91 protein-coding genes and 6 pseudogenes (2 of these 97 running past the window's edge) are annotated in these 115,343 nt (G+C 70.5%); 59 read left to right on the forward strand and 38 right to left on the reverse strand.

Annotation, left to right across the window (positions count from 1 at the left end; all coding sequences use genetic code 11):
* From IEY89_RS12190 to IEY89_RS12215, 6 genes are all read left to right on the forward strand, one after another.
* Nucleotides 1–91 carry the 3' end of a cytochrome P450 gene (locus IEY89_RS12190; RefSeq protein ID WP_189147371.1) on the forward strand. It extends 1,172 nt beyond the left edge of the window, so 91 of the gene's 1,263 nt are visible here — the last part of the coding sequence; the start codon falls outside the window, past its left edge; the stop codon is at nucleotides 89–91.
* Nucleotides 92–196: 105 nt separating this feature from the next.
* On the forward strand, nucleotides 197–1,612 hold the full coding sequence (locus IEY89_RS12195; protein ID WP_189147372.1) for an ABC transporter substrate-binding protein: 1,416 nt from the start codon (nucleotides 197–199) through the stop codon (nucleotides 1,610–1,612).
* Entirely contained in the window at nucleotides 1,609–2,553 is a 945-nt protein-coding gene (locus IEY89_RS12200; protein WP_189147373.1) for a carbohydrate ABC transporter permease, read from the forward strand. Before IEY89_RS12195 ends, IEY89_RS12200 begins: the two co-directional genes overlap by 4 nt.
* Entirely contained in the window at nucleotides 2,550–3,422 is an 873-nt protein-coding gene (locus IEY89_RS12205; protein WP_189147374.1) for a carbohydrate ABC transporter permease, read from the forward strand. The genes IEY89_RS12200 and IEY89_RS12205 overlap by 4 nt, the downstream gene beginning before the upstream one ends.
* 4 nt (nucleotides 3,423–3,426) lie before the next feature.
* Nucleotides 3,427–4,020: a hypothetical protein gene (locus IEY89_RS12210; RefSeq protein WP_189147375.1), complete on the forward strand. Its 594-nt coding sequence runs from the start codon at nucleotides 3,427–3,429 to the stop codon at nucleotides 4,018–4,020.
* 224 nt (nucleotides 4,021–4,244) lie between these two features.
* A complete protein-coding gene (locus tag IEY89_RS12215; protein ID WP_373287228.1) occupies nucleotides 4,245–5,063 on the forward strand; it encodes a L,D-transpeptidase family protein in 819 nt (272 codons plus the stop codon).
* Here the strand turns inward: IEY89_RS12215 and IEY89_RS12220 are convergent.
* Nucleotides 4,978–6,171 carry a Dyp-type peroxidase gene (locus IEY89_RS12220; RefSeq protein WP_189147376.1) on the reverse strand — a complete coding sequence of 398 codons (1,194 nt, stop codon included), beginning with the start codon at nucleotides 6,169–6,171 and terminating at the stop codon, nucleotides 4,978–4,980. The genes IEY89_RS12215 and IEY89_RS12220 overlap by 86 nt on opposite strands.
* Nucleotides 6,172–6,237: 66 nt before the next feature.
* Between IEY89_RS12220 and IEY89_RS12225 the strand changes: the two genes are divergently transcribed.
* The gene (locus IEY89_RS12225; protein ID WP_229695173.1) at nucleotides 6,238–7,581 is read left to right on the forward strand and encodes a right-handed parallel beta-helix repeat-containing protein; all 1,344 of its coding nucleotides are present in this window, start codon (nucleotides 6,238–6,240) and stop codon (nucleotides 7,579–7,581) included.
* 55 nt (nucleotides 7,582–7,636) lie between these two features.
* Here the strand turns inward: IEY89_RS12225 and IEY89_RS12230 are convergent, their stop codons facing one another.
* Both IEY89_RS12230 and IEY89_RS12235 read right to left on the reverse strand, forming a co-directional pair.
* Nucleotides 7,637–8,440, reverse strand: a complete 804-nt coding sequence (locus IEY89_RS12230; protein ID WP_189147377.1) for a hypothetical protein — start codon at nucleotides 8,438–8,440, stop codon at nucleotides 7,637–7,639.
* 106 nt (nucleotides 8,441–8,546) lie between these two features.
* Nucleotides 8,547–11,933, reverse strand: coding sequence for an SdrD B-like domain-containing protein (locus IEY89_RS12235; RefSeq protein ID WP_189147378.1), 3,387 nt, complete (start codon nucleotides 11,931–11,933; stop codon nucleotides 8,547–8,549).
* 369 nt (nucleotides 11,934–12,302) lie between these two features.
* Between IEY89_RS12235 and kdpF the strand changes: the two genes are divergently transcribed.
* From kdpF to IEY89_RS12265, 6 genes and pseudogenes are all read left to right on the forward strand, one after another.
* Nucleotides 12,303–12,392: a K(+)-transporting ATPase subunit F gene (kdpF, locus tag IEY89_RS12240; RefSeq protein WP_037775329.1), complete on the forward strand. Its 90-nt coding sequence runs from the start codon at nucleotides 12,303–12,305 to the stop codon at nucleotides 12,390–12,392.
* Between the two features lie 8 nt (nucleotides 12,393–12,400).
* Entirely contained in the window at nucleotides 12,401–14,065 is a 1,665-nt protein-coding gene (gene kdpA / locus IEY89_RS12245; protein WP_189147379.1) for a potassium-transporting ATPase subunit KdpA, read from the forward strand.
* Between the two features lie 65 nt (nucleotides 14,066–14,130).
* Nucleotides 14,131–16,230, forward strand: a complete 2,100-nt coding sequence (kdpB, locus tag IEY89_RS12250; RefSeq protein ID WP_189147380.1) for a potassium-transporting ATPase subunit KdpB — start codon at nucleotides 14,131–14,133, stop codon at nucleotides 16,228–16,230.
* 4 nt (nucleotides 16,231–16,234) lie between these two features.
* On the forward strand, nucleotides 16,235–16,867 hold the full coding sequence (locus IEY89_RS12255) for a potassium-transporting ATPase subunit C (protein WP_189147381.1): 633 nt from the start codon (nucleotides 16,235–16,237) through the stop codon (nucleotides 16,865–16,867).
* A gap of 4 nt (nucleotides 16,868–16,871) precedes the next feature.
* A pseudogene (locus IEY89_RS12260) lies at nucleotides 16,872–16,994 on the forward strand (DNA-binding response regulator); the annotation flags it as partial.
* A gap of 64 nt (nucleotides 16,995–17,058) precedes the next feature.
* Nucleotides 17,059–18,384 carry a cytochrome P450 gene (locus tag IEY89_RS12265; RefSeq protein ID WP_189147382.1) on the forward strand — a complete coding sequence of 442 codons (1,326 nt, stop codon included), beginning with the start codon at nucleotides 17,059–17,061 and terminating at the stop codon, nucleotides 18,382–18,384.
* A 314-nt stretch (nucleotides 18,385–18,698) separates the two neighbouring features.
* Here the strand turns inward: IEY89_RS12265 and IEY89_RS12270 are convergent, their stop codons facing one another.
* The gene (locus IEY89_RS12270; RefSeq protein WP_229695174.1) at nucleotides 18,699–19,427 is read right to left on the reverse strand and encodes a GAF and ANTAR domain-containing protein; all 729 of its coding nucleotides are present in this window, start codon (nucleotides 19,425–19,427) and stop codon (nucleotides 18,699–18,701) included.
* Between the two features lie 64 nt (nucleotides 19,428–19,491).
* Between IEY89_RS12270 and IEY89_RS12275 the strand changes: the two genes are divergently transcribed.
* From IEY89_RS12275 to IEY89_RS12295, 5 genes are all read left to right on the forward strand, one after another.
* Nucleotides 19,492–19,707: a fumarylacetoacetate hydrolase family protein gene (locus IEY89_RS12275; protein ID WP_189147383.1), complete on the forward strand. Its 216-nt coding sequence runs from the start codon at nucleotides 19,492–19,494 to the stop codon at nucleotides 19,705–19,707.
* Between the two features lie 154 nt (nucleotides 19,708–19,861).
* A complete protein-coding gene (locus IEY89_RS12280; protein ID WP_189147384.1) occupies nucleotides 19,862–21,151 on the forward strand; it encodes a bifunctional glycosyltransferase family 2/GtrA family protein in 1,290 nt (429 codons plus the stop codon).
* 3 nt (nucleotides 21,152–21,154) lie between these two features.
* On the forward strand, nucleotides 21,155–23,386 hold the full coding sequence (locus IEY89_RS12285; protein WP_229695175.1) for an ArnT family glycosyltransferase: 2,232 nt from the start codon (nucleotides 21,155–21,157) through the stop codon (nucleotides 23,384–23,386).
* A gap of 51 nt (nucleotides 23,387–23,437) precedes the next feature.
* Nucleotides 23,438–24,181, forward strand: coding sequence for a response regulator transcription factor (locus tag IEY89_RS12290; protein WP_189147385.1), 744 nt, complete (start codon nucleotides 23,438–23,440; stop codon nucleotides 24,179–24,181).
* Nucleotides 24,178–25,716 carry a sensor histidine kinase gene (locus IEY89_RS12295; RefSeq protein WP_189147386.1) on the forward strand — a complete coding sequence of 513 codons (1,539 nt, stop codon included), beginning with the start codon at nucleotides 24,178–24,180 and terminating at the stop codon, nucleotides 25,714–25,716. The genes IEY89_RS12290 and IEY89_RS12295 overlap by 4 nt, the downstream gene beginning before the upstream one ends.
* Before the next feature lie 269 nt (nucleotides 25,717–25,985).
* On the opposite strand, the gene IEY89_RS12300 is transcribed toward IEY89_RS12295, so the two are convergent.
* The 3 genes from IEY89_RS12300 to IEY89_RS12310 all read right to left on the reverse strand — a co-directional run bounded on the left by IEY89_RS12300 (nucleotide 25,986) and on the right by IEY89_RS12310 (nucleotide 30,058).
* Complete coding sequence (locus IEY89_RS12300) at nucleotides 25,986–26,696, reverse strand: TetR/AcrR family transcriptional regulator (RefSeq protein ID WP_189147387.1); 711 nt, start codon at nucleotides 26,694–26,696, stop codon at nucleotides 25,986–25,988.
* Nucleotides 26,697–26,910: 214 nt separating this feature from the next.
* Entirely contained in the window at nucleotides 26,911–28,470 is a 1,560-nt protein-coding gene (locus IEY89_RS12305; RefSeq protein WP_229695176.1) for a carotenoid oxygenase family protein, read from the reverse strand.
* A 124-nt stretch (nucleotides 28,471–28,594) separates the two neighbouring features.
* Entirely contained in the window at nucleotides 28,595–30,058 is a 1,464-nt protein-coding gene (locus IEY89_RS12310) for an aldehyde dehydrogenase family protein (protein ID WP_189147388.1), read from the reverse strand.
* A gap of 133 nt (nucleotides 30,059–30,191) precedes the next feature.
* Here IEY89_RS12310 and IEY89_RS12315 point away from each other — a divergent pair, with 133 nt between their 5' ends.
* From IEY89_RS12315 to IEY89_RS12340, 6 genes are all read left to right on the forward strand, one after another.
* Nucleotides 30,192–30,686 (forward strand): VOC family protein, encoded by a 495-nt coding sequence (locus IEY89_RS12315; protein WP_189147389.1) that lies wholly within the window; start codon nucleotides 30,192–30,194, stop codon nucleotides 30,684–30,686.
* Nucleotides 30,687–30,739: 53 nt separating this feature from the next.
* A complete protein-coding gene (locus IEY89_RS12320; RefSeq protein WP_189147390.1) occupies nucleotides 30,740–32,491 on the forward strand; it encodes a bifunctional 3-(3-hydroxy-phenyl)propionate/3-hydroxycinnamic acid hydroxylase in 1,752 nt (583 codons plus the stop codon).
* Nucleotides 32,488–33,330 (forward strand): fumarylacetoacetate hydrolase family protein, encoded by an 843-nt coding sequence (locus IEY89_RS12325; RefSeq protein ID WP_189147391.1) that lies wholly within the window; start codon nucleotides 32,488–32,490, stop codon nucleotides 33,328–33,330. The genes IEY89_RS12320 and IEY89_RS12325 overlap by 4 nt, the downstream gene beginning before the upstream one ends.
* Before the next feature lie 158 nt (nucleotides 33,331–33,488).
* Nucleotides 33,489–34,826 (forward strand): acyl-CoA dehydrogenase family protein, encoded by a 1,338-nt coding sequence (locus IEY89_RS12330; protein ID WP_229695177.1) that lies wholly within the window; start codon nucleotides 33,489–33,491, stop codon nucleotides 34,824–34,826.
* The gene (locus tag IEY89_RS12335; RefSeq protein WP_189147392.1) at nucleotides 34,823–35,338 is read left to right on the forward strand and encodes a nuclear transport factor 2 family protein; all 516 of its coding nucleotides are present in this window, start codon (nucleotides 34,823–34,825) and stop codon (nucleotides 35,336–35,338) included. Before IEY89_RS12330 ends, IEY89_RS12335 begins: the two co-directional genes overlap by 4 nt.
* A 17-nt stretch (nucleotides 35,339–35,355) precedes the next feature.
* Nucleotides 35,356–36,021, forward strand: a complete 666-nt coding sequence (locus IEY89_RS12340) for an NADPH-dependent FMN reductase (protein ID WP_229695178.1) — start codon at nucleotides 35,356–35,358, stop codon at nucleotides 36,019–36,021.
* A 298-nt stretch (nucleotides 36,022–36,319) separates the two neighbouring features.
* Here IEY89_RS12340 and IEY89_RS12345 read toward each other — a convergent pair whose 3' ends face one another.
* Entirely contained in the window at nucleotides 36,320–37,672 is a 1,353-nt protein-coding gene (locus IEY89_RS12345; RefSeq protein WP_189147393.1) for an MFS transporter, read from the reverse strand.
* A 312-nt stretch (nucleotides 37,673–37,984) separates the two neighbouring features.
* Here IEY89_RS12345 and IEY89_RS12350 point away from each other — a divergent pair, with 312 nt between their 5' ends.
* Nucleotides 37,985–39,211, forward strand: a complete 1,227-nt coding sequence (locus tag IEY89_RS12350; protein WP_189147394.1) for a winged helix DNA-binding domain-containing protein — start codon at nucleotides 37,985–37,987, stop codon at nucleotides 39,209–39,211.
* A gap of 126 nt (nucleotides 39,212–39,337) precedes the next feature.
* On the opposite strand, the gene IEY89_RS12355 is transcribed toward IEY89_RS12350, so the two are convergent.
* Nucleotides 39,338–40,129: a S1 family peptidase gene (locus IEY89_RS12355; RefSeq protein ID WP_189147395.1), complete on the reverse strand. Its 792-nt coding sequence runs from the start codon at nucleotides 40,127–40,129 to the stop codon at nucleotides 39,338–39,340.
* A gap of 268 nt (nucleotides 40,130–40,397) precedes the next feature.
* On the reverse strand, nucleotides 40,398–43,220 hold the full coding sequence (locus IEY89_RS12360) for a helix-turn-helix transcriptional regulator (protein ID WP_189147396.1): 2,823 nt from the start codon (nucleotides 43,218–43,220) through the stop codon (nucleotides 40,398–40,400).
* Between the two features lie 472 nt (nucleotides 43,221–43,692).
* Here IEY89_RS12360 and IEY89_RS12365 point away from each other — a divergent pair, with 472 nt between their 5' ends.
* Together IEY89_RS12365 and IEY89_RS40575 are read left to right on the forward strand one after the other, a co-directional pair.
* Complete coding sequence (locus IEY89_RS12365) at nucleotides 43,693–45,363, forward strand: AMP-binding protein (RefSeq protein ID WP_189147397.1); 1,671 nt, start codon at nucleotides 43,693–43,695, stop codon at nucleotides 45,361–45,363.
* Nucleotides 45,360–45,744: pseudogene (locus IEY89_RS40575) on the forward strand (AMP-binding protein); the annotation flags it as partial. The gene IEY89_RS12365 and the pseudogene IEY89_RS40575, both read left to right, overlap by 4 nt.
* Nucleotides 45,745–45,845: 101 nt before the next feature.
* On the opposite strand, the gene IEY89_RS12380 reads toward IEY89_RS40575, so the two are convergent.
* Together IEY89_RS12380 and IEY89_RS12385 are read right to left on the reverse strand one after the other, a co-directional pair.
* Nucleotides 45,846–46,355, reverse strand: coding sequence for a GNAT family N-acetyltransferase (locus tag IEY89_RS12380; RefSeq protein WP_189147400.1), 510 nt, complete (start codon nucleotides 46,353–46,355; stop codon nucleotides 45,846–45,848).
* Nucleotides 46,356–46,426: 71 nt separating this feature from the next.
* A complete protein-coding gene (locus IEY89_RS12385; protein WP_189147401.1) occupies nucleotides 46,427–47,176 on the reverse strand; it encodes a hypothetical protein in 750 nt (249 codons plus the stop codon).
* Between the two features lie 212 nt (nucleotides 47,177–47,388).
* Between IEY89_RS12385 and gcl the strand changes: the two genes are divergently transcribed.
* Nucleotides 47,389–49,173: a glyoxylate carboligase gene (gene gcl, locus IEY89_RS12390; protein ID WP_189147402.1), complete on the forward strand. Its 1,785-nt coding sequence runs from the start codon at nucleotides 47,389–47,391 to the stop codon at nucleotides 49,171–49,173.
* A 270-nt stretch (nucleotides 49,174–49,443) separates the two neighbouring features.
* On the opposite strand, the gene IEY89_RS12395 is transcribed toward gcl, so the two are convergent.
* Both IEY89_RS12395 and IEY89_RS12400 read right to left on the reverse strand, forming a co-directional pair.
* Nucleotides 49,444–50,334 (reverse strand): 2-hydroxy-3-oxopropionate reductase, encoded by an 891-nt coding sequence (locus tag IEY89_RS12395; RefSeq protein ID WP_189147403.1) that lies wholly within the window; start codon nucleotides 50,332–50,334, stop codon nucleotides 49,444–49,446.
* A 30-nt stretch (nucleotides 50,335–50,364) separates the two neighbouring features.
* Complete coding sequence (locus IEY89_RS12400; protein ID WP_189147404.1) at nucleotides 50,365–51,204, reverse strand: TIM barrel protein; 840 nt, start codon at nucleotides 51,202–51,204, stop codon at nucleotides 50,365–50,367.
* 259 nt (nucleotides 51,205–51,463) lie between these two features.
* Here IEY89_RS12400 and IEY89_RS12405 point away from each other — a divergent pair, with 259 nt between their 5' ends.
* From IEY89_RS12405 to IEY89_RS12435, 7 genes are all read left to right on the forward strand, one after another.
* Entirely contained in the window at nucleotides 51,464–52,375 is a 912-nt protein-coding gene (locus tag IEY89_RS12405; RefSeq protein WP_189147405.1) for a hypothetical protein, read from the forward strand.
* A 124-nt stretch (nucleotides 52,376–52,499) separates the two neighbouring features.
* Nucleotides 52,500–52,754 (forward strand): YkoF family thiamine-binding protein, encoded by a 255-nt coding sequence (locus IEY89_RS12410; RefSeq protein ID WP_189147406.1) that lies wholly within the window; start codon nucleotides 52,500–52,502, stop codon nucleotides 52,752–52,754.
* The gene (locus tag IEY89_RS12415; RefSeq protein WP_189147407.1) at nucleotides 52,751–53,131 is read left to right on the forward strand and encodes a helix-turn-helix domain-containing protein; all 381 of its coding nucleotides are present in this window, start codon (nucleotides 52,751–52,753) and stop codon (nucleotides 53,129–53,131) included. The genes IEY89_RS12410 and IEY89_RS12415 overlap by 4 nt, the downstream gene beginning before the upstream one ends.
* Nucleotides 53,132–53,303: 172 nt before the next feature.
* Nucleotides 53,304–53,816 (forward strand): 2-oxo-4-hydroxy-4-carboxy-5-ureidoimidazoline decarboxylase, encoded by a 513-nt coding sequence (gene uraD, locus IEY89_RS12420; protein ID WP_189147408.1) that lies wholly within the window; start codon nucleotides 53,304–53,306, stop codon nucleotides 53,814–53,816.
* A gap of 5 nt (nucleotides 53,817–53,821) precedes the next feature.
* A complete protein-coding gene (uraH, locus tag IEY89_RS12425; RefSeq protein WP_189147488.1) occupies nucleotides 53,822–54,262 on the forward strand; it encodes a hydroxyisourate hydrolase in 441 nt (146 codons plus the stop codon).
* A 7-nt stretch (nucleotides 54,263–54,269) separates the two neighbouring features.
* Nucleotides 54,270–55,190 carry a factor-independent urate hydroxylase gene (gene pucL, locus IEY89_RS12430; protein ID WP_189147409.1) on the forward strand — a complete coding sequence of 307 codons (921 nt, stop codon included), beginning with the start codon at nucleotides 54,270–54,272 and terminating at the stop codon, nucleotides 55,188–55,190.
* Nucleotides 55,191–55,221: 31 nt separating this feature from the next.
* On the forward strand, nucleotides 55,222–56,595 hold the full coding sequence (locus tag IEY89_RS12435; RefSeq protein WP_189147410.1) for an 8-oxoguanine deaminase: 1,374 nt from the start codon (nucleotides 55,222–55,224) through the stop codon (nucleotides 56,593–56,595).
* Between the two features lie 86 nt (nucleotides 56,596–56,681).
* Here the strand turns inward: IEY89_RS12435 and IEY89_RS41895 are convergent, their stop codons facing one another.
* From IEY89_RS41895 to IEY89_RS12460, 5 genes are all read right to left on the reverse strand, one after another.
* The gene (locus tag IEY89_RS41895; RefSeq protein WP_373287233.1) at nucleotides 56,682–56,768 is read right to left on the reverse strand and encodes a hypothetical protein; all 87 of its coding nucleotides are present in this window, start codon (nucleotides 56,766–56,768) and stop codon (nucleotides 56,682–56,684) included.
* Between the two features lie 219 nt (nucleotides 56,769–56,987).
* On the reverse strand, nucleotides 56,988–57,410 hold the full coding sequence (locus IEY89_RS12445; protein ID WP_189147411.1) for an acyl-CoA thioesterase: 423 nt from the start codon (nucleotides 57,408–57,410) through the stop codon (nucleotides 56,988–56,990).
* A 131-nt stretch (nucleotides 57,411–57,541) separates the two neighbouring features.
* Nucleotides 57,542–58,189, reverse strand: coding sequence for a hypothetical protein (locus IEY89_RS12450; protein ID WP_189147412.1), 648 nt, complete (start codon nucleotides 58,187–58,189; stop codon nucleotides 57,542–57,544).
* A gap of 86 nt (nucleotides 58,190–58,275) precedes the next feature.
* Entirely contained in the window at nucleotides 58,276–58,827 is a 552-nt protein-coding gene (locus IEY89_RS12455; protein ID WP_189147413.1) for an HAD domain-containing protein, read from the reverse strand.
* 48 nt (nucleotides 58,828–58,875) lie between these two features.
* Nucleotides 58,876–60,084 (reverse strand): pyridoxal phosphate-dependent aminotransferase, encoded by a 1,209-nt coding sequence (locus IEY89_RS12460; RefSeq protein ID WP_189147414.1) that lies wholly within the window; start codon nucleotides 60,082–60,084, stop codon nucleotides 58,876–58,878.
* Nucleotides 60,085–60,171: 87 nt separating this feature from the next.
* Here IEY89_RS12460 and IEY89_RS12465 point away from each other — a divergent pair, with 87 nt between their 5' ends.
* Complete coding sequence (locus IEY89_RS12465; protein ID WP_189147415.1) at nucleotides 60,172–60,816, forward strand: winged helix-turn-helix transcriptional regulator; 645 nt, start codon at nucleotides 60,172–60,174, stop codon at nucleotides 60,814–60,816.
* Between the two features lie 69 nt (nucleotides 60,817–60,885).
* On the opposite strand, the gene IEY89_RS12470 is transcribed toward IEY89_RS12465, so the two are convergent.
* Genes IEY89_RS12470 through IEY89_RS12480 form a run of 3 tightly spaced genes read right to left on the reverse strand, consistent with a single transcriptional unit; the run spans nucleotide 60,886 to nucleotide 64,552 of the window.
* Nucleotides 60,886–61,731, reverse strand: coding sequence for a hypothetical protein (locus IEY89_RS12470; protein WP_373287229.1), 846 nt, complete (start codon nucleotides 61,729–61,731; stop codon nucleotides 60,886–60,888).
* Nucleotides 61,731–62,999, reverse strand: coding sequence for a VWA domain-containing protein (locus IEY89_RS12475; protein WP_189147417.1), 1,269 nt, complete (start codon nucleotides 62,997–62,999; stop codon nucleotides 61,731–61,733). The genes IEY89_RS12470 and IEY89_RS12475 overlap by 1 nt, the downstream gene beginning before the upstream one ends.
* Before the next feature lie 47 nt (nucleotides 63,000–63,046).
* A complete protein-coding gene (locus IEY89_RS12480) occupies nucleotides 63,047–64,552 on the reverse strand; it encodes an IucA/IucC family protein (RefSeq protein ID WP_189147418.1) in 1,506 nt (501 codons plus the stop codon).
* Between the two features lie 136 nt (nucleotides 64,553–64,688).
* On the opposite strand from IEY89_RS12480, the gene IEY89_RS12485 reads away from it, so the two are divergent.
* Nucleotides 64,689–66,233 carry an IucA/IucC family protein gene (locus IEY89_RS12485; protein WP_189147419.1) on the forward strand — a complete coding sequence of 515 codons (1,545 nt, stop codon included), beginning with the start codon at nucleotides 64,689–64,691 and terminating at the stop codon, nucleotides 66,231–66,233.
* A gap of 127 nt (nucleotides 66,234–66,360) precedes the next feature.
* Here IEY89_RS12485 and IEY89_RS12490 read toward each other — a convergent pair whose 3' ends face one another.
* From IEY89_RS12490 to IEY89_RS12500, 3 genes are all read right to left on the reverse strand, one after another.
* Nucleotides 66,361–67,785, reverse strand: coding sequence for a glycoside hydrolase family 43 protein (locus tag IEY89_RS12490; RefSeq protein WP_189147420.1), 1,425 nt, complete (start codon nucleotides 67,783–67,785; stop codon nucleotides 66,361–66,363).
* Nucleotides 67,786–67,973: 188 nt separating this feature from the next.
* Nucleotides 67,974–69,902, reverse strand: a complete 1,929-nt coding sequence (locus IEY89_RS12495) for an RICIN domain-containing protein (protein WP_373287234.1) — start codon at nucleotides 69,900–69,902, stop codon at nucleotides 67,974–67,976.
* A 369-nt stretch (nucleotides 69,903–70,271) separates the two neighbouring features.
* Complete coding sequence (locus IEY89_RS12500) at nucleotides 70,272–71,711, reverse strand: RICIN domain-containing protein (RefSeq protein WP_189147422.1); 1,440 nt, start codon at nucleotides 71,709–71,711, stop codon at nucleotides 70,272–70,274.
* A 397-nt stretch (nucleotides 71,712–72,108) separates the two neighbouring features.
* On the opposite strand from IEY89_RS12500, the gene IEY89_RS12505 reads away from it, so the two are divergent.
* From IEY89_RS12505 to IEY89_RS42295, 3 genes and pseudogenes are all read left to right on the forward strand, one after another.
* Nucleotides 72,109–74,412 (forward strand): alpha-L-fucosidase, encoded by a 2,304-nt coding sequence (locus IEY89_RS12505; RefSeq protein ID WP_229695179.1) that lies wholly within the window; start codon nucleotides 72,109–72,111, stop codon nucleotides 74,410–74,412.
* Nucleotides 74,413–74,613: 201 nt separating this feature from the next.
* Nucleotides 74,614–76,416, forward strand: a pseudogene (locus tag IEY89_RS12510) (family 43 glycosylhydrolase); the annotation flags it as partial.
* 39 nt (nucleotides 76,417–76,455) lie between these two features.
* Nucleotides 76,456–76,863: pseudogene (locus tag IEY89_RS42295) on the forward strand (AbfB domain-containing protein); the annotation flags it as partial.
* Nucleotides 76,864–76,965: 102 nt separating this feature from the next.
* Here IEY89_RS42295 and IEY89_RS12515 read toward each other — a convergent pair.
* Nucleotides 76,966–77,439 (reverse strand): hemerythrin domain-containing protein, encoded by a 474-nt coding sequence (locus IEY89_RS12515; protein WP_189147425.1) that lies wholly within the window; start codon nucleotides 77,437–77,439, stop codon nucleotides 76,966–76,968.
* 666 nt (nucleotides 77,440–78,105) lie between these two features.
* On the opposite strand from IEY89_RS12515, the gene IEY89_RS12520 reads away from it, so the two are divergent.
* Nucleotides 78,106–78,315: a hypothetical protein gene (locus tag IEY89_RS12520; RefSeq protein WP_189147426.1), complete on the forward strand. Its 210-nt coding sequence runs from the start codon at nucleotides 78,106–78,108 to the stop codon at nucleotides 78,313–78,315.
* A gap of 5 nt (nucleotides 78,316–78,320) precedes the next feature.
* Here the strand turns inward: IEY89_RS12520 and IEY89_RS12525 are convergent, their stop codons facing one another.
* Nucleotides 78,321–78,689, reverse strand: a complete 369-nt coding sequence (locus IEY89_RS12525; protein WP_189147427.1) for an STAS domain-containing protein — start codon at nucleotides 78,687–78,689, stop codon at nucleotides 78,321–78,323.
* A 155-nt stretch (nucleotides 78,690–78,844) separates the two neighbouring features.
* Here IEY89_RS12525 and IEY89_RS12530 point away from each other — a divergent pair, with 155 nt between their 5' ends.
* The 3 genes from IEY89_RS12530 to IEY89_RS12540 all read left to right on the forward strand — a co-directional run bounded on the left by IEY89_RS12530 (nucleotide 78,845) and on the right by IEY89_RS12540 (nucleotide 80,863).
* On the forward strand, nucleotides 78,845–79,324 hold the full coding sequence (locus IEY89_RS12530) for an ATP-binding protein (RefSeq protein WP_373287231.1): 480 nt from the start codon (nucleotides 78,845–78,847) through the stop codon (nucleotides 79,322–79,324).
* A 322-nt stretch (nucleotides 79,325–79,646) separates the two neighbouring features.
* A complete protein-coding gene (locus tag IEY89_RS12535) occupies nucleotides 79,647–80,561 on the forward strand; it encodes a HipA family kinase (RefSeq protein WP_189147428.1) in 915 nt (304 codons plus the stop codon).
* Complete coding sequence (locus IEY89_RS12540) at nucleotides 80,558–80,863, forward strand: Rdx family protein (protein WP_189147429.1); 306 nt, start codon at nucleotides 80,558–80,560, stop codon at nucleotides 80,861–80,863. Before IEY89_RS12535 ends, IEY89_RS12540 begins: the two co-directional genes overlap by 4 nt.
* 192 nt (nucleotides 80,864–81,055) lie before the next feature.
* Here the strand turns inward: IEY89_RS12540 and aceB are convergent, their stop codons facing one another.
* Both aceB and IEY89_RS12550 read right to left on the reverse strand, forming a co-directional pair.
* Nucleotides 81,056–82,678, reverse strand: a complete 1,623-nt coding sequence (gene aceB / locus IEY89_RS12545) for a malate synthase A (RefSeq protein ID WP_189147430.1) — start codon at nucleotides 82,676–82,678, stop codon at nucleotides 81,056–81,058.
* A gap of 141 nt (nucleotides 82,679–82,819) precedes the next feature.
* Entirely contained in the window at nucleotides 82,820–83,419 is a 600-nt protein-coding gene (locus tag IEY89_RS12550; protein ID WP_189147431.1) for a nucleotidyltransferase family protein, read from the reverse strand.
* A 167-nt stretch (nucleotides 83,420–83,586) separates the two neighbouring features.
* Between IEY89_RS12550 and IEY89_RS12555 the strand changes: the two genes are divergently transcribed.
* Nucleotides 83,587–83,901 (forward strand): DUF5955 family protein, encoded by a 315-nt coding sequence (locus tag IEY89_RS12555; protein ID WP_189147432.1) that lies wholly within the window; start codon nucleotides 83,587–83,589, stop codon nucleotides 83,899–83,901.
* 153 nt (nucleotides 83,902–84,054) lie between these two features.
* Here the strand turns inward: IEY89_RS12555 and IEY89_RS12560 are convergent, their stop codons facing one another.
* On the reverse strand, nucleotides 84,055–84,861 hold the full coding sequence (locus IEY89_RS12560) for an IclR family transcriptional regulator (protein ID WP_189147433.1): 807 nt from the start codon (nucleotides 84,859–84,861) through the stop codon (nucleotides 84,055–84,057).
* Between the two features lie 280 nt (nucleotides 84,862–85,141).
* Between IEY89_RS12560 and allB the strand changes: the two genes are divergently transcribed.
* Both allB and alc read left to right on the forward strand, forming a co-directional pair.
* Nucleotides 85,142–86,482, forward strand: coding sequence for an allantoinase AllB (gene allB, locus IEY89_RS12565; RefSeq protein ID WP_189147434.1), 1,341 nt, complete (start codon nucleotides 85,142–85,144; stop codon nucleotides 86,480–86,482).
* Between the two features lie 78 nt (nucleotides 86,483–86,560).
* Nucleotides 86,561–87,676 (forward strand): allantoicase, encoded by a 1,116-nt coding sequence (gene alc / locus IEY89_RS12570; RefSeq protein WP_189147435.1) that lies wholly within the window; start codon nucleotides 86,561–86,563, stop codon nucleotides 87,674–87,676.
* Between the two features lie 98 nt (nucleotides 87,677–87,774).
* On the opposite strand, the gene IEY89_RS12575 is transcribed toward alc, so the two are convergent.
* Nucleotides 87,775–87,975 (reverse strand): hypothetical protein, encoded by a 201-nt coding sequence (locus IEY89_RS12575; protein ID WP_189147436.1) that lies wholly within the window; start codon nucleotides 87,973–87,975, stop codon nucleotides 87,775–87,777.
* A 178-nt stretch (nucleotides 87,976–88,153) separates the two neighbouring features.
* On the opposite strand from IEY89_RS12575, the gene IEY89_RS12580 reads away from it, so the two are divergent.
* A complete protein-coding gene (locus IEY89_RS12580) occupies nucleotides 88,154–89,503 on the forward strand; it encodes a sensor histidine kinase (RefSeq protein WP_308437432.1) in 1,350 nt (449 codons plus the stop codon).
* 34 nt (nucleotides 89,504–89,537) lie between these two features.
* Here IEY89_RS12580 and IEY89_RS12585 read toward each other — a convergent pair whose 3' ends face one another.
* Nucleotides 89,538–90,572, reverse strand: a complete 1,035-nt coding sequence (locus IEY89_RS12585; protein WP_189147438.1) for an aldo/keto reductase — start codon at nucleotides 90,570–90,572, stop codon at nucleotides 89,538–89,540.
* Nucleotides 90,573–90,669: 97 nt separating this feature from the next.
* Here IEY89_RS12585 and IEY89_RS12590 point away from each other — a divergent pair, with 97 nt between their 5' ends.
* Nucleotides 90,670–91,350 carry a response regulator gene (locus IEY89_RS12590; protein ID WP_189147439.1) on the forward strand — a complete coding sequence of 227 codons (681 nt, stop codon included), beginning with the start codon at nucleotides 90,670–90,672 and terminating at the stop codon, nucleotides 91,348–91,350.
* 326 nt (nucleotides 91,351–91,676) lie between these two features.
* Here IEY89_RS12590 and IEY89_RS12595 read toward each other — a convergent pair whose 3' ends face one another.
* On the reverse strand, nucleotides 91,677–92,690 hold the full coding sequence (locus tag IEY89_RS12595; protein WP_189147440.1) for a Gfo/Idh/MocA family protein: 1,014 nt from the start codon (nucleotides 92,688–92,690) through the stop codon (nucleotides 91,677–91,679).
* A 130-nt stretch (nucleotides 92,691–92,820) separates the two neighbouring features.
* On the opposite strand from IEY89_RS12595, the gene IEY89_RS12600 reads away from it, so the two are divergent.
* From IEY89_RS12600 to IEY89_RS12620, 5 genes are all read left to right on the forward strand, one after another.
* Nucleotides 92,821–93,558 (forward strand): GntR family transcriptional regulator, encoded by a 738-nt coding sequence (locus tag IEY89_RS12600; protein ID WP_189147490.1) that lies wholly within the window; start codon nucleotides 92,821–92,823, stop codon nucleotides 93,556–93,558.
* 141 nt (nucleotides 93,559–93,699) lie between these two features.
* Entirely contained in the window at nucleotides 93,700–94,887 is a 1,188-nt protein-coding gene (locus IEY89_RS12605; protein ID WP_189147441.1) for an ROK family glucokinase, read from the forward strand.
* Nucleotides 94,884–95,486, forward strand: a complete 603-nt coding sequence (locus IEY89_RS12610; protein ID WP_189147442.1) for a sugar kinase — start codon at nucleotides 94,884–94,886, stop codon at nucleotides 95,484–95,486. Before IEY89_RS12605 ends, IEY89_RS12610 begins: the two co-directional genes overlap by 4 nt.
* Nucleotides 95,487–95,600: 114 nt before the next feature.
* Nucleotides 95,601–98,432, forward strand: a complete 2,832-nt coding sequence (locus tag IEY89_RS12615) for an SCO1167/SCO6262 family helicase (RefSeq protein WP_189147443.1) — start codon at nucleotides 95,601–95,603, stop codon at nucleotides 98,430–98,432.
* Nucleotides 98,432–100,573 (forward strand): SWIM zinc finger family protein, encoded by a 2,142-nt coding sequence (locus IEY89_RS12620; protein ID WP_189147491.1) that lies wholly within the window; start codon nucleotides 98,432–98,434, stop codon nucleotides 100,571–100,573. Before IEY89_RS12615 ends, IEY89_RS12620 begins: the two co-directional genes overlap by 1 nt.
* Nucleotides 100,574–100,920: 347 nt before the next feature.
* Here IEY89_RS12620 and IEY89_RS12625 read toward each other — a convergent pair whose 3' ends face one another.
* Both IEY89_RS12625 and IEY89_RS12630 read right to left on the reverse strand, forming a co-directional pair.
* Nucleotides 100,921–101,649, reverse strand: a complete 729-nt coding sequence (locus tag IEY89_RS12625) for a polyamine aminopropyltransferase (RefSeq protein ID WP_189147444.1) — start codon at nucleotides 101,647–101,649, stop codon at nucleotides 100,921–100,923.
* A 154-nt stretch (nucleotides 101,650–101,803) separates the two neighbouring features.
* Nucleotides 101,804–103,489 carry a ribonuclease J gene (locus IEY89_RS12630; RefSeq protein WP_189147445.1) on the reverse strand — a complete coding sequence of 562 codons (1,686 nt, stop codon included), beginning with the start codon at nucleotides 103,487–103,489 and terminating at the stop codon, nucleotides 101,804–101,806.
* Between IEY89_RS12630 and IEY89_RS12635 the strand changes: the two genes are divergently transcribed.
* A complete protein-coding gene (locus IEY89_RS12635; protein ID WP_189147496.1) occupies nucleotides 103,477–103,902 on the forward strand; it encodes a hypothetical protein in 426 nt (141 codons plus the stop codon). The genes IEY89_RS12630 and IEY89_RS12635 overlap by 13 nt on opposite strands.
* Before the next feature lie 243 nt (nucleotides 103,903–104,145).
* Here IEY89_RS12635 and IEY89_RS12640 read toward each other — a convergent pair whose 3' ends face one another.
* Together IEY89_RS12640 and IEY89_RS40585 are read right to left on the reverse strand one after the other, a co-directional pair.
* Entirely contained in the window at nucleotides 104,146–104,679 is a 534-nt protein-coding gene (locus IEY89_RS12640; RefSeq protein WP_189147446.1) for a TerD family protein, read from the reverse strand.
* 315 nt (nucleotides 104,680–104,994) lie between these two features.
* A pseudogene (locus IEY89_RS40585) lies at nucleotides 104,995–105,278 on the reverse strand (helix-turn-helix domain-containing protein); the annotation flags it as partial.
* 472 nt (nucleotides 105,279–105,750) lie between these two features.
* Here IEY89_RS40585 and IEY89_RS12645 point away from each other — a divergent pair.
* Nucleotides 105,751–106,362, forward strand: coding sequence for a DM13 domain-containing protein (locus IEY89_RS12645; protein WP_189147447.1), 612 nt, complete (start codon nucleotides 105,751–105,753; stop codon nucleotides 106,360–106,362).
* A 572-nt stretch (nucleotides 106,363–106,934) separates the two neighbouring features.
* A pseudogene (locus IEY89_RS42300) lies at nucleotides 106,935–107,396 on the forward strand (site-specific integrase); the annotation flags it as partial.
* Between the two features lie 321 nt (nucleotides 107,397–107,717).
* Here the strand turns inward: IEY89_RS42300 and IEY89_RS12650 are convergent.
* On the reverse strand, nucleotides 107,718–109,157 hold the full coding sequence (locus tag IEY89_RS12650) for a hypothetical protein (RefSeq protein WP_229695180.1): 1,440 nt from the start codon (nucleotides 109,155–109,157) through the stop codon (nucleotides 107,718–107,720).
* Nucleotides 109,158–109,633: 476 nt separating this feature from the next.
* On the opposite strand from IEY89_RS12650, the gene IEY89_RS12655 reads away from it, so the two are divergent.
* Nucleotides 109,634–114,901 carry a sacsin N-terminal ATP-binding-like domain-containing protein gene (locus tag IEY89_RS12655; protein WP_189147449.1) on the forward strand — a complete coding sequence of 1,756 codons (5,268 nt, stop codon included), beginning with the start codon at nucleotides 109,634–109,636 and terminating at the stop codon, nucleotides 114,899–114,901.
* Nucleotides 114,902–115,141: 240 nt separating this feature from the next.
* Nucleotides 115,142–115,343 carry the 5' end (the start) of a tetratricopeptide repeat protein gene (locus IEY89_RS12660; protein WP_189147450.1) on the forward strand. It continues 2,477 nt past the right edge of the window, so only the first 202 of its 2,679 coding nucleotides appear in the window; it begins with the start codon at nucleotides 115,142–115,144; its stop codon lies off the right edge, out of view.

Consider the following 115,343-nt stretch of genomic DNA (forward strand, 5'->3'; position numbering starts at 1 on the left):
GCCGGGTCTGCGGCCGGCCGAGGACCACCCGGTGACGATGCGCCCGACGATGATCCACCGCTCTCCGCTGAGCCTGCACCTGACCTGGTGATCGGCGCATGATCGGTGCACGGGTCTTGTTCTGACATCCGGACCTTCCCTAGGGTCGACGTACGAGGGGGTGGAAGCGCTTTCTAGTGAAAGAGGTGACCCGCTCATGCCCGGAAACAGGAGACGGGACAGGACCCGCGACAGGACGTGTGGCAGCGCACGCGACAGGACTCGCGACCAGGCACGGGACAGGACTCGCGACGAGACTCGCGGCAAGGCGAGGAAGCCCCGGCGGTCCCGCAGGGCGGCCGTCGCCGCCGGTCTCGCCGTCGCCCTGTGTGCCGCACTCACGGCCTGTTCGGGCCCGGACGGTTCGACCAGCGCGGGCGGCAAGGTCGTCCTGCGCTACACCTGGTGGGGCAACCCGGACAGGGCGGCCAGGACCCAGGCTGCGGTCGACCTCTTCGAGAAGAAGTATCCGGACGTCGAGGTACAGACCTCGTTCGCCGGCTACGACGCCTACAAGCAGAAGCTGGCGACCCAGGCCGCCGGCGGCGACGCCCCCGACGTCATGCAGCTCGACTACCGGATGATCGACCAGTACGCCTCGGGAGGCGTCCTCCTCGACCTCGGTACGCAGCAAACCGTCCTGAAAACAGGGGAGTTCGAGCCCGGGCTGCTCGCCACCGGCAAACTGAACGGCAAGCAGTACGCCGTCCCGCAAGGACGCGGCACCGAGACCGTCGTCTACGACCCGACGCAGTGGAAGGAAGCGGGCCTCAAGCCGCCCGCCGACGCCTCGGCCGGCGGCTGGACCTGGGACCAGTGGGCCGACGCCATGCGGGTGTTGAAGGAGAAGACCGGAAAACCCGGCGCCACCGACCCCGGGCAGAGCGAGGACTCCTTCGAGGTCTGGCTGCGCGGCCAGGGCAGGTCCCTCTACACCAAGGACCATGAACTCGGTTTCACGGTCGACGACTTGACCCGCTGGTGGACGTTCACCGATGGCCTGCGCCGCGAAGGCGTCGTCTCGCCCGCCGAGCAGACCACCCAGCTCGACGGCTCGGTCGAGAACACCCCGCTCGGCCGCGGCAAGGCCCTGTCCGACATGAACTGGGACGCCCCGGCCAGCGGTTACCTCGCCCTGATCCCGGACGGCATCGCCCTCGCCCCCATGCCCTCGGGCGCCGACGGAACCCCCGGCCAGTACTTCAAGCCCTCCATGTTCATGGGCGTCGCCGCCGACACCGGCAGCCCCGAACAGGCTGCCCGGCTCATCGACTTCATGCTCAACGACCGCGAGGCCGCGGCGATCCTCGGCGCTACCCGGGGCATCCCCGTCAACGAGTCGATCCGTGAGGAAATCGCCCCCGAGCTCAAGGACTTCGACAAGACGATCTACGCCTACCAGGCAACCCTCGAAGGAAGGCTCGACACCCCGCCCCAGGCGCCCCCGTCCGGCGACAGCGCCCTGCAGACCACCTTCCAGCGGGACTACGACCAGGTGTCGTACGAGCGCATGTCGCCGCGCGAGGCGGCCCAGGACTACGTCACCGAGGCGAAGGCGGAGCTGAGGTCATGACCACCACCCAGGTACCGACACCCGCCCGCACCGCACAGACCCCTCCCGTGAAGCGGCCCAAACGCCAACGCGAGGGCGCCGCCTGGGTGTTCCTGTCCCCGTGGGTGCTGGGCGCCTGCCTGCTCACCCTGCTCCCCATGGCGGTCTCGCTCTACCTCTCCTTCACCGACTACGACCTGTTCAACTCGCCCAACTGGGTGGGCCTGCGCAACTACACGCAGATGTTCACCGAGGACCCGCGCTACTGGCGGTCGGTCGGCGCGACCCTCACCTATGTCGTCATCGCGGTCCCGCTCCAGCTCGGACTCGCCCTCGTCGTCGCCCTCGCCCTGAAGAACATGAAGCGCGGCCGGGCCTTCTACCGCTCCGCGTTCTACGCCCCCTCCCTCCTCGGCGCCTCCATGTCCGTCGCCCTCGTCTGGCGGGCGCTGTTCAACGAGGGCGGCACCGTCGACAACCTCTTCGGCACCGGCGGCTGGATCTTCAAGCCCGGCTGGGCGCTCGTCACCGTGGCCCTGCTGACGGTGTGGCAGTTCGGCGCCCCCATGGTCATCTTCCTCGCCGGACTCCAGCAGATCCCGGGGGAGTTGTACGAGGCCGCCGAGGTGGACGGCGCGAGCGGATGGCGCCAGTTCCTCTCCATCACCGTGCCGATGCTGTCCCCGGTGATCTTCTTCAACCTGGTCCTCCAGACGATCCAGGCCTTCCAGGTCTTCACCCCCGCCTTCGCGGTGAGCGGCGGCAAGGGCGGCCCCGCCGACTCGACCCTCTTCTACACGCTCTACCTCTACGACCGGGGCTTCGTCGCCTCCCACATGGGCTACGCGTCCGCCATGGCCTGGGTGCTGCTGATCGTCATCGGCGCCGTCACCGCCGTACTGTTCCGGACCTCGCGCTCCTGGGTCTTCTATGCCTCCGACACCGAAGGGGGCGTCCGATGACGGCCACCGCGACTCCAACCCCCGGCGTGCGCAAGCCTGTTGCCTGGCGCCGGATCGCCCTGCACCTCGGCTGTCTGGCCGCACTCCTCGTCATGCTCTACCCGCTGGCCTGGCTGCTCGCGACCTCCCTGAAGCCCGCGAACGAGGTCATCGCCAGCCTCGACCTGCTGCCGAGCCACCTGGAGTGGTCCAACTACCGGACCGCCCTCGACGGCGTGAACGACGTCTCGGTCTGGCGACTGCTCACCAACTCCCTGCTGATCGCGGGCGGCGCGGTCCTCGGCAACGTCCTCAGCTGCTCCCTGGCGGCCTACGCCTTCGCGCGCCTGCGCTTCCGCTTCCGGGGGCCGCTCTTCGCGTTCATGATCGCGACGATCATGCTGCCGCACCACGCGGTGCTGATCCCGCAGTACATCATCTTCAACCAGCTCGGCATGGTGAACACCTACTGGCCGCTGATCCTGCCCAAGTTCCTTGCCACGGAGGCGTTCTTCGTCTTCCTCATCGTGCAGTTCATGCGCGGACTGCCGCGAGAACTGGAGGAGGCGGCGCGCATCGACGGCTGTGGCCCGTTCCGCTCCTTCTTCCTGGTGATCCTCCCGCTCACCCGCCCGGCGCTGATCACCACGGCGATCTTCACCTTCATCTGGACCTGGAACGACTTCTTCACCCAGCTGATCTACCTCTTCTCGCCGGACAAGTTCACCCTCACCCTGGCGCTCAGGTCGTTCGTGGACGCGTCCAGCACCTCCGCCTTCGGCCCGATGTTCGCCATGTCGGTGATCGCGCTGCTGCCGATCGTCCTGTTCTTCCTCGCCTTCCAGCGGTTCCTGGTGGAGGGCATGGCCAACTCCGGGATCAAGGGGTGAAGCGATGAGCGGTATGCGTACGACCCGTGAGCCGGGCGAGATCTTCGGCCCGCGCATGACCCTCTTCGCGGACGTCCTGAGCGTCGGCCTCGCCACGGCGGTGGCGAGCCTGCCGCTGTTGACCGCCCCCGCCGCGCTCTCCACGGCCTGCGAGATCCTGCGCGGCACCCGCGAGGACCGCCCGGCCACCGCCGGACGCTACGTCCGCCTCCTGCGGCAGCGCCTGCGCGCCGGAGACCTGCTCGCCGGGCTCGCCGCCGTGACAGGCGTCCTGCTGACGCTCGCCGACCTGGCGCTCGCCCGCACCGGCCTGCCCGGCGGACCGGCCTTCGCGGCCGTCGCCGCCGCGATCGCCGCGTACGCGGCGGTGACCGGCCTGCGTGCCTGCGGACGCCCCGAGTCGCTCACCGACTGGCCGGCCGCCGTACGTGCCGCCGCCCGGGACACCGCCCGCGACCCGGGCGGCAGCGCCCTCGTCCTGCTCGCTCTGGCGACGGCCGCCCTGTGCGCCTGGACGATGCTCCCGCTGGCGTTCCTGGCGCCGGGCCCCCTGGCGATGGCGCTCACGGCGATCGGCCTGAGGGGGCGACAGAAGTGAGCGGCACCGGACGGCCCGCGCACCCGCTCGGGCTAAGCGCTCCGGGGGAAGTGCGGTGTTCGAGTGTCGTTCCCGTCGTGGCTGGTGGCGCACTTCCTCGCGCCTCGTCGGGGCGCGCGCGGCGCACCGGAGTTCGCCGGACGCGCCTGGTCCGGGCGGACAGGCTCCAGCGAAGTGACGTATCTCTGGGAGGAGGACGCAGGCCGGCCCGCTGAGGAGGCGCAGTGGCGAGTTCCCGAGTGACGACGTCGGCGGTTGCCGTGGGGTTCCTCCTGGGGGCGCTGGTGCCGACGGGAATCGCCACGGCCGCCGCACCCACACCTCCACCCGAGGCGTGCACCGCCGGCACCGGCCCCTACCAGCAGGAGCTGGAGGAGCATCTGAAGCGGCCCGTGGACGGCCGCCAGACGCCCGCCGACTGCGAGGCGATCCGCACCTTCCAGAGCCGCAACGGGGTGCGGCCCGCCGACGGTTACGCGGGCCTCACGACCTACCGCACGATGCTTGTCGTCGAGGCCCGCGCCCACCCGAACGCCGCCGGGAAGTGCCCGGTCCGCACATACCGCATCGCCTGTGTCGATCTGACCCGGCAGCTGATGTGGGTGCAGACCGGGAACCGGGTCGTGTACGCGCCGGTGCCCATCCGCTCGGGGCGCGACGGCTACGAGACCCGCACCGGCTGGTTCACCGTCTACTGGCGGAACCTCGACCACTACTCCGACCTGTACGACAACGCGCCCATGCCGTACGCCCAGTTCTTCAGCGACGGCCAGGCCTTCCACGGCACCCCCGGCGACCTGTTCAGCGGCGGCTCCCACGGCTGCGTCAACCTGCGCGTCGCCGACGCCCAGCGGCTGTGGAACACCCTCGCCGAGGACGACGCCGTGTACGTGTGGGGCGTGAAACCGGGTACGGAACGCAAGCTGAGACCCCGGCAGACCAAGCCCGCGGACCTGGTCACGCCAGCAGACGTGCCCCCAGCTCCTCGCCCGGAAGGGCACCCGGAAGGACGTACGCCACCGCCGAACCCCGGTGCTCGGTGAAGCGGCTCAGCTCGTCCGTCGCCGTCATCCGGTGCTGGACGCGCGCGAACAGCGCGGGATCCCGCATGAAGGCGAGGAACAGCAGGCCCCGGTCGTCCGTCCCGGCGTCGTAGCTGTAGCCCCGGCGCAGCATCCGCGCGCCGGCGTCCAGCCGAGGACTGGCCGCACGCACGTGCGCCCCCAGCGGGATCACGTACCGGCCTTGCGGTGTCTTCGCGAAGATGTCCACGTCGTCGTGCTCGTGCCGCCGCTCCAGCGGCGCCCCGCTCTCCCGGTGCCGCCCGATGATCTGCTCCTGGTGCTTCGTGCCGAGCCGGGCGAACCCGGCGACATCGATGTGGACGCGCCGTACGACGAGGAACGTGGCGTCGTCGGACCACACCCAGCGCTCGCACTCCTCGGGCGTCGGGTTCTCCGTGCCGTCCTTGAAGCCGATCAGGTTGCGCGGTGTCCGCCCGGCCGGGGTCGGCGGCACAAACCCGGTCTGCCGCCAGCGCGGACGCAGGGTGTCGCCCGCCAGCCGGGTCAGCGCGCTCGCGGCGGCCGTTGTGACGCGCTGATCGTCGGCGCAGAGCTGGAGCAGCAGATCGCCGCCGCCGTACGCGGGGTCGAGCCGGTCGTCGGGGAACGGCGGCAGCTCGCGCAGCGCGGGCGGGGCGGCGACACACAGCAGCCGGGGGAGCCGGGGACCGATCGCCACGGTGGCGGTGAGCCGGGACTTCCCGGCGCCCCCGATCCGCTTGATCTCCGTCGCCTGTACGGGAGTCGGCGGCGCGAGTTCGCCGTCCAGGACTTCCGCCAGGGCCCGCGTCCACCGAGCGAAGACCTCCCGCAGGGCACGCACACCGCCCGCTCCCCGTGCCGCCGGGGCGAGGTCGTACGCCGTGACAAGTGCGGCGGTCTGCTGAGGCGTTGTCACACCGGCCTGGCGCGGGCCCCGGAAGCGGAACGCCGGCGGGCCCGCGGCGGCGGGGCGGGAGCGTGCGTCGTCGGCGCACGCGGAGGCGGACGCGGCGAGGGTGCCGAGGAGTGCGGCGCGGGTCAGGACGTCCCGGCGTGCGGGGGCCGACGCGCCGTCGGGCGTGGGAAAAGCGGCATGTGCTGTCATAAGAGTGAAAGGGACGATACATCTGCGATCGTGCCAAACATTCTCTTTTCGCGAACCGGACGAACCGTGTCCCGGCGAACCATCGCCCAGGGCCTGATCGTCGCCGTCTGCCTCCTCACCGGCGCCACCGCCTGTGCGGGTGCCTCGCCCCGGGGTTCCGGCGGGGCCGCGCCGGCCTCGGTCGTCCGGGTGCCGCAGGACACCGACTCCCTTCAGGACGCGGTCGACCGGGTCGGCGAGGGCGGTCTCGTCCTGGTGTCACCCGGCGTCTACCGGGAGAGCGTCACCGTCTCGAAGGCGCGGGTCGTGCTGCGCGGCCTCGACCGCTCCCGGGTCGTCGTCGACGGGGAGTTCGAACGCGCCAACGGCATCACCGTGACCGGCGCGGGCTCCGTCGTGGAGAACCTGACCGTCCGCAACCACCTCGCCAACGGCGTCCTGTTCACCGGCGTGACCGACGAGTCGGCCCTGCGGGCGGGCCGCGCCGGCGGCTCGGCGTACGACCCGCTGGACACCGTCAAGTTCCCCCCGCTGAAGGGCTTCCGGGCCTCCTACGTCACCGCGTACAACAACGCGCTGTACGGCATCTACGCCTTCGACGCCCGCAGCGGGATCATCGAGCGCTCCTACGCCTCCGGACACGCCGACTCGGGGATCTACGTCGGCCAGTGCCGCCCCTGCGACACGGTCGTCCGGCACAACACCGTCGAGCACAACGCGGTGGGCCTGGAGGTCACCAACGCTTCCGAACGGCTCTATCTGCTGGGCAACAGGGCGAGCCGCAACCGGGTCGGCCTGACCCTCAACTCCAACGACCTGGAGGCGCTCGGCCCCCAGCGCGGCGCGATCGTCGCGGGCAACACGCTCACGGACAACAACGACGACGCCAGTCCCGAGCAGGCCGACGGCGGCTTCGGCATCGGCGTCGGGGCGGGCGGCGGGCGCGCCAACGTCATCGAGCGCAACCTGATCAGCGGCAACAAGGCGGCCGGGGTGCTGCTGAGCGACGTACAGGGCTATCCGGCGCGTGCCAACACCGTGCGCGCCAACCGGGTCACCGCCAACGGCACCGACCTGGTCCTGGCCACCGGCACTCCGGCCGGCAACTGCTTCACCGGCAACGGGGAGTCCCTCACGAGCCCGGCGCGCCTCCCTCGCGAGACACGCTGCGCGAAGGGCACGCGGGGTGCTGTGCGGGCCGAGCCGGACACTGGGCTGGTCCGCGATCCCCTGGGCCACCCGGCCCCCGTCCAGGCACCCCCGGGCCTCTCTTTCCAGGACGTACCGCCCCCGCCGAGCCAGCAGCAGATGCCCGCCGCCACTACGACTCGGCCGCACCCGGCGGTTGGCCTACCCGGCAAGGTGGCCCCGGGTGAGTTCAGACTGCCGGGCACGAAGGGCGCCCTTTAGGGACGCGGGGAACTGCGCGACAAGCCACAGCGAACCCACAGCCGCCGTACGTCGCTCACCCCTCCCCCCATGGCGCGCCCGGGAAAGCACCCTCCCGCACCCGAACCCCACCCAGATCCATCGTGATCCCCCGGCCCCCGCCGAGATCCACCCGAACGCGTCGCATACCCCCCTCCTCGTCGATCCAGTACGACAGCGGAGACCGGTCGCCCCGAGGCCCGGCCGGGGACGCGGACGCGTTCGGCCGGGGCCGCGGCCCCGAGAAGACGTCATAGCGCCGACCGTCCACGCGCTCGTCGCGCAACCGCAACGGCCCCGACTGCGCGAGCAGTTGCGCGTTGTCGGGCCGGTCGGCGCCCAGCGACAGGGCCAGCCGCAGGGCGGTGTCGAGCGGCGCGGCACCGAACGCGCGGCGCGTCCAGGCGGTCGGCTTCAGCCGCCCCGCCGCGCGCAGCGCGTCCACGGCGGGAGCCGTGGGGGACGACCCGCCGGCCACCGCCACGCCGCTCCGGTCCCAGGCGAGCAGCCCGCCGTCCGGACGTCCGGCGCCCGTCACCTCGTACCAGCCGACGCCCCGGTGCCTGCGATGGTCGACGACGGCGCGCACCACGGCCGTGCCGTCGCCCGACGCCGCGCGGACGGTGATCTCCGAGGGGCTGATCCGGTAGGTGCGGAAGCGGGCCAGGGCCAGGCGCTGGGCCTCGTCGGCGGAGAGGGGCCGGGGGCCGGGATCGCCGCCGCCGGTGAGGAGGAGGCCGGCGCAGACCGCCGCGGTGAGGACGCCCACCGCCCACCAGGTCCGCCGTACTCTTCGCGCCCTCGGCGTCTTCTCGGTCGTGCCACTCCTGATGCGTCGCATGGGACGTCTCTACATGCGGGCGGGCCGCGTACCGGTCGACACCGGTACGCGGCCCGCCCCGCGTCACCCTCCCGGGTGCGCGGCCGTCACCCCACTGGGCAGGGCGTCAGCACTTCTTTCCCTTGCAGGGCTCACCCCGCTTGTTGGCGATCTTCACGATCAGCCCTTCGTTGCCCGTGCCGTTGGCCAGGGTCAGCCGGTAGGGGCCGAAGACCGGGTTGTCCGGCAGGACGTAGCCCTCGGGGACGTCCTTCTCCACGAGGTAGTACGTGCCGATCCGGTTCTCGTCGAAGGAGCACTTGCCCGTCCGGCCGGTGACGCAGTCGCCGACCATCCGGTCCCGTTTGGCGCCGTTTCGCTGGAGGCCGGACTTGCCGTTGCTGTCGGCCCACAGCTGGAAGACCGCGCCGCGCAACGGCTTGCCGGTCTTCTTGTCGGTCTTGACGACCGTCAGCGCCAACTCCTTGACCAGGCCCGCGTCGAGGGTGAGATCCTCGCGGTTGCCCGGGCCGAGGGTGACCACGGGGGAGCAGCCGCCGGTCGGGTCGACGACCGAGTCGTCACCCGTGCCGCCCGCGTTCTGCCGGGTCCAGAGGTAGCCGCGCGGGCTGCGGAAGCAGACCTTGTAGCGCCCGTCGGGTAGGTCCGCGAACAGGTACTTCCCGGCCGCGTCCGTCCTGGTGGTCCTGATCACGTCACCCGTGGCGGGGTCGATGAGCTCGACCGGAACGTCCTTCGCACCGGGCTCACCCGGGTCCTGGATGCCGTTGCCGTTGGTGTCGTACCAGACGTAGTCACCCAGCCTGTTGAGCTCGACGAGACCCGCGTCGAGGGTGAGGTCCTGGCGGTTGCCCGGGCCGAGGGTGACCACGGGGGAGCACCCGGTGGTCGGGTCGACGACCGAGTCGTCACCGACCCCGCCCGCGTTCTGCCTGGTCCAGGCATAGCCGCCCGGCTTCACGAAGCAGACCTTGTACCTGCCGTCGGCCAGCTCGTCGAAGAGGTACTTGCCGGCGGCGTCGGTCCTGACGGTCCTCAGCAGGTCGCCGTTGCCGTTGTACAGGTTGACGGTGACGTCCGGAGCCGGCGGCTCGCCCCGGTCCTGGATGTCGTTGCCGTTGGTGTCGTACCAGACGTAGTCGCCCAGCTTGTTGACCGGACCGACCAGACCCGCGTCGATCGTGTGGTTGACGTTGCCGGGGTCGCCGACGGTCACCGTGGTCCGGCCCGCCGAGTCGACGTTCGAGTCGAGCGCACGGTCGGAACCGGCACCCTGCTGGGTCCACTTCAGCTCCGCCATCGTCGGGGAGCCGGGCAGCGTCGACGGGTCGATGCCGCTGTGGTCGAAGGTGGCCGCGTACGCCGTGTTGGGTCGCAGGCCCTCCTCGGTGCCCAGGTAGTACTCGCCGTTGGCGTCGGTCGTGGTGGTCAGCGGCGGCCCGGTCGGCGGGGTCAGCGTGACGCGGACGCCCGCCACGGGCGGCTCGGACGGGTCCTGGACGCCGTTGCCGTTCGAGTCGTACCAGACCCGGTTGCCGATCTGGACGGGCGCCTGGTCACAGACGAGTTCCAGGTCGGCGAGACCGTTGGCCTTGCCGAACAGGTTCTGGCGGAGAGCGGTGTCGCCGTCCCAGGTGGACTGCACGAGGAGGTTGCCCTCGATCGCTCCGCTGTCCGCGGTCCAGCGGCGGACCCCCTGCTCGTAGGGGTTGTACGGGTCGTAGACCGTGCTCCACAGCTTGTTGCGGTACGGCTGGAGCGCCAGGCCGCCCTCACCGATCTGGTCGTGGACCGCGTCGAAGAGGGTCGTGAAGTCGTCGTAGAACTCGCCGTTGCCCGGCCCCTCGAGGTTGCCCGGCAGATTGCCGGTCAGCGAACCGCAGGAGCCGTTGGTCTCCAGCGTGTACGTCGTCCCGGACTTGCAGGCGCGCAGTACGTCACCGGCGGCGATGCCGCTGACCAGCACATCCGTGCCGCCGTTGTAGGGGTAGGTGCTGGCACCCGTCATGTCGCCGAACCGGTCGCGGTAGCCGAGCACCAGGTCACCGTTGTCGGCGATCTCGATGTTGGACAGCATCGGCTGCGGCGCGGAGATGAAGGCGTGCTCCTCCCGGTCCGGGACGCGCTCGTTCCAGGCCTCCCACATGGCGCTCATGCGCTGGCCGACCGTGGACGGCTTCTCGCAGCGGTAGGCGTCGGCCGGCAGACCGGTGAACCGGTAGGCACAGCCGCGCGGGTAGTTCAGCGCGTGCGTGAAGATCTCGCTGAACGTGCCGTTCGTGAACTCGTAGACGTGCGAGCTCAGTTGCGACGGGTCGCCCCACTGGAGGTCCGAGGTGACGGTCGTCTCCGCGCCGCACACCCCGCCGACCAGTACGCGCTTGCCGCGCACGCCGATGCCGTACGGGTGCCACTGGCCGACACAGGCCCGCGGCCTCGGGATGTCGTACGACGTCTGTGTGCCGGGCGTGACGGAGTCGCCGGAGCCCGTGATGGCCACGCTGTACAGCTTGGAGTCGTTGAGGTTGACCGCGTACAGCGTCCTTCCGTCGCCGGAGACGTCGACATCGCCGATGCCCTCGCGGCCGACCTTGCTGTAGACGGCGTTGTCGTGCAGCCAGTTGTCGGTGGTCTCGTGGGCGGTGAGCGTGCCGGGCAGCGTGACGAAGGTGTCGACGGCGTTGTCGGTGCCGAACTGGCGGTAGATCGTGTTGGTGGCACCCGCCGGGCCGTAGGCCGTGTGCCGCTTGACCAGCGTGCCCATGTACTTGTTGCCGGTGCGGTCCGCGCCGATGCCGAACACGGCCTGCTGCTTCGTGTTGTCGGTCAGCTGGGTGACGGTCCCGCCGGGGGTGGTGTTCGTGAAGTCCCCGCCGAAGGACACCAGGCCCTTGTAGGTGTCGGGGGCGTCACCCTTGGCGAGGTTGCAGGTGACCAGGGTCGGGTTCTCCTGGCAGTAGAGGCCGGGATCCCAGAAACCGGTGGTGTACGTGACGTTCGTACCGCCGGAGACGTCGACGAAGCCGACGCTGCTGCGGATGACGTCGGCGCCCGTGCCCAGGCCCGCGACGGCGGGGGAGAGGTTGTCGGGGTCCGGGTTGGTGACCTGGATGCGGTACTTGCCGCCGGTGAGCTCGGAAGTGGCCGCGAAGGTGGCGGTGCCGTCGGCCCCGGTCGTCGCGTTCCGGACCTGGCCGGCGTCGTCCGTCAGGGTGACCCTGACGCCGGCGAGGCCCGGCTCCAGCACGCTGTCGTACGCGCCGTCGGCGTCCACCTCGGTGACGACCCGCACGGTCACGGTGCCGTCGCCGGGAGCGGCGGCGCGCGTGGACGCGGTGAGCGGGCCGAGCCCGGTGACCGCGACGGCCGGTGAACCGGTCGCGATCAGCGCGAGACTCAGACCGGTCAGACCGGCCAGCCGTCTCCGCCGTCCGGGCGGAGCGTCGTGCACGCGCCGGCGCGAGGCGCCGGTGCCTGGTTCTGCTCTCAACACTGTGTCCTCGTCTCGTGGAGCGAACACCCCCATCGAGCTATGTATGGGATCGGTGAAGAAGATCGAATCGACCCGTTAGGAGGAAAAACCCGATTATCGGACATGTCGGGTGGGGTCATCAGGGGTGTGGCGGACGTCCCGTGGTGGTCTCGCGGGTGCGTATGGGTTCCGTCAAGAGCGGGCGGGCGGCCGTATGGGAGCCGTCAACGGGGTCCGGATCCGGCCACGGAGGAGCTTTGCTCTGACTGTCCGAACCGATCCACACCTCACGTCTCGCTAGGAGCTCGCGATGGCCGATCTGGCCTTCGTCGTCACCACGATCGCGGTGTTCGCGCTGGTGGCTCTCGTCGCCAAGGGGGTGACGAAGCTGTGACCGCCGAAAACACTGTCGGCCTGGTCGTGGCCGTCGCCCTGCTGGGCTATCTCGTTCTCGCCCTGATCTTTCCGGAGAGGTTCTGAGCCACGTCATGGGTCCCGTACTCGCCGGCGTGCTCCAGTTGCTCGCCCTCATCGGGGCACTGGCGCTCGCCCACATCCCGCTCGGCAACCACATGGCCAAGGTCTACTCATCCGACCGGCACTGGCGTGTCGAGAAGTGGATCTACCAGGGCATCGGTGCCGACCCGGACACGCAGATGCGCTGGCCCGCGTACCTGCGCGGTGTCCTCGCCTTCTCCGCCGCGGGTGTCCTGTTCCTCTACCTGCTCCAGCGGCTCCAGGGCGTCCTGCCGGGGTCGCTCGGGTTCTCCTCGATCGACCCGGACCAGGCGTTCAACACCGCCGTGTCCTTCGTGACGAACACCAACTGGCAGTCCTACTACGGCGAGCAGACCATGGGCCACCTCGTCCAGACCGCCGGTCTCGCCGTGCAGAACTTCGTCTCCGCGGCCGTCGGCATCGCCGTCGCGGTGGCCCTCGTCCGCGGGTTCGCCCGCTCGCGCACCGGTGAGCTGGGCAACTTCTGGTCCGACCTGGTGCGTGGTGTCGTACGCGTTCTGCTGCCGTTCTCGCTCGTCGTCGCGGTCGTGCTGGTCGCGTGCGGTGTCATCCAGAACTTCTCCGGCATCCACGAGGTCGGCCAGTTCACGGGCGGGTCGCAGCAGTGGAACGGGGGCGCTGTCGCCTCGCAGGAGGCCATCAAGGAGATCGGCACCAACGGGGGCGGCTACTTCAACGCCAACTCCGCGCACCCCTTCGAGAACCCGACGCCGTTCACCAACCTGCTGCAGATCTTCCTGATGCTGGTGATCCCGTTCGCGCTCACCCGCACGTTCGGGGTCATGGTCGGCTCGGTCAGGCAGGGCTACGCGATCCTCGCGACCATGGCCACCATCTGGGTCGGCTTCGTCGCCCTGACGATGTGGAGCGAGTTCGCCCACCACGGGCCGGCGCTGCAGATCGCCGGGGGTGCGATGGAGGGCAAGGAGACCCGGTTCGGGGTCGGAGCCTCGTCCATCTTCGCGGTGTCGACCACGCTGACCTCCACGGGGGCGGTGGACTCCTTCCACTCCTCGTTCACCGGGCTCGGCGGCGGCATCACCATGCTCGGCATGATGCTGGGCGAGATCGCGCCCGGTGGCACCGGTTCCGGCCTCTACGGCATGCTGATCATGGCGGTCGTCGCGGTGTTCATCGCGGGGCTCATGGTCGGCCGTACGCCCGAGTACCTCGGCAAGAAGATCGGTACCCGTGAGATCAAGTTCGCGGCCTGCTACATCCTGATCACCCCGGCCCTGGTGCTCGTCTTCACCGCTGCGGCGATGGCCCTGCCGACTCCGGGCCACTCGATGACCAACAGCGGGGCGCACGGCTTCTCCGAGATCCTGTACGCCTACACCTCCGCGTCGAACAACAACGGCTCGGCCTTCGCCGGGCTGAACGCGGACACCCAGTGGTTCAACACCACGCTGGGGCTGGCCATGGTCCTGGGCCGGTTCCTGCCGATGGTGTTCGTCCTGGCGCTGGCCGGTTCGCTGGCCGAACAGCAGCCGGTCCCGGTCACCGCGGGCACCCTGCGGACCGAGAAACCCCTGTTCACCGGTCTGCTGGTGGGCGCGATCCTCATCATCACCGGCCTGACCTACTTCCCGGCTCTGGCACTGGGGCCGCTGGCCGAGGGGCTGGCGTCATGACCACCGAATCAACCGCAGTTACTGAATCAACCGAATCAACCGACACGACCGAGCAAGAGGACGCGATGTCCGCAGCCACTCCGACCCGGGCGCCGCACAGCGACCTGCCCACCGGGCACCGGCCCGCCGAAAGCCGTGTCGGCGCGGGCCTCTTCGACCCCGGGCAGTTGCTGAGGTCGCTGCCGGACGCCTGCCGCAAGCTCGACCCGCGGGTGATGGTCAAGTCCCCTGTGATGTTCGTGGTGCTGGTCGGGTCCGTGCTGACCACGGTCTTCTCCTTCAAGGACCCGGGCGACTGGTTCGGCTGGACCATCAGCGCCTGGCTCTGGCTGACCGTGATCTTCGCCAACCTGGCGGAGGCGGTCGCCGAGGGGCGCGGCAAGGCCCAGGCGGACACCCTGCGCAAGGCCAAGACGGACACGGTCGCGCGGCGTCTGACCGGAGCCGGAGAGGAGCGGGTGGCCGGGACCGAGCTGCGCATCGGCGACCGCGTCGTCTGCGAGGCGGGCGACATCATCCCCGGGGACGGTGACGTCGTCGAGGGTGTGGCGTCCGTCGACGAGTCGGCCATCACCGGAGAGTCGGCGCCGGTCATCCGGGAGTCGGGCGGCGACCGGTCGGCCGTCACCGGCGGTACGAAGGTGCTGTCCGACCGGATCGTCGTCAAGATCACGACGAAGCCCGGCGAGACCTTCATCGACCGCATGATCAGCCTGGTCGAGGGCGCGGCCCGGCAGAAGACGCCGAACGAGATCGCGCTGAACATCCTGCTGGCCTCGCTGACCATCGTCTTCCTGCTCGCGGTGGCCACCCTGCCGCCGCTCGCGGACTACGCGGGCACCCATCTGACGATGGTCGTCCTGGTGGCGCTGCTGGTCTGCCTCATCCCGACCACGATCGGCGCGCTGCTCTCCGCGATCGGCATCGCGGGCATGGACCGGCTGGTGCAGAGGAACGTGCTGGCGATGTCCGGCCGGGCTGTCGAGGCCGCCGGTGACGTCTCCACGCTGCTGCTGGACAAGACGGGCACCATCACGCTCGGCAACCGGCAGGCCGCCGAGTTCGTGCCGGTGGCCGGGACGACGGAGGCCGAGGTGGCGGACGCCGCCCAGCTGTCCTCGCTGGCGGACGAGACGCCCGAGGGCCGGTCCGTCGTCGTGCTGGCCAAGGAGAAGTACGGGCTGCGCGAGCGCCACCAGGGTGAGTTGGCGGGCGCCGAGTGGATCGCCTTCACCGCCCAGACCCGGATGTCCGGCGTGGACGTGGACGGCAGGAGGATCCGCAAGGGTGCCGCCGGTTCGGTCGTCGCCTGGGTGGTGGAGCAGGGCGGTGTGGTGTCCGGGGACGCCGGTGCGCTCACCGACCGGATCTCCGGGGCGGGCGGCACACCGTTGCTCGTGGCCGTCGAAGACGCCGACGGGGCACGGGTGTTGGGCGTCATCCACCTCAAGGACGTCGTCAAGGAGGGCATGCGGGAGCGGTTCGACGAGCTGCGCCGGATGGGCATCAGGACCGTCATGATCACGGGCGACAACCCGCTGACCGCCAAGGCCATCGCCGAGGAGGCGGGCGTCGACGACTTCCTCGCGGAGGCCACCCCCGAGGACAAGATGGCCCTCATCAAGCGGGAGCAGGCGGGCGGCAAACTGGTCGCGATGACCGGCGACGGCACGAACGACGCGCCCGCGCTCGCCCAGGCCGACGTCGGCGTTGCCATGAACACGGGTACGTCGGCGGCGAAGGAGGCCGGCAACATGGTCGACCTCGACTCGGACCCGACGAAGCTGATCGAGATCGTCGAGATCGGCAAGCAACTCCTCATCACCCGGGGTGCGTTGACGACGTTCTCCATCGCCAACGACGTCGCGAAGTACTTCGCGATCATCCCGGCCCTGTTCGCGGCCGTCTATCCGGGCCTCGACAGGCTCAACATCATGAACCTGTCCTCGCCCGACTCCGCGATCCTCTCCGCGGTCATCTTCAACGCGCTGATCATCATCGCGCTGGTGCCGCTCGCGCTGCGGGGTGTGCGGTACAGGCCGATGAGCGCTGACCGGATGCTCCGCCGCAACCTCGGGATCTACGGCATCGGCGGCCTGATCGCCCCCTTCATCGGCATCAAGATCATCGACCTGCTCATCTCCCTCATCCCCGGAATCGGCTGATCCCATGAACAACTCGGTTACGAACACTGCCCGGTTGCTGGGAGCGGGGCTGCGTGCCCTGCTGGTGTTGACCGTGCTCACAGGTGTGATCTACCCGCTGGCCGTCACAGGTGTTGCCCAGGCAGTCTTCCCCGGCACGGCGAACGGCTCGGAGATCAAGTCCGAGGGGAAGGTGGTGGGTTCCTCGCTGATCGGTCAACAGAAGTACAGCCTGGACTACTTCCAGCCCCGTCCGGCCAACGGCCTGGGTGTGAACTCGGTCAACACGCAGTACAGGCTGATCCTGTCCGGCGCGACCAACCGCTCCGCCGACAACCCCGACCTGATCAAGTGGGTCAAGGAGGCGAAGGCCAAGGTCGTCAGGGACAACTCGACCGCCGATCACAAGGTCAGCCCGTCCGACGTACCCGCCGACGCGGTCACGTCCTCCGGCTCCGGCCTGGACCCGGACATCTCCCCGGCCTACGCCGACCTCCAGGTCCACCGGATCGCCGAGCGCGACGGCCTGCCCGTCGCCCGGGTGCGGAAACTGGTCGACGACCACACGGAGGGCCGCACCCTCGGGTTCATCGGTGAACCCCGGGTCAACGTCCTCGAACTCAACATCGCGCTCAGGGAACTGATCAGGGGCCAGTGATCCGGTGACGACCCGGGTGCTGGTCGTGGAAGACGAACCCGAGCTCGTACGAGCACTCGTGATCAACGTGCGGGCACGCCAGTACGGAGTGGACACGGCGTCCGACTGGGCACATGTGGTTCACATCGGGTAGACGTCCATGGTTCGGAACCCCGTGATCTTCCGGCCAACAGGACTGAAAAGATGGGCCGATGAGCACCCCTTCCTCACTTCTGTCGGCCTTTCGGCCCACAGTCCAAGAGCGTCTCCACGACTTCTACGAAGAACTACGGAGATCCGACGACCTCTTCTGGGACCGTCGCACGGGCGCCTGGATCGCCACCGGGCACGCGGTGGTCAGCAGCGCGGCGGGGCACCCGGGACTGTCCTCGGTGCGCTACCCCGACATCGAGGCCGTCCCGGAGGAACTGAGGCCGCTGGCCCGGGTCCTGAGCCGGCAGATGCTCTACAACGACGCTCCCGACCATCCCCGGCTGCGCGCCCTGATCAGCAAGGCGTTCGCTCCGCGCGCGGTGGCGGCACTCCGCGCCCGGATCGTCGAAGCCGTCGACCTGATCATCGCCCGGGCGGCGCCGACCGGCCGGATGGACATCGTCGCGGACCTTGCCCGTCCCCTCCCGCTCACCATCATCTGCGACCTCCTCGACGTACCGGAGGCGGACCGCGCCGCCGTCGCCGCCTGGTCCGAGCCGGTCGCCGAGGCCATCGGCAACTCCCGGCTCGACGCGGACCGCAACCGCGAGGCCTCGCAGAGCATGGCGGACATGCTCGCGTACCTCCGTGACCTCCTCACCCGCCAGGACACCCCGCCGGCCCCCGACACCCTGCGCGCGATGGTCACCGCCCAGGCCGGGAACACCGACCAGGACCTCGACGAACTCCTCGCCAACTGCGCCCTGTTGCTGATCGCGGGCCACGAGACCACCACCCACTTCATCGGCAACGCCACCCTGGCCCTGCTCCGCCACCCGGACGCGGCCGACCAACTGCGCCGCCGCCCCGAGCTGATGCCCGCCGCGGTCGAGGAACTCCTGCGCTACGACGCCCCGGTACAGCTGATGCTGCGCCGGGCGCGGCACGATCTGGACCTGTCGGGCCGCAGGATCGCCGAGGGGCAGACGGTGCTCCTGGTGTGCGGCGCCGCCAACAGGGACCCGGCGGTCTTTCCCGATCCCCATACACTGGACTTCGAGCGGGCCGGTTCCGGCGGACGGCACATGGCGTTCGGACACGGTCCGCACTTCTGTCTCGGCGCGGCGCTGGCCCGGCTGGAGGGCGCGATCGTCCTGGAGGCGCTCCTCACCCGCCTCCCCGATCTGCGGCTCGACGGCACCGAGGCACCGCGATGGCAGCGCAGCCTCAACTTCCGCGGCCTCACCCGCCTGGATGTCGCGTTCACCCCGACGACGGGCGCCCGCACCGCCGCCACGGGGGCCGCGCCCGATGACGCTGCCGCCTCCGGACTCGCCCCGGCGTCACCCGCCGGCGGCTGTCCCGGTCAGGCCTGGGGCCGGTGAAGCCCACGGCGGGTGAAGCCCACGGCGGGTGACCGCACCGGGGTGCTGTGCTGTCCCGGCTCCGCGTACGGCGAAACCGGCGAGCCCGGTTCCTCCGGCGCCTTGATCGCGCTTGTGCCGGTGACCGGCGGAAACGACCGTCGCGTACCAGGGGCCGGGGCACCGCCCCACGGTCGGATCGGGAATCCGGGTGTGTGGGAAGGGCGGGACGGGGGACTTGGAAGACAGGCCAGGTTCGGCGTCCCATGGGGCTGAGCCAGGCTCAGGTTCCTCTGGTTCGGACATGGTGCCGGGGGAGCCGTCCGCCCTTTGGGTCACGGCAGGCCGCCCTGTTCGCAGACCCGTCGGGCGACCTCGTGGAGCTTGGTGTTGTTCTGCTGTGAGTAGCGGCGCAACACGTCGAAGGCCTGCTCTTCGGTGACGTGGTGGCGGCCCATGATGATGCCCATCGCCTCGCCGATGACATGGCGGGTGGCGACAGCCCGTTCCATCTGGGCATGGGTGCGGGCGCTGGAGAAGGCGACGGCCGCGTGGGAGGCCAGCAGCCACCCGGCCAGCTCGCTGGCCTCGGTGAAGGCACCGGGTCTACGGGAGTAGAGGTTCAGTGCGCCGAGGTCCTCGTCGTCGGTGAACAGCAGGAAGCCCATCACACTGCCCACGCCGAGCGCGTGGGCCTGCGGGGCGTAGGCGGGCCAGCGCGACTGCTCGTCGGTGACGTCGGCGATGCGGAAGACCCGCTCTCCCTGTGAGGTGCGGGCCACATCGAAGCAGGGCCCTTCGCGCAACCGCTCCTGCAGTTGGTCGCTGTCGGTGACCAGCTGGTCGGTCGGGGCGAGTGTCTCCACCTGGTTGCCCTGGAGCACCATGATGCCGGCCGCGTCGCAGCCCTCCACCAGCTCGGTGGCCGACTTGGTGATCCGCTGGAGTGTGGCACTGACCGACTCCTGGGCCAGGAGATCCCGCGCCATCGACGCCATCTGCTGTGCGAACCGTCCCCAGTCCACTTGGTCCTCCGCCTGTCGTCCGGTCCGGACAAGCCTCATACCCAGTTTTCCACGTGCGCCTCGGTACGGCTCGGGTGGCGGCGCAATCGGACCCTCACTCTCCGTGCGAGGGCCGGCCTCGGTCACCCGGAGCGGACGGGACGCCGTCAGCAGCGCGGTCACCCCGCCGCCCGGCGATCTGATCACGACCGGAACGCCGGCCGGAACGGGCAACGGTCGCGAACGCGCGGTGCCCCCTCCGTCGGGAACGCGGGTGATCAGCGTGATCAGAGGCGTCGGCGAACTCCGCAACGCCCTGGTGCGGCCGGGCCCACAGTGAACCGTGGGAGCGCTTTCGGCCATAGATCTGACTCCCCGTCAGTTCTCGGTGTTCTCCCCCCACCCCCACAGGCGGCACGGCAACAGTGAGGCCCGCGGCCCTGGACCAGGGCCTGTGAGCCGCAGTCTGCCGTCCCCTCATGCCTGAGGAAGCCATGACTCCCACCCCCCACCTTGCCGAAATCGCAGCCCGCACCGAGCGGCCTGCCCCGTTCCAGCCCGTCGACCGAGCCCTTCTCCCAGAGGCCGGCACCGCCACGGTGGACATCGTCGTACCGGTCTACAACGAGGAACGCGCCCTCCCGGGGTGCCTGCACACCCTCCACGCGCGGCTGTCCGAGGGATTCCCCTTCCCCTGGCGGATCACGGTCGCCGACAACGCCAGCACCGACGACACCCTCGCCACCGCCCGCCGCCTCGCCGACGAACTGCCCGGCGTGGGCGTCGTCCACCTGGACCGGAAGGGGCGCGGGCTGGCCCTGCGCACCGTCTGGGGCGCCAGCGACGCGGACATCGTCGCGTACATGGACGTGGACCTGTCCACCGGCCTCGACGGGCTGCTCCCGCTGGTCGCCCCGCTGGCCAGCGGCCACTCCGACCTCGCCATCGGCTCCCGGCTGGCACCCGGCGCGCGCACGGTGCGCGGGCCACGCCGCGAGTTCGTCTCCCGCTGCTACAACGGCATCATCCGGCTCACCCACGGAGTCCGTTTCACGGACGCCCAGTGCGGATTCAAGGCGGCCCGTACGGAGGTGCTCCGGCCGCTGCTGAAGGTGACCCGCGACGACGCGTGGTTCTTCGACACCGAGCTGCTCCTGCTCGCCGAGCACAACGGACTGCGCGTCCACGAGGTGCCGGTCGACTGGGTCGAGGACATCGACACCCGGGTGGACGTGGTGAGCACCGCCACCGACGACCTGCGGGGCCTGTGGCGCATGGCGCGCCTCAAGGCCTCCGGCGGCGCCCGCGTCGACATCCGACCGCGCCCCGCCCCGTCCGCCGAGCACCCCGACGCCGTCCTCGCACCCGCCACGGGGCGTGGCGTGCTGTCGTGGGAGGTCGGCTGCTTCATCGCGATCGGCGTCGTCTCCACGGCGGGGCAGGCCCTGCTGTACTGGCTGTTGCGCGGCTGGTGGACTCCCGCCGTCGCCAACCTGGTCTCGCTGTTCGTTCTCACCGTCCTCAACACCGAGGCGAACCGGCGCCTCACCTTCCGGCACTCCTCCACCGCGCCCGCCCGCGCCCACCTCGGTGCCGGAGGACTGTTCGTCCTCGGCTACCTGGTCACCTCCGGGGCGGTGCTGTGGTTCAAGTGGCTCGATCCCGGTGCCTCACCGGCCGCCGAGACCGCGGTCCTCGCCGCGGCGTCCGTCGCCGTCACCGGCGTGCGCTTCGCCGCCCTGCGACTGGCCGTCTTCGCCGGCCCCCGCAGCCGTACCCGCTGATTGATGAGAGCGAATCAAGACATGAGCAACTACGCGCACATCAAGCCCGCACCGGCGGCTTCTCCACAGGCGGAGACGTCCACGTCCGTCCGCTCGCTGCCCGCCTGGGCGGCACCCGCGGCACTCGGAGCCGTCATGGTGCTCGCGGCGGTTCTGTACGGATGGGCGCTGGGTTCCCTGGGATGGGGCAACAGCTACTACTCGGCGGCAGTGAAGTCGATGGGAAAGAGCTGGACCAACTTCCTTTTCGGCGCCTTCGACCCGCTCGGCGTGGTCACGGTCGACAAGCCGCCGGCCGCACTGTGGCCGCAGGTGATCAGCACCAAGATCTTCGGGATGCACGGGTGGGCCCTGATCCTGCCGCAGGTGCTCGAAGGAGTGGCCGCGGTGCTGGTGCTGCACCGCACCGTGCGCCGCTGGGCGGGGGAGGGCGCGGCGCTGGTGGCCGCCCTGGTCCTCACCCTCACGCCCATCACCGTGGCCATCAACCGGGACAACAACCCCGACACGCTGCTGGTCCTGCTGCTGGTGTCCGCCGCGTACGCGCTCACCCGCGCGCTGCAGGCGGAGGGCAGGTCCGCGACCTGGTGGCTGTGCGCGAGCGGCTTCCTGATCGGGTGCGGATTCCTCACCAAGATGCTCGCCGCCTGGATGGTCATCCCCGCGTTCGCTCTCGCCTGGCTCGTGGGAGCAAGCGGCCCCTGGATTCCGCGAGTGCGGCGTCTGCTGGGCGCGGGAGCCGTCCTGGCGGCGTCTTCTCTGTGGTGGGTCGCCATGGTCGCGCTGTGGCCGGGCGACCGCCCCTACATCGGAGGCAGCACGGACGGCTCGGCCTGGGACCTCGTGATCGGCTACAACGGCCTCGGGCGGGTCTTCGGCTCCAGTGACGGAGCACCCCAGGGAATGGGCGGCGGCGGAGGCGGAGGCGGCGGGTTCGCCGGCGGGTTCGGCGGTGACTCCGGCCTGACCCGGATGTTCGACACGCAGGTGGGCGGTCAGATCAGCTGGCTGCTGCCCCTTTGCGCGCTGGCTCTGGCCGTCGCGGTCGTCGTGGCGGTACTGCACCGACGCGGGAAGCTGCCCGCCTCCGTCCTGCTGCCTGCCTCCGGCTGGCTGCTGTGGGGAACCTGGCTGGTGGTCTGCGCGGCCGTGTACTCGACCCAGAAGGGCATCTTCCACCCCTACTACACCACCCAGCTCGCCCCGGCCATCGCCGCCTTGTGCGGCGGGCTGACGGCCGGCCTGGTCCGTGTGCACCGTGCGGGCTTCCGCTGGGCGCCACTGGCCGGCGCGGCCGGGGTCGTGGTGAGCGTGGCCTGGGCCGTGGTACTGGTCCGCCGTACACCCGACTGGAACGGCTGGCTGGTGTGGCCGGTGCTGCTCGTCGGCTGCGCGGCCGTACTCCTCCTGGTGCTGGCACGACGGAACGCCCGGTTGCTGGCGGCCGCCGTGGGCGCGGCGGTGGCGTCGGTCCTGGTGGCTCCCGGGGCCTGGGCGGTGAGCGTGCCCGGCTCCACCAGCATGGGCGGCTCCAACCCGACGGCCGGTCCGACGACGATGGGCTTCGGCGGAGGCGGCGGCATGCCCCAGCAGGGTGGGAACGGCGGAGGCCTTCCGTCGGGCATGCCGTCCGGGATGCCGTCGAACATGCCGGGCCTCCCCGGCGCCGGCGGCTCCTCGAACGGATCCGGTGCTCCCTCGTCCGGCGGGATGCCGTCCGGGATGCCGTCCGGCATGCCGGCGGGGGGAGCGGGCGGCATGCCCGGTGCCGGCTCGGGAGGCGCCCCCGGCGGGCGAGGCGGTCCCGGTGGCGCTGGGGAGCTCACCGCTGACCAGCGCAAGATCCTCCAGTACGCCGTCAAGCAGGCACCCGACGCACGCATCAAGCTCGCCGTCGAGGGCGGCGCCCTGTCCGCCAGCTCCTTCATCCTGGGCACTGACGAGAACGTCATCGGCATGGGCGGCTTCACGAACAGCGACAACGCGCCGTCGGTGGCCCAGCTGAAGGAGTGGACCAAGAACGGCGAACTGCGGTACATCCTGGGTTCCGATACCAACGGCGGCGGGCCGGGCGGCATGTCCGGCGGATACGCCAAGCAGCGCGCCGACTGGATCGCCGACAACTGCACGGAGGTGCCGGCGTCGTCCTACGGCGGCACGTCCTCCGAGTCGGACAGCGGCGGTGTGATGGGATTCGGGGGAGCCAGCGTGCTCTACGACTGCGCCGCCAAGTAACCCCGGGCCGGAGCAGGCACCACCGGACGGCAGAACGGACCAGCAGACGTCATGACCGACAGGCCCCCAGCAGCGAGGCCGGGACATCGGCTCCTCGTGGTCGAGGACGAGCCCAGCATCCGTACGCTGCTGGAGGCGACGCTCCGCCTGACCGGATACGAGGTGAGCAGCACCGACACCGGACAGTCGGCCCTCCTGGAGGTCGAACGCCTGGAACCGCACCTGGTGCTGCTCGACGTGATGCTGCCCGACCTGGACGGCTTCGAGGTGACCCGCAGGCTGCGGGCGGCGGGGAACGACTGTCCGATCCTGTTCCTCACCGCCCGCACCGGCACCCACGACCGCGTCAACGGCCTGCGCGCGGGCGGAGACGACTACGTCTCCAAACCGTTCAACATCGAGGAGGTCCTGCTGCGCATCGAGGCCATCCTGCGCCGAACGGCTCCGGCCATCACGGCGCGGGTGATGCCGAGCGTCCTGAGCTACGCCGACCTGGAACTCGACGAGGGCGCCCACGAGGTGCACCGCGCGGGCGAGTACATCGCGCTGTCGCCCACCGAGTTCAAACTCCTGGCCTACCTCCTGGCGAACGCCGGACAGGTGGTGAGCAAGATCCAGATCCTCGACCACGTCTGGAGCTACGACTTCGCGGGCGACGTCCGGATCATCGAGACGTACGTCCGCTACCTGCGCAAGAAGATCGACCGCTTCGATCCACCGCTCATCCAGACCGTGCGCGGGGTCGGCTACAGCCTCCGGCTCTCCCGCGACCACGGAGGGACACCGGAGCAGTGACCCGCTTCCTGCCACGGCCGTCCGGATCACTGAGACGACGCCTCGTCCTCGGCGTCACCGTCCTCGCCACCGCGGCCGTCCTGGCCTCCCAGGCCCTCGGCTACGTGGTGATCCGCTCCTGGCTGCTCGACCGTGTCGACGAGCAGCTCGTCGAGTTCCACCCGCCGGAGCCGGCGTTCTACGACGCTCTCGCCGGGACACTGCCGGCGCCTGGGGAACAACCGGACATACTGCCCTCCGACTTCCACGTCTACTTCTACGACGCCACCGGGCGCCTCCTGAACGGCTCGCTGGGCTCCGAAACGAAGCCAGGGCCCCGGTTGACCGATGACGTGCGGGACCTCGGTCTGCGGGACGGGCATCCGGAGACCGTGCCCGCCGCCAGTGGTGACGGGCGCTGGCGAGTGATGCTCAACCCCGGCCCCGAGGGCATGAACGCGGTGGTCACCCTGCCGCTCGACACCGTCGACGGCGCCGCCTCGAAGATCCTGTGGCTGAACGCGGTCCTGCTCGCCGTCACGATCGTCGCCCTGGTCGCCCTGGGCCGGTGGGTGGTCGGGCTGGGCCTGTTGCCCCTGACCAGAATGGAACGCACCGCCCAGGACATCACCGAGGGCCGGCTCAACCTGCGGTTGCCCGACACGGATCCGCGTACCGAGATCGGCCGCCTCGGCCGGGTTCTGAACTCCATGCTCGACCGCCTCCAGAAGGCGCTGCTGGCCCGTGAGGCGTCCGAGGCCCGGCTGCGTCGGTTCGTCGCCGACGCGGGGCACGAACTGCGCACCCCGCTCACCGTCATCCAGGGCTACGCCCAGCTCGCGCTGCGCCCCGAGCGACGCCCGGCGCGGGAACTGCGGGAGGCCAACCGGTTCATCGCGCAGAACGCGGAACGCATGAGTCTGCTCGTCGACGACCTCCAGCTGCTCGCCACCCTGGACAAGGAACCCTCGTACCGGAGGGAACGGGTCGACCTGCTGTCCCTGGCGGCGGACGCCGTCACCGCGACCGTCGCCCACGGTGCGTCCCACCCCGTCGACCTCGGCCCGCTGCACACCCCGGCCGATCCCACCGGAGCCGAGGAGCTCGACATCGCGGAGACCGTCGGCGACCCGCACCGGTTGCGCCAGATCCTCGAGAACCTGCTCTCCAACGCCCGTATCCACACCCCGCCCGGCACCCGCGTCCACGTCCGCGTCGGCGCGACCGAGGCGGGTTGCGGAACCGGCGGCACGGACCGGCCCGGACGCACCACCGCCTCACCACCCCTGCCGGAAGGCCTGCCGATCGGCGTGATCGAGGTCGCGGACGATGGGCCGGGCCTCGAACCCGTCGACGCCGAACTCGTCTTCGAGCGCTTCTACCGCGCCGACCCCGCCCGCTCCCGCCTCCACGGCGGCAGCGGCCTCGGCCTCGCCATCGCCGCGACCATCGCCGAGGGCCACGGCGGACGCCTCGAACTCGACACGGCCCCCGGCCGCGGCTGCACCTTCCGTCTGGTCCTGCCCGCCGCCGACGCCGGTCAGGAACCTCGCTGATCCCGCGCGTACCGCCGACCCGTCAGCAGGAGGGCGTCGACGTCGAACGGATCCTCCTCCGGAGCCGAAGCCCGTCGCTCGCGGCGCTGTCCCGGCGGACTGCCCGCCCACCCCAGCAGGAAGGCCGCGGGTCCGGCCGGCGACGGGGCACGCCCGGAGTGTCCCGAAACGCCGCAGCCCCCACGTCGGACGTGAAGCGCGGTCGGCGTGGGGGCGAGGAGCGTTCGGCGCCTGATCGGGTGGGTCAGTAGCCTGCGTGGTGGGCCGTGTCAGTCCGTGCGGGGCGGCTCGAACACGGCAAAGGCGTCGCCGGCATTGCGCAGTGGTGCCTCGGGCAGGGCGACGGGGTCCGGGGAGCGCAGGGCGCGCAGGAAGAGCGTCGTCGTCCAGCGGGCGTGTGCGGCGAGCCGGGCGGAGTCGTGGCGGGGCTCCGGGCTCAGCAGGGCGTCCATCTGCAGTCCGGCCGCCGCCATGCGGACGAAAAGCGCGGCGTACGTGTGGGGGTCCGGCAAGACGTAGCCGTGCCGCTGACCGTCCTCCACCAGGGTGGCTGCCACGACGTCGACGACGTGCGGCACGCCCATCGTGCGCATCGCCTCGGTCAGCTCGGGGCGGCGGGCGGCCTCCGTGGTCAGCACCCGGACGAGAGCGAGGTACTGCGGGGCGGTCGTCGCCTCCAGGAGCTTGGTGACGATGTGCGTCAGCCTCTCCTGCGGGTCGTCGACCGATGAGAGCATCGCCTGGTCCAGGTCGAAGTCCAGGGATGAGCTGCCGCGCTCGATCACGGCGCGGAACAGTTCCACCTTGTCGCCGAAGTGGGCGTACACGGTGGTCTTTGAGACGCCGGCCTCGGCCGCGACGACGTCCATCGACGTCTGGTCGAAGCCCCGGTCGAGGAACAGGGCGACCGCCGCGTCGAGCACGGCCGCTCTCTTGCCCCGGCCCCCGGCCCCCGTACGGGGGCGCCCCTTGACCACCATCTCGCTCCTCCCCGGGCCGCCGACCCGGCAGTTGCCCATGTCTCTTGGCTTGTTGACCTCCTGGCGACCCTACCGCCGCGGCCGGGTGATCCGGGACGCGGCGGCAGGCCTCGCGCCACCGCTGCGGCAGCAGGGTGACGCGGGTGCGAAGGCGGTGGGGCCGACAGCGGATGCCACCGTCAGCCCCACCGCCTTCGCGAGGTGTGCCGCCGTGTCAGTCGGACTTCTCGCCCCGTGCCGCGACCGCCTGGTCGAGGGTCACGTGGTCGGCCCAGTTGCCGTGGAAGCCGAACGGGACGCGGCTGGGGAGCTTGACCCGGGCGAGCGGGGTGCGGACCAGGTCGGCCGCGTCGTGCACGAGGAGTTCGGACAGGCCCGTGAGGCGGTTCCACCACAGGGACAGCAGATACCCGTCGTCTTCAGAGGAGGCGTTCTCCCGGGCGACGAAGACCGGTTCACCGGGGTTGGTCAGCCCGGCGGGACCCTCCACGACCGTGGTGGTGCCTTGCCGGAAGTCGTGCTTGGCCAGCCCGTCGCTCATCGTGTCCGCGGCGAGCGAGCGGGTGGTGACGAAGTAGCCGTAGCGGTGTTCCAGCCCGGTGTAGGCGTCGTTGATCCGCGGGAACTCGCCGGCGAGGCCGCTGAGCATCTCCTCGGAGGCCTTTCCGGTGGCCAGATCCACGCGCCAGCGGTGGGGCAGCGAGGGCGGGAACCAGGAGTGGGAGGTGACCGGAGTGTCGAGCTGGTCGGCGGGAGTGCCCAGCCGGGTGATGCGGTGCCCGTCGACGACGACCTGCCCGTCGCGTTCGTAGGCGTTGTAGAAGTGCGTGTTGGCCCAGTGACCGCCGACCTCGTGCCAGGTGACCGTGTGGGTACTGCGGTTCATGAGGACGATCTGCACACCGTGGGGGAGCGACGCCTCGTCCCAGACGACACCCGGCTTGCCCCGCATGATGTGGTCCAGCCGGAACTGGGCCGGGGTGACGAAGAAGATCGCGTGGTTCTCGGTGACCGCGAAGTCGTGCATGAGGACGGGCACTTTGATGCCGAAGCTGTGGCTGTCGACGACCTGCCCGGACTTCACGTCCGCCCGGTACCAGGTGATGACCGGTCCGGTCGCGGCGAAGAACAGCATGTCGCCGCTGGCCGGGTCCGTCTTGTAGTGGGCGGTGCAGAGTACGTCGATGCCGCCGTGGAAGTCGTAACTGCCGTACGTCTCCAGGGTTTCCGGGTGCATGGCGTACGGCAGGCCGCCCTCGTAGTAGACCAGCAGATGGTCGTCGAAGATGCCGACGTTGGTATTGGCGACGTTCTTCGCGGGCGGAGCGCCCTTCGGGAGCGGCGCCGTACTGCCGCCGTTGGCGAAACCGCTGTAGACGGCCCGGCCCTGCTCCACCTCGAACTTCATGGAGTCGGTCATCACCCAGCGGGTGCGGTAGGCGGCCCGGCCGTCGCGCAGATAGATGCCGCACACCATGCCGTCCCCCTCCCACCAGTGATAGCGCTCCGGATCGCGCGGCTGGAAGCGGGGGTTGGAGGAGATCCGGAACAGGGCTCCGGCGAGGTCTTCGGGGATCCGGCCCTCGACGTCCAGGTCGTAGGCCGCGTCCTCCTCCGTCCAGGGCGTGAAGGGTCCGTCGAGGAACTTGTTGCCGGAAGCCCAGCCGGCCGCGTCCTCGGACCGGCGCGGGGTCGGCGGTGTGGCCGCGGCGCGTGGGGCGATCGTCATCGGGTCGGGTGGAACAAGGCCGGGCCGGCGGGCGGCTGCGCTCATCGATATGTCCAATGCGGGTGGGCGATGGTGGAAGGTGCGTTCGGGATACCGGTCGGCGAACCCGGTTCACCAGGGGGAGGCCGGGACCCCGCTGGGACGACGGGATCCCGGCCGGTCGAGGGGATCAGAACGGGTAGCCGGGGATCTCGCCCCGGACGGTGACCCACTGCTGCTCGGTGAAGGCCTCCAGGTTGGCCGCGGCACCACCGTGCCGGGAGCCGTTGCCCGACTCGCCCATGCCTCCGAACGGCACGGTGGCCTCGTCGTTGACCGTCTGGTCGTTGATGTGCACCAGCCCGGTGGGGATGCGGTCGGCCAGTGCCAGACCCCTCGCCGGGTCGCCGGTCAGGATGCCGAGGGAGAGACCGTACTCGGTGTCGGTGGCGAGCCGGACGGCCTCGTCCAGATCCTGGAAGGCGACCACGGGCGCGACGGGACCGAAGATCTCCTCGGTGTAGGCACGGGCGGTCAACGGGACGTCGGCCAGGACGGTGGGCCGGTAGATCAGGCCTTCGTACGTACCGCCGGCGGCCAGTCGTGCTCCGGCGGCCAGGCTGTCGGTGACCACGGAGTGCGCGGCCTGCAGCTGCCGCTCGTCGATCATGGGACCGACGGCGACCGCGTCCGTCGAGGGATCTCCCGCGGGCGCCGCTTCGGCGCGCTCGGCGAGCCGCGCGGTGTACTCCTCCGCGATGGAGGCGTGCACCAGGTGGCGGCTGGAGGCCATGCAGACCTGACCGGCGTGGTGGAACGAACCGAACGCACCCGCCGACACCGCCTTCTCCAGATCGGCGTCCTCGAGAACGATCAGGGCCGAGTTGCCGCCCAGCTCCAGGTGCACCCGCTTCAGTCGCTGGGCCGCGGCCGTGGCGATCGCCTTGCCGGCCCGTGTCGACCCGGTGAACGCGATGACCGGGACCCGGGGGTCGTCCACCAGCGCCGCTCCGACATCGGCGCCGCCGGGCAGTACGTGCAACAGCCCCTCGGGAAGCCCCGCCTCCTCGAAGACCCGCGCGATCGTGACACCCCCGCAGACCGCTGTGCGGGGATCGGGCTTGAGGACGACCGCGTTGCCCAGCGCCAGCGCCGGCGCCACCGCCCGCATGGCCAGCACCATCGGCGCGTTGAACGGGGAGATCACGCCCACGACGCCGACGGGCCGTCGCCGCGAGAACGACAGCCGGTCCTCCACAGAGCGAAGTACCTCGCCGAAGGGGGCCGCCGCGAGGGCCGCGGACTCGTAGCACTCCTCCGCGGCGCCGTTCGAGGTCTGGAAATCCGCGAACGGGCGCAAAGCTCCCGACTCCCGCACGATCCAGTCCGCGATCTCGGCCTGGTGTTTCTCGAACAGGGCTCCGGCACGCCGCAGCACCTGCGCCCGCTCGATGTACGGCACGGCCGCCCACGCGCGCTGGGCCTGTGCGGCCTGTGCCACGGCTCGGTCCAGGTCGGCGGGTGTGGCGGCTCCGACGCGGCCCAGGGCCTTGCCGGTGGCCGGCTCGACGGAGTCGTAGGGCTCACCGGAGCCGTCGACCCATCCGCCGGAATAGATCCGTCCCTGCCAGTCACGCTCGTCGAGAAAAGCCATGATGCTCCATCCATTGATCTGCACTGTACCGTACAGTTTACTTAAGCCATCGCGGCTTCGCTAGAGGTGAGTGACCGCGAATGCGACTTGGCGTCTCGACAAACAGTTCAGTTGTCCTGAAAAGGGAGACAAGATGGGTATCACCGGTCTGGGACATACCGGCTTCTGGGTCCAGGACCTGACGACGATGCGCGACTTCTACGAGCGCGTCATGGGTCTGACCGTCACCGACGAGGACGAGGAACTGGGGATCGTCTTCTACTCCGCCCGCCCCGAGGACGAGCACCACGAGTTCGTGCTGCAACGCGGCCGGACGGCACCGCCCGGGGCCAAGCTCACCCACCAGGTGTCGTGGCGGGTCGACTCCCTGGAGACGATCATCGACTTCCACCGGCGCTTCCGGGCCGAAGGCATCGAGGTCCAGCAGGAAGTGACCCACGGCAACGCGATCGGGATCTACTTCTTCGACCCCGAGGGCAACCGCAACGAGGTCTACCTGCGGATCGAACGCGATGTGCGTCAGCCGTTCCGCAAGACGATCGACCTCGACCAGGACCCCCAGCAGATCCTCGCCCAGGCGGAACGACTGCTGGCCGACGACGGCCCGGCCTACCAGCCGGTGCAGTAGTCCCGCGACACTCCCGCGACCTCACGTTCAGCCCCCTGCCGAAAGGCCCTTCCATGGCTGCACCACCCCCGGCGTCCTCCGGTGCGGAGCCGCTCGTGCTCGTCGTCGGCGCGGGACCGGTCGGACTCACCGCCGCCAACCTCCTGGGCGCTCTCGGTGTGCGCGTCCTGGTCGTCGAGCGTCACACGACCACGAGCGACGAAGCCAAGGCGATCAGCCTGGACGACGAGTCGCTGCGCACCCTGCAACTGGCCGGCCTGGACGAAGCCGTCTACCCGATCATCGTGCCGGGGACGGGGACCAGGTACTACGGAGTCGGCGGGCGACCGCTCGTCCACGCCCGTGGCACCGGAGATCGGCGCTACGGCCACCCGTTCAAGAATCCGTTCGCCCAGCCCGATCTCGAACGCGTCCTGCGCTCCGCTCTCGACCGCTTCCCGCACGTCGACGTGCGCTTCGGGACCCGTCTCGTGGAACTGAGCCAGTATCCCGACCGGGTGTGGGCCACCGTGGCATCCGGCGACGGCGACACCGGTGAGGTGACGCGGCAGATCGAGGCCGCCTACGTCCTGGGGTGCGACGGAGGCCGCAGTACCGTGCGTGGGCAACTGGCCGTCCCCATGCGCGGAAGCAGCTGTCCGGACGACGTCTGGCTCGTCGTCGACACACTCGGGGATCCGCACGACGAGCGCTACGGCATGCACGTCGGCGACCCCGACCGGCCCCTCGTCATCGTGCCCGGGCGGGAGGGACGGTGCCGATACGAGTTCCGGTTGCGCCCGGGCGAGTGCGCCCCCGGCGGCGCCGTGCCCTTCGGCCTGGTGCGGGACCTGCTGCGCCCGCACCGGGACATCACCCCGGAACAGGTGGAGCGCTCGGTCGCGTACACCTTCCACGCCCTGCTGGCCGAGCGGCTGCGCGAGGGCCGCTGCTTCCTGCTCGGCGACGCCGCGCACATGATGCCGCCCTTCGCCGGACAGGGCCTCAACTCGGGTGTCCGGGACGCGGCCAACCTGTGCTGGAAGGTGGCCGAAGTGCTCGCCGGACGGGCCGCCGACCCGCTTCTCGACACCTATGACACGGAACGCCGTCCACACGCCCAGGCGGTGATCGAACTGTCGGTGCGGCTCGGCCGAATCGTCATGACGACCGATCACAGACGGGCCCGGGTGCGGGACTTCTGTGTGCGTGCGGCCCTGCGGAGCCGGCGCGGGCGGCGGTACCTGACCGAGATGCGGTACCGGCCCGACACCCGGGTACGGGACGGAGCGGTGGTACCGGCCACCGGCCCTGGAGAGGCGCTGGTCGGCACCCTGCTCCGCCAGCCCTCGGTGCTGCACGGCCCCGGATGCACGGTCACCCGTCTCGACGATCTCCTCGGCCCTGGCTGGAGCCTGCTGGGCATCGGCCTGTCCGACGAGGACTGGAAGACCGTGGCGGCAGCCCCGCTGCCCGACGCGCGACGGGTGGACGTGGTGCTCGGCGACCGCGCACCCCGTGCGCGCGAGGGACGAGCCGCGGTGGCCGACGCGGACGGCGAACTCGACGCCTACCTGGCGTCATTGCCGGGCCGTCTGCTGCTGGTCCGCCCCGACCGGCTGATAGCGGCCGTCTTCACCCCCGGCCGGGCCGACCACGTCTCTCGTGCCTTCGGCCGGTTCCTTTCCCCGGCCCGACCCCTTACGGGGACACCGGGCGCGGCCCGCGAGGAACGTCCCCGGTCCGGCACATCACCCACTCCCGCGGGTGCGGCCCCGACAGGCGGCCCCACCCCGGAACCCGACTCGCAAGGAGCCCGCAAGTGAAACTGAGCACGATCCGCACGGCCGACAACGCCACCTCCGCGGTCCGGCACGAAGGCGACGAACTGGTGCTGCTGCCTCACGTGGACGTCGCGGCACTGCTGGCGTCGGGGGAGGACTGGGCCCGGCGGGCCGCCCGGGCCGACGGCCGGCGCATCGTGGCCGCCGAGGCGTCCTACGCCCCCGTGGTCCCCCACCCCAACAAGATCGTCTGCCTCGGTCTGAACTACGCCACGCACATCAAGGAGATGGGCCGCCCGACCCCGACCCATCCCACCTTGTTCGCCAAGTACGACGGAGCCCTCGTCGGCGCCCACGACGACATCCACATGCCGGCGGTCAGTGACGATCTCGACTGGGAGGCCGAACTGTGCGCGGTGATCGGACGCGCGACCCGGCACGTCGGCGAGAGCGAGGCCCTGGCCGCCGTCGCCGGATACACGGTCCTCAACGACGTCACCGTCCGGGACTGGCAGCACCGCACCCGTGAGTTCCTCTCCGGCAAGACCTTCGAGGCGACGACGCCGGTGGGACCCGCCCTGGTGACCTCGGACGAGCTTCCGCCCGGAGCGGCGGGACTGGACATCGGGTGCAGTGTCGACGGGCATGCCATGCAGACGTCGAACACCGCCGACCTGCTCTTCGATGTCGCGCACATCGTGTCCTACGTCAGCACCATCATCACGTTGCGGCCCGGTGACCTGATCGCCACCGGCACCCCGGGCGGTGTCGGAGCCGGGCGCGACCCGAAGGTCTTCCTGCGTCCCGGCCAGCGACTGGTCACCCGCATCGAGGGGATCGGCGAGACAAGCAACCGCGTGGTCCGGGACGCTCCCGTGTGAGCCCGCCTCCCCGCGTGTCCTGAATGTCAGGAAAACGGTTCACGATCTTGGAGTTCTTCCGGTAGGGGGCGCGCTCGGAGCCGGCCGGCCTTGACAGGCGTACTGAACTGAACGGTACAGTTCACTTAATTAACTTTCGCGCTCAGCAAGGAGAGTCCATGTCTCAGTCCACTGCCCACAGGGAGCCGCAGATGCCTCCGCCGGGTCCTCTCGCGGAGGTCAGGGCCGTCGAATCACCGTGGCTCACCGACGCCGGACGCGAACTGCGCGACCGCATCCGCGACCTCAAGCCGCTGATCCGGTCGGAGGCGCGCGAGGGGGAGCGCATCGGGGCGTTGACCCCCGACGTGCTGAAAGCGCTCGACGGGGCCGGCATCTACCGCATGACGATGCCGGTCGAATGGGGTGGCACCGCCCTCGGCGCGCGGGACCTGGTCGAGGTCATCGCGGCCCTGGGTGAGGGGGACGGCTCGGCGGCCTGGAGCGCCTTCGTCGGAGTCGGACTGCGCAACTTCCTCGCGCTCCAGCCGAAGCTGGTCGAGGAGATCCGCGCGGACGTCGAGGGCTGGGTGGGCCCGGCCCTCGTGGGTGCCTCCGTGTTCGCGACCACGGTCGGGGACGCCCGCAAGGTCGACGGCGGCTGGATGGTCAACGGCCGGTGGGCCTTCGGCAGCGGCTGCAAGCACGCCCGCTGGGCGATGGTCGGGATCGCCTTCGACCCCGCGGAAGCCGGCGGCACCGGCCGCGGTGTGGTGGTGCTGGAGCGCGAGCAGTTCGAGATCCTCGACGACTGGCACGTCATGGGGCTCTCCGGCACGTCCAGCAACAGCCTGCGGGTCGTCGAGGAGGTCTTCGTCCCGGACTACCGCTTCCTCGACCTCGGTGAGTTCCCGCCCAGGCTCGACCGGATCCGGAACCACTACAGCGGTGTCGCCTTCCGGCAGAGCGGCAGGGCGCTGCTGATGACCGTGGCGCTCAGCAGCACCGCGATCACGCTGGGCATGGCGCGTGGTGCGATGGCGTGTTTCGCGGAACAGGCGGCCAAGCGCGCGCCGTTCACCCTGCCCTATCCGACCGTCGCCGACATGGCGTCGGCGCAGGTGGCGGCCGGGCGCGCCCAGGCGATGATCGTTCTCGCCGGCTCCACGATCGAACGCTACGCGGACCAGGTGGACGCACGCACCGACGCCGGTCTCGAGTTCGGTGACGACGAGGAATCGGAGATCAGCCTCGCGCTCGCGTACGCGGCGAACCTCTGCGAGGACGCCATCAACCTGCTCCAGAAGACGCTCGGTTCGTCGACCGTCTCGCTGTCCAACCCGATCCAGCGATTCGTCCGTGACGCGCGCGTGGTCACCTCGCACGGGGCGATCCGTGTCGACCCCCTCGCCGAACAGAACGGCCGACGCCTCCTCGGACTCAAGCCCTTCCCCATGATCGGTGCCGCCGTGCCGCAACGCGGCCTGGCCGCCCCCGAGAAGGAGCCCGTGCGATGAACGATTTCAGCATCGTGGGCGGTGTGGCCGAGATCCACACCCCCGATCTCTACCGGACATGGATGGACCGGCCCGACTACATCGACGCGGTCGCGGCGTCACCCGACCCTGGCACGGAGGCGGTCAAACGACTCGTCATCGAGTTCGAGGCCGAACTGGCCCGGCTGGTCCGCGACCGCACCGTCGACAAGCATGTCCGCGAGGTCATGGAGAAGTACACCGTCGACGACTACGTCCAGCACGACCCGAACGCTCCCGGAAACGGCCGTGAACTGCTGATCGAGTTCTTCCGTCACGTGCCGCTGGACCGGGGGACGCCCCCGCCCGTGGTCAGCGTCACCGTCGAGGGGGAGCTCGCCTGCGTGATGATGCGGGAACCCGCCCCCGACCCGGTGATCCCGGGCGCCACCTACGACTGGAACATCCTCACCCTCTTCCGCGTCAGGAACGGCCGGTTGACGGAGCACTGGAGCGCGTACCCGAAGCGGGTACCCGGAGAGGGGCCGATGTGAGCGGGGCGGAAGACATCATGAAACTGCAGATCATCGTGGGCAGCACCCGGCCGGGCCGACTGGCGCGGCCGGTCGCCGACTGGGCGGCGGAGGCGGCCGAGAAGCACGGTGGCTTCGAGGTGGAACTGGTCGATCTCGTCGACTACGGCCTCCCCCTGCTCGACGAACCCGGTCCTCCCCGGATGGGCCGCTACGAGCACGAGCACACGCGACGCTGGAGCGCGAAGATCAAGGAGGCGGACGCCTTCGTCTTCGTGACCCCGGAATACAACTACGGCCCCTCGGTCAGCCTGCTGAACGCCGTGGACTACCTCCACAACGAGTGGCTGTACGCGCCGGTCGGCTTCGTCAGTTACGGCGGAATCGCCGGCGGCCTGCGCTCCGTGCAGGTGATGAAGCAGGTCGTCACGACCGTACGCATGATGCCGATCCCCGAAGGGGTCGCGATCCCCTTCGTCATGCAGCACGTCAAGGCCGGGGTGTTCGATCCGCCCCCGCCGGTCACCGGATCCGTCGCACCCATGCTCACGGAACTGGCCCGCTGGGCGAACGTGCTCCGCCCGCTGCGGACGGCCCCGCCCCCGCCGCCCCCGCCGCTGCCCGGCCCGGCGACGGCCCCGCCCGGATCGGCGCCGGCTCCCGGCCCCCCGGGGGCCGACACCGGGCCGTCCAGGACATCCTGACGGAGCGAGTACGGCGTACCAGGTCAAGAAGAGTGGCACGCCGGACGCTCGTACGACCGTCACCGAGGCGTACCAGCCGGTCCGGTGACTCCTGACCGCTTCCCCCTGTTGCCCGCGCCGGGACACGGCGCGGGCAACAGGCATGCACGCGTGGAGCTCGGCCGAACCGATAACGGGCGGGTGTGGGGACGGCACCCCGACAGCCAGGGTGACGAACGGCCGTATGCCGCACAGTGCACGAGCCTGTGCGGCATACGGCCGGAGGGGAGTGCGGGCCGGTCCTGGTGCCCGGTCCGCGTCAGACCGATTCCGCCTGTGCCTCGTTCGCCGTCGCGGGTGCGCGCTTCTCGGTGACCGGGTAGCGCGGGAGCAGGAAGACGAGCGCCAGAGTGAGCACGCTGATCACACTCAGGACGATCAGCGGGCCGCTGTAACCGCCAGTGCCCTCGGCCGCCCCTTGAAAGAGGACCGGGGACAGGCCGACGCCGAAGAGAGCGACGACGCCCAGTGTCATGCCCTGGAGCTGCGCGAAGGCGCGCATGCCGAAGTAACGGGCCACCAGGTACGGCGCGACCGACGACTCCGCACCCATCACCACACCGAGCAGACACATGGCCAGCAGGAGCGCCAGGGTGCCACCGGTGGCGGCGAAGATCGCGACCGTGCCGACCACGAGACACGCGACGAACGGTGCGAGGGCGCGCGCGCTCCTCGACCGGTCGATGGCCATACCGGCGAGGAACTGCCCGACGATCGAGGACACGAGCAGCACCGACAGCGACAGGGACACGGTCGTTGCCGAGTAGCCGCGGTCACCGAACAGGGAGACGGCGTTCAGTCGCACGCTCATGACCACCGCCGCGATCAGGACCATGACCACCGCCATGAGCAGCCAGCCCCGGGAGCGCAGCGCGGCGCCGAGCGGCACACCGGGAAGCTCTTCCTGGCCGCGTACGGCCTTGTCCGCCACACCGTTGGTGTGGACCCGCTCCGGCTCGGAGAGCAGGAAGTACTGGGCGGGGAAGACGATGACGAGGATGCACAGGGCGATCAGGAGGTAGGTCGGTCGCCAGCCGAGGCTGTCGATGGACAGCCGGGCCAGCGGGGACATGATCGCTCCGCCGAGGCTGGTGGCGGCGCCGATGAGCAGCGCGTAGCCCGATCCCCGGTGGTGGGGGAACCACTCCGCGACGACCTTGTAGAACACGCCCATGATGGCGATGTAGCCGAAGGCGGTGGCGGCGAACATCGGCAGCAGCAGGAGCACGACGTTGCCGCCGGCGAGTGCGGTCGCCGCGGTGAAGAGGGCGTACAGCGCCGCGCCCGGTACCGCGACGGCGCGGGCGCCCCAGCGGTCGACCCAGCGGCCGGTCAGCGGCAGGACGAACGGTGCCGCGATGGTCGGGATGTTGAAGATGGTGAGCGTCTGCGACTCCGACCAGCCGAAGTCCCGGGCGACGGGCTCGACGAAGAACGTGATGGTCGGGTTGAGGGCGGCCGGGCTCAGGGCCATGGCCAGCACGCAGGCGATCGCGGCCTTCCACGCGAGTGAGGGATAGCCCCGCAGAGAGGTCACGTACTCACGCAGGGAGCCCGCGGTGTGTGGCGGCTTGTCGGGTGCCGTGACGTCGGCATGAGGGTTCGGGGACATCGTCGTCCTTCCGCAGGCGAGATGTGGCGCACGCCCGCCGTTCGGCCCGGGACCGATGCGGTGCACACCGAGCGCCACTTGTCAGGTATGAACTGTACGGTCCAGTCCATGTGCTGGGTCAAGGGTCCTGCGGGTTCGACTTCGCCGGCTCCGGCGAAGACGTGCGGCTCGGCAGGTGCGACCGGGTGGATCAGGGCGCAGGATGTACGGGGCGTAGTGACCCCCGTTCCGGGCCCGGGCACGTTCCCGATCGGGGTACGGCAGGCCAATTGCGGACCGGAACTGTCCGCAAGGGGAGCTAGCGTGCGGGGCATGGAGAACACGGCGAAGCAGAACACGGCGACGACGGCCTCGGTGAAGGCGGTTTCGGCAGCCGCCCCGACGGCGGGGCCGGGGTCAAGGTCGGCCTCGACGGCGGCGCCCGCCGCCGCGGCCCCCGTCCTCGGAGCCCGCGCCCTCAACAGGGCCACTCTTGCCCGGCAACTGCTCCTGGCCCGGTCGCCGATGTCCGCCAAGGAGGCCCTCGCGCACCTCCTCGGTCTCCAGGCGCAGAACGTGAAGCCCCCGTACTACGCGCTCGCCGCCCGTCTCGACGGCTTCGAGCCCGAAGAGCTGTCCCGGCTCATGGCCGACCGGGAGGCCGTCCGCATCGTCACCATGCGTTCGACCATCCACACCCACACCGCCGACGACTGTCTCACCCTGCGCCCGCTCGTCCAGCCCGCCCGGGACCGCGAACTCACCTACTTCCGCAAGGGACTTGTGGGAGTCGACCTCGACCGGCTCACCGACCTCGCGCGTGATCTCGTCGAGGCCGAACCGCGCACGATGAAGCAGCTGCGCGAGGCGCTCCTCGTCGAGTGGCCGGACGCCGATCCGCAGTCCCTGTCCGTCGCCGCCCGCTGCCGGCTCCCGCTCGTCCAGGTCACCCCGCGCGGCCTGTGGGGCCGTAGCGGCCAGGTCGCCCTCACCACCGCCGAACACTGGCTCGGCCGACCGGCCCAGGAGACTCCGGAGCACGAGACGTCCGTCATGGACGCGACCGTGCTGCGCTACCTCGCCGCCTTCGGGCCCGCCTCCGTGAAGGACATGCAGACCTGGGCCGGTCTGACCCGGCTGCGCGACGCCTTCGAACGCCTCCGGCCGCGGCTGCTCACCTTCCGGGACGAGCGCGGCACCGAACTCTTCGACCTCCCCGACGCTCCCCGCCCCGACCCGGACACCCCGGCCCCGCCGCGTTTCCTGCCCGAGTTCGACAACCTGCTCCTCTCGCACGCCGACCGCACCCGCGTCGTCCCCGCCGACCTCAAGGGCCGTAGCTGGACGGGCAATCAGGCGCACTGCGTCCTGCTCGTCGACGGTTTCCTCGCGGGCCTGTGGCGCCTCGCGGACCGTACGCTCACCGTCGAGCCCTTCGGTGAACTCACAAAGGGCCAGCGGGCGGCGGTGGTTGAGGAGGGTGAGCGGATGCTCGCGGCGCTGCACGGGGGAACGGCGTACGACGTCCGGTTCGGCACCGGCGTGGCGGAACGTGGATAGGGGGCGCTGCGGACCGCTCGTGGCCGGTCCGCAACGCCCCCTGGCATTCACCTGAGGGACACTCAGGAGACTGTGGTGGCCGGGCCCTTGCCGCCGCAGGGGCCCGTGGTGACTACCTCCCGGTGGTTACGACGCGACCTGCGTCGCCACCAGGCTCGAGAAGGTGGTCAGCCGGGTGTAGACCCCGGGGTAGCCGGCCGCCGCGCAGCCCTCGCCCCAGGAGGTGATGCCTGCCAGGACGCCGCCGATCATCAGCGGGCCGCCGCTGTCGCCCTGGCAGGTGTCAACGCCGCCGGAGGTGTATCCGGCGCAGACCATGTCGCTCGCGATGTAGCTGGAGCCGTACGAGCTGGTGCAGCTGGCGTTGGAGACGGTCGGAACCGTCGCCGTGCGCAGCTGGTTGGAGGAGCTGCCGTTCGAGGAGGTGGTGCCCCAGCCGATGATCCGGGCGGTGGCGCCGGCCGCGTACACGCCGGTCTGGGACGAGGTGACGTACGACGCCGTCGTGTACGGCATCGCGGTCGCGAGGGTCAGCACGGCCACGTCCTCGCCGTTGGTGGCGTCGGTGTAGCTCGGGTGGATCCAGATCTTGGTGACCCGGCTGACGGTGCCGTTGGTGCCGTTGCGGTAGGTACGGCCGCCGACGACTCTGACACTGCTCGTCGTCTCGTCGACCATGCAGTGGGCGGCGGTCACGACCTTGGTGGCCGAGACGAGGGTGCCACCGCAGAACTGGTTCTGCGAGGCGTCCGTGATCTGCATGACGTACGGGTACGCCGCAGCGGTGGTCGTGGTACCGCCCACGATGGGCTGGGGCGCGGCGACGGCGCCGGGGGCGGCGATCAGCGCGGTCGATGCGGCGGCAGCGGTGGCCACCAGGACAGCGGCGGCCTTCTTGGCACGGGCGAGCCCGAACATGGGTTCTCCTCTTGGGGGGATTGCCGGTGGGGGGACGCGCGGGTGTGGGGGGGGGGTTCAAGCACGGGGCGGTGGTGCTGCTCCGTGTGCCCGGCGAGCGGCACAACCACAAGGTAGGAGTCGGATAAGGTCCCTCCCAATGAGGGAACCCCCTAGGGGAGTTGGGGGAGGGAAAACCCTCGGTCGTACGGGGCCGACAGCACGGTACGGTGAGAGCGCGAGGATGGATTCCGCGCAGGTGCACGGCCGTACGGCGGGTATGCGGGCGTTACTTGGGGTGGCGTCCCGCCGCCAGCCTGACGATGTCCACCCGCGACCGGATCCCCAGTTTCCGGTACACCCGGGTGAGCGTCGCCTCGACCGTTTTGACGCTGATGAACAGGCGTCCGGCGATCTCGCGGTTGGTCGCGCCCTCCATGACCAGCGCCGCGACCTGACGTTCCATCGCGGCGAGCCCGTCGAGCGCGGCGCCCGCCTGCGGCTGCTCCACGAGCGGCTGCGGCGCGGGAGTGGGCACGGTGGCCGCGTCCACCCTGCGTAGCCAGGGCAGCGCGCGGGAACGTCTGAACAGGCGTGCCGCCTCGTCGTACGACGTCGGGGCGGGTGTGGGTCCCGGCGGTCCGGTGCGCAGCTCGGCCAGGGCGAGGGCGGCCCGCGCCTCCTCAAGTCCGTAGCCCAGCTTGGCGAGTCGGTCCTGCGCGGACGTCAACTGGGCGAGAGCCGCCTCGTGTTCACCGCGCGCGGCACGCACCAGCGCCTCCGCCCGGTCGAGCACCGCGAGCACGCTCTCGCGCCCCAGCCGCAGCGCGTGGGCCCGCGACACGTCGATGACCTCCTGCGCCTCGTCCAGCTCGCCGACGCGGACCAGCGCCTCCGCGAGGTCGCCCTGCCAGCGTCCGCGCGCCGGGTCGTCGACGCCGAGATCGTGCTCCAACTCCCTTGCCCGGCGCAGCGACTGCACCGCGCCCGGCGCGTCCCCGGCCACCAACCGGGCGTATCCCAGGGCTGCCTGGCCACGGGACAGGTAGAGCATGTCGCCGTTCTCCTCGGCGTGCTCGACCGCCTCCCGGGCCAGCGCCAGGGCCCGCTCCACGTCGCCGCCGGACGCCTCCGCCAGCGCGGCGAGCATCGCGGAGGCGACCTCACCGATACCGGTGTCCCGGGCCAGCCGCAGGCTCTCCCGGGCCACGTCGAGCGCCCGGCCGCAGTGCCCGCAGCGCAGTTCGGTCTCGGCGAGGCCGCGCAGGAAGTGCACCTCGCTCTCGACCGACCCGCGTCGGCGCACCTCGCGCAGCAGGGTGGTGATGGTGGCCCGCGCCTCCGGCAACTGGTCGCTCATGATCAGCCAGCGGAACCGGGCCGAGCCGATGCCGTTGTGATGGACGGTCACCTGCGGGTCCTGGGGCTCCTTCAGAGCGCGCTTGATGGTCGCGGGCGCGTCCGGGTGGCCCATCAGGGTCTCGGTCTGGGCCTGGAAGGAGAGCGACATCAGCTCCGTGTGCCGGTCGCCGCCCCGCGCGGCGAGTTCCGCCGCGCGGGCTGCCTCCTCACGGCACTCCGCGAAGTCGCCCTCCACGAGCAGCGCCCGCCAGGCCAGTTGGTAGTGGATCAGGGCCAGCAGCCGTGGGTCGTCGCCCGCGTCGGCCAGGGCCTGCGGGAAGACGGCGTCGACCTCCGTCATGGCGTGGCCCGCCGTGTCGATCACGATGATCCAGGCCCGCACCCGCTCCTCGGGCACCCCGCTCCGGGCGAGCACCTGGCGGGCGATGTCCCGCGCGAGATCCAGCTCACCGGCGGTGATCGCGTCCTCGGCGGCCCGCAACCGGTGCTCGTCGGGGTTCGGCACACCGTCGGCCGGGGTGTACCGGGCGGCGAGCAGCCCGAGCGAGGAGGCCACCGAGGGTGCCCCGCGGTCCCGGGCCAGCGCGGCGGCCTCGGCGAGCCGAGCGGCCACCTCCGGATCCGTGCCGTCGGTGGACAGGGCGAGGTGCCGGGCCCGCTCGATGGGGTCGGAGGCGGCGGTGGACAGCGCGGCGTGCGCGGCCCGGCGTTCCTGGGCGCTCGCCTCCGCGTACAGCGCGGCCGAGACGAGGGGGTGCGCGAACCGTACGGCAGGACCCTCGGGCTCGGTCGCCAGCAGCCCGAGAGCCGCGGCCTGGGCGGTCTCGGCCTCGGCGTTCTCCCGGCCGGCCTCGTGCAGCAGGGCCAGCGTGGGGCGGGCGCCGGCGCTCACCACGAGGAGGGTGCGGCGGGCCTCGTCCGACAGCATCTCCAGGCGGCTGAGGACCAGCGCGCGCAGCGAGGTCGGCACCGGGAGCGGCTCGCCCGGGCGCGGGGGAGTGGGATTCTCGGCCAGGGCCCGGCCGAGCTCCAGGGCGTACAGCGGGTTGCCGGCGCTGGTGCGGTGGATCTCCCGAACGGTCGAACGCGGCAGGTCGTAGCCCCGGTGCTCAAGGAGCGTCTCCACCTGGGAGCGGGTCAGCGGGTTCACCCGGACCGCCAGGGTGTCGGGTGTGGACGCGCGTAGATAGCGGTCGTACTCCTGTCCGTCCGTCCGCCCCGCGAACAGCATCCGCACGGGGTCGTCGCCCAGGCGCCGGGCGGCGAAACCCAGGAGCTCGGTGCTCGCGGTGTCCAGCCACTGGAGGTCGTCGGCGACGACGAGGACGGGGCCCTTGGCGGCCAGCGCGCGCAGCGCCGACAGCACGGCAAGGCGCAGTGCGAGTCCGTCGCGCTGGAGCGAGGACTCGCCACGGCCGGTGAGCGCCGACTCCAGGGCGACACGCTGGGCGACGGGCAACTGGCCGGACACCTCGTCCAGGGCGAGACCGAGAAGATCGGCGAGCGCGAGGAAGGGGAGATGGGATTCGGACTCGGTGGCGGAGCAGCGCAACACGGTCCGTGCCGATTCGCCGTATTCCGCGGCCAATGTCCGCAGGACGGTCGACTTTCCTATTCCGGCCGGTCCGTGCAGCAGTACGCTGCCGCCGCGCGAAAGCTGCTCGCGTGCCGAGATGAGTGCTTCGTCCCGGCCTATGAGCAGGTCAGAGCGGCATCGGCCAGACTCCTGGAAGTCCCGTCGCACGGTCACCGCTCCCCTCCTGTGTCGTGTGGGCCCCAATATTAGGCAACAGATCTTTGAATTTCGGACAGACGGCGAGGTGAGCCGAATAACAGGATGGTTGAGGTATCGGAAAATTCAAGTCACATGTGAATGAATACACCGTATACGTGTGCGGAGCGTGACGAAGGAATCCCTCGGAGGCGACGGATCCGTGACTGATCGCCCGCGCCCAGGCCGCTGCCGACGTCACCGTGAGCGGGGCGCGGCGACCAGGTGGAGGGGCCGCTCGGGTCGCTGATGCGCATGTGCCGGCGCCCGCTGGACCTTCTCCGTCTCGACTGTGCCCGCTGCCACGTCATCGCCTCCTCGTCGTGGCCCGCTCGTGGTGTGTTCGCCGGTCGTACGGGCACGCACCCCCGTTCGGGGGTAGTGAGACCAGCATCACGGACTGCACGATGGCAGAGAGTCGCCCGGCCATGGCCGGGATCGAGGAGGACTGATGACGACGGTGACCGAGCGCTTCCGCGAGGCGCGGGACTTCCTGCTGGCCCACCGCGAGGACTACGCCACCGCGTACGAGGGTTTCAGCTGGCCGCGCCCCGAGCGCTTCAACTGGGCCCTCGACTGGTTCGACGTCATCGCGGACGGGAACGACCGCACCGCCCTGCACATCGTCGAGGAGGACGGCTCCGAGGCCAGGGTGTCCTTCGCCGAGATGTCCGCCCGCTCCGACCGGGTCGCCAACTGGCTGCGCGATCTCGGGATCCGCCCCGAGGACCGCGTCCTCGTCATGCTCGGCAACCAGACCGAGCTGTGGGAGACCGCCCTCGCCGCGATGAAGGTCGGCGCCGTCGTCATCCCCGCCACCCCGCTGCTCGGCCCCGCCGACCTGCGTGACCGGGTGGAGCGCGGCCGGGTCGCGCATGTCCTGGTCCGGGCCGAGGACACGGGCAAGTTCGACGAGGTGCCCGGCCGCTACACCCGGATCGCGGTGGGCGGCGCCCCCGAGGGCTGGCAGCCGTACGAGGACGCGTACGAGGCGCCCGCGGAGTTCACACCGGACGGGCCGACCCACTCCGACGATCCCCTGATGCTCTACTTCACCTCGGGCACGACCGCCCGCCCCAAGCTCGTCGAGCACACCCATGCCTCGTACCCCATCGGGCATCTGGCGACCATGTACTGGATCGGCCTCAAGCCCGGCGACGTGCATCTGAACATCTCCTCGCCCGGCTGGGCCAAGCACGCCTGGTCCAACCTCTTCGCGCCCTGGACCGCCGAGGCGACCGTCTTCATCCACAACTACACGCGCTTCGACGCCACCCGGCTGATGGCGGAGATGGACCGTGCGGGCGTCACCTCCTTCTGCGCCCCGCCGACCGTCTGGCGCATGCTCATCCAGGCCGACCTGACCCAGCTGCGCACCCCGCCGCGCGAGGTCGTGGCCGCCGGTGAGCCGCTCAACCCCGAGGTCATCGAACAGGTGCGCCGCTTCTGGGGGGTCACGATCCGGGACGGCTTCGGCCAGACGGAGACCGCCGTCCAGGTCTCCAACAGCCCGGGCCAGCCGCTCAAGACGGGCTCCATGGGCCGGCCGAGCCCGGGCTACCGGGTCGTCCTCCTCGATCCGGTCTCCGGCGAACCGGGCGCTACCGAGGGTGAGATCGCGCTCGACCTCTCCCACCGCCCGGTCGGCGTGATGACGGGCTACCACGGCGACGCAGACCTCACGGCGGAGGCGATGGCAGGCGGCTTCTACCGCACCGGGGACATCGGTTCGCAGGACGCGGACGGCTACATCACGTACGTCGGCCGGTCCGACGACGTCTTCAAGGCCTCCGACTACAAGATCTCCCCCTTCGAGCTGGAGAGCGCGCTGCTGGAGCACGAGGCGGTCGCGGAGGCCGCCGTGGTCCCCGCGCCGGACGAACTGCGCCTGGCCGTACCGAAGGCGTACGTCGTGCTCGCGGCGGGCTGGGAGCCTGGACCCGGCACCGCGAAGGTGCTGTTCGAGCACAGCCGCGAGGTCCTCGCCCCCTACAAGCGCCTGCGCCGCCTGGAGTTCGCCGACCTGCCCAAGACCGTGTCCGGCAAGATCCGCCGGATCGAACTGCGTGAGGCGACGGCGGCGGGCTCGGCGGACGAGTACCGCGAGGAGGAATTCCGGTGAGCCAGGGGGAGGGGGAGACGGCGGCGCCCGAACCGGCGTACCCGCACGGCACGAGCGGCACCGTCCTGCGCGGCGACACGATCGGCGCCGACCCGGAGCGGACGGTCGCCTCCGGACCGCGAGGCGCTCGTCGACGTACTGTCGGGTCGTCGCTGGACCTCACCCCGATTCGCCGCTGACGCCGACAAGTTGGCGTACGCGCTGCTCGCCGCCGGGGTTGCCCGGTGTGACCGGGTGGGGAGCCGGGCGGTGGTGAACACCGATCCGGCGTACCGCGCGCACAAGGTCGTGTACGTGCTGCGGCAGGCCGGAGTCTCCGTGCTCCTCGCCGCGCTCGGCCGCGAGGCGAGCGACTGCCGGGCGATGGCCGACGAAGTGCGCGCCAGCTGACCGGAGTTGAGGCGAAGGGTGTCGGGGAAGATGCGGAAGGCGGAGCTGCGGGAGAGCGGTACGCCGGGGAGGCGTGACCGGGCGGGCGTCGATCAGGGCCTGCGCATGCAGACGCGGGGCCAGCGGTCGAGGCCGTGCTCGGCCTCCGTGGCGCGGATCTTCCGTAGACCCGGGGTGAGTTCGGCCTCGCCGAGGGCGCGGAAGCCCAGGCGGGCGTAGTAGGGCGCGTTCCACGGGACCTCGGTGAACGTCGTCAGGGTGAGGTGGGTCAGGCCTTCCTCGTGGGCGCGGTCGGCGGCGTGGGCGAGAAGTGCCCGGCCGATGCGGCGGTGCGCGAAGTCGGGCTGGACGGAGACCTGTTCGATGTGGAGGGCGCCGTCCACCGGTTCGGCGATCAGATAGGCCAGGGGGTGGGCATCGTCGTCGGGGGCGACAGCGACCCAGGCACGGCCCGCTCGCCGGTACCGCTCCAGCGCGTCGAGGGCGGGCGGCTCGTCGTCCGCGATCTCCGCCATCCCGAACTCGCGGTAAGGGGAACCGGCGGCGCGTTCGATGGCGCGCAGGGCGGGGAGTTCGGCGGCGGTGGCCGGGCGGATGCGCATCTGCCCAGTATCCGACGGGGGCGCGCTTCGGGCGCGCGGATATCCGGTCGCCGGCGAGGAGGCCCGGGGCCTCAGACCCCGGTGGCGTCGAGGTCGTCGGCCGGGCTGTTGACCGGCTGCGGCGTGCCGGTGAGGTCGAGGACGAACAGGGGGACGCCGAGGTTCTCCGCTCGGGCGCGGGCCTCGTCCTCGTATCCGGCGAGGGAGAAGTAGACGCAGTCCGAGGACTCCGTCATGGCCGTCAGCCACAGGCATTCGATGTCCCGCAGCGACGCCGGGCTCACCGTCGGATCGACCTGCGCCAGGACTCCGCGGGCGGCGAGCCCCACGCCGGACGGGGGCCGCTGGTCCGCGCGGCGGATGTCCTGGTAGCCGAGCCAGCGCAGATAGAGGGCGGCGGCGGTGACCGCGTCGCGTGCGGTGCGGATGGTGACGGGCTGGAAGGCGCGCCGGGGGCGGGCGGAGGAGCGGGGGGTGCGCAGGGCGCCGGGGACCTTCGTGGCGCCGGGCGGGGGCTGGGCGTCCTTCGTCCGTGGGTCTGTCGGTCGGGTGTCCGGGGCGGGACGGGTCACCGGGATCCGCAGGACCGTGCCGCACGGGCAGCCCAGTTCGGGGTGCGGCCACTGGTCCCCGCGTCCACAGGCCGCGCAGCGCACGGTGACCCACTGCTCGTCCCAGACGCGGTGGGTGACGGCTGTCGCCGGCGCCCGTTCGTCGAGCGACGGGCTGACCGGCGCACCGCACGCGCACGGATAGGAGGGCGCCGCGTACAGATGCTCGCGCAGGCAGGCCGGACACCGCACCGGCATGCTCTCGGCCATGACCAACTCCACTACGTGACGTCGGGGTCGGAGCCCCATCGTGCTCCACCGGACCCCCGCTTGTCCGTCTCTTGACGGCCTTCGCGAGCCCACTTACATTATTTCCAGATAGTAGAAAAGAAATTCCGCAATGCGGAAACTCTGAGGCATGGTCACGGAGGCTTTCTCTCTCCGCGGGGCGCGACGGGAGTACGAATCCGAGGAGTTGCTCTATGGCTCGTATGACCGCTGCCCGTGCGGCAGTCGAGATCCTCAAGCGGGAGGGCGTCACACACGCGTTCGGTGTTCCCGGCGCGGCGATCAACCCCTTCTACGCGGCGCTCAAGGCCTCCGGCGGGATCAGTCACACGCTCGCCCGCCATGTCGAGGGCGCCTCGCACATGGCCGAGGGCTACACGCGCACCCGCCCCGGCAACATCGGTGTCTGCGTGGGCACTTCCGGCCCGGCCGGCACCGACATGATCACGGGGCTGTACTCCGCGACCGGGGACTCGATCCCGATCCTCTGCATCACCGGCCAGGCGCCCACCGCCGTGCTCCACAAGGAGGACTTCCAGGCCGTCGACATCGCCTCCATCGCCCGGCCGGTCACCAAGATGGCCACCACCGTGCTGGAGGCGGCCCAGGTCCCCGGCGTCCTCCAGCAGGCCTTCCACCTCATGCGGTCGGGCCGCCCCGGACCGGTGCTGGTCGACCTGCCGGTCGACGTCCAGCAGACGGAGATCGAGTTCGACCCGGAGACCTACGCACCGCTGCCCGTCCACAAGTCGGCCGCGACCCGCGCCCAGATCGAGAAGGCGCTCACGATGCTGAACGCCTCGCACCGGCCGCTGATCGTGGCCGGCGGCGGCATCATCAACGCCGACGCGGCCGAACTCCTCGTCGAATTCGCCGAGTTGACGGGCATCCCGGTCGTCCCCACCCTCATGGGCTGGGGCACACTGCCGGACGATCACGACCTCAATGCCGGCATGGTCGGCCTCCAGACCTCGCACCGCTACGGCAACGCCACCTTCCTGGAGTCCGACTTCGTCCTCGGTATCGGCAACCGCTGGGCCAACCGGCACACCGGCCGGCTCGACGTCTACACGACCGGCCGCACCTTCGTCCACGTCGACATCGAGCCCACCCAGATCGGCCGCGTCTTCGCCCCCGACTACGGCATCGCCTCCGACGCGAAGGCCGCGCTGCAGCTTTTCGTCACGGTGGCAAGGGAGTTGAGGGACGCGGGCGGCCTTCCGGACCGCTCCGAGTGGGCGGCGGCGACCCAGGAACGAAGGGCCCGTCTCCAGCGGCGTACGCACTTCGACGACATCCCGATCAAACCGCAGCGCGTGTACGAGGAGATGAACAAGGCATTCGGCCCCGAGACGCGGTACGTGACGACGATCGGCCTCTCGCAGATCGCCGGCGCGCAGTTGCTGCACGTCCACCGCCCCCGCCACTGGATCAACTGCGGCCAGGCCGGCCCTCTCGGCTGGACCATCCCGGCCGCTCTGGGCGTCGCCGTCGCCGACCCGGAGGCGTCCGTGGTCGCCCTCTCCGGCGACTACGACTTCCAGTTCATGATCGAGGAGTTGGCGGTCGGCGCCCAGCACCGCATCCCGTACATCCACGTGCTGGTGAACAACTCCTACCTGGGCCTGATCCGGCAGGCGCAGCGCGCCTTCGACATCGACTTCCAGGTCAACCTGGAGTTCGAGAACCTCAACTCGCCCGAGCTGGGCGCCTACGGCGTCGACCACGTCAAGGTCGCCGAGGGCCTCGGCTGCAAGGCGATCCGGGTGACGGACCCGGCCGAACTGGCCACCGCCTTCGAGCAGGCCAGGAAACTCGCGGCACAGCACCGGGTCCCGGTGGTCGTCGAAGCGATCCTGGAACGCGTCACGAACATCTCCATGTCGACGACCAACGACATAGGGAACGTGGAGGAGTTCGAGGAGATCGCGACCGAGCCGGGCCATGCGCCGACGTCGATCAGGACGCTGAGGATCTGACGCCGAGGACGCTGGAGGCAAGGAAGGAGGGGGTGCCCATGGGCACCCCCTCCCTGTTTCCCCCGTTGGTCCCCCGTTGTTCCCCCGTGCGGTGTTCCCGTTGTTTTCCGTGCTGACCACAATGTGCCCGGCCCCGGGGGTTGTTGAAGCCCCCGGGGCCGGGTTCAGAGCTGGATTTGAGGTTTCCGGGTGGTGCCAACGCCTGGGCGCGACAGGACAGTTGTCAGCGGTGGCGCCACCCGGAAGATCAATGGGAGGAACGGGAAGGTGTCAGACGCCGGCGCCCGACAGGCGTTCCACGGCCCGGAGCAGGGCCGAGTGGTCCAGGCCCCCGTCGCCCTGCGCCCGCAGGGACGCGACGAGTTGGGCGACCACCGCGCCGACCGGAAGCGCGGCACCGACCGTGCGGGCCGCGTCCGTCACGATGCCCATGTCCTTGTGGTGGAGGTCGATACGGAAGCCCGGGGCGAAGTCGCGGTTCAGGAAGTTGTCCTTCTTGCGCGCCAGCACCGTCGAGCCGGCCAGCCCGCCGCCCAGCACCTCCAGCGCCGCCTTCAGGTCCACGCCCGACTTCTCCAGGAAGACCACGGCCTCGGCGCACGCCTGGATGTTCACGGCGACGATCAGCTGGTTCGCTGCCTTCACCGTCTGACCGGAGCCGTGCGGTCCGCACAGCACGACGGTCCTGCCGAGCGCCTCGAAGAGGGGCAATGCCGTGTCGAAGTCGGCCTGTTCACCGCCGACCATGACGGACAGCACGGCCTCGACCGCGCCCGCCTCACCACCTGAGACGGGCGCGTCCAGCACCCGGACGCCCTTCTCTGCCGCCGCCTTCGCCAGATCCACCGACGTCTGCGGGGTGATCGACGACATGTCGACAAGCAGGGTGCCGGGCCGCACGTTCGCCAGGATGCCCCCGGGGCCGTACGCGACCGCCTCGACCTGCGGTGACGCGGGCACCATCGTGATCACCACGTCGGCGTCGCGCACGGCCTCGGCGATCGAGCCCGCAGCTGTGCCGCCGGCGGCGACAAGGCGGTCGAGCTTGTCCTGTTCCAGGGTGAAGCCGGTGACGTCGTAGCCCGCCTTGATCAGGTTCTCGGACATGGGGGAACCCATGATGCCGAGGCCTATCCAGGCGATCCTGGGGAGATTGCTCATGGCGGGGCACCTCTCTGCTGCTCGGTGATGTCAGGGGGTGCGGCGCGCTTCGCGCGGCAGCCAGTCGAACGCCTCGGCGCTCGGCCGGTCGCCCGGCCTGTACTCCAGGCCGACCCAGCCCTCGTAACCGGCCTTCCGCAGCCGGTCGAGGTGGTCCGCGAGGGGGAGCGTGCCGGTGCCGGGGGCGCCGCGGCCGGGGGTGTCGGCGATCTGGACGTGGCCCGTCTTCGCGGCGAACCGGTCGATCACCGAGGGGAGATCCTCGCCGTTCATGGACAGGTGGTAGAGGTCCATCAGGAAGCGCGTGTTGTCGAGGCCGGTCGCCAGGTTGACCCTGTCGGCGACCTCCACGGCGGCCGGGGCGCTCACCAGCGGATACCGGGGTGACTCCACCCTGTTGAGCGCCTCGACGAGCAGGAGCGCCCCGATGCGGCTCGCGGCGCGGGCCGCGAGCACCAGGTTCTCCAGTGCCAGCGCGTCCTGCTCTGCCGGGTCCACTCCCTCGATCCGGTTGCCGTACAGCGCGTTGAGCGCGCCGCAGCCGAGTGACCCGGCCAGATCCGCGGCCACCTCGATGTTGGCGCGGAACCGCTCCGACTCCTGGCCCGGCACCGACAGGGCGCCCCGGTCGGGGCCCGGCAGCTGTCCGGCGTAGAAGTTCAGGCCGGTGAGCCGGACGCCGGCGTCCTCGATCGCGGCCCGCAGGGAGTCCAGCTCGGACTGTGCCGGGGTGGGGGAGTCGAGCCAGGGCCACCACAGCTCGACCGCGCGGAAACCGGCGGCCCGGGCCGCCGCCGGGCGCTCCAGGGGCGGGAGTTCCGTGAAGAGGATCGACAGGTTGACGGTGAAGCGCTGCTCTGTGAATCCCATGGCCGTCGACGCCTCCTTGTATTCCGTATTACGGAAACAGTTTTCTGTTTAATGGAAGACTGCCGTCGGGTCTTGCGGCTTGTCAAGAGGGCTCTCCCAAGTGGCGGGGCGGGAAGGGGGCGGTTACACAGGGTTCAACGTTCATATGAGCGGGGCGCACGGTTCCCGTGTGTCAGTGCACTGAAGTTGTGAGGCAAACATGGCCGTCGAGCCATTCCCTGCCTGCCCGGAGAGCTCCGGAACAGGCGAACCCCGTCCCGTGACCCGCATCCGCACGGACGACCTGGTGCGCACCGTGGTCGTCGCGAGACCCCTGGACGATGTCGTCCAGCTCGTCACCCTCCTGGAGCAGTCGCCCGACGGTGTGCCGACCGCGGCGACGGTCCTGCGCGTCGCGGCGGTGGCGCGCTCCGTCGAGGACGTCTCGCGCCTGGTGGATCTGCTGGGCCCGCCGGCGCACAGCGTCGACCGGATGGACGAGGCGATCCGGACAGCTGTCGAACAGCGGCCGGTGGCCGAGGTCGGCCGCCTGGTCGCGCTCCTGCACGCGGCCCCGCACTCCGCCCACGTGAAGGCCCAGGCGGTGCAGGCCGCCGCCACCAGCAGGCCCGTCGAGGACCTGGTGCAGTTGATCGGCCGCATCGACGATGACCGTGACCGTGACCGTGACGCGGATCCCGTGATCGCGCACACCGCGCCGCGGGGCGAGGTGGCGGTGGCCGGAGCGGGTGCCGGGAGGCGCGACGTCCTGTGGCTCCGCCGGGTTGTCGCCGCCCTCGTCCTGCTCTGCGGCGCGGCGCACTTCCCGCTCGACCGGGTCGACGCGCCGAGGTACGGCCTGGCCGCGTCGCTCGGCGTCTCCGCGCTGTGTCTGCTGGGAGGTGCGGCGCTGTGGTTCAGCCGGTCGTCGGCCGTGGCCGCCGCGGCCCTGGTCGTGTCGGGCGCGCTGGCCGTCGCCCATCTGCCGGGCGCGCACATCGACGCGGAGGCACTCGCCTACGTACGGCAGGCGGGCGGAGCCGCTTCCCCGCTGCCCGCTCTGGCGGCCTGTGTCGCGACGCTCGCGGCGCTGACCGTACTGGCCGTGTCCCTCGCCCGCCGCCGACGTGGCACCGGTGCGCGCGACACCGTCCCCGACCCTGTCCTGAAGGTGAACTCCCTTCGTCTGTAGGGCGGTTCGGGTGAGGGGTGCCCGCTCTTCGGAGTGGGCACCCAGCACCGCTGAATGTCGCGGGGGAGTCCGTTAGGGTCGTGTCCGAGCGGCTGGGACACGACCTGACGGAAGAATGGGCACAGTGCGACTGCGAGTGGAGTTCACGACCGAGCCCTTCGATCTCGACGAGGCACCCGCGCACGCGCTGGTCGCCCGCGAGGTCATCGAGGCGGCCGAGCTGGACACGGTGGACGTAGGCCCGTTCGGCAACACCGCCGAGGGGCGCGCCGACGCGGTGCTCACCGCCCTGGACGCGCTGCTGCGCAGGACCCTGGAGGCCGGCGCGACCCGTGTCTCCCTCCAGGTCAACGTGATCGACGGGGACGGCGACCGGTGACCGGCGCCGGGGACGGGTCCGTCGCCGCCGCCTTTGTCGCGGCCGTGAAACCGCTGGTCGACGCCATGGGTGGCGAGCTGGTCGCGCCCGGCCTGGCAGGTCCCGATGATGTCGTGCTCGCCTGGGAGGGCGCCGACGTGGTCGCCGTACGCCTGCCCCAGCTCGCCGACTCGCTCGATCACATCCTGGCCGCCCTGGAGCGCGGACACGGCAAGCCGCTCGCCGAACTGGACCGCAAGGCCAAGCAGGAGATCGTACGGATACTCGAGGCCCGCGGCGCCTTCTCCGTGCGGCACGGGGTCGAGACCGTGGCGAGCGCCCTAGGGGTCAGCCGCTTCACGGTCTACAACTACCTGAACCGCGAGAAACAGGCCTGACGGGTCCCGGGTCCCGGGTGACGGATCCGGGGCGACGGCACCGTAACCCGGAATTTTCAACAAAGTGTTGACGTCTTGTCGTCGGAAGGCGTTAGCTGTGGGCAACCAGCCCGGCGTGCTTTCCGCACGCACCAGCACGCACCCAGCACGCACAAGGCCACGGAGGTCTGCCGTGACGTCGAGTACGACCCCTGGCGGCCTCGCCCGGTTCAACGCCCTGGAGGAGTCCGCGGCCCGCGCCACCCTCCACGAGGCCTGCGCCTCGACGGCCTGGGGGCGGGACCTGCTCGCGAAGCGCCCGTACGCCACCGCCGAGGACCTGTACACGGCGAGCGACACCGCGACGGCCGGGCTGACCGCCGACGACCTCGCCGAGGCGATGGCAGGGCACCCGCCGATCGGCCGCCCCAAGCCCGGGGACCCGACCTCCGCCCGCGAACAGCGCGGCATGGCCGGCGCCTCCGAGGAGCTGAAGGCGGAGATGCTCGAACTGAACCTCGCCTACCAGGAGCGGTTCGGGCATGTCTTCCTGATCTGTGCGACCGGCCGGACCGGCGAGCAGATGCGCGACGCGGTGCGGGAACGGATCGGGAACACGCCGGAGCGGGAGCGGGAGATCGTCCGCACCGAACTGGGGAAGATCAACCGCATCCGGCTCGGCAACCTCGTACAGGAAGAGCAGTGACAGACATGAGCACCGACGCCACCGAAACCGCCGACCCCACCGCCTTCGTCGCCTCCGTGTCCACGCACATCCTGGACACCAGCGTCGGCCGCCCCGCCGCGGGCGTCGCCGTCCGGCTCGCCGCGCGCAGCGGGCAGGGCGCCTACGGGCAAGGGGGAGCCTGGCGGGCGCTCGGCGGCGGCGCGACCGACGCCGACGGGCGGTGCAAGGACCTGCCGGCACTGCCGGAGGGCACGACCCACGTGCGGCTCGATTTCGAGGTCGAGCCGTACCTGGAGAAGAAACAGGCCGATGCGCAGCAGGACGCCCCCGCGAATCGGGACAGCGGTGCGGCGGGAGCGTTCTTCCCGGAGGTGGCGGTCACGTTCGCCGTCGTACCGGGCGAGCACTACCACGTACCGCTGCTGCTCAACCCGTTCGGCTACTCCGTATACCGAGGGAGCTAGCAGCATCATGACCGATTCAGCCGCCCAGGCCCGCCCCGTCTTTCTCGGGCAGAACCAGTACGGCAAGGCCGAGAACCGCGTCGTGCGCGTCACCCGCGACGGCGCCACCCACCACGTCAAGGATCTCAACGTCTCGGTGTCGCTCTCCGGCGACATGGACGAGGTCCACCTCTCCGGCTCGAACGCGAACGTCCTGCCGACGGACACCACCAAGAACACGGTGTACGCCTTCGCCAAGGAGTACGGCATCGACTCCGCCGAGCAGTTCGGCGTCCATCTGGCACGGCACTTCGTGACCAGCCAGGAGCCGATTCAGAAGGCGCGCATCCGGATCGAGGAGTACTCCTGGGAGCGGATCGAGGCGGCGGGCGAGGGCGAGCACTCCTTCGCCCGGCAGGGCCAGGAGACCCGGCTGACCCAGATCACGTACGACGGTTCGTCGTGGGAGGTGGTCTCCGGGCTCAAGGACCTGGTCGTGATGAACACGACCGACTCCGAGTTCTGGGGCTACGTCAAGGACAAGTACACGACCCTCCCCGAGGCGTACGACCGCATCCTGGCGACCCAGGTGTCCGCGCGCTGGCGCTTCAACTGGTCCGACGAGGAACGGGAGATGCCGGACTGGGAGGAGTCCTACACGCAGACCCGGAAGGCTCTGCTGTCGGCCTTCGCGGAGACCTACTCGCTCTCCCTCCAGCAGACCCTCTTCCAGATGGGCGCGCGGATCATCGAGCAGCGCGAGGAGATCGACGAGGTGCGGTTCGCCCTCCCCAACAAGCACCACTTCCTGGTGGATCTGAAGCCGTTCGGGCTGAAGAACGACAATGAGGTGTACCTCGCCGCCGACCGTCCGTACGGCCTGATCGAGGGCACGATCCTGCGGGACGGCGCCGAGGCGCGCATCCCCGCCGACCTCACCAACCTCTGACGCGTACCCGGAAGTTAAGGACGAACGAACGATGGTTCAACGCATCGTCATCGAGAACTGCGCGGTCGCGACCGTGGACGCCGCCGACACCGAGTACGCGTCCGGCCATGTGGTGATCGCCGGCAACCGCATCGAGTCGGTCGGCGCCGGAAAGGCCCCCGAGGGTCTGGCGGACGTGGTCCGGCGCATCGACGCGAGCGGGCATCTCGTCACCCCCGGACTGGTCAACACGCACCACCACTACTACCAGTGGATCACCCGGGGCCTGGCCACCGACCACAACCTCTTCGACTGGCTGGTGGCGCTCTACCCGACGTGGGCGCGCATCGACGAGCCGATGGTGCGCGCGGCGGCGCAGGGGTCGCTGGCCATGATGGCCCGCGGCGGAGTCACGACCGCCATGGACCATCACTACGTCTTCCCGAAGGACTCCGGAGACCTGTCAGGGGCGATCATCGGCGCGGCCCGCGAGATGGGCGTCCGCTTCACCCTCGCCCGCGGCTCGATGGACCGCAGCGAGAAGGACGGCGGCCTGCCCCCGGACTTCGCCGTCGAGAGTCTGGAGGGCGCGCTGGCCGCCACCGAGGCCACGGTCGACGAGCACCACGACCCCTCCTTCGACGCCATGACCCAGGTCGCGGTCGCCCCCTGCTCACCGTTCTCCGTCTCGACCGAACTGCTGCGCGAGGGCGCGGAGTTGGCGCGGCGCAAGGGCGTACGCCTGCACACGCACGGCTCTGAGACGGTCGAGGAGGAGCAGTTCTGCAAGGAACTGTTCGGCATGGGACCGACCGACTACTTCGAGTCCACGGGCTGGCTCGGCGAGGACGTGTGGATGGCGCACTGCGTCCACATGAACGACTCGGACATCGCCGCCTTCGCCCGGACGAAGACGGGTGTGGCCCACTGTCCGTCCTCCAACGCCCGGCTGGCGGCGGGCATCGCGCGCGTCCCCGACATGCTGGCGGCCGGCGTCCCGGTCGGCCTCGGCGTGGACGGCACCGCGTCCAACGAGTCCGGCGAACTCCACACCGAACTGCGCAACGCCCTCCTCATCAACCGCCTCGGCGCCCACCGCGAGGCCGCCCTGAACGCCCGTCAGGCGCTGCGCCTCGGGACGTACGGTGGTGCCCAGGTCCTGGGCCGGGCGAGGGAGACGGGGTCACTGGAGCCGGGCAAGCTCGCCGACCTGGTGCTGTGGAACCTGGACACCCTGGCCCACGCGTCGATCGCCGACCCGGTCACCGCTCTTGTCTTCGGCGCGGCGGCCCCGGTCACCGCGTCCTTCGTGAACGGCGAACAGATCGTCGAGAACGGGCGGTTGCTGCACGTCGACGAGGACGAGATCGCCCGCTCGACGCGTGCGGCGGCCCGGCGACTGGCCGCCATCGCGGCGCGAGCCTGAGATGCCCGGGACACCCGAAGCGCCTTGAACAGGGGCCCTGAAAGACCTCCGGCCGAGGGGGACGGCCCTCGGCCGGAGTCCCGCCGTCACCACCGGCCGTGTCGGCCGGTCAGCCAAGACGCGTGGGCGGTGTCCACACGGCTGGTGTCCTCATGGGCCCTCTCCTGCCGCATCGCCCACGCCCGGGCGTCGAGGAAGGCGTGCAGGTACGTCGTCCCGTCGTCCCGTCGCCGCAGTCGGCCGGGTTGGGCGCGTTCGCGCGGGCCCGTGCGCGGATCCCGCCGAAGGAGAGACTGTCCGTGCCGGGGCCGTGCATGACCATGCCGTGGCAGGAGGCAAACCGGCCAGTGTGCCGACGCCGTCCTTCTCGGCGAGGTCGCGGTGAGTGCCGGTCAGAGCCCGAACAGTCGCGGTTCCGACGCCAGTGCCCGGAAGTACTCCTTCGGGTCCGGGACGAGCTTGCGCGCCTTGAGGTCCATCAGTCCGCCGACCGCCGTGAGCTCCGCCGCGACCGTGCCGTCGGCCTTGCGGATCGTCTGCCGGATACGGAAGGTCTTCCCCTCGCCCCAGAGGAATTCGCAGGTCACCTCGACCTCGTCGCCCGCGAGCAGCTCCCGCTGATAGCGGATGGTGGTCTCCAGAGCCACCGGACCCACCCCTTTCGCCAACAGCCCGGCCTGGCTGACGCCCGCCGCGTGGAGCAACGACCAGCGGGCGTGCTCCGCGTAGTTGACGTACACGCTCTGGTTGACGTGCCCTTGCGTATCGGTCTCGTACCCCCGCACGGTCACCGGGACGGAAAACGTTTCGGCCACGACTTCCCCTTCAAGACTGCTCGACTTCATGGCTCATGACTTCACGGCGAGTGGTTCTGCGGCGAACAGGACAGGGGCCAGCGTACTGAGCGGTTGCTCACTGTCGTCAACCGCCTTCGTGGATCGGGCCGTTACGTCCGTCGGGGCGATGCCAGCAGATAGCGCGCGCCGGTACGCGGCTCGGTGTGCTCGCCGACCTGCCAGCCCGCCTTCTCCAGCGTGGCCGCGCAGGCCCGCAGCGCATCACCGTCGGGCTCCCGCACGGCGACGGCCTCCGGCTGCGGAGTCGCCCGCACCCGGTAGCCACCACCGGCACCGAACCCGTCCTCGGGCAGGTGGCCGGCCGCCTCCAGCGCCAACGCGGCGGCCTGCACCAGATGCGTACGCTCCCAGCCGCACGGACGGTCCATGGCCCCGTCCGTGTTGGTCATCCGGCGCAGCTCCAGCAGCCCCTGCCAGGCACTGTGCACCTCACGCGTCCGGGCGGGCCCGGCGGCCGGTATCTCCTCCTCGCCGCCCACCCGCGCGGCGAACACCCCGGCGGCCCCGGAAGCAGGGGTGGCCTCGGCGGGGGCAGGAGTGTCCGTGGGCCGGGCCTCCTCCCGGATCCGATGGCCCGTAGGCGTCAGGAAGTGGTCGTGCGGGGGCCGCGGGTGCCGGAAGGCGAGCCCTCGCTTGACCAGGGCGGCCAGCTGGAACTCCGTACCCCGCAGCCGTCCCGTGACAGGGTCGGCGGCGTCGATGACGCGTCGCTGGGCGGCGGTCGGCGGTCGGGTCATGGCGCACTCCTTCCCGGGCATCGGCTGATGCGGTCGGCGCCCGGTCGGTCGAGCGACCGGGCGCGATTCGACCCGTTCCTCGAAGACTACGACCCGGGTCCGACATCGCGAGCCCAGCGCTCCAGCTCGGTGAACTCGCGCTCCCGAAGACCCTTGCGCGGGTCGATCCGCAGAAGCAGTGCCTGCCCGGCGTGGTGTTCGGCCACGTGGCGGACGTCGAGGTCGGTGATCATGTCGTCAACCCAGGCGAAGGGGCGCCCGGCGGCCCACTCCACCACGCGTCGTGTCTTCCAGTTCAGCCCGTCGGGGTCCTCGGCGAACAGGTTGGTGAACTCGATGACCGGCAGGTCGGCAGGCAGCCCGATCACCGGGCCGATCATCTTGTTCGCCCCGTGCATCCAGGCCGTGGCCCAGGCCCAGGCCAGGTCGTACGGCAGGGCGAGCAACCGGGCACCGTGCCCCGGGTGCAGCCTCAGCCGCAGTCCCCGGCGGCGCCTCCGGGAGCCCGGTTTCTGCTTGGCCGACCATTTCGCGGGGTGCACCCGGCAGGTCACGTACCCCCGGTGGCGCAGGAGCCGGGCGCGGAACGGGTTGAGGGGGCCGTCGACGTCCAGGAGCAGCAGCGGTCGGTCCGTCATGGGGAGGGGTTACCCATGACGGACAGCGGCCGACCGCCCCGGCTGGTACTACTGCCGATAACCGCTCAGGAACCGGCCGATCCGGCTGATCGCCACCTCCAGATCGTCCGCGTACGGGAGGGTGAGGATGCGGAAGTGGTCGGGGGAGGGCCAGTTGAAGCCCGTGCCCTGTACGACCTGGATCTTCTCCTGGAGGAGCAGGTCCAGGACGAACCTCTCGTCGTCGTGGATCCTGTGCACGGCCGGGTCGAGGCGCGGGAACGCGTACAGCGCGCCCTTCGGCTTGACGCACGAGACGCCCGGGATCTCGTTGAGGCGTTCCCAGGCGCGGTCGCGCTGTTCGCGCAACCTGCCGCCGGGGGCGGTGAGTTCGTGGATGGACTGCCGGCCGCCGAGTGCTGCCTGGATGGCGTACTGCGCGGGCGCGTTGGGGCACAGGCGCATGGACGCCAGCATCGTCAGGCCTTCGAGGTAGCTGCGCGCGTGCTGCTTCGGGCCGGTCACCACCAGCCAGCCCGAGCGGAACCCGGCCACCCGGTACGTCTTCGACAGGCCGCAGAAGGTCAGGACGACGAGGTCGGGGGCGAGCGCGGCGGCCGAGTGGTGCACCTCGTCGTCGTACAGGATCTGGTCGTAGATCTCGTCGGCGAAGACCATCAGGCCGTGGCGGCGGGCCAGGTCGAGGATGCCCTCGATGATCTCCTTCGGATAGACCGCGCCGGTGGGGTTGTTGGGGTTGATGACGACCACGGCCCTGGTGCGGTCGGTGATCTTCGCCGCCATGTCGTCCAGGTCCGGGTACCAGTCGGCCTGTTCGTCGCAGAGGTAGTGGACCGCCTTGCCGCCTGCGAGGGTCGTGACCGCTGTCCAGAGGGGGAAGTCCGGGGCGGGGATGAGGACTTCGTCGCCGTCCTCGACCAGTGCCTGGACCGCCATCGAGACCAGTTCCGAGACGCCGTTGCCGAGGAAGACGTCGTCGACGTCGACCTCCAGACCGCGTTCCTGGTAGCGCTGGGCGACGGCCCGGCGGGCGGAGAGGATGCCGCGCGAGTCCGTGTAGCCGTGGGCCTGCGGCAGCATGCGGATCATGTCCTGGAGGATCTCCGGCGGTGCCTCGAAGCCGAAGAGCGCGGGGTTGCCGGTGTTGAGGCGCAGGACGCTGTGGCCCGCCTCCTCCAGTGCGTTGGCGTGCTCGATCACCGGTCCGCGGATCTCGTAACAGACCTCGCTGAGCTTGCTCGACTGCCGGAACTCCATGCGCTTACGCCCCTCCGGTTCGTGGTGATGCTTGGTTTTACCAAGTCTCCGCTTGGAAAGTCCAACAACATGTCTAGACTGCGTCGCATGTCACCTCGCCGAAGCTACGACCAGTACTGTTCCGTCGCTCGCGCCCTCGATGTCGTCGGCGACCGCTGGACCATCCTGATCGTCAGGGAGTTGCTGGCCGGTCCGCGCCGCTACACCGACCTGCAGACGGATCTGCCGGGCGTCAGCACGGACGTACTGGCGTCGCGGCTGAAGGACATGGAGCGGGACGGCCTCGCCACCCGCCGTCGGCTGCCTCCGCCGGGGGCCGCGTACGTGTACGAACTCACTGGCCGGGGAAGGCAGTTGCTGCCCGTGCTCCAGGCATTGGGGGAGTGGGGAGCGCCCGAGCTGGACGAGCGGCGCGCCACGGACGCCGTGCGGGCGCACTGGTTCGCGCTGCCGTTGCTGCGCGGGCTGGAGGCGGCGGGCGGGGTGAGCGGCGGGGGTCTCGTCGAAGTCCGGCTGGATGAGGGCGAGTTCCATCTGTACGTCGGCGCGGAGGATGTTCCGGTGTACGGTGCCGGGCCCGCCCCCGAGGAGCCCGACGCCCGCCTGTCGATGGACACCGGTACGTGTGCGGCGGTCGGCCGGGGAGACGTCGGTGTGCTCGACGCCGTACGGGACGGACGTGTCGAGGTGACCGGCGAGGGAACGTTCGCCAAGACCCTGCGGGAGGCCTGACACGGGACTTGCCCGCCGCACGACCGTGCGCGGCGGGCATGTTGACGAACCGTCAGGAAACGGCCCTGGTCAGACTCCCGGCGGCACCTGCCTCGGCCGGCCCGCGCCGCGGGTGAGGGCATAGCCGCCGACGCCCGCCAGGGCGGCCAGTGCGCCGCCGATCGCCGTCCAGACCCAGCGGTCGGACCACCAGCCGGAGGACCAGCCGTCGTCCGGTTCGATACTCGACAGCACGGCGGACGCCGTCGAACCGTCCTCCGTGTCCTCGGACTTGACCGCGATCCCGGGCACCAGCGGCTCGGCCAGTGAACCGTCCACGGCCGCCGAACCGCCGATGTCCAAGGAGCCGACCCGCACTTCGGCGTCGACCGGGAGGCCGAGGTCGGAGGTCGCGAGGTTCACCGTCGTCAGCCGGATGTAGTACGTGCCCGGCAGCGGGTCGTTGGCCCACTGCTCCGACCAGGCGCGGACCGTGCGCAGGGTGCACGCCAGCTCCACGGACGCGGTGCCCGGGGCGGCGGTGCGCGTCTGGGCGCCGTACTGGCAGGCCTGGCGGCGCCGCAGACCGTCGTACACGTCGAGTTGCCACGTCTCGGACGCGTGCGTGTCCGGCAGCTTCACCGTCGCCTTGACGGTGGGGCGTTGACCGGCGTCCGCGGGGAACGACCAGTACAGGTAGTCGCCCGCCGAGCCGCTCGCGGTGGCCTGCTGCCCCTGGTCGATCTCCGTCGCCGTACGGAACGACGTGCCCGCCGAGGTGGGCGCCGAGCTGCCGTCCGAAGGGCTCGCCGAGGGCGAGGCATCGGCGACGGCCGGGGTCGCGGCCAGCCCGAGCATCAGCATGGCCGAGCCCAACACACGGGTACCGCACATCAGTTGTCCCTTGGGAACTCGATTGACTCGCATCACTCGCATCAGTTGGTCCTCCATACCGAGACCCGCAGGCGCGAGATCCAGCCCCACAGGACACCCGTGAGGAAGCCGAACACGACGAGCGCGCCCAGCAGCCACCAGCCACGGCCGAGGCCGAAGGAGGCCACGTCGCTCGCCCGGCTCGGGCCGTCGACCACGTCGACGGTCAGTTCGAGCGGCAGGCCGGGCGTGGACTTCACACCACTGGCCGCCGAGAAGGAGTTGGTGACCTGGAGACACACCGTCTCGGCCGCCGGCTTGTCCGCGTCGTCGTCCGCCTCCGCCTTCGGATAGCGCAGCCCGGTCGAGATGACGTCGGTACGCCCGGTGCCGTTGCCCTCGCCGCGGACGATCTCGCGGCCGTGCACGGTCACCGCCCGCAGCAGCACCCCGTAGTCGGGGTTGACCGCCCGGTCGGCGGACACGCTCACCGAGGCGCGCAGTTCCTGTCCCGGCAGGACGTCGACGCGGTACCAGCGCTGCTGGCCGAACTCCTCACGGTCCGTGTACAGGCCGGACTTCACCGCCGGGGCGTTCGCGCATCCGGCAGCGCCTTCGACGGCCACCGGCGTCACCACCGGGTCGGCGGCACGGACGACCAACTGGTTGACCTTGTCGGCGAGTTCGTCGGTGTGCTCGACCGACGTGTACGTCCCGCCGGTCGCCTCCGCGATACAGCTCAGCTGCTGCCGCATCCTGGTGTTCGGGACCAGGCCGAGAGTGTCGATGGTGAGGCCGATGCCCTTGGCCGCGATCTCCCGGGCCACCTCGCACGGGTCGAGCGGTGCGCAGGTGTCCTCGCCGTCGCTGATGAGCACGATGCGCTTGGTGCCCTCGCCGCCGTCGAGGTCGTCGGCGGCCTTCAGCAGCGCGGGGCCGATCGGCGTCCAGCCGGTGGGCGTCAGCGTCGCGACCGCGGTCTTGGCCTCGACCCGGTCGAGCGGGCCCACCGGGTAGAGCTGCGCGGTGTCCTTGCAGCCCTCCTTGCGGTCGTCGCCCGGGTAGTTGGCGCCCAGCGTGCGGATACCGAGCTGGACCTCCTCGGGTGTCGCGTCCAGCACCTCGTTGAACGCCTGCTTCGCCGCGGCCATCCGCGACTGGCCGTCGATGTCGCGCGCCCGCATCGAACCGCTGACGTCCAGGAGGAGGTTGACCTTGGGGGCGAGTGCGGTCGTTTCGTCGGCGACGGCTCCGGCAGGGACCGCGATCCCGGCCGCCAGGGCGGCGAGCAGGGCACAGGCGCCCGCCGCCAGCCGTTGTCTTGTGATCATCGACGGATCCTATTGACCCGGGGTCACCCGCTGCACAACGGGTCCCGTCAGCCGCCTCCCCGCTTCACCTCTCCCAGGGGGTTGGGGAGTTGGGTCCACAGATCTCCGGGGGTGTCCGGCGACAGCCGCATCAGGGTCAACGCCTTGGTGGGCAGGGACTGTTCGAGCAGCGCCTGGAGATCCGGCGTACGCGGCAGCCCTGGTACGGCTGTCTCCAGCGACTCCCGGAGTGCCGCCTCCGAACCGGCGGTCGCACCCAGCGCCCCCGCCACCAGCGAGCCGAACAGCTTGCGGCGCAACGTGATCTCGTCGTCGGTGACGATCCGTCCGGTCAGCGCCGGCGTCGCGATTCCGTGCCGGGCCAGCCGGACTGGGCTGACGCGGATGTCGGCGAGGTCGCGGTAGACCAACCGCAGCGGGTCGCCGGTCGCCGACAGCACGACGAGGAGGTTCTGACCGTGTGCCTCCAGGGCGACGCCCAGATCGAGCAGGCGCAGACCCACGGAGAGGGCGAGACGCGTGAACTCGGCCAGCCAGAAGGGTGATTGAGGAAGCCCTGTGGCGGCGAGGGACCCGACCGGCACGACGTGCTCACCTGCCCCCGAGTCCGCGTACAGGTCCGGTGCTTCCCTCAACACGGCTGCCAGATCGGGGGAGTCGGCGGAGACCGCGCCGAGGGTGCGGGTGATGTGCAGCAGCCCGTCGAGACGCGCTGCCATGGACTCCATGAACGCCGACACCGTCGCCGCGGTCTGGATCGAGTACGGCGAGATGTCCCGTACCGAGGAGGTGAGCCGGGCGCTCAACGCCGTCTTGAGGTGCGGGCCGCCGTCCGGGAGGGCGAGGCTGCGCAGGGACATCAGAGGATGCGCCGACAGGCCGCCGCTGCTGGGGAGTCGGAGCACGTGCTCCGCCTGCCAGGGGTGCACCGGGATCAGCGGACGCCCTCCGTCCCACAGCCACTCGGGCCACTCGCCCCGCACGGCACAGTCGTCCGCCGCCACCAGCGCCAGCCGCACGACCGGCCGGTGCTCGGGCCCGTACGCGAGCTGCTCGGCCACGGAGAACCCGGGCCGGGAACGGCAGTTGGGGTGGAAGGGATGCCCGTCGACGACCCGCTGCTCCCACTCCCAGCTATTCACGGGAGCACGTAGGGCGCTGTCCTGGTCGGCGCGTGACAGGGCCAAGGAGGCGACACTGTCGCCGAGTTCGACCGCGAAGGCGGGGCCGTGCGGGACGGCCAGGTCCGTCATCAGCCGCGCCGGATCGTCGTACGCCACCGACCCGAGCCGTACGGCGGTGACGCGGCCGTCGACGGCGTACGGATCGGCGTACGGGCCCTCCAGCCGGCGTCCGTCCGCCAGCAGGAGAGCAGCGCCGCTCTCGCGCCGGACGACCCACGGCAGCGGCTCGTGGACGAGCGCCCGCCACAACCGCGTCAGTACGGCGGCCCGGGCGCCGGGCAGCTCGGCCGCGTACCGCGACACGAGGTCGGGGCGTACGGCGGCCAGTTCCTCGGCGATCTCGGCCTCTGCGCTGGAGGGACGGTGCACGGCGGGCTCCTCGGGTGCGGGTTTGGGCGCGGGTAAGTGCTGGTGAACGGGCATGGACGACGACAGACATACTGATCGCCAGTGCACCGCGGGAATCCGCGACCGTAGGGAAGCACCGTAAGAAACGAGGGAACGCGTGGACCCCACCAGGCCGCCCACCGCACCCCCGGATGCCACCGCACCCCCGGCCACCCCCGTACGCGACGGCATCGGAGCGCGCGCCGACGCGTACGCGACCGCGCCCTTGCTCAACTGTCTGCTCCGGGAGGTGGCGCAGCCGGTCCCCGGCCCGGGCGAGCCGCGCGTGTACCGGCTGCCGAGCGGGGCGCGCCTGCTGCGAGTGCGCGGTGGGCGGCGGCCCGCGGCACCCGAGGTGAACACGGGAGACGGCACCTGGCACCCGGTCGGTCACGCCGAACTCGTCAAGCTCGTGGCCGAGGAACTCCAGGCGCACACCGGCCTGTCCAACCCCGAGCTGCCCACGGAGATGGCCGACAGCCGGGACACGGTCGCCGCGCTGCTCACCGCCCGCGACAGCACCACGCCGCCGGACGACCCGTACCGGTGCTCCGAGCAGTCCCTTCTCCTCGGGCACCCCTACCACCCGGCGCCCAAGGCGCGCGGCGGCGGCCCGGTCGCGGGCTGGCTGCCGTACGCGCCCGAGGCGTACGCCGCGTTCCCGCTGGTGCTGCTCGGCGTGCGCGAGGACCTGGTGGCCGAGGAGGGCGACGTGTCCGACCTGGACGCCTTCGGCACGGCCCCGCCCGGCTACCGGCTGCTGCCCGCCCACCCCTGGCAGCTCGACCTCGTCGCCCCGAGCCTGACGGGCGCCTTCGCGGACGGCCGGCTGATCCGGCTGGGCCCGACCGCGTTCGACACCTGGCCGACGGCGGCCGTCCGCACGCTGTACGCGCCCGAGCACGATCTCTTCGTCAAGTTCAGCCTCGACGTCCGTATCACCAACGACGTACGCCGGCTCTGGCGCCACGACCTGCTGGAACTGCGCCGTACCGACGCCGCGGTGACCTCCGCCGCCGGCCGGACCTCCGGTGCCTGGCTGAGCGACCGCGGCTACCGCACCGCCGACTTCGCCTTCGAGGAGCTGGCGGTGCTGGTGCGGGACGGCCTGCACGGCCACATCGTCCCCGGTACGGCACCCGTGCTCGCCGCCGCCCTGGTGGAGGGCTTCCCCGGCACCCCGCTCGACGGACTCGGCGACCCCGTCGGCTGGTGGACGGCGTACCTGCGCGCGGTCGTACCCCCGGCCCTCGAACTGTTCGCACGGCACGGCGTTGTCATCGAGGCCCACCTCCAGAACTGCCTGATCGCCGTCGACGCCGCCAGAACTCCCGTACAGGCCCTGTTCCGGGACGCGGAGGGCGTCAAGCTGCTGCCGGAGGTGAGCCGGGCGGCCGGGTGGGAGCGGCTGGTGTACTGCCTGGTCGTCAACCACCTCGTCGAGGTCGCTGAGACGCTGCGCGAGCGCCACCCGGACCTCGACCCGTGGCCCGCCGTACGCGACGAGTTCGGACGCGAGAGCCGCCGCCTCGACCTCCCCGAGGCCGCCGCCCTGCTCACCGCGCCCACCCTCCCCGGCAAGACGAACCTGCTGTTGCGCTGGACGGGCGCGGACGGGGCGGACGCCCGGTATCTCCCGCTGCCGAATCCGCTGCGCGCATAGTGCGCCGGGGCCGGGGGACGGCTCTTCCGCAGTGGCCGAAGCCGACGGGCTCGGTGCGGTGGTGGATCCACCGCACCGAGCCCGTCGGCCGTGCCGTCCGCTGGACGGTCACCCTCAGGTCAGCTCGTCAGCTCGTCAGCCGGAAGGTGGCGTCGCTGCGTCCCGTCGCATTGGTGATCGTTTCGAGCTTCAGTTGGTACGCGTAGTGGCGGATGTACCGGTCGGGGTGGTTGTACGACTGGAAGGACGACCATGACGAGTCGGCGAGTCCGGCGACCTGTCGGAAGGTGGCGTCCGCGGCGAACTGGGAGGTGCCGTCGTTGTCGACCAGCCGGAAGTCGGCTCCGTCGTGGCGCAGGTAGTAGCCGGGGTAGTTGACCGACTCGAAGGAGACGGTGCCGGTGCCGGCCAGGCCGGGGCGCTGGCGGAACTGGGCGTCCTGGTTGGTGACGTTCTGGTCGATGCGTACGTCGAAGTTGGTGTGGCGGACGTAGCGGTCCTGGTAGTTGAAGGACTGCAGGCGCTTGCCCGGGGCGTAGCGGTCCTGGACGCGGGCGTCCTCGGCGGCGGTCAGGGTCAGGATCGCGCCGTGGCGCTTGTGGGTGCCGCCGAGGTTGTAGCTTCCCGGGGCGGGCAGCTGGTAGGTGCCGGGGCTGGAGGGGTTGGTGGTGGTGACGGGCATGTAGCCGCGTCCGGAGGCGTACTGGTCGAGGTAGAGGGTCCACTCGTTGCGGTCGCGGTACTTCATCCACATCGGGCCTTCGACCTGGTTGCCGGTGAGGCCGATACCGGAGAGGTCGCCGAGGTCGGTCCAGGTGCCGAGGATCGAGTTGCTGCCTTCGAGCGTGATCTGGCCGGCGCTGGAGGCGCGCACGTAGCGGTGGTTGCCGACTCCGGCGGGGACCTCGACGATCTGGGTGTCGATGATGTTCTGGGAGCCGGGGCGCTCGATGTAGAGCTGCGGGGTGCTGATGGTGCGGAAGTCGGTGGTGCGGGCGTAGTAGACGCGGTGCTTGAGTATGCCGTCGCGGGTGGCGTTGGTCGCCCAGTACAGGACGTAGTCGTTGGTGGCCGGGTTCCAGATGGCTTCGGGGGCCCAGGCGTTGCGTCCGTCGGGGATGGCGCCGGCGACGTTGAGCAGCCGGGGGGCGGACCAGGTGACCAGGTCGGTGGACTCCCAGACCACGAGGTTGCGGCTGCCGTTGGACATGGAGTCCGGCCATGACTGGCCGCAGCCGATGCACAGGTCGGTGGCGAGGATCCAGTACTTGGCGCCGTCGGGCGAGCGGACCAGGGCGGGGTCACGTACCCCTCGGGTGCCGACGTTGGAGCGCAGGGTCACCGCGCCGCCGTTGAGGTCGTTCCAGTGCAGGCCGTCCGGGCTGTAGGAGAAGTAGATCTGCTGGCCGTTCGACCCGTCCCCGATGAAGTGGGTCATCAGATAGCCCGGGTCGGCCGCGGCGGCCCGCTCGGGTGCGGTCACCACCTGGGCGGTGAACAGCAGGCAGGCGGCGACGAGTGTCGCCGACAGCCGTGCGAGAACAGCGGACATGGATGTTCCCTGTCTTTCTGCGGGTGCCGCAATGAGGGTGGGGTCCTGGGGAAGCCCGATGACGTACGGCCGGACGTCGAGGGTGACCGGTGTGGCCGCCGTCCTCGGAGGAAGGGGCATCAGGCACGCGTCGCGCGGGCGCGGGGTACCCATAGGGTCCCGCGCCCACGGACGGCAGAGTGGCAGTGTCAGAAGGGGATGATCTTCCACTGCTGGTGGGTCTGCGACGTGTAGGGCTGCTGCTCGACGGCGGCTGCGTCGGCGGTGCTGCCCTCGTCCACCGCGAGCGAGAGCCCGCTGTAGCGGTTGATGAGCATGAAGTGCCCGTCACCGGTGGGTGTGACGGCCCAGTGCTGCTGGGGTGCGGCGGCGTCCCCCCAGATGCCGGCGGCGCCGCCGTCCGCGCGGGAGAGACCACCGATCTCCAGGAGCTTGCCGCTGCCCACCCCCTTGATCTTGTAGTAGCCGTCGCCGGTCTTGATGAAGGTCCACTTCTGGTTCGTCTGGTCGAGCAGGGGCCACTGCTGGATCGGGGTGCCGTCGGTGGTGCGCCTGCCCACCACGTCGGCGGCCTGGCCGCTGTGCCGGGCGACCAGCCGGTAGACGGTGCCGTCGCCGGGCAGTGCCGTGGACACCAGCGCCGGCTTGACCGACCGGCCGCCGATCCTGAGGCCGCTGACGTTGGCGTAGCCGCCGCTGGCCGCGTTGACCTGGATCCGTACGAAGCCCACGTTCCGGTTGGGCCACTCGGCCAGCTTGGGCGTGCGGTTGCCGCCGCTCCAGGTACCGGTGGCGACCTGGGTGAAGTTGACCCCGTCGGTGCTGGTGAGGATGGTGTACGAGGTGATGTCGCCGTCGGTGGAGTTGTTGCGGCTCCACTGCTTGGGCAGGTACTCCAGGGTGGAGACGTTGCTCCACACACCGCCGAGGTCGATGGTGATGGACTGCGGCAGCGGCGCCGGCAGCCCCCAGGTGGACCAGCAGGTCTCGTAGCGGACGTCGCTGAGTCCGTCGATGGCGTTGAGCGGACCCTCGCCCGTGTGGAAGCCGGTGGCGTAGGCGTTGACCGGTGTGACGGGGTGCTCCGCGCGCAGCGGCTGGGCGGGCAGCGGCGGCCTGGAGGTGTTCGGGCTCCACGCCGCGCCGACCTCGGCGAGCCGGTTGACGACGTTGGTGTCCAGCAGACCGTTGCGGTTGGGCGGGCAGTTGAGGATGAACGAGGTGTACTTCGGCTCCAGGTCGGCCAGGTGCGAGAGGATCGCGGCCTTGCTCATGAGGCTCTCGGTCGGGGTGGAAGGGTGCCAGAACCAGCCGTTGCTGATGGTCTGCCCCTGCATACCGGCATAGGTGTTGCCCGCAGGCGCCGTGACGCCCAACGGCTCCTCGAAGAAGATCGCGTCGCTGAGGAAGGGCTCGTACAGGCCGCCGATGTCGAGCGTGACGCAGTCCGGCTGCAACTCCTTCACCAGCGAACGGATCGCCTGGTAGGAGACGGCCTGCTGCCCCGCCTGCCACGCGTATCCGTCGGTCATGAACATGTCGATGGTGCCGTAGTTGGTGAGCAGCTCGCGGATCTGACCGAGCATGAAGGTCATGTGCTTGGGCTGGATGGCGTCGGTGATCTGCAGCCCGGACACCTTGTGCCGGCTCTCCCACGCCTCGACGCCGAAGGTGCGGTCCCAGATCGAGTAGTAGAACCCGACCTTCAGCCCTCTTGAGCGGAAGGAGTCGGCGTACGCCTTCACGACGTCGTGCTTGTAGGCGCTGTTCGCGACGTTCTGGGTGCCAAAGGCGCTCGGCCACAGGGCGAAGCCGTCGTGGTGTTTGGTGGTCAGGATGCCGTAGCTCATCTTCGCGGCGGCTGCCGCGTCGGCCCACTGCGCGCAGTTGACACTCGGGGGAGCGAAGCGGGTGGGGCTCTGGTTGGGTTCCGCCCACTCCTCGTTGGTGAACGTGCCCAGGCTGAAGTGGTTGAACATGCCGAACCGCATGTCGACCATCTTGCTCAGGTTGGTCTGCATGTCCGCGGCGGACGCCTGCGACAGCAGGCCGGAGAAGCCCGGGACGAGCGGCAGCGCGGTCGCGGCGGTGGCCGCACCCGCCGCGCCGAGAAACATACGGCGATTCATTCCTGATGAGGACATGGCCCACTCCTGTCGATCGATGGCGCTGGTTGCGGGTGACGGCGTGCGGGGACGGTTGGCGGCGGCCTGGCTGTCGCCGGCTGTAGGGGTGCACCCGCCCGAGGGCGGGGTGCGGCCCGGGTGCGGATCAGATGGGTCGGGGCGTGAACCCTCTGAGATGTTTCCGGTGCATCAACATCGGATGTATTAACGAGCACTGGCCGATGGTCTGTCTAGGGTTGCGGACGAAATTGCCAGATCAGTACCGTGGTTGCCGTCGGCTGCCGTGTTCGGCCTACCGAACCGACTGCTCCAATACATAGGAGGTATTCACCATGACCGTCGTCCGCGCCGGGACGGTCGTCACGCCGCGCGCCGTTGGAACCTCTGGTTGGCGCCGGTGCCGCAGGTCCACTGGATGAGGCGTGCGCCGTTGACGGTGGAAGCGTCCGCCACGTCGAGGCACTTGCCGCTGTGCCGGGCAACCAGGCGGTGGTAGCCGTCTCCCTGGTCCTGGAGCCGCCACTGCTGATTCGTGCCGGTGGTGCAGCGGTACTGGTTCACGAAGGCGCCGTCGGCCGGGGAGCCGTTCGCGACGTCCAGGCACTTGCCGCTGTGCTGGGCGAGGATCTGGACGTACCCGTTGCCGGCGTCCTTGAGCCGCCACTGCTGGTTGAGGCCGCCGCCGCAGGTGTACTGGAGGGTGACCGCACTGTCGGCGCCGGAGTTGTCCGCCACGTCGAGGCACTTGCCGCTGTGCCGGGCCACCAGGTTGTGGTACGGGCCACCGCCCGTGCCGGTGACCGTGCCGGCCTCGGTGTCGATGACGGTCTGCGGGTACCACGGCATGGTCATGGTGGTCCGGGTGGGGAAGGCCAGCGGAAGCCAGACGTACTGCGAGTCGTTCACCGTGCCGCCCATGGAGTTGCCCCAGCGGTCGCCCAGGTAGAGGTACGAGGTGCCCGAGGTGCCCTGGACGGGCAGTACGAACGTGGTCTGGGAGCCGTAGCCGGTGTCGTCACCGACGTCGCTCATGGCGGTCCAGGGCCCGGCGATGCTGGTGGCGGTGGCGTACCTCTGCTGGTTGGGCTTCCAGCCGCTGTTGCCGGAGGTGAGCATGAAGTAGACGCCGCCCCGCTTGAACAGTGCCGGAGCCTCACGGAAGGTACCGGCCCAGGGGTTGGCGGTCAGGCTCTCGTAGGCCGTGTAGTCGGGGGTGAGCCGCCAGATCTGCAGGTCGGCGTTGCCGGCGGCGGAGGTGATCTGGTAGGCGGTGCCGTCGTCGTCCCTGAACAGGGTCATGTCGCGGGACGTGGTGCCGGTCGGGGGCCGGAAGCCGCCCTGCCAGGTGTAGTCGCCGTCGACGGTGTCGGAGACGGCGACGGCCGCGCGGGCCTGGGTGTAGTCGGTGCCGTTCTCCTTGTGCATCCACATCACGAACTTGCCGGTGGTGGCGTTGTGGATGACCTTGGGCCGCTCGATGTTGGCGACCGCCAGCTCGGGGGCGCTGTCCTGGGTCAGGACGTCGTTCCTGAACTCCCAGGTCTTCAGGTCGGTCGAGCGGTAGGCGGAGACTGCCTTGAAGGTGTTGTCGGCGTTGCGGTTCTCGCCGAACCAGTAGTAGTACGAGCCGACTTCGATCACCCCGCCGCCGTGGGCGTGGACGACGGCGCCGGTGGTGTCGGTGAACTGGGTGGCGTTGGTGACGACGACCGTGGATGCCTGGGCGGGTGAGCCGGTGGCGAGCAGGGCGGCCACGCTCAGGAGGGCGGTCAACACGCAGGTGAGGGCACGTCGGAGCATCTGGGTTCACCTCGATGAGGCTTGTGATTTGTTTGGTTGTGTGCGACTCCGTTGAGGGACGGTAGGGGGGAACTGAGGCTTCGTCAACGCTTCGATCCCGATCACACATCCCATGTATTCGAGAGTATCCTTCCTCTCTGGTGCGACGTCCTGCGTGATTTGTGTGAACTTTCGACCTACCCCTAGACAGGCAAGGCCCGTTGTTGATTAATACATCCGATGTCACCTAGGTGAAACACGCACTTCTGTGCGGCTCCCCTGTGTCTCACCGTCTCTGCGGTGACCGATCCGATCTGTTCGGCCCCGACGCTGAACCGCAGCACCTGTGTGCGGTCTTGTGGACAGTCAGGAGAAAGCCTTGTCACAGTCGGTCACTCGACGAAGAGTGCTGGCCGGAATGGCGGCCATGACGGTCGCCGCCGCCGTCACCCCGACACTGGCGGTACCCGCCCGTGCTGCCGCCGCCGGTGAGCCGTTGCCGCTCCCGCCGCTGCGGATCCCCCGGCCCGACCTGGGCGTCGAGCAGCAGTCCAACGAGAAGATCCAGTGGTTGCAGGACGCCAAGCTCGGGATGTTCATCCACTGGGGTGTCTACTCCGGCCCGGCCAAGGGCGAGTGGTACATGGAGAACGCCGCCGTCACCCCGGAGAACTACCGGAAGTACGTCACCGACGCCACCGGCGAGCAGTTCACCGCCAGCGCCTACGACCCGGCCGCCTGGGCCCGGTTGGCCAAGGACATGGGTGCGAAGTACATGGTGCTCACGGCCCGCCACCACGACGGCTTCGCGCTGTGGCCGTCCACCCACCCCAACGCCTGGCACGCCGGACAGGCCCCGCTCCAGAAGGACTTCATCGGCCAGTACGTCACCGCCGTACGCGATGCCGGGCTGAAGGTGGGCCTGTACATCTCGCCACTGAGCTGGCGCTACCCGGGCTACTACGACGTCAACGGCACCAACTGCCTGACCAACAAGTGGGGTTACACCACGGATCCCGCGCACAAGGAGAACGCGCGGATCATGAAGAACGAGCTGTACCAGCAGGTCAGGGAGCTGGTCACCCAGTACGGCAAGATCGACGACCTGTGGTGGGACGGCGGCTGGCTCGGCCAGCAGGGCTCGGACGCGTCCGCCGCGTTCTTCTGGGAGCCCGGCAGGTTCCGCGACCCGGCGAACGAGTGGCCGGTGGACTCCGCGTACAGCGAGACCGATCCCGCCACCGGCAGGCCGCTGGGCCTGACCGGGCTGGTGCGCAAGCATCAGCCGGACATCGTCACCACCCTGCGCTCGGGCTGGATCGGCGACTTCACCAGCGAGGAGGGACCCTCCGTGCCCTCCGGCGCCATCCGCACCGCACGCGTCGCCGAGAAGTGCTTCACCATCGGCGGCGCCTGGGGCTACAAGGCCGGCGCGAGCGTGATGGGCTTCGGCACGGCCATGAACATCCTGGTCAACGCCTGGGTGCGGAACATGACCTGCCTGGTCAACGTCGGCCCGGACCGCACCGGAGCCGTGCCCACCGCCCAGGCGGACCTGGTGCGCAGGATCGGTTCCTTCATGACCACCTGCGGCGAGGCCGTCTACGGCACCACCGGCGGCCCCTGGCAGCCTCTCGACGGCAAGTACGGCTACACCTGCAAAGGCAGCACCTTCTACCTCCATCTGCTGCCCGGTTACAGCGGCACCTCCTTCACCACCCCCTCGATCGGGGACGCCCAGGTCACCCGGGTCCACGACGTGGCCTCGGGCACCGACCTGCCGTACTCCGTCGGCGCGGACGGCAGGGTGACGGTCACCGGGATCAACCGGACCCGGATCCCCGAGGACAGCGTGGTCGGCGTGACCCTGGACCGGACCGTGCAGCCGGCCGACATCGCCGCGGGCAGGGCAGCCACGGCAAACAGCGAGGAGACGCCCAAGGGCAACACCGCGGCCAAGGCCGTCGACGGCTCCACCGCCACCCGCTGGTGCGCCGACAACGGCAACACCGGGAACTGGCTCAAGGTCGACCTGGGAGCGGCCAGGTCCCTCACCGGCGCCCGTATCGCCTGGGAGCTGGACGCGACCAACTACCGTTACCGGATCGAGGGTTCCACCGACAACGCCACCTGGACCACCCTCGTCGATCGCACCGGCACCACCAGTACCAGCCAGGTGCAGACCCTCGTGCTCGGCGCCCAGGCCCGCTACGTACGGGTGACGGTCACCGGACTGCCCGCCGGGGTATGGGCGTCCATCCGCAACCTGGAGATCTACGACCGGCCCTTCACCGCGGACCTGGGCACCTTCCGGCTGGTGAACCGCAAGAGCGGCAAGGTCTTGGACGTCAGCGACGCCTCCGGCGCCGACGGTGCCGCCATCATCCAGTGGCCCTCGACCGGCGGTACCAACCAGCAGTGGAAGCTGCTGCCGAACACCGACGGCTCCTACCGTCTGGTCAACGTCCGCAGCGGCAGACTCCTGGAGAGCCCGGACAACTCCCTCAAGGGCGCGGCGCTGGCCCAGTCGACCGAGGACGGCGGCGACAACCAGTGGTGGAACCTGGTCCCCTCCCAGGCCGGCGGCTACCACCGGCTCGTCAACGTGCGTAACGGGTGGTGCGCCGACGTCAAGGACGCCGCCACCACGGACGGCGTCAAGGTCATCCAATGGCCCACCACCGACGGGTCCAACCAGGACTGGCAGCTCATCGCCCTGTGACGGTGTGCCGGTCGGTGGGGCCGCGCCGCCGTGCCGTGGAACCGCGGCGCGGCCCCACCGACCGACGACCGCTCGCCCCACCCCGGTGCGTTCTCGCCTCGGCATCGAAGTCTTCTACAGGGATGTGAACCCATCATGCGCAGCGTGAGACCTCGCGACCGCCGGAGATTCCGGCCGGTCGCTCTGGTCGCAGTGGCCGTCGCCTCGCTCCTGGCGGGTGTCGTCGGCCCGGCGGCCCCCGCCCGGGCGGCGGAGATCACCGACGGCCTGGCTCTCTGGTACAAACTCGACGCCGCCTCGGGCACCGTGGCGGTGGACGCCTCGGGCCACGGCAGGGACGGCACCGTCAACGGCACCGCGAGCTGGTCGGGTGCCGGGGAAGGGCTCTCGTTCGACGGATCGAGCACCTACATCAAGGTGCCGGACAACGTCATGAGCGGTATGAACGCGATCACCGTCTCGATGGACGTGCGGATCGACGCCACCCAGACCACGCCGTACTTCCTCTACGGCTTCGGCAACACCGCCAACGGCAGTGGCAACGGGTACCTGTTCAGCACCGGCGACCCGTTGCGGACCGGCATCGCTTCCGGGAACTGGACCACCGAGCAGAACACCCGGACCTCCGCCGCGCTGCGGCGCTCGGTCTGGAAACACGTCGCCTACACGCAGACCGGCGACACGGCCGTCCTCTACCAGGACGGCGTGGAGGTGGCCCGCAACACGTCGGTCACCCTCACCCCGGGCGCCATCGGGTCCGGCCTCACCACGGCCAACCACATCGGCAGGTCCCTCTACGCCGGCGACAAACTCTTCAAGGGCAGGATGCGCGACTTCCGCGTCCACGACCGCGCGCTGACTCCCGGCGAGGTCGTCCGGCTCAGCGGGAACACCACGGCCATCACCACGGCCACCCACCCCGCGCTGAAGACCGTCGCCATCGTCGACGACGCCCACAGCAAGATCACCCTCCCCTTGGCCGAGGGCACCGAACTCACCGCGCTCGCGCCGCAGTTCACCCTCGTCAGCGGCGCGTCCATCAGCCCGGCCTCCGGCACCCCGCGCGACTTCACCGAGCCGCTCACGTACGAGGTGACCGGCTCCGACGGCCAGAAGCGCACCTGGAGGGTCGAGGCACTGATCATGAACAGCCCGGTCCTGCCGGGGCTCACCGCCGACCCGAACATCGTCCGGTTCGGCGACACCTACTACGTCTACCCGACCACCGACGGCTTCGCGGGCTGGAGCGGCACGAAGTTCAAGGCGTACTCCTCCAAGGACCTGGTCCACTGGCAGGACCACGGCGTCATCCTCGATCTCGGACCCGACGTCAGCTGGGCCGACACCCGGGCCTGGGCCCCGACGGCGGCCGAGAGGAACGGGAAGTACTACCTCTACTACTCCGCCGACACCCACATCGGTGTCGCGGTCTCCGACTCGCCCACCGGCCCGTTCAAGGACCCGCTCGGCAAGCCCCTGATCGCCCGAGGCGCCTACACCGGCCAGATGATCGACCCGGCGGTCTTCACCGACGACGACGGGAAGCAGTACCTCTACTGGGGCAACGGCCGGGCGTACGTGGTTCCTCTGCACGACGGCATGGTCTCCTTCGACGCCTCCAAGGTCACCGACATCACCCCCAGCGGCTACACCGAGGGCACCTTCGTCATCAAGCGCGAGGGCACCTACTACTTCATGTGGTCTGAGGGAGACACCCGGGACGAGAACTACCGGGTCGCCTACGCCACCGGCTCATCGCCCACCGGTCCCTGGACCAACCGGGGTGTGCTCCTGGAGAAGGACCTCGCCCTCGGTATCAAGGGCCCCGGCCACCACTCCGTGGTGCGGGTGCCGGGCACCGGCGACTGGTACATCGCCTACCACCGCTTCGCCATCCCCGGCGGTGACGGCACCCACCGCGAAACCACCATCGACAAGCTGGAGTTCGACTCAGGCGGCCTGCTCAAGAAGGTCGTCCCCACCCTGAGCAGCGTCGACCCGCTCCCCACCCTGCCGACGCACACCACCCGCTCGCTCCGGTCGGTCAACTTCCCCGGCCGCTACGCCGCCGTCCGCCCCGACAGCCTCGGCCACCTCGACCCGGTGACCTCCGCCAGCACCACGGCGGTCAAGCAGAGCGCCACCCTCACCGTCGTCCCCGGCCTGGCCGACGCCACCTGCTACTCGTTCCGCGACTCGTCCGGCCGCTACCTGCGCCACAAGGACTACCGGGTCCGCTTCGACGCGAGCAACGGTTCGACGACCTTCGACAGGGACGCCACCTACTGCGCCCGGGCCGGTTCGGCCGCCGGCTCGGTCAGCCTGGAGTCGTACAACTACCCCGGCCGCTACCTCCGCCACTACAGCTACGAGCTGCGCATCGACCCCTACCAGGACAATGCCACCTTCCGCGCCGACAGTTCCTTCAGGGCGGTCGCTCCCTGGACCTGATCACCTTCCCCCTCAAAACGCCGGGACTGCCTGCCGCAGGGGGAACGCAAGCCGGGCGGACGGGGCGGAGATCTCCGCCCCGTCTCGCAGGTGCCCCTGTGTCTACTTCTGCGCGCTGGGAATCCGCAGAGGGTCATGGGGCGCGTCGGGCTTGGCGGCGCTGAGCTGCTCGCCCAGTTCGCTCAGCTGCTTGCGGCCGAGAGCGGAGCGCACCTGTGGGAACCAGTCCTGCTCTTCCTCCTTGACGTGGTGACGGACGTTCTCGATGAGGACGGCCATCTTGGCGTCGAAGCGTTCGTCCTGGGGATCGAGGCTCGCCAGCTCGGACAGCATCCACAGCACGACGTGGTGCTCCTCGACGCTCTCCAGCACGTGGTCGGTGGTGTCCGGCACCGCCGCGCGGGCGGCGGGGTAGAAGACCTTCTCCTCGATCCACGCGTGGACCGTCAGCTCCTCGATCACCTTGTCGGCGATCCTCCGCTTTGTCTTGTAGGCGCGGTCGCCGGCTTTCTCGAACTCCTTGAACAGCTTCTCGACCGTCTGGTGGTCGTCCTTGAGCAGCACAATCGCGTCCATTTGCTCTCCTTCGCCTCGTCCCGCATGCCCTGTGGCACGCGGGGGTGCCTGTGTCGGAGAAATACCGAAAGATGCTCGGCTCCCACGCTCCGACTACCCCGAGCAGCGTGGCCGACCCGCCTGAAGCGCACGATTCACCACGTTCGGCCGTGCCTGGCGACAGGGGCTGGGGGTGGGGGTGGGGAAAGTCGTACGGGCGGTCGCCCACTGAAGGTTCGGACTCGCCCGGCAAGCCGCCGCACGTGCTGGTCGGCGGGCATCAGCTCGGGGGCGTCGCAGTGGAGGACTGCGGTGCGGGACGGTTCGACAGGCCTCGATGTGCGAACGGGCTCTGGCCCTGGCGGACGTTCCACGGGGGCGAGTCCGCCCGGGCCGTGTTCCTCGCACGCCGGGAAGTGTCCGAAGTCGGGCATTGCCTCACCACGTGGAGCGGTGTGGCGGCGGTTCGGGGAACGCGCTCCGAGTGCCCCGGTGAGCCGAGGGCCTAACAGAGGTGTGTGGGGCGCCCGAAGTGATCGGGGAGGGCCTGGTGACACGGGCCACGGGCGGGCCGAGGGCCTGCGGCCTCGCCGTACTCCTCGCACTCGAACGACGTCTCGTGGCACGTCATGACGGCCTCTCGCGAACAGCGGCCCCTGCCCGGCAGAGCGCCTGACGCCGATGCAAATGGCGTCGGCTGTCGGCTTCGAGGTGCTGCGCGGGGTCTCCTGGCACACCGACATCAAACTGCGTGCGGTCGTGGAAGCTCTGATCGGATGGGCGTTGGGCCGACCGAAGCCGAAGCCGAAGCCGAAGTTGGAGCCGCCGGGCTGGGAACTGGACGCCGCAGTACAGCGGCGCTCGCGACACCAGGATGGCCCGGACGGCTCCGGGTAGGAACGTCAGAGGTTCAGGGCCTGCTCGACATGGGGATGGCACCCGATGAGCGCGTCGACGCCGACGATGTGCAGCACGTGGAGGACGGGCCCCTGGGCGCCGGCGATGCGCAGCCACCCCTGAGTGCCGCTCACGGCTCGGCGGGCGGCGATGAGGACGTTGATGCCGCTGGAGTCCATGAAGGTCACGTCACTGAGGTCCACCACGATCCGCACAGGCGCCGTCGCGTGGTTCTCAGACAGCAGCGCTTCCTGGAAGACGCCCTTGACCTGGTGATCGATCTCGCCCCGCAGGGTGACGACACGGACGCCGTCCAGCACGCGGTGCTCCACCGACAGCCTCTCCGGCCGGCCTGCTTGCTCGATGTTGCTCACCGTTCCCTCGGCTGCGCTCGCGCTGTCCCGGGTCGGGGCGCGCAGGTGATTCTGCCCCACGGTCCCGGTCGGATGCACTCGCCGGGCTGGGCCGTACAACTTGCCTCTGCCATGTATGCCAGGAGGGTGGGTAGTCGCGCGCTCATGGACAGCAAATGAGTGCGACGCCAGTGGGATCCGATGTCGACGATGACGGCTGTACCAGTCCGGACAGGCACCTGATGCGCGCCGGTTACGCCCTGGACGGAGAGGACGGCTGCATCGCCGACGCCCGTCATCACGCCGCTGCCTTCCTCGACCAGGCCCACGCCGTTCATCACCTGCCGGTATCCGATCGTGCGAGGGAGCTGACCCGGCTGGTGGTCAGCGAGCTGGTCACCAACGCCCTCAAGTACGCTCCCGGCCCCGTCCTGATGGAGCTGCGCATCGACGCCCACGCCGTGGACGTCGTCGTGTGGGACAGCGACCCCACCGTTCCCGCGGCCCGGGCCTCCGATCCCGACAGGGTCGGCCAGCACGGGCTGGAGATCGTCAAGGCCGTCACCGAGGCGCTCTTCACCGAGCAGGAACCGGTCGGCAAGCGCATCACGGCCCGCATCGCCCTGCTCGAACCGCCTCTCGTGCGAGGCACCTGAAACGCCGGCAGCGGGCGGCGGCTCCGAAGGAAGACCTCCACGCGCTGCGGCACACCTGTGCCTCGCTCATGCTGAAGGCGGAGAGCCCGTCGTGACCTTGGCGCGGTGGCTCGGGCACTTCTCGCCCGCGATCACCCTTGGTTACTATGTTCACTTCATGCCGGAGGCCGGAAGGCGAGGGGCGAACCGCCATCGACGGACTGCTCGGGAAGCGGGGAGAACCGCATGCCGGCCGTGGGCCGCTGGCGGGCGATTCGCGCTACCGCACCCGTCCCCTCGTGGTCGTGCATTTCAAGGTTGAGAAGACGGGCGGCCTGGGAAAATGCTGAAAAAGGTCACTGTGACCCGCTACATCACGCCCCTGCGTGAGGGTGGTTCGCTGCCCGGACTCGTCGAGGCCGACGATCTCGGCACGTACGTCGTGAAGTTCACCGGCTCGGCGCAGGGCCGCAAGGCGCTGGTCGCCGAGGTGGTCGTCGGTGAACTCGCACGCGCTCTGGGGCTGCGCTTCCCCGAGCTGGTCCTCGTCCACTTCGACCCGGCCACCGGCGCCGACGAGCCCCACCAGGAGGTCCAGGACCTGCTGCACGCCAGTGCCGGCCTCAACCTGGGCATGGACTACCTGCCGGGCGCGAAGGACCTCACCCCTCAGGCGGCGGCCTCGTTCGACGTCGATCCCCTGGAGGCGGGCCGGATCGTCTGGCTGGACGCCCTCACCGTCAACGTGGACCGTACGACGCACAGCTCCAACCTGATGGTCTGGCCCACGTTCGGCATCGCACCGCCGCGCCTGTGGCTGATCGACCACGGCGCCGCCCTCGTCTTCCACCACAGGTGGGACCTGTCGGCACCGGAGAAGACGTACGACTTCCGCCGCCACGCCCTCGGCCGCTACGCCCCGGACACCCGGGCCGCCGACGCCGAACTGGCGCCCCGCGTGACGGAGCGGCTGCTGCGCGAGGTGCTGGCCGAGGTGCCGGACGCCTGGCTGGAGGTCGAGGCGGGCTTCACGACCCCCGACGAGGTCCGGGACGCCTACGTGTCGTACCTCCACGCGCGTGTACGCGCGTCCGCGTCCTGGTTGCCCATCGATTTCCCCGGCCGCGAGGAACTGGCGGCGGAGGACGCCCAACGCGCGGCGAAGACACGGCGGGACCGGCCGAACTGGCTCAAGCGGGTCCCTGACCTGCACGGCAAACCGGCGGCGGAACAGGATTGGTCGGTGCATCTCGGATGACGGACACACAGACGGTGAAGATCGAGGCGGACGCCGTCCACCGGGTGGTGATCGAGTACTGCACCCAGTGCCGCTGGCTGCCCCGTGCCGCCTGGCTGGCGCAGGAACTCCTCACGACCTTCGAGACCGAGCTGACGGAACTGTCCCTGAAGCCCGGCACCGGGGGCGTCTTCGTCGTACGCGTGAACGACGAGGTGGTGTGGGACCGGCGCGAGCAGGGCTTCCCCGAGCCGACGGCGGTGAAACGGCTCGTACGCGACCGAGTGGCCCCGGACAAGTCCCTGGGCCACTCGGAGAAGTAGCGACTTCCGTACGGTGACCTGGGGCCTGTCGTTTGGAGCACGCCTGCGCCGCGGGGCGTGGTGCGCACTCCCCCAGAGGGGACCCCCATCGCGTCGACGCCCTCCTCCGCCTCGCAGTTGCACGCATTACGCCCCGCTCACCGGCAGACAATGGCGCCGCAACCGCAGTCAGCGTGACCCGAACGACAGACCCTAGCCCTTGAGCTGCTCGTACGCCGGAAGGGTCAGGAAGTCCGCGTAGTTGTCGTCGAGGGCGACGGTGAGCAGCAGATCGTGGGCCTGCTGCCAGTGGCCGGCGGTGAAAGCCTCGTCGCCGATCTCGGCGCGGATGTTCGCGAGTTCCTCGGCGGCGATCTCGCGGGCGAGCTCAGGGGTGGCTCGCTCGCCGTTCTCGAACTCGACACCCGCGTTGATCCACTGCCAGATCTGCGAGCGGGAGATCTCGGCGGTGGCCGCGTCCTCCATGAGGTTGAAGATGGCGACCGCGCCGAGCCCGCGCAGCCATGCCTCGATGTAACGGATGCCGACCTGCACGGCGTTGACCAGTCCGTCGTACGTCGGGTCGGCCTTGAGGGAGTCGACGGCGATCAGATCGGCGGCCTCGACGTGGACGTCCTCGCGGAGGCGGTCCTTCTGGTTCGGCCGGTCGCCGAGGACCGCGTCGAAGGAGGCCATCGCGATCGGGACGAGGTCGGGGTGCGCGACCCAGGAGCCGTCGAAACCGTCGCCGGCCTCACGGTCCTTGTCGGCCTTGACCTTCTCGAAGGCGACCTTGTTGACCTCCTCGTCGCGCCGGGACGGGATGAACGCCGCCATACCGCCGATCGCGTGCGCGCCCCGCTTGTGGCAGGTGCGGACAAGGAGTTCGGTGTAGGCGCGCATGAACGGGGCTGTCATCGTCACGGCGTTGCGGTCCGGGAGGACGAACTTGGCGCCGCCGTCACGGAAGTTCTTGACGATGGAGAACAGGTAGTCCCAGCGGCCCGCGTTCAACCCCGAGGCGTGGTCGCGGAGTTCGTAGAGGATCTCCTCCATCTCGTACGCGGCCGTGATCGTCTCGATGAGAACGGTCGCGCGGACGGTGCCCTGCGGGATGCCGACGTAGTCCTGCGCGAAGACGAACACGTCGTTCCACAGGCGGGCTTCGAGGTGCGACTCGGTCTTGGGGAGATAGAAGTACGGGCCCTTGCCGAGATCGAGCAGACGCTGCGCGTTGTGGAAGAAGTAGAGACCGAAGTCGACGAGGGCGCCGGGCACCTGTTCCCCGTCGAGCTGGAGGTGGCGCTCGTTCAGATGCCAGCCGCGGGGGCGCATGACGACGGTCGCGAGTTCGGCATCGGCCTTGAGGGCGTACGACTTGCCGCTCTTCGGGTCGGTGAAGTCGATGTTCCGGGTGTAGGCGTCGGCCAGGTTGACCTGCCCGAGGACCACGTTCTCCCAGGTCGGCGCGGAAGCGTCCTCGAAGTCCGCCAGCCAGATCTTCGCGCCCGAGTTGAGGGCGTTGACCGTCATCCTGCGGTCGGTCGGGCCGGTGATCTCGACGCGCCGGTCGTTGAGGGCCTCAGGAGAGGGGGCGACCCGCCAGGAGTCGTCGGCGCGGATCGCGGCCGTCTCGGGGAGGAAGTCGAGGGTCGAGGTGCGGGCGATCTCGGCGCGGCGCGCCGCACGGCGCGCGAGGAGCTCGTCACGCCGGGGTGTGAACCGCCGGTGCAGTTCGGCCACGAAGGCCAGCGCCGCGTCGGTGAGCACCTCCTCCTGCCGGGGCAGGGGCTCGGCGTCGACGATGGCCAGCGGGGACGGCGCTGGTGCGGACATGAGCGGTCACTTCCTTCAGCGGGCTGATGTGGGCTGCTGTGAGCTGCCTGGCACGGATGTTTCTGATCTGTGGATGCTAGTTTCCTCATCGTGGAAGTTCAATAATTTGTTGACGTCGAGATTCTTCGTGGCGAGCGGCCCCTACGTCAGGCGGTCCAGGTCGGATGGCGTGTCGATGTCGTACGGCTGCCCCACATCACCGCACTCGACAAGTGTGATCGCGTCGTCGTGGACCCTGAGATAGTCACGGGCGCCACGGTCACCTGCCGCTGCCGCCGCGACTCCCGCCCAGTGGGCGGCGCCGAACAGCACCGGATGCCCACGCCTTCCGTCGTACGAGGCCGCCGCGAGGGACTCCCCGGAGGTGTACGCGGCCAGGACGCGGGCCATGGCCCGCGTACCGATGCCCGGCTGGTCGACGAGCGAGACGAGGACCGCCCGGGCCCCGGTGTCGCTCAGGGACGCCAGCCCGGCCCGCAGCGAGGACCCCATGCCCTCCGCCCACTCCGGGTTGTCCACCAGGACGCACCCGGGCAGGTCCGCCCGCTTCCGTACGTCGTCGGCCCGCGCCCCGAGGACGACATGGACCGGGGAGCAGCCCGCCGTGCGCAGAGCGTCGGCCGCGCGTTCGACGAGAAGACGGCCGTGGTGTTCGAGCAGGGCCTTGGGTCGGCCGCCGAGCCGCCGCCCGCCGCCTGCCGCGAGCAACAGCCCTGCCACCTGGTCCGGTTTCACCGTCATGCCTCCTGCATACCTGAACCGGAGCCGGACCGGCGGTGTTCCTGGGCCGAATTTCGGTCCTTGGTGTGGCGCCTGTCGCGTGGGTGGCGTTTACTGTCCCGCGTCCCCGGCGCCCGACCAGCGCAACGGGGGCGTGCGGGACGCGCGTGGGGGCCAGTGGGGGAGCTGTGTTGCGGAGCTTGGGACAGAGGTCGGTGGCCGGCAGCGACGAGGATCCTAGAGTGGCGGAGTTGCGGACCGCGGTGTCCCGGCTGCGCCGTGAACTCGCCGCGCATCCGGCCGAGTTCCCCGACCGTGGCATAGCCGAGGACGAACTGGCGTGCCTGGCCGCGATGGCGATCACCGGCAACCCCGAAGTCCCGCGTCTGCGCCGCTCGTTACTCCTGATCGCCGGTGCGATCGGCTCGGTCAGCGCACTCGCCCGGGGCCTGTCGGACGTCCGTGCCGCCGTGGACCTGTTCGGGAAACCACCGCGCCGCTGAGTGCTCCGCCGGATCCGCGGTTCTGATTCCGCCGACCTCACTGCCGCCGGCCGCGCCCGTACGGCGAGTGGCATGTCGACACGGCCCCGCGCCCCCTCCGGGACGCTGTACCGCGCCGGACCTCACCGATCTCCCTGCCGCGACGGCCGGAGGTCAGTGCGCGGGGCTGCCCGAGCTGGCCAGTGCCACCGACAGCTCGGCCGCGACCTGCTTCAGCACGGGCACGATCCTCTCCGTCGCCTCCTCGGTGACCCGGCCCGCCGGGCCCGAGATCGAGATGGCGGCGGCGGTGGGGGAGTCGGGGACGGAGACCGCGAGACAGCGGACACCGATCTCCTGCTCGTTGTCGTCGACCGCGTAACCCAGGCGCCGCACGTCCTCCAGGGCGGCAAGGAAGCCTTCCGGGGTGGTGAGAGTCTTCTCCGTCGCGGCCGGCATGCCCGTACGGGCGAGCAGGGAGCGCACCTGGTCCGGCGGGATGTCGGCGAGCAGTGCCTTGCCGACGCCGGTGGAGTGCGGCAGGACGCGCCGGCCCACCTCCGTGAACATGCGCATCGAGTGCTTGGACGGAACCTGCGCCACGTACACGATCTCGTCGCCGTCCAGGAGTGCCATGTTCGCCGTCTCGCCGGTCTCCTCGACCAGCCTGGCCAGATAGGGGCGGGCCCAGGTTCCGAGCAGCCGGGAGGAGGACTCGCCGAGGCGGATCAGGCGTGGGCCCAGCGCGTACCGGCGGTTGGGCTGCTGACGTACGTAACCGCAGGAAACGAGCGTGCGCACGAGCCGGTGGATGGTGGGCAGCGGCAGCCCGCTGCTCACGGACAGTTCGCTGAGGCCGACTTCACCGCCCGCGTCCGCCATGCGCTCCAGCAGATCGAAGGCACGCTCCAGGGACTGGACGCCGCCGCTGGCGGCGTTGGGTTTTGCGGCGTCGGTGGAGCTGGCGCTGGGCGTCGGCACGGCGCGGTCCTTTCACTGCTGACAGGCGATGGTGCAGCCTACCGGGCGGTCGCTTGACGGTCTGCTGGCGTATGGCTACGTTCTGTTTTCCGGAACTCTAATTCCGTCTTGTGGAAACATCCAGGTTGCCGCCCCGGTTGGCGTCGGGCCGGGCGGGTCGGCAGGGTGGCTCTTGACGGTGCGAGGCCGTCGGTGAAGACTCCTTCAACAGAAAGTTGAATTCCGTTACGTGGAAGTTAACGGCGGGATTCGGTGACAGAGGTGACAGAAAGGGGTCCGGGTGTCCGACATCGAACTGGTGCTGCGGTCGACGCGTGTCATCACGCCCGAGGGGACGCGTGCGGCCACCGTCGCGGTTGCCGGCGGCCGGATCGCGGCCGTACTCCCGTACGAGGCCGACGTACCGCCCGGCGCGCGCCTGGAGGACTTCGGTGACGACGTCCTGCTGCCGGGGCTGGTCGACACCCATGTGCACGTCAACGACCCCGGGCGTACGGAGTGGGAGGGCTTCTGGACCGCCACGCGTGCCGCGGCGGCCGGCGGCATCACCACCCTCGTCGACATGCCCCTCAACTCCCTCCCGCCGACCACGACGGTCGGCCATCTCCGTACGAAGCGGGAGGTGGCCGCCCGCAAGGCGCACATCGACGTCGGCTTCTGGGGCGGCGCGCTGCCCGACAACGTCAAGGACCTGCGCCCCCTGCACGACGCCGGTGTCTTCGGCTTCAAGGCATTCCTGTCGCCGTCCGGCGTGGACGAGTTCCCCCACCTCGACCAGGAGCGGCTCGCCCGGTCGATGGCCGAGATCGCCGGCTTCGACGGACTGCTCATCGTGCACGCCGAGGACCCGCACCACCTCGACTCGGCGCCGCAGCGGGGCGGCCCCGAGTACGCCCACTTCCTCGCCTCGCGCCCCCGCGGCGCGGAGGACAGGGCGATCGCCGACCTGATCGAGCAGGCGAAGCGTCTGGAAGCGCGCGTGCACGTCCTGCACCTGTCGTCGAGCGACGCGCTGCCGCTGATCGCGGCGGCGAAGGCGGAGAGGGTGCGGATCACGGTGGAGACGTGTCCGCACTATCTGACCCTCACCGCCGAGGAAGTCCCGGACGGGGCAAGCGAGTTCAAGTGCTGCCCGCCCATCCGGGAGGCCGCCAACCAGGACCTGCTGTGGCAGGCGCTGGCCGACGGCACGATCGACTGCGTCGTCACCGACCACTCACCGTCCACCGCCGACCTCAAGACCGCCGACTTCGCCACGGCGTGGGGTGGCATCTCCGGTCTCCAGCTGAGCCTCGCCGCGGTGTGGACCGAGGCACGGAAGAGGGGCCACTCCCTGGAGGACGTCGTGCGCTGGATGTCCACGCGTACGGCCGCCCTGGTGGGCCTCGGCGCACGCAAGGGCGCCATCGAGGCAGGCCGGGACGCCGACTTCGCCGTGCTCGCGCCGGACGAGACGTTCACCGTGGACCCGGCCGCCCTGCAACACCGCAACCGCGTGACGGCGTACGCGGGCAGGACCCTCAGCGGTGTCGTCAGGTCGACGTGGTTGCGCGGCGAACGGATCGTGGTGGAGGGCGAGTTCACCGAACCGAAGGGGCAACTCCTCACCCGCACGCCCTGATACGCCCCTCTCTTTTCCCTCCTCTTCTCCGTTTCCCGGCACCCGCAGCGCCGACCCCGAAAGGCAGATCCGATCACCGTGACCGCGATTCCGAGCTTCACCGGCGACGCGAACCCCTATGGAGGCGGTGACCCGTACGCGGACTACCGCACCGCGGACTTCCCCTTCGCCCAGCACGCCAACCTCGCCGACCGCCGCCTCGGGGCCGGGGTGATCGCCGCCAACGACGAGTTCTTCGCCGACCGCGAGAACATGCTCGTGCCCGAGCCCGCCGAGTTCGTGCCCGAGCACTTCGGACACAAGGGCAAGATCATGGACGGCTGGGAGACCCGGCGCCGGCGTGGCGCGTCCGCCGAGCACCCGTGGCCGACCGCGGAGGACCACGACTGGGCGCTGGTACGGCTCGGCGCGCCGGGCGTCGTACGCGGCGTCGTGGTCGACACCGCCCACTTCCGCGGCAACTATCCGCAGGCCGTGTCGGTGGAGGGCGTGTCGGTGCCCGGCTGCCCGTCCCCCGAGGAACTGCTGGCGGACGACGTGAAGTGGACGACGCTGGTGCCGCGCACGAAGGTGGGCGGCCATGCGGCGAACGGCTTCGAGGTGTCCCTCGAACAGCGTTTCACGCACCTGCGGGTGAACCAGCATCCCGACGGGGGGATCGCGCGCCTGCGGGTGTACGGCGAGGTCGTCCCGGACCCGGAGTGGCTGGCGGCGCTGGGCACCTTCGACGTGGTCGCCCTGGAGAACGGCGGCCGGGCCGAGGACGCGTCCAACCTCTTCTACTCACCGGCGTCGAACACCATCCAGCCGGGGCGCTCCCGCAAGATGGACGACGGCTGGGAGACACGTCGCCGCCGTGACCAGGGCGACGACTGGATCCGCTACCGGCTGGTGGCCCGGTCGGAGATCCGGGCCGTCGAGATCGACACGGCGTATCTGAAGGGGAACAGCGCGGGCTGGGCGACGGTGTCCCTCCGGGACGGCGAGCACGCTGAGTGGACGGAGATCCTCCCGCGCACCCGCCTCCAGCCCGACACGAACCACCGATTCGTCCTGCCGACCCCGGCGACGGGCACGCACGCGCGCGTGGACATCTATCCGGACGGCGGGATCTCACGGCTGCGGCTGTTCGGCTCCCTGACGGAGGAGGGGGCGGGGGAACTGGCGGCTCGGCATCGAGGGCTCGGGGGCTGAGGTGGGCTCCGCCGGGGATGCGATGGTGATGCGGTGGGGGCGGGAGTGCATGACCATGCCGTGTCCCGCCCGCCGGGCGGACCGGGACGCGGCCTCGGTCACCCGTGCTTCCGGCTCTCGGCGGCGGCGAACAGCGCGAACGACAGCACGAGCAGCGTGACGCTCGCGTAGATCTCGTGACCGTCGAGAAGACCGAGCTTCTGTACGAGGCCCCAGTGCAGGGCGGTGAACTCGTGCAGCAGGCCTGCGACGCCCTGCACCAGGGCGAGAAAACCGGCGATTTCCAGTAACTGCTTCATACCGGGATCCTCGGTCCGCGGACTCCTCGCCTCCATCGGCCGCAGGGCGAGGCGTCTTCCCCCGAAGTCGCCGGTCGCGCCCGGAGACGGAGCCGAAAGTCTTCGGCGGCGCGACTTTGGTCGACGGTCACGACGAGGCGGGGGTGGCCCAGGCCATCTCTGCGTAGATTTGTCGACCGTGAGTGGTGACAGACCGACATCCGTTCCCGAGGTCCCGACGGCGTTCCCGGGGCGGCGGTGGCTCTTCCCGTCGGCCGTGCTCGACGAACTCGATCACGACCCCGGTTCCGACCCTGGTTCCCCTCCAGGTTCCGGCTCCGCGCGGGAGCGGGCCGGGTGGTTCGGAAGGTCCGCACGGCCCCGGCGTACCGCGCGCGACTGGGTCGTCGACTTCACCTGCTTCCTGCTGGCCGTCCTCATCGGCGTGCTGGGCGCCGAGGCGCTGGCCGACGACCCGAACACCCCCCACGCCCTTGTCGTCGCCGACCAGTGGCTCGGCGCCCTTTCCTGCGCCGCGGTATGGCTGCGGCGCCGCCGGCCGCTCGGCCTCGCGGTAGCGATGCTCGCGGTCAGCCTCGTGTCGACCACCGCGGGCGGCGCCGGCCTGGTCGCCCTGTTCTCCCTGGCCGTGCATCGCCCCTTCCGGTACGTCGGCCTGGTCGGCGGTGCCTCCGTCGTGGTGATGCCGCTCTTCTACTGGCTTCGCCCCGACCCTGACCTGCCGTACTTCGTCTCGGTGGTCCTCAGCGCCCTGCTGACCGCGACCGCGGTCGGCTGGGGCATGTTCGTGCGGTCCAAGCGGCAGCTGATGCTGAGCCTGCGGGACCGGCTGCGGCGGGCCGAGACGGAGGCGGTGCTGCGCGCGGAGCAGGCCCAGCGGCTCGCCCGCGAGGCCATCGCGCGCGAGATGCACGATGTGCTCGCCCATCGGCTCACCCTGCTGAGCGTCCACGCGGGCGCCCTGGAGTTCCGGCCCGACGCGCCCCGAGCGGAGGTCGCGCGGGCCGCCGGGGTCATCCGGGAGAGCGCGCACGACGCCCTCCAGGACCTGCGGGAGATCATCGGCGTCCTGCGGACCGGCGACGCGGAGGAGGCGGGACGCCCGCAGCCCACGCTGGCCGCGCTCGACACCCTGGTCACCGAATCCCGCGAGGCCGGCATGAAGATCCTGCTGGACAGCCGCGTGACGGCACCGGCCGCCGTCCCCGCCTCCATCGGCCGCACCGCCTACCGGATCGTCCAGGAGGGCCTCACGAACGCACGCAAGCACGCCCCGGGCGCCGAGGTCACGGTGTCCCTCGCAGGCGCCCCGGGCGACGGCCTGACCGTCTCCGTGCGCAATCCCGCGCCCCCGGGGGAGGTTCCGCACGTCCCCGGCTCCGGACAGGGCCTCATCGGGCTGACCGAGCGCGCGACGCTGGCGGGCGGTCGGCTGGAGCACGGCGCGCAGGCCGACGAGGGCGGAGACGAGGACGCAGGCGGGGCCGGGGGATTCGTCGTCCGGGCCTGGCTGCCGTGGGGTGCCTGACGGCACCTCTACGAGGACGAGGACGAGGGCGCTTTCAGGCGCGTACCGTGCGCGGCACCACGCGTTGTCCCGCCTCCCCGTACACCCAGGCCGAGGTGTCCTCGATGAACTCGGTCGGGAAGCCCGGCCGGAATCCGGTGGTCTCGTCCAGTTTCGCCACCAGGTCGGCGGGGAGCGTCAGTTCGGCCGCGCCGAGATTGTCCGTGAGCTGCTCGACCCGGCGCGCGCCCACGATCGGATGCACGGCGGGGGAGTGCGCCATGGTCCACGCGATGGCCACCTGCGCCGGGGACGCGCCGAGTTCGTCCGCCGCCGACTGCACCGCCCGCGCCACCGCGTGCTCGCGCTCGCCGATCGCGTCCGCGGACAGCCGTACCGACTCGTCGGGGGCGATGCCACGCGCGCGGGTGTACTTGCCGGACAGGATGCCGTTCTGCAGCGGACTCCAGGCCGCCACCGACATTCCGAACGCCTCGGCCATCGGCAGCAGTTCGCGTTCGATGTCCCGGTCGAGCAGGCTGTACGGCACCTGGAGCGCGGCGAACTGCGACCAACCCCGCCACTCCGCCAGGGTGTTGGCCCGGGACACCACCCAGGCCGGGGCGTCCGAGATACCGACGTAGAGCACCTTCCCGGAGCGCACGGCGTCGTCGAGGGCGCGCATGGTCTCCTCGACGGGCGTGGCACGGTCCCAGATGTGCACCCAGTAGACGTCGACGTAGTCCGTGCCGAGCCGGCGCAGGCTCGTCTCCAGGGACAGTGTGAGGTTCTTGCGGTGGTTGCCCGCGGCGTTGGGATCGGCGCCGTCACGCGAGATCGTGTACTTCGTGGACAGCACGAGCCGGTCGCGCCGCCCCCGGAGGAGTTCGCCCAGGATCGTCTCGCTCGCCCCACCGCGGTAGTTGATCGCGGTGTCGACGACATTCCCGCCGGCGTCCTCGTACGCGTCGAGGATGCGCGCGCACTCCCCTTTGGGCGCCCCCACCCCGCCCTGGTCACCGAAGGTCATGGCTCCCAGAAAGAGCTCGGAGACACGTAGACCGGTCCGGCCCAGCAGTCGGTAGCGCACGAAAGGCCCCTCATTTCACGGGAGTTCAGGTCCGCAATGTAGCCCGCGAGCCGGCCGTGTACGTCCGGGCGCCGCACAACCGTGATTACGTAGGGCCATGACCGTGATCAGACTGCTCCTCGTCGACGACGACCCCCTGGTAAGGGCAGGCCTGTCCTTCATGATGGGCGGCGCCGACGACATCGAGATCGTCGGCGAGGCCGCCGACGGCAGCGAGGTCGAGGCGCTCGTCGGCCGCACCGACCCGGACGTCGTGCTCATGGACATCCGGATGCCGACGGTGGACGGCCTCGCCGCGACCGAACGCCTGCGGGCCCTCAAGGACGCCCCGCAGGTCGTGGTCCTCACCACCTTCCACGCCGACGACCAGGTACTGCGCGCCCTGCGCGCGGGCGCCGCCGGCTTCGTCCTCAAGGACACCCCACCCGCCGAGATCCTCGCCGCGGTACGCCGTGTCGCGGCCGGTGACCCCGTGCTGTCGCCCGCGGTCACCCGCCAGTTGATGGCGCACGCGGCGGGCGGCACGGCCGACACCCGGCGGTCCGGCGCCCGGGAGCGGATCGGCGCGCTCAACGACCGGGAACGCGAGGTCGCGGTCGCCGTCGGCCAGGGCAGTTCGAACGCGGAGATCGCCGCCGCCCTGTTCATGAGCGTCGCCACCGTCAAGACACACGTCTCCCGCATCCTCGCCAAGCTGGACCTCAACAACCGAGTACAGATCGCCCTGTTGGCGTACGACGCCGGAATCCTGGAGGACAACGGGCAGGACGGGCACTAGGTTCCGTCGTCGGGTTCGGCGACAGGATCAGGACGAACCCAGGATGACCCGCATCCGGTGTACGCACGTCTGCGCGCCCACGGCCCCGTGCGCACCGGGTACGGCTGCCGCACTCGGACACCGCCCGGACGCGCGCCACGCCACCTGGCTCGTCACCGGCCACGCAGAGGCGCGCGCGGCGCTCGCCGCCCCTGCCGGACCGTGCCCCGGCCCGCCTGCCCGGCTCCCGGGGATGGATGCGCGGGGTGCGGAGTCTCCCGGTGCGGTGGTGGCCGGCCGGCCCGGAACGTCACGGACCGGGCGTCAGCCGCCGCCCTCCCCGGCTCTCAGCTCCACCCGCCCTGAATCTCCGCGAGGTGGACGGGCCTGCGCTCCCGTCTGGACAGCTCGCAGGCCTCGGCGACGCGCAGGGCCTGGAGGGCCTCGCGGCCGTCGCACGGGTTGGCGCGTTCGCCGCGCACCACCTCGACGAAGGCCGACAGCTCGGCCTCGTAGGCAGGGCCGAAGCGTTCCAGGAAGCCGGTCCAGGGCTTGCTCGCGGCCGGCGGCCCGGCCGGTTCGGTGGACGCGATGGGCGTACGGTCGTCCAGGCCGACGCCGATCTGGTCCAGCTCCCCGGCCAGCTCCATGCGGACGTCGTAGCCCGCGCCGTTCATACGCGTCGCCGTCGCCGTCGCGAGCGTGCCGTCGTCCAGGGTGAGGACCGCGGCGGCCGTGCCGATGTCGCCCGCGTCGCGGAACATCGAGGGCCCGGCGTCCGACCCGGTCGCGTACACCTCGACGATCTCGTGCCCCGTCACCCAGCGCAGGATGTCGAAGTCGTGGATCAGGGTGTCCCGGTACAGCCCGCCGGACAGCGGCAGGTACTCGGGCGGTGGGGGCGTCTGGTCCGACGTCATCATGCGGACGGTGTGCAGCCGCCCGAGCTTCCCGGACCGCACGGTCTCGCGGGCACCCGTGTAGCCGGTGTCGAAGCGGCGCTGGAAGCCCATCTGGAGGATGGTGCCGGCCGCCTCCACCTCGGCGATCGCGGCCAGGGTGGCAGGCAGGTCGAGCGCTATGGGCTTCTCGCAGAACACCGGGAGGCCCGAGCGTGCTGCCCGACCGATCAGTTCGGCGTGGGCCGAGGTGGCGGCTGTGATCACCACGGCGTCCACGCCCCAGGTGAAGATCTCGTCGACACCCGGTGCGGCCGTGGCTCCTAAGCGGTGTGCGAGATCCTGTGCCCGCCCGCTGTCCGCGTCCGTGACGATGAGAGAGCCCCCTACCTCGCGGTGGCGGCTGAGGGTGTTCGCGTGGAATGTACCGATGCGGCCCGTCCCGATGACTCCGATGCGCATGAGAACCAAACTGGGGTCCGACCAGGCGCGCTGTCAATGCGTATGTCCGGACAACCGAACTACACGACTTCCCGTCAACAGTCCCCGGAGCTACGCTCGGGCCGTGCCGAAACCAGATGTGGATCCGACAGTGCCGCTGGAGCTCAGTGTGGACCGGAGCAGTCCGGTACCGCTGTACTTCCAGCTGTCCCAGCAGCTCGAAGCCGCGATCGAGCACGGAGCACTCACTCCCGGCAGCCTGCTGGGCAACGAGATAGAGCTGGCCGGGCGGCTCGGCCTGTCCCGCCCCACCGTGCGCCAGGCCATCCAGTCCCTCGTGGACAAGGGCCTGCTCGTACGCCGCCGGGGTGTCGGCACACAGGTCGTGCACAGCCAGGTCAAGCGCCCCCTGGAACTGAGCAGCCTGTACGACGACCTGGAGGCGGCGGGCCAGCGCCCCGCGACCAAGGTCCTCGTCAACACGGTCGTGCCGGCCTCCGCCGAGGTCGCCGCCGCACTCAACGTGGCCGAGGGCAGCGACGTACACCACGTGGAACGGCTGCGGATGGCGCACGGCGAGCCGATGGCGTACCTCTGCAACTATCTGCCGCCCGGCCTGTTCGACCTGGACACCGGCCAGCTGGAGGCCACCGGGCTGTACCGCCTGATGCGCGCCGCCGGGATCACCCTGCACAGTGCCCGGCAGTCGATCGGCGCGCGCGGAGCCATGGCCGAGGAGGCGGAACGCCTCACCGAACGCGAGGGCGCCCCCCTGCTCACGATGCAGCGCACGACCTTCGACGACACGGGCCGCGCCGTCGAATTCGGCACCCACACCTACCGCCCGACGCGCTATTCGTTCGAGTTTCAACTCCTGGTACGCCCCTAGAGGGAAGGGACGAGTCCCGTCCCCTAGGGCGCGGGGAACTGCGCGCGCAACCACACTCCACCCGCACCCGGCAGACAACCGCACCGCCCCCTTGCTGCCCCGCAACGCACCCGCCCTGCCGGTGAGGCAGAATCACTCCCGATGAGCAGCTACCGCGACCTCGCACTCCCCAGGGCACTGGCCGCCTCCGCCCGAGAGGGCAGCGCCCCCATCGGCTCCCGCAGAGCCCCCGCCCTGCGCACCGTCGGCACGCGTGAGCGCCGTTCCCACCTCACGGCCCCCCGCGTACCCACCGTCGGCATCGACATCGGCGGCACGAAGGTGATGGCCGGAGTGGTCGACGCCGACGGCAACATCCTGGAGAAGCTCCGCACCGAGACGCCCGACAAGTCCAAGAGCCCCAAGGTCGTCGAGGACACCATCGTCGAACTGGTCCTGGACCTGTCCGACCGGCACGACGTGCACGCGGTCGGCATCGGCGCGGCCGGCTGGGTGGACGCCGACCGCAACCGGGTCCTGTTCGCCCCCCACCTGTCGTGGCGCAACGAGCCTCTGAGGGACCGTATCTCCGGCCGCCTCGCCGTGCCCGTCCTGGTGGACAACGACGCCAACACCGCGGCCTGGGCCGAATGGCGCTTCGGCGCGGGCCGGGGCGAGGACCACCTCGTCATGATCACGCTCGGCACCGGGATCGGCGGCGCCATCCTGGAGGACGGCCAGGTCAAGCGGGGCAAGTTCGGCGTGGCCGGCGAGTTCGGCCACATGCAGGTCGTGCCCGGCGGCCACCGCTGCCCCTGCGGCAACCGCGGCTGCTGGGAGCAGTACAGCTCGGGCAACGCACTGGTTCGTGAGGCCCGTGAACTCGCCGCCGCGGACTCCCCGGTGGCGTACGGGATCATCGAGCACGTCAAGGGTGACATCTCCGAGATCACCGGACCGATGATCACCGAGCTGGCCCGCGAGGGCGACGCGATGTGCATCGAACTGCTCCAGGACATCGGCCAGTGGCTCGGCGTGGGCATCGCCAACCTGGCCGCCGCACTGGACCCCTCCTGCTTCGTCATCGGCGGCGGCGTCTCCGCGGCCGACGACCTGCTGATCGGCCCCGCCCGGGAGGCCTTCCGCCGCCATCTCACCGGCCGCGGCTACCGCCCCGAGGCCCGCATCGCGCGCGCCCAACTCGGCCCCGAGGCCGGCATGGTGGGCGCCGCCGACCTCGCCCGTCTGGTCGCCCGCCGCTTCCGGCGCGCCAACCGGCGCCGCGTCGAGCGGTACGAGCGCTACGAGAAGTTCGTCGAGACCCGCCGTACCACCCAGGGGCCGCTGTGACCGCCTCCCCGCCCCGCCAGGCCGTGCCTCCGGACGAGCCGCCCGGCCCGCCCGAGGACCGCGGCCACAGGATCCGCCGCCGCGCCCTGACCCTGCTGATCATCGTGCTGCTCATCGGTGTCCCGGCCGGCTATCTGGTGATCTCCGCCAACCAGAGCCGCGACAGCGGCAAGGACAAGGAACGGAAGTGGGCGGCGCGCGGCCTCACCGAGGCCTGGCCGTCCAAGGTCCAGCGCCACATCTACGAGGTGCCCGTCCCGCGCCAGGCCGACGGCAAGGGAATCCTGTCGACGAAGGTCGCGTACTACGAGACGAACAACTGGCGTACCAGCCGCCTGTACGTCCAGTTCATGACCACGAACGCGGGTCTTGACCACTTCTTCAAGGCCATGGGTGTCCCCCGCACCAGCCTGAAGAAGGACCAGTTCCCCATCAGCGCCCGTGACCAGAAGATCGTCGGATGGGAGTTCAAGGAGCCGGGCCAGTGGTGGGGGCTCGCCCACCAGCAGAAGAACCCGGCACCCACGCAGCACATCGTCGTGAAGCGGTCGCACCCCAACCACTACATGGTGTACGTCGTCTCGCGCACGACCCCCTGACCGGCCGCGCGACGCGCTTCCGCCCGTATCCGGGACCGATTGTCAGACCCCGCCCGTACAGTCGAAGACGTCCGACTCGACGGACACGACACGAGGGCGGGAGGTGACATACGTATGAGCGACCAGCCGTCGGCGACAGCGGTCGCGGACGTGTCCGTGCGGCTCGCTGCCGTCTTCCTCCCCGCCCCGCTCCCGCGCGAGGGCCGCGTCGCCTTCTGGGACCCGACGGGGGACACGGGTCTGCCGGGTGAGGGCGGGAGCCACACGGAACTGACGGTCGTACGACGGCACGGCGCCGGTGTCCGCCGCCGGACCACCCCCGCGCTGACGCTGCCCGTCGACGCGGCGCTGCCGCTGCTCGTGCGGGCCCGCCGCGACCCCGCAGCCCACCCCGCCACTGCCTGCTGGGGCGCCGCCGCGCTGCACGCCCTGCGGCTCACGGCCCGCGGCAGGCTGCTGCCCGGGCTCACCCCCGCGGGCCACGACGCCTGGCGAGCGGGCCCGCTGGACCCCGACGACATCGCCCACCTCAGGGCCATCGCCGCCGCCCTGCCCCACGACGGCCACGCGGTGCCCCTGCCCGGCCCCGGCCCCCTGCTGCTGCCCGAGCCGGAGGCGCTGCTGCGGGCCTTCCTGGACGCCGTCGCGGACACCCTGCCACGCACCCCGGCGGCTCCGTACGCCGCGGGAATGCCCTTCGCCGCGCGCCCGGCCCAGCGGCTGCCGGACGCCCACGACTGGGCGGCGGAGGTCGCCGCCGGCATGGACGCGGGCGTGCGGATCTCGCTCCGCCTCGACCTGTCGGCGTACGACCTGTTCGACGACCCCGACCGGGTGCGCTCCGCGGGCGCGGCGATCGTCCAGGTGCACAGCCTCGCCGACCCCACCCTGGTGACCGACGCGGCGACCCTGTGGGCGGGCACCGCGGACGCGGCCTTCGGAGCACGCGCCCGCGTGGACGCAGCCCTGGCGGTGCGCCGCGCGGCCCGCGTCTGGCCCCCGCTCGACCGCCTCACCGAGCAGGACGCGCCCGACGCCCTGGCTCTCTCCGAAGAGGAGCTGTACGACCTGCTCGGGGTCGCCGCCACCCGGCTCGCCGCCGCCGGCGTCGCCGTGCACTGGCCCCGCGATCTTGCCCAGGACCTGACCGCCCAGGCGGTCGTCCGTCCGGCGCCCGGTTCGGCGAAGGACGGCACCGGCTTCTTCGAGAGCGAGGAACTCCTGCAGTTCCGCTGGCAGTTGGCGCTCGGCGGAGATCCGCTCACCGAGGCCGAGATGGACGTGCTGGCGGAGGCCCACCGTCCCGTCGTACGCCTCAAGGACCAGTGGGTGCTCGTCGACCCCGCCCTCGTCCGCAAGGCCCGTAAGCGCGAACTGGGCCTGCTCGACCCGGTCGACGCACTCTCCGCGGCACTCACCGGCCGCGTGGAGGTCGACGGCGAGAGCGTCGAGGCGGTCCCGGTCGGCGCGCTGGCGGCCCTGCGTGACCGGCTGACGGCGGGCATCGTCCCCGTGGAACCGCCGCCGGGACTCCAGGCCCGCCTGCGCGACTACCAGCTCCGGGGGCTGGCCTGGCTGGACCTGATGACCTCCCTCGGCCTCGGCGGCTGCCTCGCCGACGACATGGGGCTCGGCAAGACGATCACCGTCATCGCCCTGCATCTGCGGCGGGCCCGCAGCGAACCGACGCTGGTGGTCTGCCCGGCCTCCCTGCTGGGCAACTGGCAGCGCGAGATCAACAAGTTCGCGCCCGGCGTCCCCGTCCGCCGCTACCACGGCCCCGACCGCACCCTGGAGGACATGACGGGCGGCTTCGTCCTCACGACGTACGGCACCATGCGGTCGACGGCGCCCCGGCTGGCCGAGCAGCCGTGGGGGATGGTCGTCGCGGACGAGGCGCAGCACGTCAAGAACCCGTACTCGGCGACGGCGAAGGCACTGCGCACGATTCCGACCCCCGCGCGCGTGGCGCTCACCGGCACCCCCGTGGAGAACAACCTCTCCGAACTCTGGGCCCTGCTCGACTGGACCACCCCGGGCCTCCTGGGACCCCTCAAGTCCTTCCGCGCCCGGCACGCGCGCGCGGTGGAGACCGGTGAGGACGAGGAGGCGGTGGCCCGGCTCGCCCGCCTGGTCCGCCCGTTCCTGCTGCGCCGCAAGAAGTCCGACCCGGGCATCGTCCCCGAACTGCCGCCGAAGACGGAGACGGACCACCCGGTCCCCCTGACCCGAGAGCAGGCCGCGCTGTACGAGGCGGTCGTACGCGAGTCGCTGCTCGCCATCGAGTCGGCGGACGGCATCGCCCGCCGGGGCCTGGTGCTGAAGCTGCTGACCTCCCTCAAGCAGATCTGCGACCACCCCGCCCTGTACCTGAAGGAAGCTGCCCCCGGACCCGCCGCAGGGGACCGACTGGCCGCCCGCTCCGGCAAACTCGCCCTGCTGGACGAGCTGTTGGACACCCTGCTCGCCGAGGACGGCTCGGCCCTGGTCTTCACGCAGTACGTGGGGATGGCCCGCCTGATCACGGCCCACCTCGTGGCCCGCGCGGTCCCGGTGGAACTGCTCCACGGCGGCACCCCGGTCGCCGAGAGGGAACGCATGGTGGACCGCTTCCAGAGCGGCGCGACCCCGATCCTGATCCTCTCCCTCAAGGCCGCAGGGACCGGCCTGAACCTCACGCGCGCGGGCCACGTCATCCACTTCGACCGCTGGTGGAACCCCGCGGTCGAGGAACAGGCGACGGACCGTGCCTACCGCATCGGCCAGACCCAGCCGGTCCAGGTCCACCGCCTGATCACCGAGGGCACGGTCGAGGACCGCATCGCCGAGATGCTGGAGTCCAAGCGCGCCCTGGCCGACGCGATCCTCACCTCCGGCGAGTCGTCCTTCACGGAACTGACGGACCGGGCACTGTCCGACCTGGTCTCCCTGAGGGGGGCGGTGTGATGGCGCCGGAGGAGCACCGGGAGCGAGGGGAGGAGCACGGCACGGTGGGGGAGGAGCCGGCGTCGGCCGGGCGCCCCCTGTCGGGCGAGGCCGAGCCGGACCGGCCCGCCGACGCCGCGCGCAGGGCGTTGCGGGCGGCGCGGGAGCGCGCGGGCCAGGAGACGACCGGGACATCCGGCACGGTTCAGGCAGCGGCGCGGGAATCCCGGCCGTCAGACGCGGCTCGTGCCGCTCTGCGCGGCGCGGTGACGCCGACCGGGGACCAGGTCGCTCAGCCAGAGGTGGCGGACGTGACCGGCCCGGAGGTCCGTGAGGCTCCGACGGCGTGTACCGACACCGGGGACCGCAAGGGCGGGCGCCCCGGGGACATCGCCCGCGAGGCTCTGCGTGCCGCGCGCGGGGAGGCACGGCGGGCCCGCCCGGACGCGGAGACGTCGGCGGCCGAGACCACCCGGCGGCCCGTCCGACCCGTGCCAGGGCAGGACCCACGTGACCGGAGCGCCGGGGACCGGAGACGTGACGTACGGGAACTGCTCGCCGGATCCTTCGAGTTGCCCACCGACGACTCCCCGCCGGTTCCGGTGCGGGAGCCGGAGACCCGGGACGAGGGGCCGTACACGGATCCGTCGCCACCGGTGACCGTCGGGGACGTCCTGCGTGCCGTTGCCACGCCGGTCCCGCGAGGCGGCGCCGTGGGCGCCGTGGCTCCGGCGGCGGCACCAGGCAGCGGGCCGTGGGACACCCGGCACACCGCGGGCACCCCGGACACCCGAAACACCCGGACCACTGCCAGGTTCAGGCAGGCGGCGCCGCCCGCCGAGGCTCCCCCCGCCACTTCACGCCTCGCCTCCCCGTCGTCCTCCATGGCCGCCCCCGGCCGTGACGGTGAGCTGCGCCGGACCTTCCCCGCTCTGCCGGCCTCGGCGAACCGGGAGGCGTCGTCCCAGCACGCCGGCTTCGCGGAGAGCTGGTGGGGGAACGCCTGGGTGGCCGCCCTGGAGGAGGGCGCGCTGGACGCCGCCCGGCTGGTGCGGGGGCGCGGGTACGCCGCCAAGGGGCATGTCGATGCCATCACCGTGACACCGGGGCTCGTCCTCGCCTATGTGCAGGGCTCCCGGCCGCGTCCGTACCGCGTCCAGGTGCGGCTGCGCACCCTCGGCGACCAGGAGTGGGAGCGGTTCCTGGACGCCGCCGTGGAGCGGCCCGGGCACATCGCCGCGCTGCTCGACAAGGAGATGCCGCAGTCCCTCGCCGACTGCGGGGTTCCACTGCTGCCGGGCCCCGGCGACCTCGACCCCCTGTGCAGCTGCCCCGACTCCGGACACCCGTGCAAACACGCCGCCGCCCTCTGCTACCAGACCGCCCGTCTCCTCGACGCCGACCCCTTCGTCCTGCTCCTCCTGCGGGGCCGGGGCGAGCGGGAGGTGCTCGACGAGTTGTCCCGGCGCAACGCCGCCCGCGCCGCCCGTGCCGCTCAGGAGCAGCAGCCGGGGTCCTTCCCCGGGGTCCGGGCCTCCGACGCGCTCGCCCCACGCTCCCTCCCGCCCCTCCCGGCCCCGCTGCCTCCCCGCCCGCACCCGGAGCCGCCCCCGGCCTACCCGGCGTCCCCTGGTGGCCCGGACCCCTTCGCGCTGGACCAGCTCGCGACGGACGCCGCCGCCCGCGCCCACACACTGCTCACCAGCGGCCACGACCCGGTCGGTGAGCTGACCCTGTGGCAGGACGCCGTACGTCTCGCCGCCGCCCGCCCCGGCTCCGGCCTCACCGCCGGCACCCGCGCCCTCTACTCCTCGCTCGCCAGAGCGGCCGACCGCACCCCGGCGGATCTGGCCCGTGCGGTGGCCGCCTGGCGGCAGGGCGGACTCGACGGACTCGCGGTCCTCGAAGAGGCCTGGGACCCGCCGGCGGGACGGTTCGACCGCGCCCGCCCCCTCCTCCTCGCCGCCGATCTCCCCGCCTTCAGACCCCGGCGCAACCACCTCACCCACCCGCGCGGCCACATACAGCTTCGCCTGGGCCGAGACGGCCTCTGGTACGCGTACGAGTCCGAACCGGGCCACGACGACTGGTGGCCCCGCGGCACCCCCGACCTGGATCCGGTCGGCGCCCTCACCGGCCTCGGCAACCCGACGGAACCCTGACCGGGGCGGTCGGGTCGTCCGGGACCAGGCTCCCCACCACCGGGGACGAGCGTCGCTCCGGCCACCGGGACGCAGCGCGCCCATGGCACCGACCACGCCGAGGAACTCGTCGTCGGGGAGACGCACACGCGTGCCTCGGACCGTGTCCTTACCCGTATCCGGGACGCCTTGTGCGCCCGGAGGGAGTTCACCGTGGTGTTCACCGTCTCGGCTATTTGTGCGCTCGCAGCATGCTGCGAGCGCACGACACACCGGCCGACATGCCGGCCGTGGGCTTCGGCAGCGTGCCCAACCGTGTCTTCACCGACACCGAGGACCTGATCGCCGCCGCCCGGCGGGACCCGTTCCTACGACGGGCCCGGGGCTGTGACGGCCACGTAGACGGTGTTGGTCGAGGTGCCGCCCTGCAGGGGATTGTCGAAGTCGACTACATGCGCCGCCGACTGCGGGAAGACCTCGGTGAGTGCGGAGGTGAACTGTTCGTCCGGCGGGTCGTTCGACCACAGGGCGAAGACCCCGGCGGGGTGGAGGTGCTCGCTGAGCGCGCGGAGCCCGGCAGGCTGGTAGAGCGCCGCGTGACGCGGGTGGAGCACATGGCGCGGCGAGTGGTCGACATCCAGCAGAACGGCGTGGAAGCGGCGGCCCGGCTCCCTCGGGTCCAGACCGCTCGAATCGGCCGCCATCGCGAAGAAGTCGCCCTGGACCAGGCGGCACCGGGCGTCCGAGGACAGCCGGGTGCCAAGAGGGACCAGGCCGCGCTGATGCCAGTCGATGACTTCGGCGAGCGTGTCGATCACGGCCAGCGAGCGCACCCGGGGATCGTCCAGCACAGCCTGGGCGGTGTACCCGAGTCCGAGTCCGCCGACCGCGACGTCCAGGTCGGTGCCGGGCAGTTTCGCCAGCCCCAGTTCCGCGAGTGCGATCTCGCCGGCCGTGAAGAGGCTGGACATCAGGAACTCGTCGCCGAGCTTGACCTCGTACACATCGGTGCCCGACACCGGGTCGCGTCGGCGCCGCAGGCTGATGTCGCCCATCGGCGTCGGACGCCAGTCGATCTCCTCGAAACGCGCACTCATCCGTTTACCTTTCTGACGCACCGTCGGTGCCCGGAACCTGTGCCCGGTACCGGTGCCTGGACGCCGCTCCGCGCAGGCGCGGACGGAGTTGCGAAACCGTCCCCGCCCCGCCGGCAGGCAGGACGGGGACGGGGGAGCGGAAGGGAACCGCCGGTCAGGCGTCGATGATGACGGGGATGATGAGAGGCCTGCGGCGGTGGGTACGGTAGGCCCAGTTCGCCACGGCACGGGCGAGGAGCTGTTCCAGCTGGCGTGCGTCGCCGACGCCTTCCTGGGCCGCGGTCGCCAGAGTCTTCTCGATGACCGGGATGACCGGTTCGAACGTGGTGTCGTCGTGGACGAACCCGCGGGCCAGGAAGTCGGGAGTCTCGGCAAGGGCACCCGTGTCGGCGTCGACGATCGCCACCACGGTGACCACGCCTTCCTCCGCGAGGGTGACCCGGTCCTTCAGGGACGCCTCGGTGGCGCCACCGACCTCCATGCCGTCCACGTAGACGTTGCCCGCGGGGACCTTGCCGGTGATCGACGCCCGCCCGTCCACGAGGTCGACGACGACGCCGTCCTCGGCGATGACGACCCGCTCGGGATCGACTCCCGTACGGATGGCCAGGTCGGCGTTGGCCCGCAGGTGGCGCCATTCGCCGTGCACGGGCATGACGTTGCGGGGCTTGACGATGTTGTAGCAGTACACGAGCTCGCCGGCGCTGGCGTGCCCGGAGACGTGCACCTTGGCGTTGCCCTTGTGGACGACATGGGCGCCCCACCGGGTCAGCCCGTTGATCACCCGGTAGATGGCGTTCTCGTTGCCGGGGATCAGGGAACTGGCGAGCAGGACGGTGTCGCCCTTGCCGATGCGGATCACATGGTCGCGGTTGGCCATCCGGGACAGAGCGGCCATCGGCTCGCCCTGGGATCCCGTGCAGACCAGGGCGATCTTGTGGTCCGCCATCTTCTCCATCTCCTTGGTGCTCACGACCAGGCCGCTGGGAACCTTCAGGTACCCGAGGTCGCGGGCGATGCCCATGTTGCGGACCATGGAACGGCCCACGAAGGCGACCTTGCGGCCGTGCTGGTGCGCGGCGTCCAGGACCTGCTGGATGCGGTGCACATGGCTGGCGAAGCTGGAGACGATCACCCGGCGCGGGGCGGTACGCATCACCTGCTCGATCGCCGGGTTCAGTTCGCGTTCGGAGGTGGTGAAGCCGGGGACTTCGGCGTTGGTGGAGTCGGTGAGGAAGAGGTCGACGCCCTCCTCGCCGAGGCGGGCGAAGGCGCGCAGGTCGGTGATGCGGTCGTCCAGCGGGAACTGGTCCATCTTGAAGTCCCCGGTGTGCAGCACCATGCCGGCCCCGGTACGGATGGCGACCGCGAGACTGTCCGGAATGGAGTGGTTGACCGCCACGAACTCGCAGTTGAAGGGGCCGAAACCGCGCCGGTCGCCCTCACGTACCCGCACCGCGCGCGGCCGGATTCCGTGCTCCTTGAGCTTGGCCTCCAGGAACGCCAGTGTCAGCTTCGAGCCCACGACAGGGATGTCGGAGCGCTCTCGCAGGAGATACGGCACGGCACCGATGTGGTCCTCGTGGCCATGGGTGAGCACCAGGGCCACGATGTCGTCCAGACGATCGCGGATCGAGGTGAAGTCCGGCAGGATCACGTCGACGCCGGGCTGGGTCTCTTCGGGGAACAGCACGCCGCAGTCGACGATGAGCAGCTTGCCGGCATGCTCGAAGACGGTCATGTTGCGGCCGATCTCACCCAGACCGCCCAGGGCGACGACCCTCAGCCCTCCTTCAGGCAGGGGAGGGGCGGCTTTCAGTTCGGGATGTGGATGACTCATATTCCGACGTTACCGGAGAGCCGGCCGAGGTGATCCACTGGCTGCCCAACCAGCCAGGTCATCACGGCGCGGCCGAGGCGGTCGGCGGGTGGAGCGGGGGTCGGGCCCTGACCAGCTCGCCCGGTATGCCCGTACAGGGGTGCGCTTGTGCCGTACGCGTCCTCGGTGTGCGTACGGTCGGTGCCCGCCCCGTCGTCCAGGTAGCCGGCGGACCTCGACGCGAAATGGTCCGAGCGGTGAGCTGGCCGTCCTTCGTCGACAGCCACATTTTCTGGCCACGCGGCGTATGGACGATGCTCGGCTTCGCCCTGGGCTTCGCGCTGCTCGCCTGGGGGACCGGGAGAAGCGCCCCCACCGGCGAAGCCGGCCTGCTTCCCCGCCGCCGAGCGGACGATCACGTGACTGGAGGGTGAAGCGATCTGCCGGACGGGAGCGTGGCGGGCCCGGCACAGCCGGTCGGCAGCAGGTGGTTGAGGGGCAGGGCGATCACGGCCTGCGCGCCGAGCCGGGTGCGGGGTCGGAGGGGGCGCCGAAGGGCCGAGGACACGGTGCGCGCCTACGACCGGTCATCAGAGCCGGACGAGCAGCGGCGGGCGACGATCGGGACGACTTCGGGGGCGCCTGCGGTCGCCGTACACCTCTGCACTGTTCCCCCATCAGGGCTGTGGGGCGCAGCCCATCTCCGAGGTGAAGATCACAGGGTCGCTGTCGAACCCACGGAGCATCTCGTGGAACTCCCAGGCCCCGGAAGCGTCCCGGGTGAACTCGGCGACCGTCAACGCGGTGGATCCGGAGACCTGTGCGAAGTCGTCCTTCAGAAGCTCCTTGTACCCGTCGACCACCAGCACCCCGGCGTTCGACAGTTCGCCGAATGTCTTGGGGCCGCTGTTCTGGTGGATCGCCACGCCCACGACCACCCGTGCGATGGAGGAAGCGAGGCGATCGAGCTCCAGGGTCATCACTTCGACGTAGCCGAAGCCCTGACCGGTCTGGCTGTGCCGGCTCATGTTGATGGTGCCGTCCGGTGAGCGGCTGTCGAAGTGGACGACGTACACAGGCCGCCCGTAGGGGGCGTCCGTCGAGTAGGTCGTGGTGATGATGTCGAGATGGTGAGGCGGCTGATGCAAGGGACTCGGATCCCACTTGAGCCGTACCTCGGCCTTCCTCACTCCCTGGCTGTCACTGCTCACCGGATTGTTGCCTCTCCTCTGCGAAGCCACCACGGGACGGTCCCCCGCAAGGGCAAGTATGGCTCTTGACCGGCCTGTTGAAGCCATCCTCAGCAGGCTCTCGGCAGGCTGGCCAGGTCGTGGTGCGTCCGAAGAGGCATGGACATCAGCTGGTTCGGTGTGGTTTGTGCATGCGCTGTTGACGAACACCTGGTGGCGGCCGTGGCAGCCGATGGTGTGGTCCGTGGTCAGCGCCGGGACACGGGAGCGGCTGCGCGGTCGTCGCTTGCGCCGTGGGCCCGTCCGCTGTGGGGGGTGCCTAGTGTCAGAGGTCGTTGCGGGCCGGTCCAGCAGCCGCGCGCCGATCACGGCGGTCTGGGGGCATGTAGCGGTGGGCAGGATCGGCGCCGGTGAGTTTGTGGATGCGTTCGAGGCGGTAGGCACGGGCGCGCACGCTGGGGGGCGAGGCGGCGGGTGGCCTCGGCGGCGACACAGCCGGAGTGGAAGCAGGCGGTGAGGGTGTCGAGGAGGAGCTGGGCGCCACCGCGGGCCGTGGTGAGCGGGCCGAGAGTGGCGGCGACGAGGTCGGCCATGGCCAGGCGGTCGCGGGCCAGGACGGGGGGACGAGCAGGTTGGCGACATCCGGATCTCGTTCTTCGCGAAGGTCAACAAGACCGTCGAAAACGTCGTCAAGGCCGCCCAGGCTGTCGGCACCGCACGGGCGAGCGACCGGAAGACGTTGCAGGAGCTGTTCCACGCGAAGCTCTCCGATGGGCTGAAGACCGTCGGGGCGCGGACAACCCCGAGCACCGCTGGGCCGGACCGGGAACCGGGGGTTCTCGGCGGCTCGCCTCCGGCCCGGCGCCCAGGCACCGGGCTCAAGGACATGTGCCGTACGTGACCACTGACTCGTCCCCGGCAAGCCGTCGGCCGATGCCGCCTGCCGCGATGCGAACTCCGTCGGCATCTCGACTGCTCCCAGCCGTGCGCGGGGTGCGGCGTAAGGATTCCGTCATCACCTGAGGGGTACGGGACGGCTGCCCGTCTCCGTTGAATGGGGAGACAAGAGAACTCCCAGGAATCGAGGCAGGGATGGGGCGCGTGCGGAAGGTACTGACCAGGCCGTTGGTCATCGCGGTGCTGGTGATGTCGGTCGGCGGGGCCGGCTTCGGGCTGTACTGGTTCCAGCCGTGGAAACTGTGGCAGGACAAGACCGTCGAGGAGGCCCTGCCCGGGGTGATGGAGACTTCCGCTCCTCCTGCTGTGACACCCTCGGATCCTGCTGTGACGCCTTCGGATCCTGCGGTGAAGCCCTCGGCCGAGCCCTCCGAGCAGCGCTCGGCCCCCGGCCCGCAGACGCTGGCGAGTGGTGAGCTGATCAGCCACGAGCACGCGACATCGGGCACGGTGAAGCTCGTACGGCTGGCCGACGGCTCCCATGTGGTCCGGCTGGAGAACCTCGACACCAGCAACGGGCCGGACCTGCGTGTCTGGCTGACCGACGCACCGGTGAAGGAGGGGCGGGCCGGGTGGCATCTCTTCGACGACGGGAAGTACGTCAGCCTCGGCAAGCTCAAGGGCAACAGGGGAAGCCAGAACTACGCCCTGCCCAGGGACGTCGATCCGTCGAGCTACAGCAGCGTGAGCATCTGGTGCGACCGTTTCGACGTCTCGTTCGGCGCCGCGCAGTTCGCCCGCCTCTGACAGTGCCGAGCCCAGCTCCTCGACGGCTGTCCGCGTGGCCACCCGAGACGGCCTGCACGCCGTGCCCATGACGAGGTCGCCGCCGAGTCGGGGTGTCGCTGCGCCTGGTGCGACACCCCGCCGTCACCGCGCTCGCGTCGACGCTCTGCTCGCCGCAGCCGTGTCCACTGATGAGACGAGTGGACTACCGCATCCAGTAAAACTCGTGCGCGATGCGGGCGATGACCGATCCGAAAACGAGGAACTACCCCCCGTAGAAACATAGGAACTGCTGGAGCGCATACGCGGGTTCGAAAGGCCGCCCGCCCACCGGCGGATCGCCTGACGAGGACTCCCCCCTCCTGACGCAGTCCCGTCGGCTCCCGCCCCAGACCATCCGCATGGCCACAGCCAGGATGGCAACGCTGCCCCGAGGGGAAGCCATGCCGGGCCATGGGGCGGTCGGAAGGCGGGTGTCGAGGTGGGCGATGCGGGAGGTGAGGGCCTGCTCGCGTGGTGGTGGGATATCCGGCCGCAGGAGCACCCGGCCCGGATACGAGCCGTACCGGCGGCTGCGGAAGCGTCCTCGGCGTTTCCTTCTGTCCCTGATGGGCCTGCGGCCGGCGGAGATCTGTGACAGGCGCTGGGCCGATGTCCACCTGGGCAGGGCCACGCTGATCATTGCGAACACGCGGACCCTGGTGGGGAACAGGACCGTGGTGGAGAAGGACACGAAGTCTCGCGCCGTTGAGCGGCAGCTTCCTCTGCCCGATCCGGTCAGGGAGGCGCTACGTGTTGTGGACGAGAACGGGCTGCGCCGGGTCCGCTTGTACGACGCTCGCGCGAGTTGTTTCACGTACCTCGCGAACAACGGGGTGCCGCATCACCTTCTTGCCCGGTGGGCCGGGCACACCGACGTTCGGACCACGAAGCGCTGGTATGTGGAGCCGGATGTGGAGGATCTTCGTCCGGCGGCGGACGCATGGGGAGGTCTGGCGAGCGTCTCCACCCCCGCTCCTGAAGAAAGTGTGAGATGTGGGAGCGTGAGCGGGTGAGTGAGACGAACGTCGAAACCCTGCAATACCGCTTTGACGGGCCAGAAGAGGCTCCGGTCCTGATCTTGGGACCGTCCCTCGGTACTACCTGGCACAGGTTGGAAATGCCGTCCATACCGGTCCAGTGAGAGCATGCGGGTCCACGAAAGGCCAGGTCAGAGCGTAGAGGATCGGTGGCGTCGATCCAGTTCGTGACAGATTTGTGAGACGCGGAGGCAAGAGGGGCACGGTTCGCGGGGCCGTGCTCTCGCCGTCTGTATCTCGTTTGGGCGGCGGCTGGGTCACCCGTCGCCGGCACCGGGAGTCTGGCGGCGTGGGTGCTCAGGTGGGTCCGTAGGGGCTCCAGCCGTGCATGAACGGCTGGAGGTCTTCGGTGCGAGGCTCGGGGATTTCGGGTAGCAAGGGTGATCCGTTGAGCGGGTTCAGGCGTTGTACGTGGCTCTCGGTCCACGCGATCCATGCCTCGGCTTCCTCCTTGGCCGGCCCGGGCGGCACGCTTTCTGCGTGAAGTCGGAGTGCGTCGACGTATTCGACGAGGCCCGCTGTACGCTGCCACGCCGCGTGCTGTGCTTCGAGGTGGCGGACACGGTATGCCTCTGCGTATTCGGTCATGGCCTGACGCTTGGCGGCCTCCCATCGCAGGCGCTTCTGCTGTGCTGCCTCCAGGTCCGCCAGACGCTTGCGTTCGGCGGCCTGTCCGCGAAGGCCGATCTCCTGCACGATTTCGGCGAGCTGGTCCTCGAGAGGGCGTGCGGCCGTGTCGGCCCACTCGCCGGCCCGGTGGTGCAGCCCACCGCTGACACAGATTCGCAGGCGGTCGGCGGGGGAGTAGTCGTGGCGAGGGATGCTGACCCACGAGTGCTTCTGCGCGTCCGCGATTTCCTTCTGTGTGGGGACGTGCTCGACCCGGTCCTGTTCCTGCAGGACGCGGAGTTCGCATGTCTGGCCCTGCGCCGTAATGGTGAAGTGAGGTGGGCCGCTTCGCCGACGATGCGGTAGCGGTGCTGCATTCGCGTTACCGATTGCGGCGGTGTGCCCCGCCTTCTGTGTTGCGGTGAGCAAGGCATGGATGAGTCGGAAGGCCCGCTTCTGCACGCACTTGGTCAGCCCCATCGGATGAGAGAGTCCTTGCAGGGATTTCACGACTGGATGCGGCTGCACGAGTCGTGCCGGTACCGGAACGGGTGTCAGGGTGGCCAAGCGCCAGGCGGGCGTGTCGACGAGTCGGATTTCATAGCCGTCACGGCACCAGCCTCCGTGCAGCTCTTTGGTCTTTGGGATCTTCCTCGATCTCCGTGCAGCGGCGACACGGATCGGCCATTTCTCGGTCTCCCGGGCGTTGGCTTCCCGTTTGACGATCCGGCCGCCCGCCTCCGCAAGCTCTTCCAGGAGCTGCTCCGTGACGGTCTTCTTCCCTTTTCGGGATCCGGAGTTGGGGCTCGATGGCTGTGGCGATGGTGGCGTGGCCACCTGGTGGCCAGATTTCTTCCCGCCGGAGGCGACTGTCGGCTGCGTGGCAGCTTTCCGCACGGGAGCGGTGCCTGTGGCACGAGATTTGTCGGGAGGATGGCTACCGTGGTCGAGGAAATGCTGGCCGGCGGTCGTGAGAGTCGCGGACCATTTCCCTTTCCCCTTGGAGACTTTGACCAGTCCTCGGCTCTGTAACGCCTGGCAGCTGAGCTTGTGCGCCTCTCCCCGCCAAATACCCTCAGGGCAGCCTTGCCCGACCCACCGCAGCACCTGCAGTTGACGCTCGTTCAACTGACGCGGCACCTGACCCCCTACTGTGCGAAGCTGCCCGCCAACATTTTCACAGCTGAGCGCTCGCGGCGTAGGCCAATGACCGCAAATGCGCACGGAAGACGCTGTGGGCCGACAGAGAGACGGGCAAGGCTGTCGCAGGACCAGGCCCGGTCTGAGTTGAACTGAACCGCTCCGGGATTGGTGGAGGCTCAGGACTGTCCCGGAGCGGTTCAGGGTGACGGCCGTCCGCATCCTTGATCGCCATGGTTTGCGTGGTCCTGGCCGCGATCGGTAGCCAGTCCCGTGTGCTCAAACCGCCTTCCGCGTCGGAGCAAGGGCAGCAGGACCGCCAGTGGCGAAGTCCTTCGTGGCTCCATTTCGCTCAGTAGGATCACTGACAGAACGGGGCGGGAGACACGCGGGGGAGAAGCTGTATGGCAACTGGGGGCCGTCGACCGTCGGTAGAGCGCTTACATTTGCGCAGGTCGGCTGCGGTGCGTAAGCGTGTCCATGGCCAGGCCCTGATTGAGGTTCGAGGCTGTCTGCGGGACTGGGACGACGGCCGCGAGGCGGCGCGCGAGGCCAAGGCCGTGGCCGAGACGATCATCTCGCCCGAGTACGAGGGTCGGGTACTCATCGAGCTGTTGCAGAACGCGCACGATGCTCACCCAGCGCGAGCTGCCGACGGGCGCATCGAGATCCTGCTCGACGAGGACGAAGGAGAGCACGGCACTCTCTACGTGGCCAACTGCGGCAAACCGTTCGGCGGGAGAGACTTCAAGGCCCTCTGCAGCATCGCCCTGTCCAGCAAGCGCGCCGACGCTGGGATCGGTCACAAGGGCGTCGGTTTCAAGAGCGTGCTGCACCTGTGCGACGCCCCCGAGGTCTACAGCGTGGCCCAGGTGGGATCCCGGGTCCTCGACGGGCTCACCTTCCGTTTCGCCCGGCTCGACGACTTTGACGGGCTTGCCCGGGAGGTGGCGCCCGAACGGGCAGAGTTCGCGGCCTACTTGAGGGAGAACCTGCTCACGCTGAAAGTGCCGGTCTTCCTGGAGGACGCGCCGCCGGTTGCCCAGCGCCTCGCGCGTCGGGGCTTCGTCACCGTCGTACGCCTGCCTCTGAAGTCGGCCGATGCCCGCTCGGCGGCCAGAGCGCAGTTGCGTGAACTCATGGATGACACGGCCCCGTTCGAGCTGTTCCTGGACCGCCTGGAACGTGTGCGGCTGGAGTGGCGAGCCGCAGGGAAGACCCAGCGCAAGACGTACGACCGCCAGGTTGAGGTCCTGCATCACTCCCGTGGACTCAAGGTGCAGCAGGTCACGTTGCGACAGCGGATACGGCTGATCGTCGTGTGCGGAATCGCTGACGCGGACCGTGCCCGGGAGGCGATTGCCGCGTCGGTGGAGAAGAGCGCGATGCGGCGCGACTGGGCGGCCTGGGAGAAGAAGGCCGAGGTACGGGTGGCCGTCCCGGTCGGCGATCCTCTGGTGTCCGGTCGGCTCTACACCTTCCTGCCGATGGGCGAGCAGATTCTCGCGCCCGTCCGGGGGTATGTCCACGCACCGTTCTTCGCGGAGATGAACCGCCGTTCGTTCAACGAGGCGGTGCCGTGGAACGGCCTGTTGCTCGACACCGTTGCCGAGTTGTGCGCCCGCGCGGTGCTCGCCACGGTTGGCGGGCGGTCACCGATTCCGCCCGGCGCGCTCGTCGACCTGATGTGTTGGCAGCCCGAGGCATTGGGGCGGCTGACCTCTGCCTTCCATCGGCTGGATCACGGCATCGCCCAGGTGCCGTTCATTCCGGTGATCGGGACACCCGGGGCGCGGACCTCCCTGCACCGTGCCTTCCTTTGGGAAGGACGGCACGGCTCCACGGTCTTCACCCCGCAGGAGGTCGCCGCCACTGGCGTCACGGATCTCGTCGATCCGAAACTGCACCCCACCCGGCTGCGACGGCTGCTCCCCCTGGCCAAGGCTGTGGGCAGACGCCTCGAACCCCCCACCGAGCGGCTCGGTTTCTGGGCGGAACGGCTTGCCGAGGCCGCCGTACGCGCCCCCTTCGATCCCGGATGGTGGGCGGACTTCTACTACGACCTCTGCCAGGCGCTCCCCGACGGGTCGGCCCTGGTCGGCAAGCGGATCATCATCAGTTCCCGGTTGGCGACGGCACCGGCCGGCGGGGAAGGCGTCTTCTTCGACCGTGGCGCCCCGCAGGGCGGCTCTCTTCCACCTCTGCCCGACGGGCTGTACGACCGCCTGTACTTCGTGCACGAGGGCATCGCCTGGTCCGGCAAGGGCCGCAGGCGCAGAGCCCAAGGTCGCAAGTGGCTCAGGACCGCGAACCTTGTCCATGACTACGGCGCTGACCGGGTGTTGGAGGTTGTCGCCTCCGCGCTGAGCGCGAACGGCGAGGACGACGGAGTACGCCTCGCCTGCCTGCGCTACGCCTGCGCAATCTCCCACGAATTGGAGAGCGGCGGTCGCAGGGCACCCCGTCTGAGGAAGCTCCGCGTACCGACCCGGGCAGGCTGGTTCGACGCGGACCGGGCCATGTTCGGGTCAGGCTGGCCTGGAGAGCACGCTTCCGTCGATGACACGCTGACCCGGTTCCTGGAACGTACCCGGGGGCTGTCGACCGTGCTGACTGAGACGGAGGGCAGACTCCTGCTCGGCCCCGAGGAACTGTGCGGGGAGGCGGTCCCCGTGGAGGCAATGCGGCGCTTCCTCGAAAGGCACCAGGCCGCGCATGGACTCCGTCCCCGTCATGAGACCTTCGGCACCAAGGTCAGGGGAGAGGAACTCAACCGACCCGCCCGATTCTGGGCCCCGGGCCAGCGGAGCCGGCTGCCGCAGTGGAGGGCCACCGCCGAGCACTGGCCGAGCCGACGCCAGGTCGGCTACACCAGCGTCGATTATCACGCCCGCTCCCACTCCGTGGCCATGCTGCCCGGACAGGACGACTACGCCGCTTTCTCCGAGGAGGATCGCAGACGCTACGCGGAACTCATCGTGCATGGCCTCGCCTCCTCCTGGATCGACTCCGCACTCGAGACGCAGTTCGTACGCCACAGCGATCCCACGGGCACACTCTGGCCCACCCCGCTGGCCGCCTTCCTCGCCCACGCACCGTGGATCCCGCAGACGGCCGCCCCGAGCGCCACCTCAGAGGGGGCCACGTTCGCCACGGCCGACACGGCCTGGTGGTGGCACGGCGCGCAGTCCCCGCCCCAGTTCCTCGGCGTGGTGCCGGCGACCTTGCGTAGCAGGCGTTCCGCCAAGCTCTCGGCACGGCTTGGCCTGCTCGGCGTCCGCTCCTGGGACGATCCCGGCACCGCTCTGGTCCGGCTTCGTCACCTGCCCGACCTCGTGCGGGCTGACGCCCACCTCCGGGAAGGCAGACTCGCGCACGAGATCGGGCAGGAGTACGAGATGGCGTGGGCGCAGCTTCTTCCGACGGATGCTGCGACACGCACGCCCGACGGTGGGCCCCTCACGCCACCGCGCCAGCTGCTGGTCACCCGGGTCGGCGTCCTCGAATCACTGGACCCGGTGGAGGCGGAGGAGACGGTCTTCGTCCCGGATCCGGACGGGGCCCAGAACCGGGCCCTCCTGGACCGTGTCCCCGTGCCCGTGATCCCGATCCGGGACAAGGCACTGGGCGGCCGGGTCCACACCTTCCTCGACCGGAGGACGACGTTCGACGTCCAGCGGTGCGGCGACGCCGAGCGCGACATCCAGGCCGACCGGCTGCCCGTCCAGGACGCGCCGTGCCTCCCGTTGTCGGAGTACGCGGGATCCTGGCTGCGGACCTTGGTCGCGGCCCTGGTGGAGTTCGACGACGAACGCGCCTCCCGTCCGGAGCCCGTGGCCGCAGCCGACGTGGACGGCCTGCTGCGCCGCTGCGACGTGATCGTGGCTGAGGAGGCCGTCGTCTGGATCGCCGGCCACCGCCTCACCGAGAACGGAGCGGATCGCGCCCTGCTGCACTCGCACCCCGACCGGCCCCGTGTCGTCGTCGTGCACAGCGGGCCGCGCACCAGCTGGCGGGTGCTCCGCACCACCGCCCCTGCCGTAGCCGAACTCATCGGCACGCCTTACCTCGCGAACAGCCTGTGGACCGCGCTGACCAAACTGGAGGAACGCGGCCTGAAGACCGACCGCGTCCCCGACGAGGACCTCATGGTCGTCCTGGACCTGCGGCCCCACCAACTGCGGGCCGTCCTCGCCGAGCGGGCCTCGCAGCGCTCCGGCAGCGCGCAGCTCGTTCCCCTCCTCGCCTGCCTCGATCTCGACCTCGCGGAGGAACTCCGGCAGCGCGTCGAGGACTTCGCCGACCGCGCCGCCCTTCTGGCCTGGCTCACCGGTCGGATCGGCACACCGGACGCGGAACTGCTCACCCGGCTGCTGGAGGACGACGACCGGGAACGGCAGCTGAGCGCCCTCTCCGTGCCCCTGGCCGACGCCAACCGCGCATGGCGCGCGCTGGGCCTCCCAGAGACCGACAACAGAGAGCGGCATGAACGGCAGTTCGCGACCTGGCTCCAGCGCAACCGTCCCACGCTCGCTACGCGGATCAGGGACGCCTACGCGGGTGTCCACCGGTCCGGACACTCCCTAGACGGGTACGTGAAGCTGCGCGACCTCTCCTCACTCACGCTGGACCCGGCCTGCCACACAACGCTGTGGCACCTCTCCGACGAGCTTCTCCAGACCCACGCGGACACCTGGCTGACGAGCCTGCTCCCCGCCCCTTCGCAGACGGCCCGCCCGCTGCGGCCGCTCGCCGAGGCGCGCGAGGCATCCAGTACGGCGGTCCACAAACAGGTGCCACGACTGCGGCAACTGATCGAGGAATGGCAGCGGCTAAACCCCGCAAGCCGTCCCGCAGTGATACCGCCCACCCAGGACGTCCTGCGGGAACTCGACGCCGACGGGCTGCTGGACTTCGAGGTCCTGTCCGTGAAGGCGTTGATGGCCTGGCTCAGGACCCACGGCCACTGGCCCGAGGGCATGCCACTGTCAGACCGGCGCGCGGACCTCGGCCTGTCCGCGACGCGTTCGCCGGAGCCCGCCGGGAACAGCGGGGAGACTGCGGGCGGAGGTCGGTCTGGAGCGTCCGCGCCCGGTCCCCATGTCCTGCTGAACGGCAGGCCCGTGTCGGCGAGACCTGAGGATCTGGCGGCGCTCGCCCGCAAAGTGGCCGCCGACCTCACACCGGCGCAGCGGGCCACCCCGGCCACGTCCGCCACGGTGCTCGCGACCCGGATTCCGCCGCCACGAGCTTCGTCGTCCGGCGCGAAGTCGCACGGCGGTTCGTACCAAGCCCCCGTGACCGACCAGGACCGGACCCTGGCGGTGGGCCTCGCAGGTGAAGCGGCAGTGGCCGTGTGGCTACACGAGCAGTTCGGGGTCGAACCACAGGACTCGTGGAAGTCCGGCCTGCGGGTCCACGGGCTCGCCGGCGGGCAGAGGGGGGATGACCGGCTCGGTTACGACTTCCTCATCCACAACGGCGACGCGACCTACCTCTACGAGGTCAAGGCATCCACCAGCGACAGCGGCGAGATCATCCTCGGAGAGTCCGAGGTGCGACGCGCTTCCCGACTGAAGCCGGACGAGACGTACTTCATCGTGTACGTCTCCCATGTCCTCGACCGCGACCGCCGCGCCATCTCCGTTCTGCCCAACCCGTTCGGCGCCCCCGACCTCGCTGGCTACGAACTGATCAGCACCCAGCTGAGGCTCCGTTTCAGCCTTGGCTGAAGAACCAGAGAGAAGGGGCCGGCTCGTAGGGCCTGTCGCTGATTCTATGGATGGATGACGCCAGGGGTGAACCAGCCGCGTGCGGTGGCTTCTGCCTCGCCAGATAGATCATCGAGTGAACCGCACCGAGATCGGTGGAGGGGGTGCCGTTTAGCGGCGTTCTGGGCATGACTGCTGTCGGGGCGGCGGCAGTGCGTTGTGGGACGGCGCGGTTGTTGCAGCTCCGGATGGGGGCGGTCGATGACGGTTGAGGAGCTCGTGGCGGCAGTTGTCGCTTTGGCGATCGTGGCTGCGAAGAGGCTGGGCGCTGGTCTGGCGGATCGTGCGGTGGAGGGTGTGGAGCAGTCGGTGGCCGACCGGCTGGGGCGGCTGTACCGGTGGATCGTCGGACGGCTGCCTGGCGAGGAGGGTGCGGCCCTGGTCGAGGAGGCGGGCCGCTCTT

Source organism: Streptomyces lacrimifluminis (genome assembly GCF_014646095.1).
GTDB lineage: Bacteria > Actinomycetota > Actinomycetes > Streptomycetales > Streptomycetaceae > Streptomyces > Streptomyces lacrimifluminis.

Coding starts and splice junctions, on each gene's coding strand:
- IEY89_RS12265 (WP_189147382.1), top strand. CDS start 17,059: ATGAGCACCCCTTCCTCACTTCTGTCGGCCTTTCGGCCCACAGTCCAA.
- IEY89_RS12335 (WP_189147392.1), top strand. CDS start 34,823: ATGAACGATTTCAGCATCGTGGGCGGTGTGGCCGAGATCCACACCCCC.
- IEY89_RS12350 (WP_189147394.1), top strand. CDS start 37,985: ATGGAGAACACGGCGAAGCAGAACACGGCGACGACGGCCTCGGTGAAG.
- IEY89_RS12270 (WP_229695174.1), bottom strand. CDS start 19,427: ATGAGGCTTGTCCGGACCGGACGACAGGCGGAGGACCAAGTGGACTGG.
- IEY89_RS12380 (WP_189147400.1), bottom strand. CDS start 46,355: ATGCGCATCCGCCCGGCCACCGCCGCCGAACTCCCCGCCCTGCGCGCC.
- IEY89_RS12220 (WP_189147376.1), bottom strand. CDS start 6,171: ATGACAGCACATGCCGCTTTTCCCACGCCCGACGGCGCGTCGGCCCCC.
- aceB (WP_189147430.1), bottom strand. CDS start 82,678: ATGTCCGCACCAGCGCCGTCCCCGCTGGCCATCGTCGACGCCGAGCCC.
- IEY89_RS12290 (WP_189147385.1), top strand. CDS start 23,438: ATGACCGACAGGCCCCCAGCAGCGAGGCCGGGACATCGGCTCCTCGTG.
- IEY89_RS12505 (WP_229695179.1), top strand. CDS start 72,109: ATGGCGGCCATGACGGTCGCCGCCGCCGTCACCCCGACACTGGCGGTA.
- IEY89_RS12230 (WP_189147377.1), bottom strand. CDS start 8,440: ATGCGACGCATCAGGAGTGGCACGACCGAGAAGACGCCGAGGGCGCGA.
- IEY89_RS12520 (WP_189147426.1), top strand. CDS start 78,106: ATGGCGTCGGCTGTCGGCTTCGAGGTGCTGCGCGGGGTCTCCTGGCAC.
- IEY89_RS12455 (WP_189147413.1), bottom strand. CDS start 58,827: ATGACGGACCGACCGCTGCTGCTCCTGGACGTCGACGGCCCCCTCAAC.
- gcl (WP_189147402.1), top strand. CDS start 47,389: ATGGCTCGTATGACCGCTGCCCGTGCGGCAGTCGAGATCCTCAAGCGG.
- uraH (WP_189147488.1), top strand. CDS start 53,822: ATGAGCACCGACGCCACCGAAACCGCCGACCCCACCGCCTTCGTCGCC.
- IEY89_RS12195 (WP_189147372.1), top strand. CDS start 197: ATGCCCGGAAACAGGAGACGGGACAGGACCCGCGACAGGACGTGTGGC.
- IEY89_RS12620 (WP_189147491.1), top strand. CDS start 98,432: ATGGCGCCGGAGGAGCACCGGGAGCGAGGGGAGGAGCACGGCACGGTG.
- IEY89_RS12550 (WP_189147431.1), bottom strand. CDS start 83,419: ATGACGGTGAAACCGGACCAGGTGGCAGGGCTGTTGCTCGCGGCAGGC.
- IEY89_RS12305 (WP_229695176.1), bottom strand. CDS start 28,470: ATGAGCGCAGCCGCCCGCCGGCCCGGCCTTGTTCCACCCGACCCGATG.
- IEY89_RS12200 (WP_189147373.1), top strand. CDS start 1,609: ATGACCACCACCCAGGTACCGACACCCGCCCGCACCGCACAGACCCCT.
- IEY89_RS12575 (WP_189147436.1), bottom strand. CDS start 87,975: ATGAAGCAGTTACTGGAAATCGCCGGTTTTCTCGCCCTGGTGCAGGGC.
- IEY89_RS12330 (WP_229695177.1), top strand. CDS start 33,489: ATGTCTCAGTCCACTGCCCACAGGGAGCCGCAGATGCCTCCGCCGGGT.
- IEY89_RS12540 (WP_189147429.1), top strand. CDS start 80,558: ATGACGGACACACAGACGGTGAAGATCGAGGCGGACGCCGTCCACCGG.
- IEY89_RS12595 (WP_189147440.1), bottom strand. CDS start 92,690: ATGCGCATCGGAGTCATCGGGACGGGCCGCATCGGTACATTCCACGCG.
- IEY89_RS12400 (WP_189147404.1), bottom strand. CDS start 51,204: ATGGGATTCACAGAGCAGCGCTTCACCGTCAACCTGTCGATCCTCTTC.
- IEY89_RS12645 (WP_189147447.1), top strand. CDS start 105,751: ATGGGGCGCGTGCGGAAGGTACTGACCAGGCCGTTGGTCATCGCGGTG.
- IEY89_RS12315 (WP_189147389.1), top strand. CDS start 30,192: ATGGGTATCACCGGTCTGGGACATACCGGCTTCTGGGTCCAGGACCTG.
- IEY89_RS41895 (WP_373287233.1), bottom strand. CDS start 56,768: ATGCGGCAGGAGAGGGCCCATGAGGACACCAGCCGTGTGGACACCGCC.
- kdpB (WP_189147380.1), top strand. CDS start 14,131: ATGTCCGCAGCCACTCCGACCCGGGCGCCGCACAGCGACCTGCCCACC.
- IEY89_RS12490 (WP_189147420.1), bottom strand. CDS start 67,785: ATGTCCGCTGTTCTCGCACGGCTGTCGGCGACACTCGTCGCCGCCTGC.
- IEY89_RS12205 (WP_189147374.1), top strand. CDS start 2,550: ATGACGGCCACCGCGACTCCAACCCCCGGCGTGCGCAAGCCTGTTGCC.
- IEY89_RS12530 (WP_373287231.1), top strand. CDS start 78,845: ATGAGTGCGACGCCAGTGGGATCCGATGTCGACGATGACGGCTGTACC.
- IEY89_RS12345 (WP_189147393.1), bottom strand. CDS start 37,672: ATGTCCCCGAACCCTCATGCCGACGTCACGGCACCCGACAAGCCGCCA.
- IEY89_RS12615 (WP_189147443.1), top strand. CDS start 95,601: ATGAGCGACCAGCCGTCGGCGACAGCGGTCGCGGACGTGTCCGTGCGG.
- IEY89_RS12355 (WP_189147395.1), bottom strand. CDS start 40,129: ATGTTCGGGCTCGCCCGTGCCAAGAAGGCCGCCGCTGTCCTGGTGGCC.
- IEY89_RS12395 (WP_189147403.1), bottom strand. CDS start 50,334: ATGAGCAATCTCCCCAGGATCGCCTGGATAGGCCTCGGCATCATGGGT.
- IEY89_RS12465 (WP_189147415.1), top strand. CDS start 60,172: ATGTCACCTCGCCGAAGCTACGACCAGTACTGTTCCGTCGCTCGCGCC.
- IEY89_RS12280 (WP_189147384.1), top strand. CDS start 19,862: ATGACTCCCACCCCCCACCTTGCCGAAATCGCAGCCCGCACCGAGCGG.
- IEY89_RS12500 (WP_189147422.1), bottom strand. CDS start 71,711: ATGCTCCGACGTGCCCTCACCTGCGTGTTGACCGCCCTCCTGAGCGTG.
- IEY89_RS12435 (WP_189147410.1), top strand. CDS start 55,222: ATGGTTCAACGCATCGTCATCGAGAACTGCGCGGTCGCGACCGTGGAC.
- IEY89_RS12625 (WP_189147444.1), bottom strand. CDS start 101,649: ATGAGTGCGCGTTTCGAGGAGATCGACTGGCGTCCGACGCCGATGGGC.
- IEY89_RS12255 (WP_189147381.1), top strand. CDS start 16,235: ATGAACAACTCGGTTACGAACACTGCCCGGTTGCTGGGAGCGGGGCTG.
- IEY89_RS12605 (WP_189147441.1), top strand. CDS start 93,700: ATGAGCAGCTACCGCGACCTCGCACTCCCCAGGGCACTGGCCGCCTCC.
- IEY89_RS12365 (WP_189147397.1), top strand. CDS start 43,693: ATGACGACGGTGACCGAGCGCTTCCGCGAGGCGCGGGACTTCCTGCTG.
- IEY89_RS12470 (WP_373287229.1), bottom strand. CDS start 61,731: ATGCGAGTGATGCGAGTCAATCGAGTTCCCAAGGGACAACTGATGTGC.
- kdpA (WP_189147379.1), top strand. CDS start 12,401: ATGGGTCCCGTACTCGCCGGCGTGCTCCAGTTGCTCGCCCTCATCGGG.
- IEY89_RS12300 (WP_189147387.1), bottom strand. CDS start 26,696: ATGGTGGTCAAGGGGCGCCCCCGTACGGGGGCCGGGGGCCGGGGCAAG.
- IEY89_RS12590 (WP_189147439.1), top strand. CDS start 90,670: ATGACCGTGATCAGACTGCTCCTCGTCGACGACGACCCCCTGGTAAGG.
- pucL (WP_189147409.1), top strand. CDS start 54,270: ATGACCGATTCAGCCGCCCAGGCCCGCCCCGTCTTTCTCGGGCAGAAC.
- IEY89_RS12320 (WP_189147390.1), top strand. CDS start 30,740: ATGGCTGCACCACCCCCGGCGTCCTCCGGTGCGGAGCCGCTCGTGCTC.
- IEY89_RS12515 (WP_189147425.1), bottom strand. CDS start 77,439: ATGGACGCGATTGTGCTGCTCAAGGACGACCACCAGACGGTCGAGAAG.
- IEY89_RS12285 (WP_229695175.1), top strand. CDS start 21,155: ATGAGAGCGAATCAAGACATGAGCAACTACGCGCACATCAAGCCCGCA.
- IEY89_RS12385 (WP_189147401.1), bottom strand. CDS start 47,176: ATGGCCGAGAGCATGCCGGTGCGGTGTCCGGCCTGCCTGCGCGAGCAT.
- IEY89_RS12340 (WP_229695178.1), top strand. CDS start 35,356: ATGAAACTGCAGATCATCGTGGGCAGCACCCGGCCGGGCCGACTGGCG.
- IEY89_RS12630 (WP_189147445.1), bottom strand. CDS start 103,489: ATGAGTCATCCACATCCCGAACTGAAAGCCGCCCCTCCCCTGCCTGAA.
- IEY89_RS12450 (WP_189147412.1), bottom strand. CDS start 58,189: ATGACCCGACCGCCGACCGCCGCCCAGCGACGCGTCATCGACGCCGCC.
- IEY89_RS12310 (WP_189147388.1), bottom strand. CDS start 30,058: ATGGCTTTTCTCGACGAGCGTGACTGGCAGGGACGGATCTATTCCGGC.
- IEY89_RS12535 (WP_189147428.1), top strand. CDS start 79,647: ATGCTGAAAAAGGTCACTGTGACCCGCTACATCACGCCCCTGCGTGAG.
- IEY89_RS12475 (WP_189147417.1), bottom strand. CDS start 62,999: ATGATCACAAGACAACGGCTGGCGGCGGGCGCCTGTGCCCTGCTCGCC.
- IEY89_RS12460 (WP_189147414.1), bottom strand. CDS start 60,084: ATGGAGTTCCGGCAGTCGAGCAAGCTCAGCGAGGTCTGTTACGAGATC.
- IEY89_RS12495 (WP_373287234.1), bottom strand. CDS start 69,902: ATGTTTCTCGGCGCGGCGGGTGCGGCCACCGCCGCGACCGCGCTGCCG.
- IEY89_RS12210 (WP_189147375.1), top strand. CDS start 3,427: ATGAGCGGTATGCGTACGACCCGTGAGCCGGGCGAGATCTTCGGCCCG.